Below are 106,087 nucleotides of genomic sequence, written 5' to 3'. Positions count from 1 at the left end.
TATGCTGCTCTTAGGTCCGCGGTTGGCATCCACATCGGGCTGGTGTCGGACGCCTTCATAATGTCTATGCCGCGCTGACAATCGCTCTTGTTCGAATAACTTTCGCTACTCACCGCGATGGTCTTGCCGTTGGACGCTTCATAGGTCCAACGCCACAATCCCTTGATATCTCGGTAATAAAATAGGATGGGTAGGTTCTCGGCATTTTAAGTACTCCGGCCGCCTTGGTTGCTTAAGGAGGCAGAAGGCTGTAGAATCCGAATAGCTGAGGGTTGGGTCTAAAGCTCTGCCCTGCCGACAGGGGCAGCGTTTCCTGTTCGGCCGAAAGGCGACGTCGCGCCAACGACGTCGCCTTTCGCTTTTCGCTAAATCACTCCGCCGCGATCCCCGCAGCCTTGAACATGTCCGGATCGCTCGCCTCGTCCACATTGGCGGCATCGCCCGCCTTCAGCTTCTTGCGGCGATCGAACGCGTCCCACACCTCGGTCCACTGGCCGCGCGTGGCGCCCTTGGAATATTCGGTTGCGCGGGTTTCGAAGAAGTTGGCGTGCTCCACACCATTCAGCAGCGGGGCGAGCCAGGGGAGCGGGTGGTCATCGATCATGTAGATGGGCTTGAGGCCCAGCTGCCCCAGGCGCCAGTCGGCGATGTAGCGGACATATTTCTTGATGTCCTTGGGCGTCATGCCGGGCACAGGACCCATTTCGAAGACGAGGTCGATGAACGCGTCCTCGATCCGCACCGTCTTCTGGCACATGTCCATGATGTCGTCCTTGACCGACGGGGTCAGGCAGTCGCGTTCCTTCACGAAGGCGTGGAACAGCTTGATGATGCCTTCGCAGTGCAGCGTCTCGTCGCGGACCGACCAGGTGACGATCTGGCCCATGCCCTTCATCTTGTTGAAGCGCGGGAAGTTCATCAGCATCGCGAAGCTGGCGAAGAGCTGCAGCCCTTCGGTAAAGCCGCCGAACATGGCCAGCGTCTTGGCGATATCCTCGTCCGTGTCGACGCCGAACTGGCTCAGATAGTCATGCTTATCCTTCATCTCCTTATACTGCATGAAGGCCGAATATTCGGTTTCGGGCATGCCGATCGTATCGAGCAGATGGCTGTAGGCGGCGATATGGACCGTTTCCATGTTGCTGAACGCGGTCAGCATCATCTTCACTTCGGTCGGCTTGAACACGCGGCCATATTTTTCGTGGTAGCAATCCTGCACTTCCACGTCCGCCTGGGTGAAGAAGCGGAAGATCTGCGTCAGCAGGTTGCGCTCATGGTCGGACAGCTTCTGCGCCCAATCGCGGCAATCCTCGCCCAGCGGCACTTCCTCGGGCAGCCAGTGCAGCTGCTGCTGGCGCTTCCAATATTCATAGGCCCAGGGATATTCGAAAGGCTTGTAAACCTTGCTGGCTTGCAGAAGGGGCATGGGTCGGCTCCGCGATTAATGGGTTAGCGCAACCTGTGCGCGCGCAGGGCGTTCAGACCCCGTCATTCCCGGCACAGGAGCAATATGATGGTTGATCTGAGCAGCATCAAGGAACATGCCGATATTATCGGCGCTGACGGCGTGCATGTCGGCACGGTCGATCATGTCGATGGCGACCGTATCAAGCTGATCAAGGCGGACAGCGGCGAAGCCAGTCATGCGGGACATCATCATTATATCAGCGAAGGACTGATCGCCGGGGTTGACGAGGATGGCACCGTAAGGCTGTCCGCTACAGGCGCCAACGCTGTCCTTTTCGAAGAGGAAGAGGACGAAGGCTGACGAATTCGGGAGCGATTGTGTGGGCGCGGCAGGGTTAACCGCCGCGCCCATCCCCCCCATTAGCTCATTGGCAGGCGAGGCATTCGTCATAGTCGGTGCTCCCGCCGGCCAGTTCGAACTTAGGCGCATCGATCGTATTGTCGGCTTCCACCCCGCCCGCGAAACCCGCGCGCTGCACCGACTTGGACCGCAGATAGTAGAGCGACTTGATGCCCAGCTCCCACGCGCGATAGTGGAGCATCAGCAGGTCCCATTTTTCCACATCCGCCGGGATGAACAGGTTCAGCGACTGCGCCTGGTCGATATAGGGCGTACGGTCGGCGGCCAGTTCGAGCAGCCAGCGCTGGTCGATTTCGAAGCTGGTCTTGAACGTGTCCTTTTCTTCCTGGCTGAGGAAGTCGAGATGCTGGACCGAACCGCCGCGCTCCAGGATCGAGTTCCAGACGTTGGTGCTGTCCTTCGATTTGTCGCGGAGGATCTTTTCCAGATAGGGGTTCTTCACCACGAAGCTGCCGGACAGCGTCTTGTGGGTGTAGATGTTGGCCGGGATCGGCTCGATGCAGGCCGAAGTGCCGCCGCAGATGATCGAGATCGACGCGGTGGGCGCAATCGCCATCTTGCAGCTGAACCGCTCCATGACGCCCATGTCGGCAGCGTCCGGGCACGGGCCGCGCTCGACCGCGAGCTGCATCGAGGCTTCGTTCACCTTCTCGTTGATATGCTTGAAGATGCGCAGGTTCCAGCTCTTGGCCATCGCCCCTTCGAAGGGAAGGCCCCGGGCCTGGAGGAAGGAGTGGAACCCCATCACCCCCAGGCCCACCGACCGTTCGCGCTCGGCGCTATATTTGGCCCGCGCCATTTCGTCCGGCGCTCGGTCGATATAGTCCTGCAGCACATTGTCGAGGAAGCGCATGACGTCCTCGACGAAAACGGGGTCCTTGTTCCATTCGTCCCAGGTTTCGAGGTTCAGGGACGAAAGGCAGCAGACCGCCGTCCGGTCATTGCCGAGATGGTCGCGACCCGTCGGCAAAGTGATTTCGGAACAGAGATTGGATGTCGATACCTTGAGGCCCAGGTCACGATGATGCTTGGGCATCGTGTTGTTCACGGTGTCGGAAAAGACGATATATGGCTCGCCGGTCGCCAGGCGGGTCTCCACCAGCTTCTGGAACAGGCTGCGCGCATCGACCTTGCCACGGACCGAACCGTCCTTGGGCGACTTCAGCGGGAATTCGGCGCCACTATGCACCGCTTCCATGAATTCGTCGGTCAACAGCACGCCATGGTGCAGGTTCAGCGCCTTGCGGTTGAAGTCGCCGCTGGGCTTGCGGATTTCCAGAAACTCCTCGATCTCCGGATGGGAGATGTCGAGATAGCAGGCCGCCGATCCGCGGCGCAGCGAGCCCTGGCTGATCGCCAGCGTCAGGCTGTCCATCACGCGGACGAAGGGGATGATGCCGCTGGTCTTGCCGTTAAGGCCCACCGGCTCGCCGATGCCACGCACGCTGCCCCAATAGGTGCCGATGCCGCCGCCGCGCGAGGCGAGCCAGACATTCTCGTTCCAGGTGTTGACGATGCCCTCCAGGCTGTCGTCCACGCTGTTCAGATAGCAGCTGATCGGCAGGCCGCGTCCGGTGCCGCCGTTCGACAATACGGGCGTGGCGGGCATGAACCAGAGGCGCGAAATATAGTCATAGACGCGCTGGGCGTGATCCTGGTCATCGGCATAGGCGGCGGCGACGCGGGCGAACAGGTCCTGATAGCCCTCACCGGGCAGCAGATAACGGTCCTTGAGCGTATCCTTGCCGAACTCGGTCAGCAGTGCGTCACGGCTGTCATCCGTGACCACGTCAAACCGGCGCGCCTGGATCGAGGAAGAGGACGGCGCCTTTGCGGGCGCGGCTTTCTTCTTCTGCGCCACTGTTTCCACCACTTCGTCGATTACCGTCGCCACGTCGTCTGCACCTGTTTGTTCGCTGTCACGAAAATCCATTCGAGCCCCCGAATGTTCATGTTTCGTTCGATTCGGTCAAGCCTTGTGATCAAGGCCGCCCGGATCCGCATCGGGGCTATCCAGCAGCGAGATCGCATGAGACAAAACGCCTCTCGTCCGAAAATGGTCCGGCCGGTGCAATCACAATCTGTTGGGTAACCCCCGTTAACCCGATACAAGGGATAGTGCCACAGCCTCACATGCTTGCAAGAGGATAAATGACGATATGGAGACTCCCTCCGTGCAGCGCTGACTCGCTTCATCGACATTCAACCACGTGGCATCGCAGCGACGCACGGACTTCTCTGGCTCTCGTAAAAGGCAAGAGGGACAATATGCGAACGAAAATAAATTTCGCTTGCCACGCAAATGCGGGAAACAGGTCAGAATGGATGCCCTTCTTTCACTATGGATAGGGGGTGGCCCCGCGATTATCCACAAGCTGCTGTGGATCAATATGTGGATAGATTGCCGGTGACGCACGCGTTGGGGCCACCGGAACATATGGGAGAGACTTCACATGATTCTCTATTATCATCCGCTGTCCTCCTATTGCTGGAAGGCATTGATCGCCCTCTATGAAAATGATGTGCCTTTCGAGCGCCATATGATGGAGGATCCAGGCGTCGCGGAAGCGTGGCTGACGCTCTGGCCGCTCGGCAAATTCCCTGTCCTGCGCGATGAGGCGCGGGACAGGACGCTCGCCGAAACCAGCATCATCATAGAATATCTGGACCAGCATTGCCCCGGCGCCTTCCGCGCGATCCCGGCTGACCCGGACGAGGCGATCGAGGTCCGCCTGATGGATCGGCTGTTCGACAATTATGTCATGACGCCGATGCAGGCCATCGTGGCCGACCGGCTCCGGCCGGATGACTCACATGATCCTTATGGGGTGGGGCAGGCGCGGCTGACGCTGGGCAAGGCATATGCGCTGCTGGAGGATCGCATCGCCGGGCGCTACTGGGCGGCAGGGGACAGCTTCACCCTTGCCGACTGCGCCGCTGCCCCCGCGCTCTTCTACGCGGACAAGGTGGAGCCGATGCGCGGGGGCTTTCCAGCGCTCGCCGCCTATCTCGACCGGCTGCTGGCGCGGCCGAGCTTTGCCCGCGTGCTGGAGGAGAAGGAGCCATGGTGGCACATGTTCCCCTTTGCCAATGGATAGCTGGACTCAAGAGCGAATCCCCATTAGCCGCGCGGGCGAGGACCCGCCGTGCAGGGCGGGGCGTAAGATAGGGACATGAAGGCAAGATGACCGTCATCAAGACCGCCGACCTGATCGAGAGCGTTGCCGATGCGCTCCAGTTCATCAGCTATTATCATCCGATGGATTATATCCGCGCGCTGGGCACAGCCTATGAGGCGGAGGCCAATCCGGCGGCGAAGGACGCCATCGCCCAGATCCTGACCAACAGCCGCATGTGCGCCGAAGGGCATCGCCCGATCTGCCAGGACACCGGCATCGTCAATGTCTTCATCAAATGGGGCATGGACTGCCGCCTCGACGACAACAGCCGCTCCATGCAGGATGTGGTCGATGAAGGCGTCCGCCGCGCCTACCTGAACCCCGAAAATCGCCTGCGCGCCTCGATCCTGCAGGACCCAGCCTTTTCGCGCGTCAATACGAAGGACAACACGCCCTGCGTCCTGAATGTCGAAATGGTGCCGGGCAACAAGGTCATCGTGGACGTCGCAGCCAAGGGCGGCGGCTCGGAGAATAAGACCAAGTTCAAGATGATGAACCCGAGCGATTCGATCGTCGATTGGGTGCTGGAGATGGTGCCGCAGATGGGCGCAGGCTGGTGCCCGCCCGGCATGCTGGGCATCGGCATCGGCGGCACCGCGGAAAAGGCGGTGGCGCTGGCGAAGGAGTCCCTCATGGACCCCATCGACATGGGCGAACTCAAGGCGCGCGGGCCTCAGAACAAGATCGAGGAACTGCGCATCGAGCTGTATGACAAGGTCAATGCGCTCGGCATCGGCGCGCAGGGCCTGGGCGGCCTCGCCACCGTCCTCGACGTCAAGATCCACGACTATCCCTGCCATGCGGCGGGCAAGCCGGTGGCGATGATCCCCAATTGCGCCGCCACCCGCCACGCGCACTTCACGCTGGACGGATCGGGCCCCGCCTATCTGGAAGCGCCCAAGCTTTCCGAATGGCCGCAGGTCGATTGGAAGCCCAGCAAGGAAGCGATCCGCGTCGATCTGAACAATCTGACCCCCGAAGTCGTGCAGAGCTGGAAGCATGGCGACCGCCTGCTGCTCAATGGCAAGATGCTCACCGGCCGCGACGCCGCGCACAAGCGTATCGCCGACATGCTGGCCGCGGGCGAGCAGCTGCCGGTCGATTTCAAGGGTCGCGTCATCTATTATGTCGGCCCCGTAGATCCAGTCCGCGACGAGGTTGTCGGCCCGGCCGGTCCCACCACCGCGACCCGCATGGACAAGTTCATGGACATGATGCTGGAGCAGGGCCTAGCCGCCTGCGTCGGCAAGGCCGAACGCGGTCCGGCTGCGACAGATTCGATCGCCAAGCATAAGAGCGCCTATCTCATGGCGGTCGGCGGCGCGGCCTATCTGGTCGCCCGCGCAATCAAGGGCGCAAAGGTCGTCGGCTTCGAGGATCTTGGCATGGAAGCCATCTATGAATTTGATGTGCAGGACATGCCCGTCACCGTGGCCGTGGACAGCGAAGGGCAAAATGTCCACCGCCTCGCCCCGCTGGTCTGGCAGGAGAAGATCAAGAAGGAAGGTCTTCTCGAAAAGGCGTGACCGCGCAAATCCTCCCCATCGAAAGATGGGGAGGGGGACCGCTGAAGGCGGTGGAGGGGAAGAGCGCGATGCCGCCGAGCAGAAAGACGGTTGAGTTCGCGCGTAACCTGCGGCGAGTGATGTCTCCGCCAGAGGTCGCGCTATGGCAAGGGCTGCGCTCGCGCCCACAAGGTATGAAGTTTAGAAGGCAGCATCCCGTCGGACCCTATGTGCCGGATTTCTACTGCGTCTCCGCTCGGCTCGCGGTCGAGGTGGACGGGAGCAGTCACGACCATGCCAGCCAGATCGCGCAGGACGAGCGCCGGGATGCGTGGCTGAAAGCGCAGGGCATCCGGATGCTGAGGATCAAAGCAGCCGATGTTCTCCAGAATCTCGAGAATGTGATGCTGCATATACTGAACCACTGCCGCGTCCTTCCCTCCACCAGCCTGCGGCTGCTCCCTCTCCCCCATGCCGCGCATGGGGAGGATTAAGCGTGATCACATCACCCATCTGGCTCCCGGCCACCCTCTTGGCTGGCGCGACGCAAGCCTGGCGCACGGCCATCCAGCGCCGCGTCAGCCATAGCCTGTCACTCAATGCCGCCGGGCTCGTCCGCTATCTTTATGGCCTGCCCTTCGCGCTGATCCTCTTGGTCGGTTACCGCTTGGCGTTTCCCGGCCCACTGCCCAGCGCTGACCCCCTATTCCTGCTTTTCTGTCTGGGCGGGGGCTTGGCGCAGATCATCGCCACCAACCTCCTCATCCTGGCTTTTGCGCACCGCAACTTCGTCGTCGGCACCGCCTATTCGAAAACCGAAGCGGTGCAGGGCGCTATCCTGTCTTTCCTGCTGATGGGCGAGCGGCTGCATCCCCTCGCCTGGGCCGGGATCGGCTGCGGCGTCATGGGGGTGATGCTGCTGTCCACCGGCGGCAAGCGCATGGGGCCTGCCGATTTCATCAAGGCGCTGGGTCAACCCGCGGCGCTAACCGGGATCGCTTCGGGCTTCTTCTTCGCGCTGACAGCGGTCGCTATCCGCCGGGCAACGCAGGAGGTGGGGGGCAGCGACCCCATCCTGGCAGCGCTGATCGTTCTGGCCGTAACGGTGACGCTCCAAACATTGATGCAGGGCGGTTATCTCCTGGCGCGTGAACCAGCCGAAATGCGCAAGCTGCTGTCGAGCTGGCGCGTCTCGGGCCAGGTCGGCCTGCTCTCCGCGCTGGGCTCTGCCTGCTGGTTCACCGGCTTCGCGACGGCCCCGGTAGCGATGGTCCGCATCGTCGGCCAGATAGAGGTCGCTTTCACGCTGGGCTTTGGCCACTTCTATCTTGGAGAAAGGATGAGCCGCAGCGAAGTGATGGGCCTTGTGCTTGTCGTGGGCGGCGTGATGCTTGCGCTTGCAGGCACATTGTAATGACGATCAGCGCGCGGAGGCCGCACAGCAGATCGAAGTTCGCCGCCTGAAGTCGATGCGACACTCCGCGCTTTGGCCGGAGATCTGTTATGCAAAGGGGAGATTCACGGTCGCCTCCAGCGCGACATCTCCACGCCGCCCCATGAAATTCTGGCGTTGAGCCTTCACTGACGAGTAGGCCACGGAGCAAGCCCTATACGAACTTTGTTCGGTCCATAACAAAAAGGGCGGCCCCAATGGGACCGCCCTCCATGTGTTTCAGATCCGAGAGGGATTAGAAACGGAAGCCGATGCCGACCACGCCAGCGTCGCGGCTGCCATTGTCTTCATATTCGGTGCGCTGATATTCAGCCGAGATGTAGGTGCTGCCATTGATGGCATATTCCAGACCGCCGCCGAAGCGAACGCCTTCGAGAGCGAAGCCGGCGTTGCTGTTCGACGCTTCGATCCGGGTGCTGGCATAGCCTACCTTGCCGAACGCCAGAACCTGCGGGTTCAGGATGTAGCCCAGGCGCACCGAAGCGGCCAGGTCGCGGCTGACTTCCACGCCGGCATTATCAACGGTGCTGTCGCCCAGCGTCACTTCGGGACCGAAGGTGATCGAGGGGGTCAGGGCGACGTCGTAGCCAGCGCTCACGCCATAGCTCACGCCTTCGTTGCCGAGGTTGTCATAGCCGACGGTCACGCCAGCGCGGGGGCCGGTGAACGGAGCAGCGTCCTGAGCGAAAGCGGGGGCCGCAACAGCGGCAGCAGCAACGGCTGCGAGAATCACAGTCTTCATAAAGTCCTCATGCGATAAGAAGTGCATCATCCAAGGATTGGAGACCACTCTTTGTATAGGACAGGAATGGTATGGAAGCTTATAGCCCCTAGCGCCGCTATGAAGTGGCCCCTTTATTCCATCCCTGCTCGCCACGATCTTGCGTCGTGGACGGGGGCGCATATGATAGTCTTTGCTCTCTGTTGCAACACCGATATGAAGATTATCGGTAAATGATGCACATTCGCAACAGTCGCTTCCAACTCAGAGGCTTCAAAGGCATTTTCATACCCTTCCGATCAAGGGTCCCAAGCCGTCCGCGCTTATGGCGAGCCATTATGGCCAGAAGATGAACGTGTTAATTTCGTTTCGCTTCCGTTCGAACCTATTCCTGATTTTTGACCCGCCTGATGCAAAAGAGTAACGGTTCCCCATGGCCAGCCCTCCGCCACCTGTCGCAATGCAGGCACCGCCGGTGCTGCGCCATCGTTGGCCGGTACGGCTGTGGCACTGGCTGAACGCCGGACTGCTCTACACCCTCTTCACCAGCGGCCTTGGCATCTTCAACGCTCATCCCCGGCTCTACTGGGGACAGTTCGGGGCCAATTTCGATCGCCCCTGGCTGCAGCTTGAGCGCTTCGGCGGCTGGATCACCCTGCCTAGTCATTATAACCTCGCCATATCCCGCCATTGGCACCTCGCGGCCGCACCGCTCTTCGCCTTCGCCCTTCTCGCCTACATGCTCTGGTCGCTTCTAAGGGGGCATGTCGCCCGCGACCTTGCCTTCCGCCGCGGCGAGTTGGCCCCGCGCCACATATGGCAGGACATCATCGATCATGTCCGGCTACGCTTTCCGACCGGCGAGGCGGCGCTGCGCTACAATGTCCTGCAGAAGGCGAGCTATATTGGAGTGATCTTCATTGCTCTGCCCCTCTTAATCTTGACGGGCCTCACCATGTCGCCCGGCATGAACGCTGCCTGGCCGTGGCTGGTCGATCTGTTCGGGGGCCGCCAATCCGCCCGGTCTCTCCATTTCATCACAGCCTTCGCGCTCGTCGCCTTTTTCCTCGTTCATCTACTGATGGTGCTGCTGGCCGGTCCTGCCAATGAACTACGCTCCATGATCACCGGCCGCTATCGCCTGCCGGAGCCGCGGCCATGAGCCTGGTCCTCAGCCGCCGCGCCCTGCTGCTCGGCGCCACCGCCACGCTGGCCGGGTGCGACCGGCTGGCGCAGCATGAAAGCGTGCGTGGGGCGCTTTTCTCTGCTGAGAATTTCCACAAATGGGCGCAACGTAGCCTGATGGCGCGCGATGCGATGGCGCGAGAGTTCCGGCCGGACCAGATTTCCCCGTTCTTCCGCTCCAACGGCACGGCCAATCCGAACACGCCGGAATATCGCGCGCTGTGGCGCTCCGATTTTGCCGACTGGCGGCTGAAGGTTACGGGGCTGGTCGATCGCCCTCTATCGCTCTCGCTCGCCCAACTCCGCAGCCTGCCCCATCGCGAGCAGATCACCCGCCACGACTGTGTCGAAGGATGGAGCGCCATCGGCAAATGGCGCGGCGTGCCGCTTCACCTTATCCTCGACGCGGCGAGTATGAGCAGCCGGGCGCGCTACATCCTCTTCCACTGCGCCGACTTCATGGGCGACGGACGGCCCTATTATGAAAGCATCGACCTGATCGATGCTTTCCACCCGCAGACGATCCTCGCCTTCGCGCTCAACGACCAACCGCTCAAAGTGGCCAATGGCGCCCCGCTGCGGCTGCGGGTAGAGCGGCAGCTCGGCTATAAACAGGCCAAATATCTGATGGAGATCAAGGCGGTGGATAGTCTGTCCGGCATTGGCGGAGGCAAGGGCGGCTATTGGGAGGACCGCGCCGGTTATGATTGGTATGCAGGCATTTGACGGACGCGAAATGACCTGACAGGTTGCTCCGATGAAATTGTTCGATCGGGTCATCAAGCGGTTGGTCACACGCGGGCAGCTGACCATCATCTATCATGACGGCAGGAAAGTGACGGTCGGTGAGCCCGATCCCGCCTTCCCCTCGCTCGCCTTGAAATTCCACGACGCGCGCGTGCCCTTCGACATCATCCGGGATCCGCGCCTCGGCATGGCGGAAGCCTATATCGACGGCCGCGTCGGGATCGAAGGCGGCGGCATCATGGAGCTGATCTCGCTGATCCGGGCCAACAATAGCTGGGAAAGCGGCAAGGCGATCAGCGACAAGGGCGCGCTCAAGCGCGGGTTCAAGTCGATCCGCCAGACGCTCTGGCGCGCCAATCACCGCACCCGGTCGAAGGCGAATGTCGCCCATCATTACGATCTGTCGGGCGCGCTCTACGCCCTCTTCCTCGACCGCGACCGCCAATATAGCTGCGCCTATTTCCCTGACGCGGACAATGAGGCAGGCATCAGCCTGGAGCAGGCGCAGGAGGATAAAAAGGCGCACATCGCAGCCAAGCTGCACCTGAAGCCAGGCATGAAGGTACTCGATATCGGCTGCGGCTGGGGCGGCATGGCGCTCTATCTGCATCGCACCTGTGGCGTCGATGTGACCGGCATCACCCTCTCCGAGGAGCAGCTGAAGGTCGCGCGGCAGCGTGCACAGGAAGCAGGCGTCGCCGACCATGTGCGGTTCGAGCTGATCGACTATCGCGATGTGGAAGGCCCTTTCGACCGCATCGTGTCGGTGGGCATGTTCGAACATGTCGGCACCGCTCATTATCGCGCCTTCTTCGACAAGTGCCGCCAGTTGCTGACGCGCGAGGGCGTGATGCTTGTCCACACGATCGGCCGTGTTGCGGGGCCGGGCATTACCGACGCTTTTACCCAGAAATATATCTTCCCCGGCGGCTATATCCCCGCGCTGTCCGAAATGACCCAGGGCAGCGAAGGCACGCAGCTGATGGTCACCGATGTGGAGGTGCTGCGCCTTCACTACGGCCTCACCATCCGCGAATGGTATGCCCGCGCCATGGCTCACCGCGCCGACATCATCGCTCTGTATGACGAGCGCTTCTTCCGCCTGTGGACCTTCTACCTCGCGGGCGCGGCGACCGTGTTCGAACATGGCAGCATGGTGAACTACCAGGTCCAATATGTGCGCGATCGCCGCACGCTGCCGATCACCCGCAATTATATGGTGGAAGCGGAAGAAGCGCTGCGGGGAAAGTAAGTCCGTCCTCTGGCCCACATTCCCCTTAACGCTTGCTGACAACGCCGTTCCCGGACGGTTCAGTCATACCCGTGCATCTTCTCTCTCGTGGCCCCGCTTTACGCCCATGCGTCGGGGTGCAAGTGAGGAGAGAGGACATGAACATCTTTGTGAAAGGCGCGACGGCTCTCGGCCTGGCGGTCACCGCCATGGGTGCGGCTTCAGCGCCGGCCCAAGCGCAATATTATGGCGGCTATTCCGGCTATGGCGACCGCGACTGGCGGAATGACCGTGACTGGGACCGGCGCTGGGACGACCGCCGCTGGCGTGATAGCGATCGCCGCTATTGGCGCGAGGGGCGGCGGCATCACTACCGCTACCGCCAGCGCTGCTGGACCGAATGGCGCTATGACTATTATCGCGACCGCGACGTCCGGGTGCGCATTTGCCGCTAAAAGATAACTGTCTGAGTTAGCGACGGAAATAAAGCCGTAACCTGATCCCCGATTGAAGCCGGGGTCAGGTTGCGGCATCCTAACGGGCATGACTGATCCCATGCCCGTTATCCAGAGCCTGCTGTCGGGGCTCCCCATTTTCCTGCTGCACCTTGCTTGCGCGACGCTTGCCTGGCTTGCGGCGCTGGCGCTGTATATGTGGATTACGCCCCATGACGAATTCGCTCTGATCCGCGCCGGTAACGAGGCCGCGGCGATCTCGCTCGGCGGCGCGGCGATCGGCCTCGCCATCCCCCTGGCGCTTTGCCTCGCCGGATCGGTCAACGTCTGGGACGTCATAATCTGGGGCAGCGTCACGCTGATATTGCAGCTCATCGCCTTCCGCTTCGTCGATTTCCTGCTGGGCTCGCTCTCTGCCCGGATCGAGGCGAATGAGCGGTCCGCCGCCATTTTCCTCGCCATGATGAAAGCCGCGATCGCCTGCCTGACGGCGGCGGCCGTGGCGGGTTAGACGGTGGCGCGGCGAAGCCTTGGCTGCCTCTCGCTGATGCTGGGCGGCATATTGGCGCTCGCCTGGATCGGCGAGGTGACACGCCCGCCGCCGTTGCAGATCGAAAGCTTCGATCCACGCTCCCCCCGCCGCCCGATGCCGCAATGGAGCGATGAGGCTTTCGTGATCGAGGACCGGCCCGGCGATCCTGCCGACAGCATGGGCACCGCTTTCGCCGTGGACCGCGACGGCGCCTGGCTTACGGCTGAACATGTCACGCATGACTGCGCCCGCATCGGCATAGACGAAGGCGGCGTCGCCCGCGCGGTCTCCCGCGTGATGGCCAGCCGAGAGGCCGACGCCGCGCTCGTCCGCGACGGCGTGCCGAGCGACCACGCCCTGCCGCTCTCCGACCGCATGCCCGCGCCCGGATCGCTTGGTTTCCACATGGGCTTTCCCGCAGGCCGCCCCACCCTGGTCGTGTCGGAGCTGATCGGCCCCGCCAGCGCCCGGCGCGGCCGTACCCAAGAAGCTCAGCCGGTCCTCGCCTGGGCGGAGGCCGCGCGCCTGCCCGAAAGCGATGACACCTTGTCGGGCATAAGCGGCGGCCCCGTCTTCGCCGAGGATGGCCATGTCGTCGGCGTCAACAGCGCGGCCACCGACCGGCGCGGCCGCATCCTTACCACTGCGCCCGACGCCATGATCCGGCTGGTGCATGCCAGCCGCGCGGTTAACGACCAGCCTGTCGCCTATCCGTTCGCCGGCCTTGCCGATGCGGAGATGCGTTTCGCCTCCTGGCTGGAACAGGGCGTGATCCGCCGCATCTTCTGCGATGTGGATGACAGGCCCCGGTTGACGGCGGCGAGTCCGAAGCGCTAGGCCGCGCGAAACGAAGGACCTTTGGAACAGCCATGAGCGACACGCCTCCCGACCGCCTCTCCACCAACCCGCGCAGCCCCTATTTCGACATGGACCTGCTGCAGCGCGGCGTAGGCATCCGGTTCAAGGACCGGGTCCGCACCGATGTGGAAGAATATTGCATCTCCGAAGGCTGGGTCTGCGTCGCCGCCGGCAAGACCCGCGATCGCAACGGCCAGCCGCTGACGATCAAGCTGTCCGGCCCCGTCGAAGCCTGGTTCGAGCGCGCGGCCGAGGGCGAGGAAAAGGCTGCGGACGCCGAATAAGCCATCCCAATTTCTTCCGTTCGTGTCGAGCGAAGTCGAGGCAAACTAAGCGTATAGCTTCTCGACTTTGCTCGAAGCGAACGGATGTGGGTTTCTGGTCCCAACCGCCAATGCTCTGGACCTGCTTTACCGCAGCCGGGCGTCCCGCTTCACATCCGCGATAATGTCCCGCAGCGACCGGCCCGAAGGCGTCGCGTCAGCAAATTGCATCGTGCGCATGTCGGTATCCAATCGCGGCTCATGCACCGCCTTGCGCAGCGATCGGCCCAGACCGGCTAGGCGCGATGGCGCCTCGACCGGCGCATCAGCCTTGGGCGCAACCTTCTCCTGACCCGACATGTCCTGATCAACCTTCGCAAAGCGAACGCTGGCGCCCAGGGCCGGATCAGCCTCGAACGGGTGCAGCCGAGCCTTGTCGGAATAGATGAACCCAAAGGTCGGATTGGTCCGTGCGCCCATTTGCCCGGTCGGGCTGTGCCACACGCGCACTTCGCTCCAATCGCCAGCGTCGGACACGTCGATCGCCAGCACATCTTCCTCGATCGCGCCAGGCACTGACCAATTGGCGTGGCGGATCAGCACGCGGCGATCATCCAGCACCTTACTGACGACGGCGACATGGCCCAGCGTCATCGGCCCATAGGGACGAAAGGCCAGCACCGCGCCCCTGCGCGGCACATGTCCGCGCGCATAGCGGTCCTCTGCCTGATCCCACCATGTCAGCGCATCGCCCCGGATATTCACGCCGGACACGATCCGCGCATAGGGCACGCACTGCAAAGCGGTCGCACCGAACACCGGCGTGGCGATCATGCCAGCCAGCAGCCATGCGGCTCCGCGAATAAATCGAAACATTAAATGCGACCTCAAAATTTCTGAGAATCGCCCCACCGCCGATCAGATTAGGCAGCGGCCCTTAGAAAGTGGTTAAAGGGTCAGAAAGCACCGTGCGCCGTGGCAGCGCCGCCGATCATGCGATCGGCCATGGCGATCTGGATGGGCGCAGCTTCGTTCGCCTGCGCCGGATAGATGAAGCCCTTCGCGGGATTGGAGCGCAGGCCCAGGCCGCCGATGGGGCCATACCATACGCGAACATCGGTCCAGTCATTGTTCGGCGACACGTCGATGGCGCGCACGTTGCGCTCGATGCCGCCACGATAGGACCAATTGGCATGAGTCAGCAGAACTTCACGATCGCTGACCACCTTGCTGACCATCGCGACATGGCCAACCGGCATGGAGCGGCTCGCAGCGAAAGCCAGCACAGCGCCCTCCCGAGGCTGATGGCCACGCTCATAGCGGCCCTCGGCTTGACCCCACCATGTGTTGGCGTTGCCATAAAGTTCGACGCCGGAAACCTGACGGGCATAAGGCGCGCACTGCAGAACGCCAGCAGCCGCAGGGGTCACGATCAGAGCGCCAAGCGCAAGCATGGCAGTCGCGATAAATGCGCGAAAAGCACCGATCATGTGTGAAACGACCCCCGACTTCTTCTTGTTTATCAACCCTGTGGCGTTCTTAGGGCAGAGCCAGGACGAGTTGAGAAGCGCCGAGCGATGAATGGTTGTTCAGGTGCGTTAACCTGCGGAACGAAAAAGCTGACCCGCCGTTACCGTTAGCCGCGTCGCGCTACCTAAGTCATTGAAAAGGCTCGCCTCCGTCCCGGTCATCCAGACTTGACCGCCGGTAGCCCGCAGCCGGTCGAACAATGCGGCCCGTCGCGATGGGTCGAGATGCGCCGCCACTTCGTCGAGCAGCAGCACGGGCGGTTGGCCCCTATGCGCCGCGACCAGCGCAGCATGGGCAAGCAGGATGGAGAGCAACAACGCCTTCTGCTCCCCGGTCGAACAGAGCGCCGCCGCTTGCCCCTTGGCGGCATGAGTAACGGCCAGGTCCTGCCGGTGCGGTCCGGACAATGTGCGACCTGCCGCAGCATCCCGCCGCCGCTCCCGCGCCAGCCGCATGGCCATCGGCCCATCCCCGCCGTCCTCCCCTTCGATCGCCAGCAATGGCCGGGCGAAGGGTTCGTCCGGCTGATCAGCCAGCTCCGTCCCCAGCCGCGCAACCAGATCAGTCCGCGCGATCGACAGCGCAGCGCCATGTTCCTCCATCTGCGTCTCGAGCGCCGTTAGCCAGGCCGGGTCAGCGCTGGGAAGGTCATTCAACAGCCGGTTGCGCGCGCGCATCGCCGCCTCATAACGGGCGGCATGCACTGCATGCGCCGGATGCAGCGCCAGCGTCAGCCGGTCGAGAAAACGCCGTCGTCCGCCCGGACTGTCCATGAAAAGCCGGTCCATCGCCGGGGTTAGCCACACGATCGCCATATGGTCCGCCAGTGCATTGGCCGAGGCCGCCACGCCCCCGATCCGCACCTGACGCCGATCCGGCGCTTGCGGGCTTGTGCCGGTGCCCAACACCACCCCATCTACCTCCGCCGCGATGCCGAAGCTGCCCGGACCACCCTGCCGCGCCATGTCGCGAAGCGCCGCGCCCCGCAGCCCCCGGCCCGGCGCCAGCATCGACACCGCTTCCAATATATTGGTCTTCCCCGCGCCATTTTCGCCGGTCAGCACGATGAAAGCATGATCGGGAAGGATCAGCGCATCCGCATGGTTGCGGAAATCGCTCAAGGTCAGGCGGCCGATCATCGGCCCGCTCTAGAGCATCGCGTGCAAAAGTGGGAACCGCTTTTGCGGAAAAAGCAAAGCGCGGCAGTGACGCGATCGGCCTACAAACAGGATCAGCAGCGCTTGCGCGTGACGGCGGCTCCGTCATTGATGATCGTCAGTTCCCGCCCATTGGCGGAAGGGCGCAGTTCCAGCTTCTTCGTCCAGCTGTCCCCCTCCCCAGTGAAGGCCGCATCGACCCTTAGCTTGCCGCCAGTGCCCGTCACCACTCCCTTCACCGTCCCCACGCTTTCATGGAAGATGAGGCTGCCCGGCGTCACTTTCAGTTCCAACTCTGCCGACCGGTCGCCGCATCGGTCGTTCAACCCCGTCCAATTCCCCTGCAGCGCCGCCGGAATAGCCCCGGCAGGCGGAGCAGCGGCAGACGTCTTGGCTTCGGCGGGCGCAGAGGCATCAGCCGGGGTGGGCGCCTTTACAGCATTTTCTGGCGTCAGCGTCTCGTCCTGCGCAGGCGTTTCATTGCTCACATCATAGCTGGCCTGCTCATCGACTATGTCGGTGGACATACGCGGATTATCCGCGCCCTTCTCTCCACAGGCGGCAAGCAGCAACAATGGCAGGGCGATATGCAGGCGCATCCGAAATGAACCGGCCAGAAGGTCAAGGGTTCCGCCACCGGACTTGCCAGCGGCCGCACTTGGGGCCATCACCTGTGCACAGCGGATGACGATGGAGACGACCGATGATGAAGAGCGCAAAGATCGCCCTTGGCCTTGCCGCCGCTCTCTTGGGATCGACCGGAGCCATGGCGGCGCTCGCGGTCGGCGCAAAGGCGCCCGATTTCACCACGCGCGGCGCGCAAGCAGGCAAGACCTTCACCCTGACCCTTTCGCACCAGCTGAAGCGCGGCCCCGTCGTCCTCTATTTCTTCCCTAAGGCATTCACTCCCGGCTGCTCGGCAGAGGCGCGCGAGTTCGCGACGCACATTACGGACTTCAAGAAGGCGGGCGCGACCGTTATCGGCATGTCGGCCGATCCAGTGGACGATCTCGTCGCCTTCTCGACCAAGGAATGTGCGGGCAAGTTCGCCGTGGCCTCGGCCGGCCCCGCGATCATCTCGGATTATGACGTGGCGCTCAAGATGCGGCCCGGCATGACCGACCGCACCTCCTACGTCATCGCGCCCAACGGCCGGGTCGTCTTCGTCCATAGCGAGATGAACTATGTCGATCATGTGAAGAGCACGCTGGCTGCCGTGCAGTCGATGAAGGCGAAATAGCCCCTGGCGCGCTGCGCATTGGCGACATCATAAAACCCCGTTCGCCTGAGCCTGTCTAAGGCTTTTCTCCTTATAAGAAGGGGCTTCGACAAGCTCAGCCAGAACGGGCTGGGTGGCTTCGATGTGACGCTATGCCCTACCCGCCTATTTCCCACCCTTCACATAGCGCCCAAACCACTCGACCGTCGCCGCCCAGGCCGCCGTCGCCGCGGCTTCATTATAGCTCGGCCGGTAATCCGCCATGAACCCATGGTCCGCTTCGGGATAAAGCGTGATCTCATCAGGCGGTGACTTGCCAGCCTTCTTAAGGGCAGCGCGCATCGCTTCCACATCAGCCACCGGGATGCCCTTGTCCAACCCCCCATACTGCCCCAGCACCGGGGCCTTGAGCGCCGCCGCCTGATCGACCACGCTGAACGGCTGAAGCGCCGTCTTCTCGCTCACCAGCCGCCCGTAAAAGGCAACGCCCGCGTCCAGCTGCGCGCTGTGCGCGGCATAAAGCCACACGATCCGCCCGCCCCAGCAAAATCCGGTGATCCCGCGCCGGGCAGCATCGCCGCCATGGCTCCCCGCCCAGACATAAGCCGTGTCGATATCCGCCAGCACCTGCGCATCGGGCGCCTTGGACACGATGCTTGTCACCAACTGCTTGATATCGGCGATCTTCGTCGCGTCGCCATGACGGGCGAACAGGTCGGGCGCGATCGCATAATAGCCCTCCCGCGCGAATCGGCGGCATATGTCGCGGATCCATTCATGCACGCCGAACACCTCATGCACGACGACGATGACCGGGCTCTTCTTCGCCTTTTCCGGCCGAGCGACATAGGCCGGCAGAGCAAAACCGTCGCTGGCGTGGATCGATACCGTCTCCTGTGCCAGCCCCTCGCCCGACGTCTGCCCTGCACTGCTCGAAACCGGACGGCAGGCCGCTGCAAAGCCAGCTGCAAAAGCCCCCGTCATCAGCAGCTTGCGCCGGTCCAGTCCGATGCTGTCGATCCAGTTGCAATCTTCGGGCAGGCGTTCCGGCGTGGCCGCCCCTTCCGTCTCCTTGCTCATCGCGCTTCCTCTCCGCATGCCCCGGCAGCCGCAGCCTATCGGTTCACCGCCCAAGCGCAAGCGTTCAGCCGAGGAAGTCCCCGCTCGCGATTCGCTCCAGCCCCGCGACCTCGCGCGCATAGACATAGGTCCAGGCATCGACAGCGCCCTGCGCCGTCTCCACGCTCACCCGCTCGCGCCGATATTCCTGCGGAGCGGGAAAGTGTGGCGCACACTCCTCATGCTCATCAAGCACCGCCAGGATCGCGGCGGCATCGGGCAAACGGAACAGTTCGCCAACGATCACGCCATCCTCGCCGGGAACGAACCCTGGATAATAATCGATCTTGTATAGCGCCCCGCGCGCCACAGCTGTGCCCGCCACCTGCGCCACCGATGCAAGCCAGCCAGCCATCTCACCGCCGAAGCCGGGCCGAAGCGATCCATAGACGAAGAGCAGATCCGGGCTCATTTCGCCATCTTCAATAGCAATAAAAAAGCCGCCCGGGCAATGCGCTGGGCGGCCTTTTTGGACTTCCCCAAGATGAGAAAGAAAGAAAGCGCGAGTAATCGCTTAAGCGAACAGCACCGAGTAGAAGGTCAGCATCTGTGCACCGACCGCAACCATCAACGCAACGCCCTGGAAAGTGTGACGCATGTTTCGTGTCCTGCAAATTTTGTTATCTGTCGTGTTCGACAAGGACGCATATGATCGCGTAACCCCTTTGTCACAATCGCAAAGGGTGCGTTCGCAGTTGCAGCAAATGCAACAGCACCTGTTACTTCAATGCAACCATCATCGCCTGAGCCGCCGCTGGCGCCCGCACCTTCGCCCCGCTGATGAAAAAGGCATAGACGTCGCCTGCCTTCGCCTGCTCTCGCGCTTTCTTCGCCCAAGCCGCTATCTGATCCGCTGGATAGCCGGTCGCTTCCTCCTCGCGCGTGCGCATCAACCGAGAATAGGAAAAGCCGACATCATGGCCCTTGATGGCCGGATATTCGTCATGATCCGCGAACACGACCGCCGCGCCTGAATCCCGCGCCAAGGCCAGGAAGGCGGGATCATCGAAACTTTCGTGACGCACCTCCAGCGCATGGCGCAGCTTCACGCCGTCCACACTGGCGGGCAGCAGCTTCAGGAAGGCCCCGAAATCTTCCGCATCGAATTTCTTCGTCGGCATGAACTGCCACAGGATTGGCCCCAGCTTGTCACCCAGTTCAGCAATCCCCTGGCCTGTAAATTTCGCGATCGACTCCCCCGCCTCCGCCAGAACGCGACGGTTGGTGCAGTAGCGCGAAGCCTTGACCGCGAACTGGAACCCATCCGGGACCGCCTTTGCCCAATTGGCGAAGCTCGCGGCCTTCTGCGTGCCATAATAAGTGGCGTTGATCTCGGTCGCGGTCAGATGTTGGCCCACATAGGCCAGTTCATCCTTTTGCCGCAGCCCTTCGGGATAGAAGGTCCCGCGCCACGGCTCGAATGTCCATCCGCCGATCCCTACCCTGATCTGTCCAGCCGCCATGCGCCGCCTCCTTTTGCCCGCATCCTGAACGGCAAAGCCCGTCGCGGCCAGAGGGAAAAGCGTCAGGAGAGTGGCCTACGCCGCAACCCGATCAGCCATGGCTTCACCCCGCGCGTCGGCCGCGCCACGCCGTCCAGGCGTCGCGCCCGCAGGATCGCCACCGGCTTTATGATCATCTGCCCGCGCATCGGCCCGGACCCGCAGCAGGTCGGCATCGCCAGGATGCGCCGCACCACATCCATCCCCGCGACCACATGGCCGAAAGCCGCATAGCCAATATAATCTCCGCGCGCGTCCATGTTGGGCGTCGCACCCGCCGTGATGAAGAAATTGCCCATCGCCGAATCCGGCCGGTTCGGCCGCGCCATCGACAAGGTGGCGTCCAGATGGCGAAGGCCCGTCTTGCTGGTCGGCTCATGCGGGATCGGCGGCAGCGACCGCCGCGCGTCGGTATCGATCCCGCCCTGGATCAGCCCCAGCTTCGCATCACTCTTCCGCCGCGCCGCCCTGTAAAAGGTCACGCCATCAAACCGGTCGTCATCCACATAGGCCAGGAAATTAGCCGCAGTCCGAGGCGCCCGCTTGTTGTCCACGGCAACCACGATCGTCCCGACCGATGTCTCTATAGCTACCCGCGTATAGCCAGGCGTAGGCCGGTTCGCTGGAAACGCCCATGCCAGCGCGGGGCACATGGCCAGCAGCAAGGCAAGACAGCGAAGCAGGGCAGGACGGATCAACGAGTCAACCACCGATCTTCAACAGATGGAATGGCGGAGAGGGAGGGATTCGAACCCTCGGTACCGTTGCCGGCACGCCGCATTTCGAGTGCGGTGCATTCGACCACTCTGCCACCTCTCCGCAGAAGGTTCAGCATGCGCCGACCCGGTCGAGCGGCGGCCATTAGCGAATGATCGTCGGCTTGCCAAGCGGCCAGGACCGTATTTTTCTTGTAACAAGGCGCGAGCGTCCTAAATTGCCATCATGACCGACACGACCGCAATTTTCGGAGCCGACATCACTGCACCGCCCGTTGTCCATGCGCGCTTCAGCATTGGCGATGTCGTCAAACATCGCCGCTTCGGCTTTCGCGGCGTCGTGTTCGACATCGATCCCGTCTTCGCCAATAGCGAGGAGTGGTATCGGGCCATTCCTGAAGAATCCCGGCCGGACAAGCATCAGCCCTTCTATCATCTCCTCGCCGAAAATGGCGAAACCAGCTATGTCGCTTATGTGAGCCAGCAGAATCTGCTCGCCGACGATAGCGGGGAGCCTGTGGACCATCCGGCCATTGCGGGGATGTTCGGCACCTATGCCAACGGTAAATATCAATTGCGGTCGCTTCATCGGCATTGAGGTTCGCGGGTCGAGGCGAGCGTCCAGACGATCGCTCGCGGCTCTCGTCCTGCCGCTGCTTGCACCGGCGCTGGCAGTCGCGCAGACGGAGACGCCCGGATCGTCGGAAGCGCCGCGCGTAAATGCCGATCCTGTCTTTCCCTTCTCCAACGAAATCGCCGCTTTCGCCAAAGCCAATGAGGTGGACGCAACTGCGCCAGGCGCTGTCCTCTTCCTCGGCAGCTCCAGCATCCGCCTCTGGAATACCGGCGGCAGTTTTCCCGACAGGGGCACCCTCAATCGCGGCTTCGGCGGGGCTACGACGCGCGACGTCCTCCATTATTACGTCCGCCTCCTCCCCCGCGCCGCGCCACAATCGGTGCTCGTCTATGTGGGGGAGAATGACTTGGCAGGCGGCGCGACGCCTGGGGCGGTGGCGCATGACGTGCTGGCGCTGCTCAAGAGGCTGCGCGCCGACTATCCCAAGGCGCGCATCGCCTATCTGTCTCTTAAACCCAGCCCCATCCGCTGGACGCTCTGGCCGAAGATGGCGGCCGTCAACATGACGGTCGCGGCGCGAAGCCGGGTCGGGCGCTTTGACTATCTCGACGTGGGCAGCGCCTTGCTCGCGCGGGACGGCTTGCCGGACGCCTCGCTGTTCGGACCCGACGGACTTCACATGAACGCGCGCGGCTATAGCCGGTGGAACAGTCTGGTGGACGGTTGGCTCGACCGAAAGGAAATGGCCTCTGCCGCGGGTCAGAGCGTGCGGCCATCGGCCTCTGTCCACCATGCCTCACTTTCCGATTGATCCACGGTCCGGCAACATTATTACCATACATCTGTAAAAGACACCCGAGGGGGAGACGCTGGTGACGACTGATTCGGCCAAGGCCGCGCCCATGGCGGAGCTGACGCTTCGCGGCGTCATATTAGGCGCGCTCATCACGCTGCTCTTCACCGCGGCCAATGTGTATCTCGGCCTCAAGATCGGCCTGACCTTCGCGACATCGATCCCCGCGGCCGTCATTTCGATGGCCGTGCTGCGGCTCTTCGCGACGGGCACGATCCTGGAAAATAATATTGTCCAGACCATCGCCTCGGCCGCGGGCACCTTGTCGGCGATCATCTTCGTATTGCCCGGCCTCGTCATCATCGGCTGGTGGACCGGCTTTCCCTACTGGTTGTCCGCCTTCACCATCGCGTTGGGCGGCATATTGGGCGTCATGTATTCGGTGCCGTTGCGCCGCGCGCTGGTGACGGGTTCGGACTTGCCCTATCCCGAAGGCGTCGCCGCCGCCGAAGTGCTGAAAGTCGGCGCAGGATCGCGCGAGGGGCTGGAAGAAAATAAACGCGGCCTCGCCGCCATCATCATGAGTTCGCTCGCCGCCGCCGCCTTCTCGATCATCGCCAAGACGAAGTTGATCGCGGAGGAAGCGGCGACCTTTTTCAAGTTCGGCAGCGGCGCGACATCCCTTTCGACCAGCTTTTCCATGGCGCTGATCGGCGTTGGCCATCTCGTCGGTCTGTCGGTGGGCGTCGCGATGTTCGTGGGGCTGCTGATCAGCTGGGTCGGGCTCGTTCCCTGGCTCACCTCGCCCCTGCCGGCCGGGGCCGATATCGCAGAAGTGGTCGGCACCACCTTCCGCATGAAGGCGCGCTTCATCGGTGCAGGCACGATCGGCGTGGCGGCGATCTGGACGCTACTCAAGATATTGGGACCGATCATCAGCGGCATCCGCTCCGCCATTGCCGCGGCACAGCGGCGCAAGGCGGGCGAGGGCGGCCTGCTTGAACTCACCGAGCGCGACTTGCCGATCGGCATTGTCGGCGGCACCATCCTCGCCTCGCTCGCGCCGATCGCGGTCCTGCTCTGGTATTTCGCGCAAGGCGGGCCGATCGCGCTCAATCCTGTGCCGATCCTCATCCTGACCTTGGCCTATATCCTGGTCGCGGGCATCGTTATCGCTTCCGTCTGCGGCTATATGGCGGGCTTGATCGGCGCGTCGAACAGCCCGATTTCGGGCGTCGGCATCCTCGCGGTGCTGGGCGCGTCGCTGATCCTCGCGGCCATCTACGGATCGGGCGGCGATCCCAAACAGTCCCAGGCGCTGATCGCCTATGCGCTGTTCGTCACCGCCATCGTCTTCGGCATCGCCACCATCTCGAACGACAATCTCCAGGACCTCAAGACCGGCCAACTGGTCGGCGCGACGCCCTGGAAGCAGCAGGTCGCGCTGGTCCTCGGCGTCATCTTCGGCGCGCTGGTGATCCCGCCGGTCCTCGACCTTCTCAACAGCGCCTTCGGTTTCGCAGGCGCACCGGGTGCCAAGGCCAGCGCCCTCCCCGCGCCCCAGGCCGCCCTGATCTCCGCCCTCGCCAAGGGCGTGCTGGGCGGCGATCTCGACTGGAACCTGATCGGCACCGGCGCGCTGATCGGCGCGGTGGTGGTCGCGATCGACGAACTGCTGGGGAAGGCCGGCAAGCTGCGCTTGCCCCCGCTTGCCGTCGGCATGGGAATCTATCTGCCGATGGCGCTGACCCTGCTGATCCCTGTCGGCGCGGTCATCGGCCATCTCTACAACCGCTGGGCAGTGCGTCAGCCCAACCCCGACTTTGCCGAGCGCATGGGCGTGCTGATGGCGACCGGCTTCATCGTCGGGGAAAGCCTGTTCGGCGTCGCCTTCGCCGGGATGGTCGCTGCGACGGACAGCGACGCCCCGCTCGCTCTTGTGGCGGAAAATCCCTGGGCCGTGCCGCTCGCCCTTCTGATCTTCGCAGGCGTTATCGCTGCACTCTACACCCGCCTCAAGCGGCAGGCGTCCCTCGCCTTCTGACAAGAAAAGACGGTGGATCGCTCCACCGCCCTTCCCTCACTTCTTCGCGAACCAGCTTACCAGAGCGGGCTTCAGCCTGGCCCGCGTCTCGATCCGCGTCTTGATGGCCGAGATCGACCGATCCACCACCTTGCGCGATTCCGGCGTCAGATACTGGCTGGCATAAGCGTCGAGCTTCGTCACCATCGCGGGGTCCGCCGATCCGCCGCCCAGCCGCGCGATCGCCTGGCTCCGCGCCGACACGTCGATCAGCGCCTCATATTGCGCCCGGTGCGCCAGCACATAATCCACCGCCAGCATCGGATGCTCCGCCCCCACGGCGGAGATGATCGCCGCGCTGGTCGTCTTGCCCGGCTCGTCGGTCATCGCCAGGTCCAGCGCCTTACGCGCCAGCCCCTCATCCTTCGCCGCCCCCAGCAAAGCGAACAGCGTGCTCTTCTCCAGGTCGCTCTTCGCTCCATTGGCCATGGCGCGCAGCTTTTCCCATGTCGCCGCATCCGCATTCTGGGCGATGATCCGCAGCCACACATTGCGCAGCGGCCCGTCGAGCAAGGCAGGTTCAGCAAAGCGCCGCTTCGCCTCCGCCACTACCGCCTTGTCGCCCATGCCCCCCAGCGTCGCCACCAGCGCCGACCGCAGCACCGGAACCTGCGGCCCCTCACCAGCCTTCGCATCAAAGCCGACACCCGCCAGCACCGGTCCCAGCTTGCGCGACGCATAAGCGGCCACGCGCGCCTGCGCCGCCTTGTCGCCCTCCAACATCAGATAGGCGCTGTCGAGATAATCCGGCACCTCCGCCAGCACCGCCGGGCTCGCGCTTGCAGGCACCGCATCCACCATGTCGAGCGCCAGCCCGATCGGCTGGTAGCCCCCCAGCCCCAGCTGGAAATTATCCGCCATCAGCCCGATCTGGTCCATCGATGGTAGCCGCGTGAACCCCTTCACCAGAGCCTGCACATTCGCCTGCGGATAGAGCGAGCGGTAATAGCCCGTCTGCCCCGCATTGATCACATAGGCCCCGCAGCCCGGCAGCGTGACCGACGCCGTCCCGTTCAGGATCAACCGCTGCGGCGCCCCGCCGATCGTCTGCGCCATCACCGGCACATTCCACTTGAGCGGTGCCTTGTCCTTCCGGTCGCGGCTGAACTCTCCCTGCGACAGGGCAAGGACAGTCGATCCGCCCTTGCACTGCGCACTCTCCACCTTCACCAGCGGAATGCCCGGCTGGCTGGTAAAGTCATGCGCGATCGAAACGAGCCCCTGGGCTCCCGCACCCTCGACCGCCTTCCACAGGTCGTCGGTCACGGTATTCCCATAGGCGTGCTGCTTCATGTAGCTACGGATACCCTGCCGCCACACATCCTCACCCGCATAGCCTTCCAGCATGGTGATGACCGCCTCACCCTTTTCATAGGTGATGTCGTCGAACGCCTGGTTCACCTCATCGACGGTATGGATCTTCTGCACCACCGGATGGGTCGTCGCCAGCGCATCGAGCGCCATCGCCCGCTCGCGTCCGCCCACGCGGGTCAGCAGCATTTCCCAGTCCGGCTGCAGCTTGTCGGTAACCTTGGTCGCCATCCAGCTGGCGAAACCCTCGTTCAGCCACAGATCGTCCCACCAGGCCATGGTGACAAGGTCGCCGAACCATTGATGCGCCATTTCATGCGCGACGATCGAGTAAATGGTCCGCCGCGTCCCCTCCGACGTAAAGCGTGGATCGACCAGCAGCGCGCGCTCGAAGGTGAAGATCGCGCCCCAATTCTCCATCGCGGAGAAGAACTGGCTCTGACCCGGACCCGCGACATTATCGAGCTTGGGCAGCGGGAAAGGCACGCCGAAATAGTCATTATACCATGGCAGGATCGCCGCCGACGCATCCAGCGCCAGCTGCGCCTTCCCCGTATTCCCCTTGCCGGTAATGACACCAACCTCGGTCGCCCCCGCCATCTTCGTCGCCCGCTCCAGATCGCCCAGCCCGAAGAAGAGCAGATAGGAGGACATTTTGGGGCTGGTGCCGAACGTCACCCGCGTCTTGCCGCCGCCCAGATCCTTCGACGTCGCGACCGGCATGTTGCTGACCGCCAGCTGCCCCGTGGGCACGATGGCGGATAGGTCGAAGGTCGCCTTGTAGCTCGGCTCGTCAAAGCTCGGGACAAAGCGCCGCGCATCGGGCGCTTCGAACTGGGTGAACAGCGCCCGCTTCGCCTTCCCCGCATTGTCGGTATAGTCGAGCGCGAACATCCCGTTCGCCTGCGTGTTGATCACCCCGGCATAGACAATGTCGAGCTTGTAGCTGCCCGGCGCCACCGGCTTGCCGAAATCCAGCGCCACCGTCTGCGCAGCCGCATCGATCCTGGCCGTTCCCTTCATCGCCTTGCCCTTGGCAGGGGTCAGCGTCACGCCACTGATGGTCAGATCGGCGGCATTCAGCACCAGCACCGGCATCGCCTGCGCCACATCAAGGTCGATCGTCGCCTTGCCGCTGAATTTCAAATTCGCCGCGTCAGGCGTCACCTCGATCGCATAATGACGGGGCGCGGCGCCACGCGGCAACTGGGTCGTGATCCCCGGCGCAGGGCCAGCGGACGCCTGCGCCCATGCGGGCTGGGTCAAAGCCAGCGGAGCAGCCGCCAGCAACAAGGACGAAATTTTGGAAAAGGACATCAGGTTCGCAACTCCGACACGTTGAGAACGGCGCAGCCCCAACGGCCTAGCGCCACGATAGTTGCGGGATCGAACCTTTCTCGCCCGCGGTCAAGCGGTTGGTCGAACTTTGTTGTTCATTTGTTTAATAGTAAGGCTGCTGCGGATGCTGGCGAGCACGCCATCCAGATTCTCAATAACCTCATGATTCCAGAATCGGGTCACGGCATATCCCTGCCGCTCCAGGAACCGCGTCCGTTGTAGATCAAGGTCATCCCCATGCTGGCCATCGTCCACTTCCACGATCAGGCGATATTCGGCGCGCAGCAGATCGACGACATAAGGACCGATTGTCGCCTGCCGCCCAAACTTGAAGCCATCCAGTTGCCGATTACGGAGCACCGCCCACAGCCGCTTTTCGCATTCCGTCGCGTCTCGTCGCAACCGAACGGCGTTCGGATTGATACGCCTGATAGCCAGCATAGCTCTCCGCCCTCACCCAACCCTCCCCCGCCAGCGGGAGAGGGCTTTCGCGTCCTTCCAGATCCTTCTCTCGCGAGCGGGAGAAGGATACGCAGCCTTGCCGACCCTGTCGGCTAGGCGAAGTTGGATGAGGGTGCTCACCCCCGCCCGCGATACCCCGGCACGTCCTGCGCAGGCAGCCATAACCCCACAGGCGGCTCGCCCGATTGCCAGAACACATCGATCGGAATCCCCCCGCGCGGATACCAATAGCCGCCGATCCGCAGCCACAAAGGTTGCATCTCCGCAAACAGCCGCCCGCCAATCCCCACCGTGCAATCCTCATGGAATGCCGCATGGTTACGAAACGCGCCGAGGAACAGCTTCAGCGACTTCGATTCGACGATCGTCGCGCCGGGCGCATAATCGATCACCAGATGGGCAAAGTCAGGCTGGCCTGTGACGGGACAGAGCGAGGTAAATTCCGGCGCGGTGAAGCGCACCAGATAGGGCTTTCCGGGCCGCGGATTGGGCACATAGTCGAGCACCGCCTCTTCAGGAGAAGCAGGCAAGGCGCTGCTCTGCCCAAGATGGATCGGTTTTACAGTTTCAGGCGTATCAGTCATGACCGGCCATCTACGTCATTGCACGCCTAATGTCACCGCAGCGCCGATGCTCCTCCTCGTTCACCTCCCGTTCAGCGGACCCATTGCCTTGGCTGCTCCCCATGGGGTTGCGTCCAGTCATCATCATTGCCGCCGTGCCGCTGCTGCTGGCCACGCCTTCCTTCGCTCAGGAGCAGGAGGGCGGCGAACCCGTCTTCAATCTGCCCCGCACCAATCAGCCGCCTGCCGACCCCAGCCGCCAGGGCCCCGAGCTTGACGTCTTCCGCGGCGCGCCTGTCACGCCGCCACCCGTAACGCCGCCTGCCACCGTTACGCCACCACCGCCGATCGTCGCACCGCCCGCACCGCAGCCGCAGACGCCCTCCCCGGCCGAGCGGCGTCCGGCTACCGTCGCGCCTCGCCCGGAACCCGCTGAGCCCGCAGCTCCAGCGGGAAGCAGCAGCCCGGCGCCTGCCCCGGCCGCACCGCAGTCAGCTCCCGCGTCCCCCACCGCCCCGCGCGCCGCCCCGCCGCCGATTGCCGCCCCGCCAGCCCCCAAAGCACGACCCAGCGCGTCCGCCGAATCCTCTTCCTGGCCTTGGATCGCGGGCGGCATGGCCCTGCTGGCCGCCCTCGCCGCATGGCTATTCTTCCGCCGCCGCCGGGACGACACGTTGGCGGAGGAAAGCCTTGTTGAGGAGCCTCTCGCCGAGCAGCCAGCCGTCACGCCGACCCCGCCGCGTCCCGCGCCGCCGGCTCGGCCACCCGCCCCGGCAGCCAAGCCGCAGCTCAAACCTGCAGCCCCGGTTCCCACGCCAGCAGCGCCTCCGGCAGCCGCCACTGCGGCAACCGATCGCCCCTGGCTCGACCTGTCGCTGGAAGTGCGCAACGCCCGCCTGTCGCTGATGGGCGCGACGATCGGCTACAGCCTCACGCTTCACAATCGCGGATCGCACGCGGCCGACGACATATTGATCCGCACCCTCATCGCTAATGCCGACACCCGTCAGCAGGCGATGCTGCAGCAATTTTTCGCCGGGGCCGCTGGCATGCCCGCCCATTCCGCCGTGTCGATCGCGCCGGGTGAAAGCCATTGCGTAACCGGCGAACTGCGCCTTCTGCCCGATCAGATCGCGCCGGTGCAGATGGGGGACCGCGCTCTGCTGATCCCGCTAGTGGCCTTCGACGCCCAATATCGCTGGGCCAATGACGCGAGCGCCGCCCCCACCGGCACCGGCCGCACCGGCCGCGCCTACATCGTCGGCCAGGAAAAAACCCCACCCGCTGACCGCCTTGCGCCTTTCCGCATGGACCAGGGCCCACGCCAGTTCCGTTCCCCCGGCAGCCGCGCAACCGCGCTTGAACTGGCGAGCTGACCCTTTTCCCTCGCCCCTTTAGGGTGTCATCGGAGGCATGCGACTCTGATCGAGGTGGCAGCCCCGCCTGACCGGGCTGACGGGAGAGGGGCCCGTAGCCCCTTCCCACCACCTCCGCCCGTCCCTAAAAAGCTGGAAACGGCACCGAAAAGAGGCGGCATGGACATTCTTATCTCCACCGATTGGCTCGCGGCAGAGCTGAGCAAAGGCGACCTCAAGATACTGGACGCTAGCCTCTTTCTCCCCGGCACTCCGCGTGACCCGCGCGCCGAGTTCGAGGCCGCTCATATCCCCGGCTCCGCCTATCTCGACCTGCCCACCCTCGCCGACGCCGACGATCCGCGCCCCGGCATGCTCCCCAGCGACGCCTTCATGCAGGAACGCTGCCGCGCGCTAGGCATCGATACGAACAGCCGCATCATCCTCTATGACAACAGCCCGACCCACAGCGCCGCGCGCGCATGGTGGATGATGCGCCTGTATGGCGTAGGCGCGGCCGCAGCCATACTCGACGGCGGCCTCCCCAAATGGGTCGCAGAAGGACGGCCGACCGAAACCGGCTGGCCCGTCATCCCGCGCGGCAACGCCCTCGCTCGCCGTGCAGAAGGGCAGGTGCGCACGAAGGACGACCTGATCGCCAATCTCGACGACCAAGCCGCCCAGGTCATCGACGCACGCGGCGCGGCCCGCTTCACCGGCGAAGAAAAGGAACCGCGTCCCGGCATGGCCTCGGGCCATATACCCGGTTCGCGCAATATTCCCTCGGCAAGCCTCTTCAACGCCGACAACAGCATGAAGACGGGCGAGCAACTGCGGCGGCTCTTCCTTGATGCCGGCACGGATTTCTCGCGCCCGATCGTCACGACCTGCGGCAGCGGCGTCACCGCCGCGATCCTGCTCGCGGGGCTTGAGCTGCTCGGCAAAACGGACGTCACCCTCTATGACGGCAGCTGGTCCGAATGGGGCCTCGATCCTGCCACGCCCAAGGCGACGGGGGCCGCGGCATGACCAAGGACCGCGACGACCGCAAGCCCCTCACCCGGCTGGCGCAGGCCGGTCGCAAGCCTGAATGGACCGGCATGCCGGGGCAGCCCGGCGGCATCGTCAATCCGCCGGTCTGGCGCGCCTCGACCATTCTCTATGACGATGTCGCGCATCTGCGCCGCGCCGCCAGCAGCAGCACGCATGAGCGCCTCTTCTACGGCCGCAAGGGCACGCCGACCGCCTGGAGCCTGGCCGACGCGCTCACCGAAATGGAGCCGGGCGCGGAAGGCACGATGCTCTTCCCCTCCGGCGTCGCCGCGATCGCCTGCGCACTGCTGTCGGTACTGAAACCCGGCGACCATCTCCTCATGGTCGACAGCGCCTATGACCCGACCCGCAACTTCTGCCAGCAAATGCTAAAAAGTTACGGTATCGAAACGACTTATTATGACCCGCTCGCCGAAATCGCTTCAATTCGCGGTTTAATTCATGAAAATACCCGAGCCATCTTCCTCGAAAGCCCCGGCAGCCTGACTTTCGAGGTCCAGGACATCCCCACCATCACCGCCCTTGCAAAGGAGCAGGGGATCGCCACTTTGCTCGATAATACCTGGGCCACACCCTATTTCTTCCCCGCCATGGTCCACGGCATCGACATCTCGATCCTCGCCTGCACCAAATATATTGTCGGCCACAGCGACGTCATGCTCGGCTCGGTCACCGCGACCCCAGATCTCTTTCCTAAGATCCGCCAGACCGCCTATCTCCTCGGCCAAATGGTCAGCCCGGACGACGCCTGGCTCGCCTCTCGCGGCCTTCGCACACTCGGGGTCCGCCTGAATCACCATCAGGAAAGCGCGCTCCAGATCGCCCACTGGCTCGCCGCCCAACCCGACGTCGCCCGCGTCCTCCACCCCGCGCTCCCCAGTTGCCCCGGCCACGAACATTGGCAACGCGATTTCTCCGGCTCCAGCGGACTCTTCAGCTTCGTGCTCAAGGGCGGCGACGAAAAATCACGTGCCGCCCTGATCGACGGCCTCGCCCATTTCGGGATCGGCTACAGTTGGGGCGGCTTTGAAAGTCTCGCCCTGCCGGTTGATCCTGCCCGTTACCGCACCGCCACAAGCTGGCAGGCGGAAGGCCCTGTGGTCCGCCTGCAGATCGGTCTTGAAGATCCGGCTGACCTCATTGCCGACCTCGACGCTGGCCTCCTCCGCTTCCGAAAAATGCGGGGGTAAGAGGCCGCTCTGCTCATTGTTGCAGTCTAGCAACATTTCAGCATCAAAAAATAAATTTGAGCAATAATTTCTTGTGCGGCGCGGCAACGGGCGGCATGCCCTGCTTTGTTCAGAACACCCGGTCCGGCCCTTGATGGGAAAAGAGACTTCGGGATCCTGACGCAGGTGGGACTGTCGCAGACATCACCAAGGGGAATCCAATGCGTAAGTCCATTCTCGGCCTCTCGGCCGTCGCTCTCGCTGCTCTTTCCGTTCCGGCATTTGCCCAGGAAGAGCCCACTCCGGCGCTCACTGTGACCGGCAACGCCGCTGTCGTGACCGACTACCGTTTCCGTGGCATCTCACAGACCGACAAGCGCTTCGCGCTGCAGGGCGGCATCACCGTCACCCATGAGTCAGGTTTCTATGTTTCGACCTGGGGTTCGTCGATCGATGATTATGTCGCAGCTGGCAGCGACCAGGAACTCGACCTGATTGCGGGCTATTCGACGACCTTTGGCGCAGCCACCGTCGATGTCGGCGTCCTCTATTACTACTATCCGGGTTCGGGCGGCGCGAACACCGACTTCGTCGAACCCTACGCTTCGATCAAGGGCACCTTCGGCCCGGCCACCGCAAAGCTCAGCGCAGCCTATGCGCCTAAAGCAAAGGCGCTGTCGATCGGCGGCGGCAAGGAAGACAATCTCTACGTGGCAGGCGACCTGTCGGCCAGCGTTCCTAACACCCCCATCGGCGTATCGGCGCATCTCGGCCATAGCTTTGGCCCGAGCTATCTGACGATCGGTGACGAATATACCGACTGGAGCGTCGGCGCGACTTACACTTGGAGCCACCTGACCTTCGGGGTCAGCTATGTGGACACCAACAAGTCGCTCTACAGCCCGAGCGGCCGCAACATCAGCAAGGCCGGCGTGGTGGGTTCGATCACCGCTTCCTTCTGATTTCATCCGGATAATGAAGAGGAGGGCCGCGATCCGCAGGGTCGCGGCCTTTTTCATGTAAGCGGCATTACGGGTCGCGCGCTTCCATCTACGCCCCTATATAGAGCGCCATGTCGGCCCTCTTGCCATTCCTGATCTTCGCCGCCACGGTCGCTGCAATGGAGGGCTTCGCCTATGTCATGCACCGCTGGGTCATGCACGGCCCGGGATGGTTCCTGCATGCGAGCCATCACCGCGTCCGCACCGGCTTGTGGGAAGCGAACGATCTTTATTTCGTGATCTTTGCAATGCCTTCCATCCTGCTGCTGCTGGGCGGCGTGCAATGGAACTGGGGCGTCTGGGCGACTGCTTGCGGAGCGGGCATCGCCGCTTATGGCCTCATCTACCTCGGCTTTCATGACATTCTGGTCCACCGCCGGATCGGGCATCGCCATGTGCCCCGCACGCGTTATATAAAGCGGATTGTTCAGGCACACCGGCTGCACCATGCGGTCGAAACGCGGGAAGGCTGTGTCAGTTTCGGTTTCCTGATCGCCCCGACGCCCGAAGAGCTGAAACGCCAATTGGCACGCGGCGGCCGCGGCGGGTTGCGCGCGGCCAAAGGGTTAGTGGAAACTGACTAGAAGCATGGCGCGCATTGGCCTTTTGGGCGGCTCCTTCAACCCGGCCCATGGCGGCCATCGCGCGATTTCGCTGTTCGCGGCGGAGGCTCTGCGGCTTGACGAGGTCTGGTGGCTGGTGTCCCCAGGAAACCCACTCAAGCCGCGCAAGGGCATGGCTCCGCTCACCGCAAGGCTTCGCCACGCGCGGAACATGGCTCGCCGCGGGCCGATTCGCGCCACTGCGATCGAACAGACGCTGGGGACCCGCTATACGATTGACACGGTCAGGGCGATCACCCGCCGCTTTCCTCGGAACCGCTTCATATGGCTGATGGGCGGCGACAATCTGGCGCAGTTCGGCCAGTGGAAAGATTGGCGCGGCATTGCGCGGCATATGCCCATTGCCGTAATCGCCCGTCCCGGTTATGATGGTGCTGCCCGTGGCTCTGGGGCCATGGCCTGGCTGCGGCGTTTCGTCCGGCCCGCGCGCCAGAGTGCAGACTGGACGGATTGGAGACCGCCGGCGCTTGTGCTTTTGCGCTTTCGCCCTGATCCAAGATCGGCGACCCTGCTACGGCAGGCGAAACCCCTCTGGCATCGCGAATATGAACTTGCACGCGTGCGCGATCCGCTCACGCGCCGGTTGATTGTCTAGAATGGAGCATTTTTGACCAGACCACATCCCGCCAACGACACGGCCCAAAGTGCCGACAGCGTTGCCGCCCTGCACGACCTTGTCCTAAAGTCGCTCGACGACGACCAGGCGCAGGAAACCATCTCCATCCCGCTTGAAGGCAAAAGCAGCATTGCCGACCATATGGTGATCGCCAGCGGGCGTTCATCGCGTCAGGTCGCGTCAATGGCGCAGAAGCTGGCCGAACGCATCAAGCAGGCCACCGGCCGCTCTGCGCGCGTCGAAGGCTTGCCGGTCGCTGACTGGGTGCTGATCGATGCGGGCGACGTGATCGTGCACCTGTTCCGCCCCGAAGTGCGCAGCTTCTACAATCTTGAGCGCATGTGGGGCTTTGTCGATGCGCCGGTAGCTGGCACCGCCTGAAGCGGTCTTCGACAAGCGGGCGCTGACAGGTTAGGGGCACAGCCATGCTCCTCCATATCATCGCGCGCGGGAAGATTGGACGGTCGGCCGAAGCCGAGTTGGTCGATCGCTATATGAAGCGGCTGACGATGCCGCACAGGATTACCGAACTGCCCGATCGCGGCGGAAAGCTGCCGGCCGCGCAGCCGGGCACCATCACCGTCATGCTCGATGAAAAGGGCAAGCAGCTGAGCTCCATGGAGTTTGCCCGACGTCTGGAGGGATGGCGAGACGCGGGCACGCGCGAATGCCGCTTCCTGATCGGCGCGGCCGACGGCTTTGATGATGCCGACAGGGCGAATGCCAACCTGCTGATCGCGTTCGGCGCCATGACCTGGCCGCATATGATGGCGCGCGCGATGCTCTCCGAACAACTCTGGCGCGCCTGTTCGATCCTGACGGGCCACCCCTATCATCGTGAAGGCTGATGCGCTCATTGCTCGACAGCTACCCGGATTTCCGGATAATCAGCTTTGGTGGGCTCTGAACATGGCCGACGGGGGGCAAGGGTGAAACGGTCGGCGATTGGCGCAGTGGGCATCGGCATTGTAGCGCTCATCGCCGCCGCGCGCCTGGCCGCCATGCCCGCGCCCGGCCTCATCCTTGGCGGCACAGGCGAGACCAGCCTTCAACACGAACAAGCTGCGCTCAAGGCAGCCCGTATTCAGTCCGAACAGGCACGGGAGCGATCGGAACGGCTGGAGCAGCAGGCCAGCGCCGCCCGAGATGAGGCTGATCAAGCGCGCCGCCGCGCCGCCGCCATGGCTGCTCGCATCCAGCAGGCCGAGGCTGACATCCAGGCTGCTCAGGCACGCATCGCGATCATCGCCCGCATGCAGCGCGCCCAAGCCGCGCGACTTGCAGCAAAGCAGGAACCTGTCGTGCGCCTGACCGCGGCCCTTCAGATGATGGCGCGCCGTCCATTGGCGCTGGCGCTGGTGCAGCCCGGATCGGTTAGCGATGCGGTGCACATGCGCGCCGTTCTGGGTCAGATCCTTCCCGTCATCCAAGATCGCACAGCGGGTTTGCGCGCCGAACTGGAACGTAGCCGGGCGCTGCGCGAAACCGCCGAACAAGCTGCCGGATCCTTAGCGCAGAGCCAAGCTGATCTGCGGGATCGCCAGTTGGCCCTTCAGACACTCGAAACCCGAAAAAGGCTGGCGGCAAAGGATTATCGCTCCAACGCCAGTCTGGAGAGCGATCGTGCTTTGGCGCTTGGCGAACGGGCACGCGACATCGTCGATCTGATGGATCGGCTTCAGGCGGCCGGCGATCTGCGTGACGAACTGGCGGCACTACCGGGCCCCCTCCTCCGTCCCGCTCGCCCTGACCTCACGGCTGCGCCAGCCCCGACGCTGAGACGCCAATCGGGCGGCCCGCCGCCTTATCGGCTGCCAGTCATGGGCCAACTCGTTACCGGGATGGGTGAATTGTCAGAAAGCGGGGTGCGATCGCGCGGTCTCACCATCGTGACCCAGGCTGGTGCGCTGGCTGTCGCACCCACAGCGGGGCGAGTGGTCTTCGCCGGGCCTTATCGTGGTTACGGACAGATTATGATCCTCGATCATGGTGGCGGCTGGACGACGCTGATCACCGGGTTGCTCCGCCTGTCCGCGTCGGTGGGTGATAATGTGCGCCAGGGCGATCCGCTGGGCAGCGCCGGCCCCGGACGGCCGAGCATCACCATCGAACTGCGGCGTAATGGGCGGCCCGTCGATATCGTTCCGCTGGTAGGATTGGGCTGAGGGGTTAGCTATGCTGGACCGCCGCAGCTAACGCTCAGCGCCGCCAACGCGCCCAGATCGCCGTAGGTAATGCTAAGCTACGCGCTTCCTCCCGCACGGCCAACTCGCCCGCCTCTACATCACCGGGGAGGTCGGCGAAGACTTGTCTCAGCAGTTCCCCGATTGCGAGCGCAGACATGCGCACCGCATAGACCGTGAGGAACAGGAAGCGGCTGTCTGCATCGAGCAGTTGACGGCAATTGGCGATAAGGCCTGGCAGATCTTCTTCAAGCCGCCAGACCTCGCCATCTGGCCCACGGCCATATTTTGGGGGGTCGAGCAATATGCCGTCATAACGTCGCCCTCGCCGCACTTCCCGCGCGACAAATTTTGCCGCATCATCGACGATCCAGCGGACAGGCCGATCCTCCAATCCCGAAGCAGCGGCATTGGCTCTCGCCTGGGCCACCGACTTCTTGGACGCATCGACATGGACCATCTGTGCACCCGCAGCCGCCATCGCCAGCGTGCCGACGCCAGTATAGCCGAACAGGTTCATGATGTGAGGCTGCTCGACCCCTTCGACCTGCTCGCGCATCCAGCTCCAGACCGGGGCCATATCCGGGAAAAAGCCCAAGTGGCGAAAGGGTGTGCAACTTGCTTCGAAAGTGACTTCGTTCCAGGACAGAGGCCAGCCTTCTGAAGGCACCGGTCGCGCATGCACCCAGCGGCCGCCACCTTCTTCGTCCGAACCGGGAACAAACTCCCCGTCTGCCTTCCAATCGGCACTTGCAGGCGCCCACATCGCCTGTGGCTCCGGCCGGATGAAACGAAAGCGGCCGTAGCGTTCGAGCTTGCGTCCATGCCCCGAGTCGATCAGGCCATAATCAGCCCAAGGCTCGCCGATGAGAGTATGGAGCTTCATGCCCTTGGCGTAGCGCGCTCCGCGACATAGGCGGTTATCGCATCGAAGGAGGCAGGCAGCTTGGCATAAGCCTCTTCGCGCGCAAACAGGTCGCCCATGCGTGCAGGCAGAGGCGGACGGATACCAGTGGCGCGCTCGACCGCGTCACGGAACTTGGCCGGATGGGCGGTCGCCAATGTAACGATCGGAACGCTCGAATCGATTTCCAGCTCGCGTGCTGCGGCGAGGCCGACTGCGGTGTGAGGATCGATCACCTGGCCAGAACCGTCAAAAGCCCAACGGATCGCCATGTTCATGGCGTCACCATCCACGCGGGCCGAGGTCAAGAGCTTGGCCGCACCCGCGCGCTGCGCATTTGTGAGGCGCATCGCACGGCTCGCTTCAAACCCCTTCATCTGTTCCGCCAGCGCAGTGCCATCCCGCCCGCCTGCATCGAAAAGCAGCCGCTCGAAATTGGAGCTGATCTGAATGTCCATGCTAGGCGTCGCCGTCTGCACGACCTGCCCCTGGCTGTAGTCGCCATCAGCCAGCGCGCGATGCAGAATATCGTTCACGTTGGTTGCGACCATCAGCTTGGCGACTGGCAAGCCCATCTGAGCGGCCACATAGCCGGCGAATATATCACCGAAGTTGCCGGTGGGGACCGAGAAGGCCACCGGTCGGTCGGGTGCGCCCAGACGAACCGCGGCATAGAAATAATAGACGACCTGTGCCATCAGCCGGGCCCAATTGATGCTGTTCACCGCCGACAGGTTGAAGCGCTTGGAAAATGCGGCGTCGTTGAACATCGCCTTCACCAAGGATTGGGCGTCGTCAAAGCTGCCCTCGATCGCGATATTATGGACGTTGGGTGCACGCACCGTCGTCATCTGCCGCCGTTGAACGTCGGAAACCCGGCCTTCGGGATGCAGCATGAAGATATCGATCTTATCACGCCCCGCCACGGCATCGATCGCCGCCGATCCTGTATCGCCCGAGGTCGCACCGACGATCGTCAGATGATCATCCCGCCGCGACAGGAAACGCTCGAACAACTGGCCGAGCAGTTGCAGGGCCACGTCCTTGAACGCCAGCGTCGGGCCGTGAAACAGCTCCAGCAGCCAATGCTGGTGATCCAGTTGCGCCAACGGCGTCACCGCTTGGTGGCTGAAGCGACCATAGGCCGTAGTGCACAGATCCCGCAGTTCATCCTCGCTGAGCGATCCGGCGACAAAGGGGGCCATGACCCGCACCGCGGTCTCGACATAGGGGAGACCCGCGAGGGCTCTGATCTCGGCCTCCGGAAAACGCGGCCAGCTTTCAGGGATGTACAGCCCGCCGTCGGACGCCAGCCCTGCCAACGTCACATCTTCGAAACCCAGCGCGGGGGCGCTTCCTCTGGTGCTCACATATTGCATGATGGGAAAGCGCGGTAGCGGTGCGAAGCCCGCGGAGCAAGTTTTTACGACGATGCGCCGGGAGGCGTCCGCCTATTCAGCGCCAGCACGTAAATGAACGCGGCGACAGCGGCGAAGAAAAACCACTGAACCGCGTAGGCGAGATGGTTGTTCGGCACATCCTCGACACTCGGCGGAGCGACAGACTTCAGCCCTTCGGGAGCCCGCTCCGCAATCAGCATAGGCCGTAAGGGAAGCACATTGCCGCCAAGCCGCGAAAGAAGGGCCCGGTGATCCGGCTCCTCGGAGATCCAGCCCCTTATCTGACCGCCTTTCCAACGGGGTGCCAGGTCCGGTTGCTTGGCGACGCCCAACGCTACGAGCGCCCCGGGGCCTTCCGCGCCGGTCGAGCATTGAGCGATATAGCGATAGCCGACCGATCCATCGGCCGCGCGGCCAGCCTCCGTCTGCCATCCGACCACATCGAGGCAATGAAGAGACGAACGGCGGAACAGCATTTCGGCCGGCACGGGCGGCATGGCTGGAAAGCTGATTGGCGGTTTGGCGGGATTGGCCGCGGCCAGCGCGAGCATGGCCTCCTTTCCGCCACGCCTTTGTAGCTGCCACACACCTAGGCCGATCATGACGAGAATGGCGGCGGCGACTACTAAGGTGGCCAAAAGCGGAAAGCGTACATTCTTCATCGCCGCTGCTCCGTTGAGATCACGCCCACAGTCGGCGACGGCGGGAGCGTCTGACTAATATCAGTCGATACTCGAAAGGAAACGCTGGAAAAGAATGGGCGCAGCGTAGGTTCGGACAGCAGCATCCTCACAGCCATAATTATCCTAGCGGCAAAAGGAAACGGCCGGGACAAGCCCGGCCGTTCACTGTTCAGACGTATCAGCGCTCAGCCGCCATGCATCGGAGCGCCCCAGCCACCCCACACGTAAATCGCGACGAAGAGGAACAGCCAGACGACGTCAACGAAATGCCAGTACCAGGCAGCGGCTTCGAAGCCGAAATGCTGGCGCGGAGTGAAGTGGCCCTTATAGACGCGGACCAGATTGACGATCAGGAAGATCGTACCGATCAGAACGTGAAAGCCGTGGAAGCCCGTCGCCATATAGAAGGCCGAGCTATAGGGGCTGCCACCGAACGGGAACGGCGCATGCGCATATTCATAGGCCTGGATCGACGAGAAGAGCAGACCCAGGATCACCGTCAGCCACAGGCCGGTCTTGAGGCTCTCCCGATCGCCATGAATCAGTGCATGATGCGCCCAAGTAACGGTGGTGCCCGAGCAGAGCAGGATCAACGTGTTGAGCAAGGGCAATTCAAACGCGTTCATCACCTCGATGCCCTTGGAGGGGAACATCCCTTCAATCGGCGCAAGTTGGCTCGGGAACAGCGAGAAGTCGAAGAAGGACCAGAACCAGCCCACGAAGAACATGACTTCAGAGGCGATGAAGAGGATCATGCCATAGCGCAGGTGCAATTGGACTACGGGCGTGTGATCGCCAGCATGCGCCTCTGCAATTACGTTGGCCCACCAGCTGTACATCGTAAACAGAACGCCGGCGACGCCGATCAGGAATACCCAACCGCCGCCCGCAGGCATGGCGTCGGGATGCAGCCACATGATCGCGCCAGAGGCCATCACCAGCGCCGACATGGATCCGAAAAGCGGCCAGATGCTGGGCGGTAGAATATGATAATCGTGCTGCTTGGCGCCTGCCATGACGTACTCTTCCCTGTTCGCGGTTCGCGTTATCGTGGATTGCCTTAGCTTGGCTTTTTATCCTGCTCAACAGGATAGAAGGTGTAGCTAAGCGTAATTTGCTGAGTATCCCGGTTGTCGGGATCCGCCAGAATCTTTGGATCGACATAATAGATCACCGGCATCCGCACCTCTTGGCCCGGCTGCAGCGTCTGCTGCGTGAAGCAGAAACATTGGATCTTGGTAAAGTAGGCTCCCGCCTGCGTTGGCGTAACGTTGAAGCTGGCGGTTCCCGTAACCGGCTTGTCGGACATATTCTTGGCAATGAAAATCGCCATGTCCCGCGCACCGACTGTCACCGTGTCCGTCCGATGCTCCGGATAAAATTGCCAGGGCATGCCCGGTTGAACATTCGAATCGAACCGTATTGACAGGCTGTGGCCCACGGCTGGCTGGATCTTCAGATCCCCTGATGCGCGCTGCGTCGTACCCCCGAAACCCGTACGCTCACAAAAGATGCGATAAAGCGGGACCGACGCGAAACCCAGCCCGAGCATCGCGAAGCCGACGCCCGCCATCGCCACAAGCGTCCGCCGATTACGACGATCCCGGTCGAAAGGCGAAGGCGGCAAGCTGGCCATCAATGGCCTCCGCCGATCTTGGCGATGGTGATGGCGTAGAAAAGAATGACCAGCGCGCCGAGCAACAACCCCGTCACGATCGCGCGTGACTTCTGCCTGCTGCGCACCTGCTTTTCCTCCTCGGGTGTCATGCCAGCACCCACCGATCAACCACCACCGCTCCAAAGAGAAGGAAGAGGTATAGGATCGAATATTTGAACAAGCGCCGCTCCGGCCCCATGCGGCTTGAGTCGCTTTCCCTCCGCCGAAAAACCTGGAATGCGAAGACGACGAACAGCCCGGTGCCCAGTAGCGCGACAACGCCATAGATCAGCCCCGTCAGGCGCAGCAGAACGGGTGCCATCGCCGCCACAGCCATGATCGCGGTGTAGAACCAAATCTGCCGCCGCGTCGCGACTTCGCCAGATACGACCGGCAGCATCGGTATGTTGGCTGCAGCATAATCGGTCTTCACAAACAGCGCGAGCGCCCAAAAATGAGGCGGCGTCCAAAAGAAGGTCAGCATGAACAGTGCGACGGGCAGAGCGCCAATGTCACCTGTAACAGCGGCCCAGCCGATCACTGGAGGAAATGCTCCGGCAGCTCCGCCGATCACGATATTCTGCGTCGTTCGCGGCTTCAGCCAGATCGTATAGACGAACACGTAAAAGAGGATGGACACCGCCAAAACAGCCGCAGCGAGCCAATTGGTCGCCACGCCCATCAACAAAACCGAGAAAAAGGATAGGCCCACGCCAAAGTGGAGGGCCGACTGCCGATCCATGCGGCCGGCCGGCAGCGGCCGGTTCGCCGTTCGCTTCATCTTCGCATCGATATCGGCTTCATACCATTGGTTGAGCGTCGCAGCAGCGCCGGCTCCCAGCGCAATGCAGAGGATGGCGGTGAAGGCCAGAACCGGATGAATGTGAGCCGGGGCCGCGAGCAGACCGCACAGGCCGGTGAAGACAACAAGCGTCATCACCCGCGGCTTGGTCAGGGCGATAAAATCCCGCCAATGCGCGATAACTGTGGAAGACGAGCTTCCAGCCATGAACGGCGAACTTGCCATATGCTCCTCATGCGGCAGCCCGGCGCCATCAAAGACGCCGGGACTGCTTATATCGGGTCCGCGGCCGTAACCGCTACCCCGCGCCCCGTCGATCGGAGCGCCTTTGTTTTCGCCGATCGTCAGTCGATGACCGGCAGGGTTTCAAACTGGTGGAACGGCGGCGGACTTGGCAGCGTCCATTCCAGCGTCGTGGCGCCTTCACCCCACGGATTACCTTCGGCCTTCTTGCCAGCAACGAGCGACCAGAAGACGTTCACGAAGAAGATCAGCACGCCCACCGCCATGATTTCATAGCCGTGGCTGGCAACGCCGTTCCAGTAAGCGAAAGCTTCAGGATAATCGGGATAGCGGCGAGGCATGCCCGAAAGGCCCAGGAAGTGCATCGGGAAGAACAGCATGTTCACGCCGACGAAGAAGACCCAGAAGTGCAGATGCCCGAGGAACTCGTTGTACATCCGGCCGGACATCTTGGGGAACCAATAGTAGAAGCCTGCGAACAGGCCGAACACCGCGCCCAGCGACAGCACATAGTGGAAGTGCGCAACGACATAATAGGTGTCATGCAGAACGTCATCGACGCCGCCATTCGCCAGGACAACGCCGGTGACACCACCTACCGTGAAGAGGAAGATGAAGCCGAGCGCCCACACCATGGGAGTTTTATAGCTGATGGAACCACCCCAGATGGTCGCGATCCACGAGAAAATCTTAATCCCGGTCGGGACGGCGATGACCATCGTCGCGGCCGTGAAATACATCTTCACGTTCACGGACATGCCGGTGGTGAACATGTGGTGCGCCCAGACGACGAAGCCCACAACACCGATAGCGACCATGGCGTAAGCCATGCCCAGATAGCCGAAGACCGGCTTGCGGCTGAAGGTCGAGATGATCTGGCTGACGATGCCGAAGCCCGGCAAAATCATGATGTACACTTCAGGGTGACCGAAGAACCAGAAGAGATGCTGGTACAGCTCCGGGTCACCACCGCCGGCGGCGTCATAGAAGGTCGTGCCGAAGTTACGGTCCGTCAGCAGCATGGTGATCGCCGCAGCGAGAACCGGCAGCGCGAGCAGCAGCAGGAAGGCGGTAACCAGCACCGACCAAACGAACAGCGGCATCTTGTGCAGGGTCATCCCCGGCGCGCGCATGTTGAGAATGGTGGTGATGAAGTTCACCGCACCCAGGATCGAGCTGGCGCCCGCGATGTGGAGCGACAGGATCGCCATATCCACCGCCGGACCCGCAGAACCGCTGGTCGAGAGCGGCGCATAGACCGTCCATCCGGTGCCCGCGCCATTTCCGGTGCCGCCGGGAACGAAGGTCGAACCCAGAAGAAGGGCAAAGGCGGGGATGAGCAGCCAGAAGCTGATATTGTTCATCCGCGGGAACGCCATATCCGGCGCGCCGATCATGATCGGAACGAACCAGTTGCCGAAGCCGCCGATGATGGCGGGCATAACCATGAAGAAAACCATGATTAGACCGTGCGCGGTAATCAGCACGTTCCAAAGGTGATAGGCTTGGTCGAGCGTGGCCGAAGGGCCGTCGCTGAGCTGCGCCCAGGTATGGAGGTACTGAATACCCGGCTCGGCCAGTTCGGCACGCATCAGGCCCGAAATCGCGCCGCCGATCACGCCGGCGAGGATCGCGAAGATCAGGTAGAGGGTGCCGATGTCCTTGTGGTTCGTCGACATGAACCAGCGCTGGAAGAAGGCTGGCTTGTGATCGGCGTCATGATGCTCATGAGCATGATCGCCGTGATGATCTGCGGTAATGGTTGTCATGGCGTCTATGCCCTTACATCAAAGCTTTTCGGCGGGTGCGGCAGCCGGGGCAGCAGCGGCGGCAGTCGCCGCTGCAGCAGCGCCCTGGAGCTTGCCGCCCTGCGAGAGAACCCATTGGTCGAACTGGGCGGGAGGCAGCGCCTCGACGGCGATAGGCATGAAGCCATGGCGCGCGCCGCAAAGCTCCGAACACTGGCCGTAATAAACGCCGGGCTTCTCAATGGTGACGGTCTTTTCGTTGAGACGGCCAGGGACCGCATCCATCTTCAGCCAAAGCGACGGTACAGCAAAGGCGTGGATCACATCGGCGCCCGTTATGATCAGCTTGATCGGACGGCCGACCGGAAGAACAATGCGATTGTCAGGCGCGAGCAGATAGGGCTCGCCATTCGCCTCGGCCTTGTCCCGGGGGAGCATGTTCGAAACATATTCGGGGATCCCGTTGTCGGGATATTCATAGCCCCAATACCACTGATAGCCGGTCACCTTGACGGTCAGCGCATCCTTGGGCGCGGGTTTATACTGGTCCGCCAGCAGGCCGATCGAGGGCACCGCGATGACCAGCAGAATGACCACCGGCACCACCGTCCAGATCACTTCGATGAGCGTGTTGTGCGAGGTCTTCGACGGCACCGGATTGGCGCTGCGGCGAAAACGCACCATCACATAGAGCATCAGGAGCAGAACGAAGACCGAGATGATAGTGATGAGCGGCAGCAACAGCACGTCGTGCAGCCAACGGGCCGTGTGGCCGGTGGGGCTGAACTGCTCCTGCAGGGTGATTTCGCCCGGACGCGGCATGCCGATACCTTCGGTCGGCTTCATCCGGGGCGGCGCGGCGACCTTGGCTGCCGGAGCAGCTTGCGCAACCGGAGCCGCCGCATTGGCGCTCGAGTCGGCCGGCGCGGCCGCATTGTCAGCAGCGGAGGCTGCGACAGCAGCATTGTCCTGCGCCAACGCCTGACTGTTCAACGCCGCGGCCGGCGCGAAGGCCAGCAACCCGGCGAGAACGAGCGATTTCACCATTTTCATAAGCGTCTTCTTACCCCGTAACCCCTTGGCGCCGCTGCAACGAAGGCGCGCGCATACGCGTCCCCCTCCGCCCGGTCGATCTGCCGCGGCTTATAGGCATGGTTTTTTGATGCCTCAAGCGGGCAGGAGCAGATTTTCTTCACTGTTGCAACGCCCCTGTCCTCCGCCTATCTCGCACCTCGCGCACAGGGGCGCGTCATGGGCGCGGCTCATGTTTGAATAAGAAGTGCCAGCCGGCCCTGAAAAGAGGCCGCGGCATGCGCGGATGGATCGAAATCGGATGACCGACGAGGAAGTACTGGCGGAATTCAGGGCAGCAGGAGCGTTGCTGGAGGGACATTTCATTCTTTCCTCCGGCCGCCGTAGCGCCAATTATCTTCAATGCGCGCGCGTATTGATGAACGCTGAGCGCGCGGGCCGCCTAGCGCGAGCCGTTGTGCAGAAGCTGCCCCGAGAATTGCGGCAGGAAATCGACCTGGTGGTTTCGCCCGCCATGGGGGGCCTGATCATCGGTCATGAAGTCGGCCGGGCGCTCGACAAGGATGCCGTGTTCCTTGAGCGGCCCGAAGGCATATTTGAACTTCGCCGTGGTTTCACCATCACTCCGGGACAGAAGGTGCTGATGGTTGAGGATGTGGTCACGACCGGCCTTTCTTCGCGTCAGGCGATAGAAGCGGTTGAAGCGGAAGGCGGCATCGTCATCGCGGAGGCTGCGCTGGTTGACCGGTCTGCGGGTGAAGTCGAGTTGGGCGTACCCTTCTATCCGCTCGTAAGCATCAACTTCCCGGTTTATGAAGCAGAAGAGGTGCCGCCCGAATTGGCGGCCATACCCGCGATCAAGCCAGGAAGCCGGAAGCAATAAGTAGCATGCAGCATCCCCCCGCTCATCTGCGCCTGGGCATCAACATCGATCATGTTGCGACCATCCGAAACGCACGAGGGGGAGAACATCCCGATCCCGTCAAGGCCGCACTGCTGGCGGTGAAGGCCGGTGCCGACGGCATCACGGCACATCTGCGCGAGGACCGGCGTCATATTCGGGACGAGGATATCGTGACGCTGATGGCGGCGCTCACCGTGCCGCTCAATCTGGAAATGGCGGCTACCCAGGAGATGCTGGAGATCGCGCTGAAGCATCGGCCGCACGCAGCGTGCATCGTGCCGGAAAAGCGCGAGGAACGGACGACCGAGGGCGGTCTCGATGCGGCAGGCCAAATCGAAGCGTTAAAGCCGATCGTGCAGGCACTTGGGGACGCAGGAATTCGCGTCAGCCTGTTCATCGAGGCTGATCCAGCGCAGATCGCAGCAGCAATCCGCCTTGGCGCACCAGTCGTGGAGTTTCATACGGGCCGCTATGCCCATGTTTCGGGCACTGAACGGGCGGACGAGTTGCGACGGATCGCCGACGCCGCAGCCCTTGCCGCCAAAAACGGTATTGAGCCGCATGCAGGCCATGGCCTCACCTTCGACAATGTCGGCCCAATCGCCGCCATTCCTCAGGTTGCTGAACTCAACATTGGGCATTTTCTGATCGGCGAGGCGATCTTTGGCGGGTTGGAAGGCAGCATTCGGGAAATGCGGCGGCAGATGGACTTGGTGCGTTGATCATCGGCTTGGGCTCCGACCTCTGCAATATCGAGCGGATCCAGAACTCGCTTGATAGGTTCGGTGCGCGATTCGAGCAGCGTGTCTTCACGGATATAGAGCGCACAAAAGCGAATCGCCGCCCCTTCACCAAGGCTGGAACGCTGGCGAAACGTTTCGCTGCGAAGGAAGCCTTTTCCAAGGCCGTGGGCACCGGCTTCAACCGCGGTGTGTTCATGAAGGATATCGGCGTCGTCAACCGCCCGGGCGGCGCGCCAACGCTGGAGCTGACCGGCGGAGCGCTCGCCCAGCTTCAGTCCATGGTCCCTGCGGGTCACAAGCCCATCATTCACGTCACGCTAACCGATGATCATCCATGGGCACAGGCGTTCGTCATCATCGAGGCCATGCCGCAGTGAAGGCCGCACCCCCTGCATCCGAGAAGCCCAGCATGACGGCAACCGATATGAGCGAGAATGATCCGCTGCCTGCTGAAGAGCCAGCGCCGCCGGTTCAAGCGCGGGCGGACAAGGGCGCAATCGATTGGTGGCATGAGGTGAAGAGCATCGCTCTTCTGATCCTCGCCGTGCTGGCCTTTCACAGCTTTGTGGCCAAGCCCTTCTACATTCCCAGCGAATCCATGATGCCGGTGTTGCTCAAAGGCGACCGGCTGGTGGTGAGCAAATTTCCTTATGGATGGTCCTATGTTTCGCCCAGCTTCCATCCCCTGCCCTTCCTGAAAGGGCGGATTTTCGGCCACCTGCCCGACCGAGGCGATATCGTCATCGTCTCACCGCACAATCGGCGCGAAGACTATATCAAGCGCGTAATCGGACTGCCCGGTGACATTATAGAAGTGCGAGGCGGCCAGGTTGTTCTAAATGGCGTAGCGGTCCCGCAGAAGGCGTTGAGGCCCGTGCGCATCCCCGTTGATGGCAATGCGCCTTGCTCTCCCACCCAGTTCCCAGGTGCGCGCGTCACGGGTGCCGATGGGGAGGACTATTGCCAGTTGCCCGTCCGGCAGGAAATTCTACCGAACGGCAAACGCTACCTCACCATCGACATGGGCCCTAGCGCTCTGGATTGGTATGGGCCGGTGCGCGTGCCGCCGCACCATGTTTTCCTGATGGGCGACAATCGCGACAATAGCGCCGACAGCCGTGCGCCGCTGGAAGAAAATGGCTTGGGCGGCCCGGTTCCATGGGAAGCCATCGGCGGCCGGGCGGAATTCATCACTTTCTCGCTGGATGGCGATTCCACCTGGAACCCGCTCAGCTGGATCCATGGCCTGCGCGGCGGCCGAGCCGGGAACAGCCTGCGACCCGAGAGCGTTCCACCCCCGAAATAACGTGTCTAACAAGGGGCTGGTGATTGAGCGGCAAGCACGTCCATATCGAGGAACCCGGCCCCAGCGAACTTCGCAGCCCCCTCGTCCAGCATGAGATTAAGCGCGCGAGCGTATGGATCGGCATGGCGTTCGCCGCAGGGCTTCTGGTGCTGCTCGCTCAACCGATCATGTTGATCATGGGAGCGCTGGTCCTGACAACGATGATGGATGGCGGGACACGCCTGCTGCGACGCGTCCTGCCCATCGGCAGGGGCTGGCGGCTGATCATCGTGCTGATCGCGGCGCTGCTCTTTCTCGCCTACACATTCTATCTGACGGGATCGAGCCTGGCGCTGCAGGCCCAGGCTATGCGGTCGATCGTCGAAACGCAGATCAACCGGCTTGGCGACTGGATGCAGCAATTGGGCGTCACCGCCACGCCAAACGACTTCAAAAGCCTCGCGAGCCAAGCTTTCAACTCCATCGGCCGCGTGACTGCGGCGGTCAGTACGATGATGGGTGCGGTGACCAGCGGTGTCATGATGCTGGTGCTGGCGATCTTCATAGCGGCCGAGCCCCGGTTGTATGAACGCGGCGTCGCCTGGATGTTGCCAATGGGCAAGCGGCTGAGCTTTTATAATGTGGTCGATAGGATGGGTTGGACCTTGCGCCGGCTGATGTTCGGGCGGCTGATCGGCATGGCGGTCGAGGGCGTGGGCACCTGGTTGCTGCTGCTTGCGGGGGGCGTGCCGATGGCGGGGCTGCTCGGTATCCTGACGGGGCTTTTTGCCTTCCTGCCGAATATCGGGTCGATCATCTCCGGCGTGCTGATCGTCCTGGTGGGATTTTCGGCAGGGACCGATGCCGGGCTATATGCCTTTTTCGTCTATCTGGTGGTGCAGATCGTGGACGGCTACCTGATCGTGCCCATGGTGGCGAAGCGTGCGACCGACCTCGCTCCAGCGCTAGTGCTGGCCGCGCAGATTCTGTTCGGTGCGCTGTTCGGAATATTGGGACTGTTCCTGGCCGACCCCATCGTCGCGATGATCAAAGTGTATCTGGAGGAACGCTCGAAGGCGCAGGAAGACGAGCCCGGCGCGGGCGCTATCGTTGTCGTGGAATAGAAAAGGGCCCGGAAACCGGGCCCTTCCAATGCAGATGATCTGATCAGTTTCCGGGAAGCGGTGGCGGGGTAGCGCCCTGTTGCATCATCTGCTGCATGCGCATGATGTCCGCCTTCGACTTGAAGTCGTGCAGTTGAACATCGAACACCAGCACCGAATTGGCGGGGATCGGGCCAGCGGCCTGCTCACCATAGCCAAGCTGCGGCGGAATCCAGAGACGGTATTTGCCGCCCTTCTTCATCTTCTGCAGCCCTTCGGAGAAGCCAGGCACAACGCCGTCCACCGGCATCGCCGTCTGCGGGTTCTCGTCGAAGACGGTGCCGTCGAGCAGCGTTCCCTTATATCCTACCAAGGCCACATCGGCGGGGGTGGGGCTGGGTCCCGCACCCTCTTCCAGCACCTTATATTGCAGGCCCGATTCGGTCGTGACCACGCCGTCCTCTCCCGCATTATGTGCGAGATAGCTTGCGGGCGAAGCCTCAACTCCGCGCTGCCCGGCCCAGGCCAGTCCGCCAGCGGCGATCGCGACGGCGGCAACGCCGATCCAGAGACGCGTCAGCGACCCCTTGGCGATGGGACGAAGGGGAACAGCGGTCGTGGACATGGACCTAAGCCTCGCAGGTGCGGGAATCAGCAGGGAAGGACGGCCGAACAGCCGCCCCGGACAACGAACGTCTTAACGGACGCCGTCGCGCTCAGCGCGCTTGCGCTCCAGCTTGCGCGCGCGGCGAACCGCAGCCGCCTTTTCGCGGGCGCGCTTTTCCGAAGGCTTTTCGTAGTGACGGCGCAGCTTCATCTCGCGATACACGCCCTCACGCTGCAGCTTCTTCTTGAGCGCGCGCAGGGCCTGGTCGACATTGTTGTCGCGAACGATGATTTGCATAAGCCAGTCAAACTCCAGTCGAAAGCGGGCGGTTCGCCAGGAAACAAACCCCTCCCGACGGGCCTACCGAAAGTAATAGCGATGAGTCGTCGCAGGCCAGCCTGCGCCGTGTGGGGCGCGCCCTACCAGCAGAGTCGGCCTAATTCAACCCTAAAGCCGTTTCGCTCGACAGCGGCGCCGCGACGGCGGATAGTCGCATTACAGGATAAGAGGAGGATCGCCATGGCCACCGCCATTTCCGTATCCAATGCGCCCGCTGCGGAGTGGGAAGCGCGCCAGCAGCTTGCGGCCTGCTACCGCATATTCGACCATATGGGCTGGTCGGAGCTGATCTACAATCACATCACATTGCGCGTGCCGGGCGAAGATAACGCCTTCCTGATCAATCCCTTCGGCCTGCTCTATTCGGAAGTGACCGCGTCCAACCTGGTCAAGATCGACATAGACGGGCATGTGCTGGACGGCAGTCCCTATCCGGTGAACCGAGCCGGTTTTACACAGCACAGCGTCTTTCACCGTCATTTGCCTGACGCCCATTGCGTGATCCACACCCACACGACTGCGGCCATGGCGGTCAGCGCGACCAAGGAAGGATTACGTCCTACCAATTTCTACGCGGCCGCCTTTACCGGGCGAATCGCCTATCACGACTTTGAAGGCATCACGCTGCGGCCTGAAGAAGGGGAAAGGCTGATCGCTGATCTCGGAAACCGACGACTGATGATGCTGCGCAATCATGGCACGCTGGTCATGGCGGACAGCCTGCCCAATGCATTCCTCATGCACTGGATGCTTCAACGCGCTTGCGAAATCCAGGTCGCCACGGGCGCGGCTGGCACACCGCTCGATATCCCTGATGAAGTGATCGCCGTGCATCAGCGCGACATCGGCGGCGTGCAGCTTCCGGTCGGCCCCGGCGTTCCCGACTTTCAGGCGATGGTGCGGCTGATCGACCGCATCGACCCCAGCTGGAAAAGTTGACCCATCGCGCGGTGAAAACGCAGGCGCAATCTAGATCAAGGACAGTGCCCTCAAAAGAACATATCATGAACTTATGTCAGTCCTGTCTACCCGCCACAAGCTCGAGATTCTTGCCGATGCCGCCAAATATGATGCGTCCTGCGCGTCATCGGGCACGAAGAAGCGCGACAGCCTGTCAGGCCGCAAAGGCGGGCTGGGATCGACCGAAGGCATGGGCATATGTCACGCCTATGCTCCGGACGGCCGATGTATCTCACTGCTCAAGATATTGCTCACCAACAGCTGCATATTCGACTGCCATTATTGCATCAATCGTCGGTCCAGCGATGTGCGCCGGGCGCGCTTCACCGTTTGGGAGGTGGTCGATCTGACCCTGAACTTTTACCGCCGCAATTATATTGAGGGGCTGTTTCTATCATCCGGCATCATCCGGTCGCCGGATTACACGATGGAGCAGCTGGTCGGCGTCGCGCGAGCGCTGCGGGAAGAGCATGACTTTCGCGGCTATATCCATTTGAAGACGATCCCGGACGCCGACCCTGAATTGACGCATCAGGCCGGGCTTTATGCCGACCGGCTGTCCATCAATGTCGAATTGCCGACCGAAGAGGGACTGAAACGGCTCGCCCCAGAAAAGGACGAGAAGCGGATCGAAGGCGCGATGAAGGAGTTGCGCACGTCGATCGAGGATATGGGTGACGCGAGAAAACGCTACCGCCATGCACCGCGCTTCGCCCCGGCCGGGCAGTCCACACAGATGATCGTTGGCGCTGACGGCGCGGATGACCGAGCGATCCTCCGGCGGGCGCGCTCCCTCTATGACCGGCACGCCCTGCGTCGGGTCTACTACAGCGCCTTCTCCCCCATCCCGTCCCCCAGCGCCGTCCTGCCGCTCAAACGCCCGCCCCTTCTTCGTGAGCATCGGCTGTATCAATCCGACTGGATGATGCGCTTCTATGGCTTTTCGGTTAGCGACATTGAACAAGCGACCGATCCCGAGACCGGCCATCTGCCGCTCGATATCGATCCCAAACTCGCCTGGGCGTTACGGCACCGGGGTATCTTTCCCATGGATGTGAACCGCGCGCCCCGCGAAATGCTCCTGCGGGTGCCTGGCTTGGGCGTGAAGGCCGTCGATCGCATTTTAGCCAGCCGCCGGCAACGCCGCCTCAGACTGGACGATGTCGCGCGGCTGACCAGTTCGATCGCCAAACTTCGGCCCTTCCTCATCGCGAGCGATTGGCGGCCCCTGCACCTGATCGACAAAGTTGATCTGAAGAGACGGCTGACCCCTCCCCCGACTCAATTCGAGCTTTTTACCTGAACCCTTGCTTTTGCCGTTGATAAGCGCGGCGCTTCATGTTTTCTTGAGCGCAGGAATGGAGGGGATTGCTGGTGGCGACGCTATTCAAAAACGCTTCTGCGCAGAATCATGGCGGCCGCTACGCCAAGCGCATGAGCAGCCATCTCGCGACCGCGCTTGTCGTCTTCTGCCTGCTCCAGATCGGAATCGTCGCGAGGATGGGCGGTTCGCTGCTGCTTCACCTTGCGCTTATCGTCGCGATCGGCGGCTTCGGCGTGGCTGCGCGCAGGCTTGAGCGCAGGTGGGAAATATTGGACGACAGCGGCCTTTCCAGTGCAGGGCTCGACCTCCGTTTTCGCCGCGATGTCGCACAAGTCTGGCTGGCCAGCATCGCCAGCAGTCTGCTCTGGATACCAGTCGCGATCATCTTCCGCTTCCTGTTCGGCTAAACAACGGGACCCAAAGTTCGGCAGCCTTCGTTGTGCCCTCTGTATCTAGAGGAGCACCCCATGGCCAATGCGACAATTTTCGACCGCCTGAAGCAGGATCATGACGTCCACCGCCAACTGTTCGAGCAGATGGCCCAAGCCCAGGACGATCATGAGCGGCTGGAACAGTTGTTCGAGCAGTTTCGGGTAGAAGTCACCGCACATGCCGCGGCGGAGGAAGAAACGCTCTACGCCACGATGCTCGCCCGGCCCGACCTGCGGGAAGATGCACAGCATAGCGTGTCAGAGCATAAGGAAATCGAGGATTATCTCGAAGAATTGCAGGAGCTGGAATTTAACAGCGCTGCATGGCGTGAGACCTTCGACAAGCTGAAGAAGCGCTACCTCCACCATATCGAAGAGGAGGAAGAGGAGATGTTCCCCGACGCCGCAGCGGAACTGACGGACGAAGAGGAACAGAAGCTGGCGGCCGCCTTCGCCAAGCGCAAGCCTGCCGAACTGCAGCGGGCAGAAGCCGCCGATTGAGGCACGTATGTATCAGGCGCTGCTGAGCGGGCCGGACGATTTCGAAGGGTGGCGCACGGCCGCCCGGCGTTTCGCATCGGCCAATGTCCCAGCGCAGGATATCGACTGGCGGGTCGAAGGGCAGGCGGCCTCGCTCCTGTCCTTCGACGAGCCGCCCCCTCCTAACACGGGCGGGGGCTTTTCCGTACCGCGCGCGTTCCTGAACCTCGCCGAGAGTGCGATTCTGCACCGGGACGAGCAACGTTTCGCCCTGCTCTACGAATTGCTGCTGAATGTGCGGCAACAGCCGTCACGAATGGACGATCAAGCTGACCCCTTGATGCGCCGAACAGACAGTCTCGCAAAAGCGGTACGGCGTGACATGCATAAAATGCGCGCGTTCGTGCGCTTTCGCGAGGTGGATGAAGGTGACCGGCCACGCTTCGTCGCTTGGTTCGAACCCGATCATCATATCGTGCGCGCTAATGCCGGCTTCTTTGTAAGGCGCTTCGCGTCGATGCGCTGGTCCATCCTTACGCCCGAGATCAGCATCCATTGGGATGGTGAAATATTGAGCGAGGGTCCGGGGGCGACCCGAGCGGATGCGCCTGCGGGTGATCCGGTCGAGGAAGTATGGAAGAGCTATTATGCGGCAACCTTCAATCCCGCGCGGCTCAAGCAACGCGCGATGCTGTCCGAAATGCCAAAAAAATATTGGCGCAATTTGCCCGAAGCAGCGCTCATCCCCGAACTGGTCGCGGGCGCACAGGCAAGGGAGGCAAGCATGATCGCCACACCACCGAAAGTGCCAGCGCGGCCGGGTAACGTCGCGGTCGCCTGGAACGCGCTGCGCGAGGAGGCGTCGGCCTGCACCCGCTGTCCTTTGTACCGGGACGCGACGCAGACGGTCTTTGGCGAAGGGCCGCTGGACGCGCGGCTCGTCCTGGTCGGCGAGCAGCCGGGAGATCAGGAAGATCTTGCGGGACGCCCCTTCGTCGGTCCGGCAGGACAGTTGCTGGACCGAGCGCTGGAGGAGGCGCGAATTGATCGCGCCAGCGTCTATGTCACCAATGCGGTCAAGCATTTCAAATATGAGCAGCGCGGCAAGCGGCGCATCCATCAGACGCCGGAAACGCCGGAAATTCAGGCCTGCCGCTGGTGGCTCGACCAGGAACTGGACCGTATCCGGCCTCGCATCCTGGTCGCCTTGGGCGCGACAGCTGCGCGAGCGATGCTGGGTAAAGCCGTGACGATCAGCCGCACGCGCGGCGCGCCGATCCCGCTGGACAATGGCGTCGAGGGATGGGTGACGGTTCACCCCAGTTTCCTGCTGCGCGTGCCCGATGAAGCGCGCAAAGCGGCCGAACGGGCGCGCTTTGTCGAGGAGCTGCGCAATATAGGAGAGCGCGTGAGCGCGTTGGATTGACGATCGCTGCTTGACCCAGAACATCGCCCCGGCAACATCGGTGGACTTATCTTGTCGCGCAGGGGAAATCCGTCCGTTCATGTCGATCGCTTATCTCAACGGCCAATTCCTGCCGCTTGCCGACACCCGGGTGTCCGTACTCGACCGCGGCTTCCTGTTCGCGGAGGCTGTCTATGAGGTCACTGCGGTGATCGAGGGCCGCCTGGTCGATAGCGATTCACACATGGCGCGGCTGGAACGATCGGCAACCGCAATCGGCCTTACCCTCCCCCTCTCCTCCGACGCGATCGAGGCGGTTCAGAAAGATCTGGCGAGGCGGAACAAGCTTGATGAAGGTCTGATCTACTTGCAGTTGACGGGCGGCGCTGATGCAGGGCGCGATTTCCTGACATCGACCGCTTTGCAACCGACGCTGTTGATGTTCACGCAGGCGAAGCATTTTCTGGACAGTCCGGCCGCCCGCACGGGGATTGCGGTCGTCACGACGCCAGATCAGCGCTGGTCGCGGCGCGACATCAAGAGCGTGGGCCTGCTCGCCCAAGCGATGGCCAAGCGGATCGCAGCGGAAGCGGGAGCGCAGGAAGCGTGGATGGTGGAGGATGGCTTCATTACCGAAGGCGCATCTTCGACCGCTTTTCTGGTTACCGACGAGGGCATCGTCACCCGCCCTTATTCGCAAGCTGTGCTGGCCGGTTGCACTGGGGCAGCACTTACCGCCCTGGCGCTGGAAAGCGGCATGAGCGTCACATACCGGCCATTTACGGTCGAGGAAACTCTGACGGCTCGCGAGGCTTTCATCACCAGCGCATCGACGCTCTGTCAGGCGGTCGTCCGCATAGATGGCCGGCAGATCGGGGACGGCAGGCCCGGACCTGTCGCGACCCGATTGCGTCAGCTTTATATCGATTTCGCCAGAAGGACGGCTAGCTGAGACTCTTGTGCCAGAAGAAGAGTCCATTTCGGAGATAAATCGGGCTGCGCTTACGCTCGCGCCATTTTGGCGAAAGGCCACACCATTTTGGCGGTAGCGGCGGTCAACTCCTTGCATTTCGTAGCGGCAGCCGAGCATCGGCCGGCAATCCTTCATCACCATGTCCGATATGGAGGAGAGAGCGGGCGCAGCGCCGCGATATTGCGATAAGCTCAGAACAAAGCAGGGACAGGAGTTAACAGGTGGAAATGGATCGGTCCGCAGCGGGCTTAGGCTTGAGGATGGAGGAAAGCTACGGAGTAAAGGATCAAAGGGCCGGCCTGCTGATCCTGGCAGACGATATTTTCCTCGATGATGTTGAAGGTCTGGCGCCCGCCGCGCAGTTCCGGCTGCTGGACAGCGTAGGGTTGGAGCAGGCGTCCTTGCGGCTGGACATGCAGATCGGCTGCGACGTGATCCTGCTCTTTTGCGCGCAACCCTCGCCCATGCTCGAGCGACTGCTGGTGCAGGTCGAGACGTTGGCGGTGCAGAATGATGTGCCGGTCATCATGGTCACGGGCATCGACACGATCGATCTCGCCTTCGCCTGCATCCGGAGCGAACGAACGCAATTGCTTTGTACGCCTGATCATGCCGACCTGGCTGCCGCGCTGCTGACGGCTGGAAGCGCAACGCCGCAGCGCACGGTTCATGAGGTCAATCAGGAAAGCGAGGGCGTCCGCCTGCAGCAGTTAAGCGAAGAAGTCAGCCGTCTCGCCCGCACTCTGGAGGCTCTGACGTCCCGCCCGCGCCATGCCACGCCCTCCTTCGCGTTGGGCCCGCGCATATCGGACCGCGCCAGCGATTATATCGGCATGCCGGCGGTAGAGCCCATGGGCAGCAACCAGCCTGCAACGGATGCCTCGCCGCTTAGCGCCGCGCAGGTGAGAGATTTGTTGCGGGCGCGGCGGCTGCGCGAGGAGTTCCTGCCTGGCGACTTGTTCGCCGATCCAGCTTGGGACATGCTGCTCGACCTGCTGGCTGCGCGGCTGGAGCAAGAGCGGGTTTCCGTGTCCAGCCTGTGCATCGCCTCTGCCGTGCCGCCGACCACCGCGCTGCGCTGGATTCGCACATTGACCGACAAGGGCATTGTCCAGCGCCAGGCCGACCCGCACGATGGCCGCCGCGTCTTCATTGCCCTGGCCGACGAGACCGTCGAGGCGCTGACCCGCTGGTTCATGGCGAGCCGCCGCTTCCTGTGCGCGTGACGCGATCGTCATCAAGGCTTGACCCGCGCGCCGATTAGCCTAGATAGGCGCGCTCCGGCTGCACCAGGCAGGGCGCGGCATAGGGCGATTAGCTCAGTTGGTAGAGCGTCTCGTTTACACGGAAATTCTGCGTTCGATCTATCGCCTTGTGTTTAGGCGCTTTTTTTCGTCTCCCTCGCAACCACTTCGGGAATAGTTCGGGACTCCGAAGCCTCCAGCGCCTTGCGCACGTCATCATCGAACGCATGGGCATAGCGCAACGTGGTGCGGATATTCTTGTGCGCCAGGGCTTTCTGCGCGGCGGCCAAGTTGCCGGTCTGGCGCAGGATGCGCGTCCCGCGCGTGTGGCGCAGATCGTGAAAGCGGAAATTCTCGATCTTGGCGGCAGTGAGAGCCTCGCTCCAGACCTTCCGCCAGCCATCCTTGGAAATCGGATATCGCTGCCCCTTGCGGCGCTTCTGGCGGCTCTGCTGGCATTCATAGGTAAAGACCTGTGGGCATGCCTGCGGCTGCGTCGCAATGAGGACAATCATGTCCGTGGTGAGCGGGCGCTTGATGCGGTTACCGCCCTTTACTGTTCGCCATGCCACCTTGGCGGGCAGATCTAGGTCAGACCACAGGAGGGTCCGAACTTCCGAAACGCGCCAGCCTGACAGGAGGGAGAACTTCACAAAAGGCTGGTAATCCTCGCGGATGGTCGAGAGCAGCCGGTCTTCCTCGTCGAACTGTAGTTCGCGCGGGTCATGCTCCTTCACTGCGTAGCGCATCGCGCCCCAGTCTGGCATTTCGCCGACGTCATAGCGCGCCCGTTCGGTCGCGCGCCAGAAAGCGCGGGCAACGTCGATCTCTCGATTTACGCTGGAGCCTTCGACCAGCGCGGCGCGCTGCCGGAAGTAAGCGCCGACGTCCGTATGATCGACGTCGGACATGAATGTGCGGGGGCCGATGGCATTGACGAAATTGTCCAGCCAAGTCTCAGACGATGCGCTCCAGCGCGCCTCTTTGCGCAGCTTAGTCTCATACAGCCCCGCGGCCTCATCCATCGTGATCGGCTTGCGATTTTTGATGTCGAGCGCCGCCTCTGCCCGCTTGCGCGCCTCTACCCTTTCCGCTTCGCGCTTCGTTTTCTGGCCCGTCGAGCCGTGAAATCGCCGACCACGATGTTGGAAGTCGAAGAGGTAGATGGTCGAGTTTTTCGGCTTGTAGACGGACATTGATGATCCTCGCGGACACGGGCCGCCACATATGCGTCGCAATCTTCCGGGCGGTAACGAATCTTGCGCTCTGTGATGGCGACATAACGAATATGACCTTGCTGACGAATGCGGCGCAAGGTCTTGTCGCTGACATGAAGCCGCTGCGCCGCCTCCGCTGGGGTCAACAGGACAGGAGCACTCATGCCGCCAGTTTCCGAGTGCCGCGCGGCGGCTGCGCGCCGACGATCTTGAGGGCGGTGGCGATCAGTACGAAAGTCAGGGGACCGAAGCGTCGCGACTGCGCTTGCCACTCACGAACCTCATCGGGAGAGCGGGTGGTCAAAACCAGCGCGTCGCCAGCTGGGAAGCGCTGTCCCATGCAGGCCCCGTCATCCACGATCACCGAAACGCCGTGGAATCTAGCGAGCGTCGAGGCGTTGGTGGTTTTTCCCGATCCCGGGGGGCCGTGAATTACAACTATGGTCAACGCTTTTCTCCCTTGGCGCTGCCGAGGGCGCCGGCGATGATGAAGGGGATCGCCAGCAGGGCGGCGATGATGAGGAGGGCTTTGGCAAGGCCTCTGATCATGATCTGTCTCCGGTGATGCGGTCAGCGATGGCGCTGGGCGAATTGGTGGAGAGGACGCGGCGCGCTTCGAGGCAGTTGGCCGACCAGGCGCGGATCTGGCCTGCTGCCCATGTCTGGCTGATCGCGTCACGAAGGGGCTTGGGCACCTGAAACCAGTGCGGCCTGCACATTAGGATTCCGCGACGGACCGGGACATCACATCCCGGTGCATCGCACGTCCGCATGGGACGGTTCTTCCGCGCTGGCATCACTCCATCCCCAGCGCGGAAAGGTAGGTTTCGAGGATGGCGCTCATTTCCTGACGATCATGCTGCGGCAGCTTCCGCAGACGGATGACCTCGCGCATGATCTTGGTGTCATAGCCGTTGGCTTTCGCTTCTAGGTAGACGTCGGCAATATCGTCGGCGATGCCCTTCTTCTCTTCCTCCAGGCGCTCGACGCGCTCGATCAGCAGGCGGAGTTGTTCAGCAGCGACATTTCCTTCAGACATGGATTTTCCTTCAGTTCGTGATGATGGCCGCGATTTGCGGGCCGAGAATTGCGAGGGCGAGGCCGGCGACGATCGCGCCGGCGGCGAAGAGGGCGCGGGTGCGCATAGAGGCTTCAGCGAAGCGTTCGGCCACGGTGCGACAGCGGTCGCAGCGGCAGGTCGCCGCGTGGATGGTGTCGGCGCGCCGCATCAGCCGATTTCCTTCGACCGCTCCAGCTGCTCGCAGCGGGTGCAGACATCGGAATCAGCTTTCGACCAGGTGACGTCATCACCGTTCGTGTCGTATTGCGTGGTCCACTGATCCCAACCACAGGCAAGGCAGATGCGGGGGTGCTGGTCGGGCGGCGTGTCGCAAAGCTGGCGATAGACGTCGACATTGAAGCTGTAGGCGCGCGACATGTCGGCGCTGAAGAAATGCTGCTGCATCCGGTAGCCGACCCTCTCCAGCTCCGCGATATTACGTTCGACGTCGGCCTGGTGTTCGGGCCGCTTCCAGTAGTGGGCCGCCGCCTGGGCGATGGTGACGCCGGCGGCCTTGCGCCGCATGCGGACATAGTCCCAGGGCATGACGACGGGCCGGGCCGGCTTGTCTTCGTCCAGCATGGCGAGGAGAGAGGGAACGCTACGCATGGTGGTCCTTTCGCTGTCAGGATTTCTTGGCGGTGGCCCGCGATGGATCGTGGAAGATCCAGCAGCGGACAGAGCCGATGTCGTTTCGGGAATTGACGGTCGCCTGCTCGATGAAGCGGCGCGCCTTGGAGGTTTTGAGCGCACGGATCATTTCCGTGTGGCTGGGCAGCTGCAGGCGCTTCTCGGCGCAGCGAGCCTCCATTTCGTTGAGGCGGACCGCGATCAGGCCTTCTTCCCACCGGCGATGGTGGTTGATGTGGCCGGTTGCCGCCTTGGGATCCTCATTCTCTTCGAGATAGTCGAAGCGCTCCCAGAACAGGCTGACGATCGGGTCTTCGCTGTTCACGGCCAGCTGTCGGTCGCTTGCCATCTGGACGATGAAGCGTGCGGTCTCGGCCTGCTGCTGATCGGACAGCGGTACCACGGCGCGGATCGCGTCGAGGAAGGCGAGCAGCTGGCCGTGAGTCTTGGCGAGGCGGTTCGTGCGTATTGCCGGTAGCGCCAGCAATTCGCCTTCATATTGCGCGAACGCCTGGCGGAAGCGGCCCATGATATCCTGCTCGCGGCGCGCGGCGTGGACGATGAAGCCGGAGATCTTCTCCACCGGCCACTGCTCAAGCCGCTCGGCCGCCGCCTTCGTCTCGTTGGTGAAGTTCGCCATGTCGAAGCCGAGCGACATGATGCGCTCCAGCACAGCGCGGCTCGCGTTGACGGGCTCGTTCTGCTCGATGACGACAGCGCCCCGGAAAGGCGGCTCAAACGTCTCCATGCCGCCATTCTTGACGCCACGCGAACGGACGGTGCGGCCGTTATAGGCCGTCTTCAGTTCCTCCCACTCGAACTTGCGGGCGTGGCTGGCTTCCTCGCGGCGGTCGCCCTCGATCAGCACGACGGGCAGGTTGCCGACCTTGCCGAGGTTCCGCGCCATGGCCGCTGGCGTCGCCTTGGCAGGGTCGAAGCCTTCATAATTCTCGCGGCCGAGCAGCTTCCACAGAAACTCGATCAGCGTCGTCTTGCCGGTGCCGGGCAGGCCGTGCATTTCGAGGAAGGGGAAGGATTTCATTTCGCCGCGGACTTGCTCTGCGAAGAGCGAGGCGAAGTAGAAGGTCAGGCAGGTGATGCCCTTCGCGCCATAGGCGGTCCACAGATCCGGCAACCAGCTGGTGTCCAGCTGATCGGGATCATAGTCGATATCGAGCAGCCGCTCGGACGTGCCGAGTTTCAGCGCCTGCTTTCCGATCTGGAAAAACTCGTTGTCGTTGGGCTTGTAGACCCGCCCGCCGGCGACGGCATATTGGCCGAAGACATAGGCCTGCGCATCGCGGCAGTAGCCGGTGAAGCCGAGCGGGCGGACGTCGGGCAGATCGGGGGTCTGCTGCTGCAGGATGCGTGTCAGCTGGTGAGCGCTGCCGGTCCAGACGCCGCCGAAGGCGAACAGCCGGTCCTCGAAATTGGAGGCCTTGCGCAGCTGGGCGGCGGTGAAGTCGCCCTTCACCGATGGCCGCTTGCCGCTGGGGAAGGAAATGTTGAGGAAGAACTTGGTTTCGTCGGTCGCCTCGTCCCGCTGCCGATAGAGGACGCGGAATGCGCAGTTGGCGATTTCCTCGACCATCAGTGCCTCGCGGGAGGCCTTGGCGCGGATTTCCGCCTCCGCGTTCGGGTCGATATCGTCCAGCTTGCGCGTGCAGCTTTTGCGATATTCCTCGATCTTCTCCTGCACCACGGCGACATCGATCGCGCACCAATAGGTCCGATTCCCGAAGGTGAAGTGGAAGCTGTTCCAGCGATGCTTTTCCCAGATCAGGAAAGCCTTTTCCTGCGCGTTCGCAGCCAGCAGCACCTTGCCGAACCACAGATATTCGCCGCGATGCTCAGCCGTTAGCCGCTCGAGCCCCAGCAGATCGTTCCAGTCCAGGATCTTGCCGGTGTCGTCCTCGCCGCAAGGCTGCGCGGCGGTGGCCTTCCATCCCTGATCGATCGCCAGTTTCACATGAGCGCGGCTCGCGCTGGTTCCTGCGCCGCCGCCGTCATAGGCAAAGACCAGCCTGGGCGAGCGGGTGGGCTTGTCTGACGTTGCGATGTAGCCGCGAAGCTGTTTCAGGAACTCTTCGGGATAGTTGTTGCACGACATGGCGGACACGGCGCGCTGCCCTGCCTGCTCCAGCGCCCAAGCATTGAAGATGCCCTCGGCAATCCAGATGCTTTCGGCATTGGCCATGTCCTCGATCGACACGTCGGGCCGCTGCCACGCCTGCCCTTTATACGATTTGCCGTATGCAAAATTAGCCTTCTTCTCGAAGCGACCAGGCTGGTCGATCAGCCGTTCCCACCAGCTGCCGCCGGGAAGCGGGAATCGCACGGTGGCGGAGCCGATGCCGCGCTTCTGATCCTGAAACCATTCCTGCGTATAGGCCTCGCGCATCCCCATCAGGTTCAGCTTGCGGGCATCGGTCAGATAGGCGTCGGCCGCCGCGTGAGGATTCTCGCGCGTCTTCTGATAGCGGTTCGACCAGGTGTCGAAGATTTCGGGATAGCGATCGCGGACGGTTTCTTCCCATCCGCATTTTTCCTGCCGGTTGCACTTGAGCATCCAAGGGCTCTCGGCGTTGGTGTAGACCTCATAGGCCCCGCAGTCCGGGCACTTGCCACGGCGCAGCCATGAGCCCTTGTCGGTCTTCCATTGGAAATCGGCTTTGAGCCTGGGCATCAATTCGCGGCGGATATCGTCACGCATGGACATGGCAGAAACGGTGCTTTCAAAGGCAATGAGGGGGCTTTCCCGGCGGCGGGGTCCGCCGGGTGCATTTCGTGGCGATCGAGGCGGCGCGACCCGCTAGATCAAAGGGTTACGGCGTCGGCGGCAGGCTCGTTGGGCGGCCCGCCATCATCATTGGCGGCGCGGTCATTGTCCGCGTGACGCCACTTGGTCATGGGCAGGGCTGCGAGCGGGTGCGGCATGCGGCTCGGCACGGTTGCCCGCAGCGTGGCCATGCCGACGACGAACTGGCATCCGCACCGCTCGACATTCCGGCAATGATAATAGACCTCCCGGTAGAGCAGCGTGGCCTTGCCAGTTGTCGATCGAGCAAATGCCCGCTCGCCGCATCCGGGGCATTGCACCGACGGCATACGGGGCGCTCCCCCGCCATTGTTGGGTTTCGGCCCGTGGCCTTCGATCATCATACTACCCCCGACTTCCCCTGCGCGGCCCCATTGCCTGGCAGGAATGACCTGAGACGGGTCAGCAGGCGGCTGTACGCGCCGCTCGCTTCCTCGGTCTCTTTGATGGCGTGATGGATCTCTGTCGGCGACGCGCCATGCTGCATCGCATGGATGCTGCTGCTGATTGCGCCCGCCGATTCGAGGGATGCCTGGGCGATGTCGTCGGCCAGCGCCGCCCGGCAGGCCAATGTGTTCGACAGCGCGACGTCCAGCTGCCGCGCATAGCTTTCGAGGATGGGCGCAAAGCCGCCGCCCGCTTCCATGAAGGCATGATCAAGGGCGATGGCCTGATCGAGCGTCGGCATGCTGGCCTTGTCGCTTTCGCTCCAATAGCGGACAGCGCGCTTGGACCGCCGCGTAATCTTGGCCGCCTGATCCCAGCCAATGAGGCCGACAGCCGTCGTAATGGCGAGCGAGAAGGTGAGAGGGGCGCGGACCTTTGTCATGCTCCCGGCCTCCCCACTGCGCACATGGCGAACAGCGTCGAGAAGCTGATTATGAGGAACGCGGCGGTGCTGTGCCAGCGCGGCAGCTGCGGCGCGGGGGGCGGTTCGTCCCGCAGGGTCAGGCCTTCGGGCACGATGAAGGTGTGGCGGGCGGCGAAGCGGCCCTTGAGCGAATAAGCTGGCGCGGCATCGCTTGGGCAAATGGATGATGGGCATTTGCCCGAATGTTCAGCGCGCGCCGTGTCGGCTATCCCGTTTTCGGGGCGGTCTGCACGATCAGACTGCGACGGCGCATTGCGTCCGATCGCGTGTGTCTCGAAGGAAAGCATTCCGTTTGGTCCTTTCAAGCGGATCGGTTGGGCGGGGGTGCGAGCCCCGCCCAGCCATCTTCGGGTCAGGCGGCAGCAGCCGCTGGTTGCGCAGATCGTCCTGCCGCTATGGCGGCGCGGGCTGCTGCGGTGAGTTCGAGGGGCTGGCCCTTCCGCACATTGCCAAGCACTGCCTGGGCGCGGACTGCGGACCAAAGATCGCGGCGCGTGACGCGCAGCTGGATTTGCAGTTCCGTGACGCTCATCGGGTGAGCGGCGTCGAAAAGGGCGTTCAGCAGGCGGGCCTGCACATTCTTAGCGAAGGACATCAGGCGACATCCTTTCGTTGCGTTTTCGCCTTTCGATCGCAAGCGACCGCCTGGGACGGTGTCGATAGGATGGCCCCACATTCCTCACCGGCTTCACCGGGAGTGGGCGTCAGGGAAACGGGGTAAATGTCAGGTCTAAGAAGGTACCGTGAAACCGTAGTTTCAGCCTCCACTTTCAGAACGAATTCCGCAGGTAGGCGCTTGCCCGATTGCAGCCATTTCCACACTGCCGTTTGTGAAACGCCGCAAATACGGGCGAGAGCCGATTGCGATCCTGCTCTATGCACGGCGGCCTTAAGCGCTTCAAAAGGTGATGCTTGTTCACTCATAGGCGTTTGACTACAACCCAAGTTGCAGGTCAGTCAACCCTATAATTTCATTCCAATCAACATCTAAGGTTGTAGGGTCCGGCAATGTTGATTCCTGACCGTCTCGTCTCGCGCATGGAGCAATGCGGTGAGACGCAATCTAGCCTCGCTCGGAAGGTTGGTATCTCGCCTCAAATGGTGGGGAAACTTGCTCGCGGCGACGCGGCAGGAACAACCCAACTGCATAAAATTGCCCTGCATCTGCGCACGACGATTCCTTATCTGACGGGCGAGGTGGATGATCCTGAGGAGGGGGCATATATCCCTCCTTCGTCGGACGAGATCGCCGAGCAAATGGGCCTAATGAAGGTCGAAGAAGTCGATCTGGCGATCGGCATGGGTGCCACTTACCTAGACGAACCCAGTGTCCAGAGCATTGAACGGTGGATTCCAACCGACTGGGTCCGCAACTTCACCGATTCTCCGGCTTCGTTTCTGACCATCGCCAAGCCCGTTGGCGATAGCATGTATCCCACCATAAACGATCGGGACATCGTGCTGATCGACCGCTCCAAAAGGGTGATCGATAGGCAGGATGCGATCTGGGCGCTGGTCTATGGCGGCCTGGGGACGATCAAGCGGGTGCGAGCGATGCCAGACGGCACCATCAAGTTGATGTCCGATAATCCGCAAGTCCGCGAGGAAACAGCGGTCGACGGTGAGGTCTTCTTGATCGGACGCGTCGCTGGCGTTTTCAGGCGGACCTGATGCTGATTGCGGCTCTACTCGCGATCTCTGCCGCGATCTGTCATGCCAGCGACGGTGACACAATCAACTGCGCGGGCCAGCGTTACAGGCTGTTGGGGATAGATGCGCCGGAATTGCATGGTTGTCGGCCAGGCCGCCGGTGCGTCGTAGGCAACGCGCGCGCCTCACAGCGGAGCCTTGCGCAACAGTTGCGTGGCTCACTGACCATCGTGCCGATCAAGCGGGACGTTTATGATCGGATTGTCGCCCAAGTTTATGCTCAAGGCAGCAACCTCGCCTGTGAACAGTTGCGGCGCGGGATGGCTGAATACAAACCGAAGTGGGATGACGGGAGCAGGCTCAGGCAAGAATGCAACTGAGTTCACGCCAGTTGTTGTAGACACATTAACTCCCCGCCGTCTAATCGCTTGAAAAGACTATACAGGGGGTATCCAGATGAGCGAAAAGACGTGCCCGCAGTGCGCCGAAACGGTGAAAGCCGAGGCGAAAATCTGCCGTTTCTGCAACTATAATTTTGAAACCGGCACGCCCGGCGACACTCGCGTCGCGCCGGTTCCGCCCGAGAAGAAGAAGGGTCTGGGCAAGGGATGCTTGGTGGTCCTGGGGATCTTTGTCGTGCTTGTTATCATCGGTGCGATCGCGGGGGGTGACCAGAAGCCGGCCACGAACAATACCGCCGGCGGTAAGGTGCAAGCTGCCGAAACCGCCCTGTCGAGCGAAGGGCAAGCGGAAGCCGAGGAAGCGCCAGCCAGCACCCTGACCGGCCCCCAGCAGAATGCGGCGCGCACCGCGCAGCAATATATCAGCATGTCGGGCTTTTCCCGCAAAGGCCTGATCGAACAGCTGTCCTCCGACGCCGGAAATGGATATGATGTTGCCGATGCAACCGCCGCGGTCGATAGCCTGAACATCGACTATAACGAACAGGCTGCAAGAACCGCGAAGCAGTATCTCGATATGACCGGGTTCTCCTGCAAGGGCCTCATCGAGCAGCTGTCATCAAGCGCCGGCAACGATTACACGGTTAGCGAAGCAACCTATGGGGCGAAGCAGGCGGGGGCTTGCTAAACGGCTGGGCCGTTGATGTGATCGTGCAAAAGAAATAGATCAACTTGCAATATTCTGACGATTAGTCCGAGGGGGGAACATGGCTCGAGCGCCGCGCACGCCGCGCAAACCGGCGTCCACATTTGAGTATGTTGATGACGTGCCGATCGGGCGAGTGTTTCTGGCGCTCGACAATCCCCGACACGAAATCGTCGAAACGGAAAGCGAAGCCATCGAACGCCTTGTCACCAAGGAAGATGTCCTTCCGCTTGCGAGGGACATCGTTCGTCACGGCCTAAGCCCTCTTGAACGTTTTGCTATGACACCCATCGGCAAGACGCGCGCCGGCGATCCCACCTATTGGGTTGCCGAAGGAAATCGCCGCGTTTGCGCGCTCAAGCTGCTCAGCGACCCCGAACTTGCCCCACCCAAATATAGGAAAACCTTCGAAAAGCTTTCTGAAGAATGGGCACAAATCAAGACGGTGGCAGCGGTCGTCTTCAACGATTTGGACACATTGCGCATTTGGCTGGACCGAACCCATAGCGGTGCCCAAGGCGGGATCGGTCGAAAGACATGGGATGCTGAACAGAAACAGAGGTTTTCGGGCACCGCAAAGAACCGCCTCGCGCAGGCGCTCCTTGATTATGCCGAGGCCGAGGGCATGATCACCAAGCAAGAACGACAGGGCAAATTGACGACTGCCCAGCGCTTTTTGAACCCCGAAGTTTCGCAGGAAATCTTCGGGCTGGATCGCGCCAATCCCGACGAACTATGCCGAACTCGCCCCAAAGCTGAGTTTGACGTGATGGTTCGTCGCTTCATGCGCGATCTGGTTGAAGGTAAAGAGGTCACTTCCCGTAAGAACAAGCCTGACATCATCAAATATGTGAGGGGGCTGGCCAGTCTGCCCAACGTGACAACCGCTCGGATCGAACCGGAACCGGTGGCAGGCCCGGATCAAGGTGCCAACGGCCAAGGCGGCAAAAAGCGCGTAACCCGGAAGCCCAAAAAGCCCCAGAAAGCGCGACACGTTCAGTACGATGAAGAAATCAACTTGGCGCTGCGTGGATTGGGCAATGAAAAGCTCGAAAGTCTCTACTACTCGATTTGCGACCTCGAACTGGAGCAGCACACTCCCGTTGTCTCAATTGCTGTGTGGGCATTCTTTGAAACACTGACCGGTTGTGCTGGTCGTGCTGATGGTATCGGCTTGGATGCCTATCTCAGCAAGCAGCGCCTCAACAACTTCGGGATTAAGGGAGACGACCAGAAAGCTGTTCGGGCGTCGATTGACCGGACCAGAGATTATGGCAATTTGACCAAGCATCACAAGGTGTCGGCAGCGTTCAATGGAGACCAGCTGAACAACGACATGCTGACATTGAAAGAGGTCATCATCAAGTTGATCGAAGAGGCCAATTCAGCGGGCTAGAAATGGCTGGCCGAGGATGAACAATCTCGCTAGAAAGCCCAAGGACACAAGGGTTTGCAAGGCTTCTGAGTAATGCGCACAGCTTCACCACTCCGTTATCCCGGCGGGAAATCATGCATGATGGATCTAACCTCCACCATCATGCGCTTGAATGGATTGGAACGCGGTCACTACGCTGAACCGTTCGCCGGCGGGTGCGGCCTTGCACTTTCACTGCTGTATAGCGGTCTGGTGGCAGAAATTCACATCAACGATCTCGACCCCGCGATTTGGTCCTTCTGGCACTCCGTCCTCAATGACACGGAGGCGTTGATCGCAAAGGCCCGGGAGACACCAGTCACCATTGACGAATGGATGCGCCAGCGCGACATCAATCGCGATGCGGATGCGGGCAATCCATTGGATCTGGGTTTTTCTGCCTTTTTTCTGAACCGCACCAACCGTTCTGGCATCATCAAAGGCGGCGGCGTTATCGGCGGTTTAGATCAGACGGGAAATTACAAGATCGACTGCCGGTTTAATGTCGATGACCTAGTCAAGCGAATGCGAAGGGTCGCTCGCTACCAAGACAGAATTCATTTAACTAATCAGGATGCGGTCGAATTTTTGCGCGACTGCTCAAATCTACCGAAAAATTCATTGCTGTTCATCGACCCTCCTTATTTTAAGAAGGGTCCGGGCCTCTATACGAGTTTCTATAAACCAGAAGACCACGCCATTCTCGCGGATAACGTGCTTGATCTTAAGTCGCCGTGGGTCGTCACGTATGATGACGTTTCCCAGATCAGAGATTTGTATCGCGACCGGCGGCAATTCTGCTTCGACATCAATTATTCGCTTCAGGAGAAGCGGACAGGCACTGAACTGCTGATTGCCTCTAAAGGTTTGCGGATGCCCGACTCGGCGAGGGATCGTCAGGTCAACCGGCCGCAATATAGAGCCGCCGCCTAAGCCGCCGGCGCTGTTTCCATTTTAACATCGGTCGTGAAACCACCCGCCTTGTCAAGGCGGTGGGTCACTTCAGATATCAGCCAGGTGGTGGCGTCGATTTCATCCTTGTAACCGCTGACTGTAACCCGCGCTTCCGGCATGGCGTCGGCGCGGCCGAGCGCCAGTTTCATGTCCATTGTCGCCGGCGCTCGTTTCAGGCGATCGCGCTCGGCGAGGGCAGCGCGCTTCGCCGATGCCTCGTCGGGATAGACCTTGCGCAGCTTTTTCGCGCCGTCTTCCTTGCCGACCGTGAATGTCTTGCGCTTCGCGCCCTTCTTGTCGTGCCAGCTGGCGGACACGCCCTCCTGCCCGTCGCGCTTCTGCCGCTGCCAATTGTGACGATCGCCATCGGTGCGGCGAACGGTCAGGGACGGAAGAGCCTTGCCGCTGGTGGTTGTGCCCGCGCCCTTCTTGGCGAAGATCAGATGCTTGTCCTTGATGGTCGCCACGGCGTCATGTTCGCGGCCGAGGCGGCGCAGGAAGGCGATATCGCTCTCGCGGCTCTGGCTGATCGACTTGAGCGCGATCGAGGACAGGGCCGGCGCGACCTTCAGCGCCAGGCCGTTCCGACCTGCCACGTCCTTCAGCACCGCGCCCAGCGTCGTGTTCTTCCAGCTCTGCTCGCGCCGGTTGCGGATCTTGCTGGTGAAATCGGCGGCACGCGCCCTGATCGTGATCTCGTCGGGCGGGCCGCTGTGCGATACGTCGTCCACCTTGAAGCTGCCCTTGTCGACCAGGCCGACAGTCACGTCGAGGCCCTGTTTCCAGCCCAGCTGCACCTTCAGCACCGCGCCTTCCTTCGGGATAGCGAGCATGCCATCGGCGTCGGACAGCACGATATCCAGCTGATCGGCCTCATCGCCGCGCTTTTCCGAAAGACTGAGCGAGACCAAGCGCGGGCGCAGGCGATCGGATAGATCCTTTCCGTCGAGCGTCACGCGCCAGTCCGCGATGTTGGCGACCTTCTCCGTCATGCCGTCGCCTGGGCGTTATTCGCCGGTGCGGCGTCGTCCACGCGTAGCAGGTCGATTCCGAAGTCGATCCGGCGCGCTCGGCCGTCAGCCATCAGGAACGCATGGCGCTCATCGATCGAGGTGATGACGAAGGTGCCGTAAACCGTCCCGCGCCCATCTACCAGCGGCAGCGCCTCGCCATCGTCGGCCATTGCGCGCAGGTCATCCAGAGACACGCGCCCATCGGCAATCTCGGCATAGGTTGAGCCCGACAGGCTGATCGTCTCATCGCCGACGCCGACGAACTGCGTGGCGTCACGGGCGCCAATGCGCGCCGATCGGGCATGCCGCCAGTCCGTTTTCCGCTGTAGTTCGTCATAGGCGAGCGTGCCGAGTTCGAACAGGAACATGCCCAAAGCCATCAGGTGCATGACTGATCCCCTTTAATCATCGCCGAACGAACGGCCGCGCCGCTCGCGCTCGATCTGCTCGATGGCTTTGCGGACCTGGTCGGCAATATCCTGCGCCGACGCAGCGCCGGCGGTGATGTTGATCGTGTAGCTGGCCTGCACCGGCGGTTGCGGTGCTGCGCTGGGGGCTGTGCCCTGCGCCGCCACCGGTGCGGCGGCAATGGCGCTGCCGACCGCACCCACGCTCAATGCCCGCGTCATTTGCCCTGACAGGTCGCTGATGCGGGGAATCAGAGGGCTGGATGAAAAGCCCTTGGTCATCCGTTCCGAGAGTTCGGCGATTCGGTCGAGAGGCCCGCTTGCGTTGCTGGCGAGACCCTGATCCAGACCTGCCATCACAAATCCGCCCAGCCCAGCGAAGACGCGGGACGGAGAATGGATGCCCAGCTTCGCCTTGAACCAGTTCGCAACGGAACTGGCCGCCCCGACGATGGTGGATTTCAGCGCGCCAAGCATGCCCGTCACACCATTGATCAACCCCTGTATCAGGTTGCGGCCGATCTCGGTGAAGTTCAGCGATCGCAGATAGGCGAGCGCAGGCATGAAGGCGCGGATGAGCAGCCCGAGCGGATGGAAGGTGAAGAAGGCGTTGATCAGGAAGTCTATGGCTCCACTGACCATGCCTTTGATGCTCTCCCAAAGGCCGCCGAACCATGCTGAGATCGCGCCCCAATTCTCATAGATCAGATAGGCTGCAGCGGCGACGGCAGCGATAGCGGCCACGATCAGCAGCAGCGGCCCCAAGGCAATGCCCAGAGGCGCGGCGGCGGCGGTGAGCGCAGCGAAGGCAAGAGCGAGGCCACCCAACAAGATCAGCAGCGCAGCGCCAGCGCCCAGGAAGATCATGATGCCCTTGGCAAGGACCGGGTTTGCATCAGCCCATCCGCGCATGACGCTGGCCGCCGCCCGCACCTTTTCCGCCACCGCCACGACAGTCGGCAGCAGCGCTTTGCCCATGGTGATATTGAGGTTGGATAGCGCGTTGCCGGCGAGTCCTGTCGCTCCTTCGGTGGTCGCAACGCGGTTCAGGAACTCGGCGTGCATGGATCCTGCGACGGCGGCCTGGTCACCGACCAGGGCGAGCCGCGCCTTCAGCCCGTCGAGGTTGGTAAGCATCGGCGCGATCGCGGCGACGCTCTCCGATCCGAACAGTTGAGTCAGGATCCCGGATTGCTTGTCCGCATCTAACTTGCCGATCCGCTCCATGACGTCCACGATCGCGCCGGCGGCGTCCTTCTGCATCCGCTTGGCGACGTCAGTCGCTTCCAGCCCCAGCGCCTTGAATGCGCCCTGCTGCCCCTTGGTGGCCGCCTCGCCCTTGGTGAGCGCGAGCATGGTATTCTTGATGCCGGTGGCCGCCACCTCGCTCGGCAGGCCGATGGAATCGAGCGTCGAGCCCAGCGCGGCGATCTGCGGCGCGGCGAGGCCCGCGACCTTCCCCAGCGGCCCGATGCGGGTGATAATGTCGGTGACGTTCGCCGCCTTGCCGCCGAAGGTGTTGGTGAGCGCGTTGACGCGGTCGCCGAGCGCCACCACGCCCGCCTGCGGCAGTTCGAAGGCGGTGCGCCATTTCGCCATGGTCTCGCCCGCCACATCGGCCGTCATATCGAACGCCACGCCCATCTCGGCGGCATCATTCGTGAACTGCAGCAGCTGCTGGCGCTGGTCAGCCATGGGCCGGCCCATCTTGTCCATGCCGACGCCGGCAGCGCCGGCGGCAGCGGCGATGGCGGCCAGTTCATTGGCGGCCATCGGGATGCGCTCGCTCATGTCCATGAAGTCCGTGGACATCTGATCGATCGCCGGCGACGTCATGTTCGTCACCTTGCGCACGTCCGCCATGGCGCTTTCCAGCGTCATCGCCTGCTTGACCGCGCCAATCACCGGCGCGCCGGCAGCAACGCCGGCGGCGACCATGCCGAGGCCCATGCCCGTCGCCTTCTGGCTGACATCGTTCAGCTTTTGCGAATTCCGGTTGGCCTGGTTGACCTTCTCCAGCTGCGCCGTCTGTTGCTTGAGGGCGCGGTTCGCCTCGCCGGTGCGCTGCGCAAGCCGATCCTCATGACCGGCGAGGTCCATGACGTTCACGCCGGCGGCCGACAGCTTGGCCGACAGCTGCTGCAGTTCCGCGCCGCCCTGGTCCAGACGCGCCGCCAGCTGGGCAGATTGCTTTTCCGCCCGTTCAAATTCGGTGCGCAGCTTCTTCGTGGGCTTTTCGGTCGCCTCCAGCTGGGTGCGCAGCTGGGCGAGCTTCGCCTGCTGCTCCTGGTACTGGCGCGTGTCATCGGCGAAGCGCGATTCTGCTGACTTGTATCGCCCGACCTGCTTCTGCAGCGCATCGAGCGATTTCAGTTCCTCCTGCGTCTTCGCCAGATCCCGGCGCGCGGCCGACGACGCGCCGGTGATGGACTTGAGCGGCGCTGTCACCTTGTCCAGCGCTTCCAGGATGATCTGCAGCCGAAGGTTCTTATCCGCCATTATTGCTTCCCGGGCTTTTCAGGGGGCTTGGATCGACGGGCCGCCTGTTCGCGCCAGCCCATCAGTTCGGACAGGTGCATCCCGTCCATGATGGCGGGCGACCAGTGGAAGATGATCGCCACGTCCGCCATCGCGTCGTCTACTGATCGAGGACAGCCGCACGCTGCGACCTCTGCAGCAAAAAACCGCCAATCTCCGCACCGCAGGCGAGCAGGTCCGCCGGCTCCATGTTGGCGACTTCCGCTTCGGTGATCGTCGGCATGGAGATACGGGGCAGCAGCTTGGTCAGGGCATCGACCTTCAGCTGCCCCAGATCGACCAGGGACAGGCCGCGCAGTTCGCCCGAGCGGGGCTTGCGCAGCTGGACGCTATCGATGGTGGTTTCGCCACGGTGGATCGGCGCGTCCAGGGAAACGGTGCGGAATTCGGGCGCGGTTGCTTCGCTCATGATGATACTCTCCGAAGGTCAGGGGAAGGCGGCCCGGCGCGTGCCGGGCCAACCAGGTCAGAAGATGCCGAGGGCGGCGCGCACTTCGGCGCTGCGGTCGATACCGCCGACGATCTCGATCAGGTTGACCGGATCAATCTCGATCTCGGTACGGCCATTCCAGACAAGCTTGTAGTAGGCGAGCGCCACGGTGGCGGTGAACTCGCCGGGCTCGCCGACCTCCTGGTCGCCCATCTCGATTTCCGAATGGCGGCCGCGCACGATGACTTCGACATTATCGACCGCTGCGCTGTCGTCCTTCTGATAGGCACCCGAGAAGCGCAGATAGACGCCGTCCACGGTAGGCGTGCCCCACTGGCGCAGAACGTCGCGCAGAGGGCCGCCAGCGGTGAACGACACTTCCATTGCCTCCATGCCCATGTCGAGGCTGATAGTGCCGCCCATGCCGCCTCCGCGCCATTCTTCCATCTTGCGCGTGAGGGTGGGCAGGGAGACGCTGTTAACCTCGCCCAGATAGGCTTGGCCTTCGTTAAACAGGATCATGTTCTTGAGGGTGCGGGGCAGTCCCATTGCGGGCTCCTATGCGTGAGGAAAGATGGGGCGGACCGTCAGACGGTCTCGGCCAGCTGGCTCGCGAAGTCCGCGAAGTAGCTGTCCGTGATGCGCTGGTTGAAGCCGAGATCTTCCAGCGGCGGCGGGACGGTGTAGTCATAGTCAACGCGCAGCTTGCCGGCCTTCAGGCTGGCCGTGCTGTTGTTCGCTTCATCGAACCAACAGTTGAAGCCCAGGACGATCCCCTGCGCCTTCAGCTGCCGGCCAAAGCCATTGATCGTTTCAATGATATCCTTGGCGAGCGACGGGTTCAGCGGCTTGTCGATCGCCCACATCATGCCCTTCACGATGGTGTCGGCGAGCAGCTGCGCGACGCGCACCGTGCTTTCAAAGGCGAACAGACTTTCCGCCTCTGCCGTGGTGCGGTTGCCCCAGAAACGATAGCCCGTGTCGGTACGGACAAGGGCGGTCACCTCCTTGGCGTTGAGCAGCCCGGCTTCGCTGGACGCATCCTCAATGTCCCAATGAATATCTTTGGTGAGGCCCACCACGCCCTGCACCGGAACGTTCGACAGCGTCTTGTGCGGGCCGGCCTGAGTGTCGATCAAGGCGCGCAGGCCCATAGCTCGCGCGGCGGCGAAGCTGGTGACGTTAGCGCTGCTGCCCGTGTCCCAGGCGAGGAAGTCGGGCATCAGCAACATCAGTTCGCGTGCGCTGAAGTTGGCGCGATAGAGAATGGCGGCGGCGACCGTTTCGCCGATGGCGCGCGCATAAGCGAAGCCGCGCAGCTTCTGCGCCACGACGACGAGGGCGGCGGTAACCGCCTGCGTTTCAAGGCCGGGAGTGCCGATGATCTTCGGCTTGACGCCCAGCTGCGCCTGCGCCGCCAGCAGCGCCTGCATGCCGGTCTTCTGCCCGTCCGCATCAGTGGTGCCGATGACATTGCTTGCCGTTTCAGCAGCATCAGCGCCGTCCTCGACTCGGACCACCACAACAACCGGGCGGGTTTGATCAGCGATGGCGCGCAGGGATTTTGCCAGAGTACCCTGAATGCCCGCGTCGCCGATCGCGGTTTCAACATCGGTGATCAGCACAGGGCGATCGAGAGGGAAGGTGTCGGCATCAGCATCGGACGCGGTGGCGACGAGCCCGATGATCGAGGTGGACACGGCGGTCAGCGTGCGGGCGCCCTCGCTGATCTCGGTGAGGGTAATACCATGTTTGAAGGGCATGACTGACTCCTTGGGCTACAAACTGAGGGGCAGGACGAGGCGGGTGCGGGCGTTCGCAGCGGCAGTGTCGGTCCGCTCCGCATCGAGCGTGATGATCGCTGATCCGGCCCGTTCGCCGGCGGAAAGGCTGATGCGGCGAAGGCGAATACGATCTTCAAATCGCGAAATGGCAACAGCAGTAGCTGCGTAGACGCGCAGGATGTTTGCCGGCGTCATGGGCTGATCGATCAGGTCGGGCAGCAGCGAGCCATAGTCGCGGCGGCCGACACGGGTGCCGAGGGGCGTGCCGAGGATATCGGCGACCGACTGCTTGATATGCTCAAAACCGTCGAGCGGTGCGCCGCTGAGGCGGGACATGCCGGCCATCAGGCGGGAGCCCCCGTCTGGGCACTGCCAGCCTGCACACCGCCATGCTTGTGGCTCATGAGGCTGATGCCGCCGCCTGTCACATCATCCGATGCGGTGACGGATCCGTTGATAGTGACATCGCCATTGATGGTGACGCCGCCAGGCGCATCGATCGTAGCCGTTCCACCTTCCGGCAGAAGCACTGCAAGCGCGTGGCTCGCATGATTGTAGCTGATGACCGCGCCGTCGGGCAGTTCGAGGTGAATGACGTCAGGATCATTGGACGGAGGCGGATTGGCATCGGAATAGAGGCCGAGTACGACCAGGCCGTTCTCCACATCCCCTTCGGGACATAGGACAATGCACTGCTCCCCCACGCTGGGCGGCGACCAGTAGCGCGAGCCGCCGGCGCGCTGGGCGACCCAGGGCAGTTCCCCTGTGGTAAGTTCGCCAAGTTCGACCGTGCAGGTTGCATTGGCATGATCGACGGACGCGATAACGCCATATTGGATCGCCTCACCGATCTGCTGTTCGCTATCCTGTGCCATGCGCGGACCATGGCGCGGGGCTTAAGCCCTTGCGCGGCCCTGCATTTGTAGAGGCCGCCTCTACAAATGCAGGAGATTGCCGCTCAGGCATCGTTCGCGGGCAGCGGGAAATTGCTGATCAGCACTTCACCCGCTTTGATCGGCTTGCTCCCGACGATGTAGGTGGTGTCGATCGCCCCAATGGTGAAGCGGGAGAAGGTTTCGCGCACGCCTTCATTGTCGTTGAGGGACATGAGAAACCGCCCCTTGATCCCGGCCAGCTGGTCGGCCAGGGCGGCGAAGTCTGCGCGGCTGAAAACGTTCGCTCCATAGTCGCGCTCGCAGGCCCAATACGGCGGGTCGAGATAGAAGAGCGCCCCATCCCGGTCATAGCGGCGGATGAACTCGCCATAGGGCAGACGTTCGATGACCACGGATTGCAGGCGATCATGAACGTCGGCCAGCATCGGTTCGATCTTGCTAACGTCAAATCGGGCGGGCGCGGCGGCATACACGCCGAAGTTACGGCCAGACACTTTGCCGCCGAAGGCTAAGCGCTGCACGTAAAGGAAGCGGACGGCGCGCTGCAGATCGGTCAGGTGTTCAGGATCCTGCCCCAGCAGCCGCTCGAACTCGGCGCGGCTCGCCACGCGGAATCGCAGCATGTCGATCAGATAGGGATAATGCTCCGCAAGGCAGCGGAACAGCGTCACCACATCGCCGGAAATGTCATTGATCGCCTCGGCGCGCGGGCGGCGGGAGCGTCGCAGAAAGATGCCGCCCATCCCCACGAAAGGCTCGGCATAGCTGCTGTGCGGCGTAGCGTCGATGATCGCGCAGATCCGTCGGGAAAGATTGCGTTTTCCGCCGATGTAACCAGCGACGGGCGAAACGGGGCGGACGAGAACAAAAGGGGTAGACATGTAGGAAATCCTGCACGATGTCCCTTCGCGGCATGCCACGGAGGGAACTCAAATTGGGCGGGCGCGCCGCCCTGAGAGTGCGAGTGCAGGCTCGCGGCTATGAGGATGTGGGGACATCCTTTTGCCCCCTCCGGTGGAGGGCGGCAAATCAGGCTTCAGGCGCTTCTTCCGGCTCGGGCGGATTTGTGATGACGCCGAGTTCAATCTTGTGGGCCACGCCAGCGGCTACATCATCCACGCGCGCCGCCGTCGCTTCCTCATCATAGCGCCCCCTGTCGGTCAGACAGGCGTTGACCGCTCGCTCGTGGCGAACGCCCTTATGCTCGAACGTAACCGGCACGCTGCTGCTGCTGCGGTCGAATTTTCCGATAGTGATCTGCATGATTTTCTCCGTTGATGTCAGGCGCCCTCGACGCCGATGATGACGTCGAGGTCATCCATAATGGGCTTGAGCTGGTACGGGTTGGCGGCGGCCTCAATGTCAGCCTGCAATTGGGCATGTCGATCACGGATCGCTTGGCGCTGGGCCTCGGCTTCGACCGCATCATTGCCGGGGATCTGTTTTGCAATGACGTCGTCCAGCGGGGCGAGTTCCACAGATCTCGCGAACCGGCGGCGATCATGAGCGACGGCCTTGGCCTTTTCGAGGTTGATGGTGATCATTCCGGTTGCTCCCCCTGAATGGAGGCCAGTGCAGCTTCACGGCTCGCTTGCTCAGCGGCCTCCCTCTCCGCCTGCTCGGCCCACCAACCATCGGGGTCGCCGAACCCATCGGGTGCGGAGAAATCCGCCTCCCAGGCCGCACGGAAGGTGCGGTCGGCTGGTAGCTCGGCAGCGTCTATGATCTTGAATGACGCACCCTGAGGCACGTCCTTGCGGGCGATATCCTCGATCGTGAGGCCGCAACCGCCTACGGGGTGAACGACCCGGACGCCGCCGGTGGGAGCGCCGCTTTCATCGGTGTCGGGATAGATGATAACCTTGGGCATGATGTTACCTGTGGATGACGAGAGAGACGTAGGAGAGGTCGACGGAATCGAAGCCGCCATAGGATGTCAGCACTTGGCAGTAGGTGGTCGGCAGCACGCCCGAATTCGCGGGCACGACCAGATGCGCGTCCCAGCGGGTGGAATAAGCCGATACGATGCCGACAGCCGCATAATTGCCGTCAGGCATGGCGGTGCTGAAATTCACCGAATAGTTGCCGACGCCGTTGTCAGTGATGCTGGAGACATTGCCCGCGCCCCTGATGGACACCGCGCCGACGCCGTTGAAGTTCACCCAGGCACGCGCCGAATAGGACGGCGCGGAGCCTGAAGCGGTGGACAGCTTGCCAGCGGAATCCGCATAGCCCGCGGAGTTCGCCCAGCCCGCCGAGTTGGCGTAGTTCACGTTGAAGTTGGACGGATTCCAGACATAGTAATTGTTGCCGTCATTGCTGCCCCAAAGCCAGCTGGGCTGGCCCGCCTGCCCCGACCAATTGAAGGGCTTGTTCAGCAGGTTGTTCCAGTCGCGGATGCTATCGCGATGCCAGCCATCGACAAGGTCGGCATCGAGCCCTGAACCAGAGCCATCATTACCCGCGTGCCACGGCGTATAGCCGAGCCGTGCAGCGATATTCGTATAGTAGCTGCTGTCCTGCCCATCGAGCAGATCGGCATCCAAGCCGGACCCCGCCCCATCGTTGCCGCTGTGCCAAATCGGATAGGCCGCGGCACCCATGGACCAACCGCCGACCTTCCATTTGTTGTCAGTATCGATCCCGAAATAGGCGGCGAACGCGCCGGGCCGGTGAAATGCCAGCATGGCTGCGCCGGTGCCGTTCCCTTTTACCTCGGCTTCGCCAAGGCCGCCCGAGGCGTTGGCGACGCCCGAGGCTCCTGACGCTTGCGCGTCCAAATACACGCGACCCGTAAACGTGTCGCCAGCCTTGTTCGCAGGGGTGTAGCCAAGACGGGCCGTGATGTTGGTGTAATAGCTGCCCTGCTGCCCGTCGAGCAGGTCCGCGTCCAACCCGGATCCGGCGCCATCGTTGGACGAGCGCCAGACATCCGCAATGTTGCCGTCGAACACGAGGTTGCCCATGTCCGAGGCATCCACCTGCACTTTTACGCGGGATCCGGACCAACCGATATAGACGACATTGGTCAGCTGCCCGGTGCCGCCACCCTGACGCACCGGCGTGAAACCCAGGCGTGCCGCAATGTTGGTGAAATAGGCGCTGTCCTGACCGTCGAGCAGATCCGCGTCCAGACCCGACCCAGCCCCGTCGTTCGACGGGCCCCACGGCGTATAGCCAAGGCGGGCGGGGACGTTGGCGTAATAGCTGCCGTGCTGACCGTCGAGCAGATCGGCGTCGAGACCGTTGCCCGCGCCTTCGTCCTTGAGAGCGGCGCTCTTCAGTTCCAGCGCAAGACGCATCGCACCCACACTGGCGACCGTGAGCAGGCTCTTTACGAAAGCCGAAGGCGCACCTTCCCCAAATCGGGCGTTCAGCCAGCTGGTAACAGCGGTCTTGAGGCCCTTGGGCGTGACGGCTCGCACGGCATCCGTGCCCGTTTCCGCTTCAGCCTCTGTCGCCAGTTCGACAACGCCCTGCACGCTCGTGGTGGCCGGAGGATTGAGGAAGTTGGTATCCCCGAAGGCCAGCGTGTCGGCATCAACATCGGCGAACTGCACATCGATCGCCAGCAGCATCATGGCCTGGGCCGACTTCTCGATCAGAATGTCAGCCTGCCCGTAGATGCCGAAGAGCGTCCCGTCGCCGAGATAGAGCGCGAGGCTGCGGACGGTAAAAACGTCGCTGCTTTCATCGCGGATGATGAGATGAATGGTGTCGTCGGCCACGACGTCGCCCGATATGGTGGCGAGCCGCTTGAACTCGCCCGGCAGCGCGACCGCCTCAGGGGCAGGCACAAGCGCAGTGGCGGTCAAACCGACCTGCGCGATCGTCACGGGGGCTGTTCCGGTGTTCGCGGCGTTCACGAGCGCGGCGCGGCCTGCGTTGGTGACGAGGAGAGTAAGGGGCATGATTCCTCCGTCAGGCCGCCGGTGCCGTGCAGGACAGGCGGGCGTAGATGATCGGGCGGACCGCCGCGATCAGGCCGATGTCGGCCTCTGCGGTGATGCCCTGGGTGAAGGTGAAATGACTGCGCACCGGCTTGGCGCGCCTGACTTCGGCAATGACCTGGTCCACAAAGGCGGCCGACGCAGGCGCGCCATTCTGATCGAGGTTCAGCACAAGGTCGAAGGTGTGGGGGTCGCCCTTCGGCTCCTGCTGCCACCATTCGCGGATCGCTACCGATCCGCCGAAACTCTGGACCACGGCGCGCACGGACGCGGCGGTGCCCTTCTGACGTGCGATGATAATCGCCTTGCGGACGCGCTCGCGCTTGACCCCTTCCGGCCAGTCGCTGGACCAATTGTCGAGCGAAAGGCCCCAAGCCAGCCACGGCAGCAAGGCAATCGGACAGTTCGATGGCGACCAGACGTCCCGCACCAGCACCGCAATATCGAGCAGTCGAGCCGCGACCTGTTCGAGCGCCCTCTCAAGGTCGGTGGATGCGGGCGGCAGCAGGGATGAATAGGTCATTCGCCCGTGCCTGCGTAGTTGACGGCGATCCCGGTACAGTGCGGTGCCTGGACGCGCGAGACGATGATGTCTGCAGCGGGAGAGGTCAGGACGACATTTTGCACGCCCTCCACGTGGAGCGCGGCGAACAAGCCCGATCGAGTGATATCGCGGCCAAGCCGGTGGCTCGACGCGACATAGGCGGCAAGGCTCGCCTGCGCGGTCGCCAGTACAACGCTACCGTCAGGGCCGCTGAATGTGGTGAGCGTAGCGTCGACAGCATATTCGATGATCTCGGCGGACTGCACCGTAACGAAATCGGTCAGCGGGCGGCGCGTCTCGTCTGACACAAATGCATCGACCGCCGCGAGCAGTTCGGGCGAGGCTTCACCCGATCCTGTGCGCGAAAGCACCGAGACGAGCACTTCACCTGGCGCGGGGCTGATCGCGCTGGCATCCAGCACGTCCTCATCTGCCGACAGCGCGTGGAAGACATAGGCCCCTTCTGGCCCGGCGACGGAATAGCCTTCGGGAGCCAGCACCATGCGGCGGCGGAAATCCGCGTCACTCTCCATGACGGCCGGAATCCCCAGCACTTCGTCAGCCGGCACGAGCGTGAAGCGGGTGATGCCGAACAAGGCGGCGATATTGTCCAGGTCAGCGCCGGTGGCATAGGCGGGCATGACCGCCCGTGCCGCGTCATTCACGCGCTGGCGCACCAACTGGACGATGTAGGAAACCACCTGCAGGATCTTTGTCGCCGGATCGCTGTCGCGCGGGACGAAGTCTGGCATGAGCTCCTGCATGCGCGCGACCGCGTCAGCCTGGATCGTTTCGAAATCCAGAGCTTCGATTATCGCGGGCGCGGGCAGGCGCGACAGATCCACAGCGGTGAAGGTTGCATCGGCCATGGGAGCCATGTCGGGGCAGGCCCTAGCGCCGCGCCATCATCTGCATTTGTAGAGGCCGCCTCTACAAATGGAGGTAGATCATGCGCTTGCGGCGATGTGCGTGTAGAGCATGTCGAGCAGCTGCTCGCGGTCAGCCGCTGTCGCACCGAGCAGTTCGCGGCGGGGATAGGGCACCGCCTTCGCCTTGATCGATGGCTTGTCGCGCAGACCGAACTGGTGGACGCCAGCGATCTGCGAGACCTTTCCGGAGAAGCCGACCCAGAAGCCCTGATCGTCAGCGCCAGCGCGAAGGAATCGCGCGCTTGCCAGGCGGCGGAACATGGCGCGCCGGCGCAGCTCGCCACGTCGGCGCAGTCGGCCGCCGCCGGCGTTGCGATGCTCTTCGGGCACAGGCAGCCATTTGACGATCTTGTCGAACTCGAAGGAACGGATGCCGCCAGCCTCGATATCGAAGCCGGTCATCATGCGGCCACTGCCCCAGCTGAAGCTCTTCATGATGACCCGGCGTGGCTCGCCGCCCCCACCAGATGGATAGAGAAAGCACGCCGCGCCGCGACCAGACACCGGCGGAGCCTTATCCTTGCGGGGCGCGAAAGCCGAGCCGTCAGGCTGTCGCTGGGCCGCGATGCGGCTGCGCTGGCTTTCGGCGAGCGAGCGGCCCATGCGCCGCATCAGGGCCCGGCGCTCACCCGATGACAGGCTGCGCAGCAGCGCGCCGGCGATGCGCTCCACCTCGGCGAGTTCGTCCGTCATGCCGCAGGCGGGATGGCGGGCGTCAGCACCGCGCCTGGCGCATCGCTGTCCACGAGCAGTTCGGTATTGCCGAAGCCCTGCAGGAAGGACGTATCGACGCCGGCGAAAGCATTCGCAAAATCCGGCTCTGGCGGATGTTCGACATCATAGCCGCTGCCATCGGCGCGGGGTAGGACCAGTACGGTTTCGGTAAGGTCGATCGAGATCTCGATATCAGACGTGTCACCGTCGAGCAGATCGGCTTCGAAGCTGAAGGGCTGGCCATCGGTACGGCGCAGCAGCTGCGGCTGTTCCTTTTCGATCCATGCCAGCACCGGAACCATGATCCGGTCGGCATCGCCGGCGAAATCCGTCACCAGCACCTTCAACGTATAGCCATAGGCGAATGACGGCGTCGCCGATCGCCGGGTGTTGATCGACCCCGCCTCGACATAGATCTGCAGGCGATCGGGATGCGTCTTCAGGTCGGGAATGAAGGCGGTGAGCCACCGCCGCAGGCTGTCGGCCTTGCGCATCGTCAATCCGCCTGTGCGTTCGCCATGCGGGCCTGCGCCTGCAATTCGATCAGGGTGGCGCGGATCTGGCCCGCAACGTCATAGATGTTGGTCAGGCTCCCATGACATTGCGCGCCGGTCATCTCGCCGGTTTCAGTCCGCTGCACCCGGGGCAATGGGGCGGGTGTCGCCAGCAATGCCCCAGAGATCTTCGCTGTTGGCCGTGGCAGCTGCGCGGTCGAGCAGGCCGACGCCATCAGCATCGACGCAGACGCTGCGATAAATCGGACGCTCAATGACCTTCTGGCTTTCATGGTAAATTTCCCTGACACTGCCCTGCCGGGCATATTCCTTGACCTGGGCGGCCTCGGACGAGGCGTCCAGCTTGCCCTGCAGCTTCTTGCGCTCGGCCTCCCGGGCATCGTCGGCGCGCTTCTGCGCGGCCTGCTCCTTTGCGACGCCGACGCTGGTTCCGTAGAAGAAGCCGCCGATTCCTGCCGTGCATGCGGCGAGCGCAGCCGCCATGGCGAGGTGCGATTTCCCGATCATGCCAGCAGCCCCTTGAAATAGGACCGGCGCGCATAGGTCAGCACGTCATGGCGCAAGCGGCCTTCCCGATAGCTGACATGGATCCAGCCACTGTTGGGCTGGCCGCGCGTGTAGTTCTCAAGGATCAGCTGGTCGAAGGGCAGGCGATCGCGAATAAAGGTGGCCACCGTCACATTGTCGATGCCGGGGACTTCGAGATCTGCCGCTTCGCCCTGGGCGTGCTGGCTCGTCGAGGAAGAGCCGACGGCGAGGCAAAGCTTGACCGAGCGGAAGCCCGACGTGATCCGAATGGGCCTGCCGAAGTGGGCGCGCAGCGGCTCTAGCACCTTGGCGCAGAGCAGCTGCATCGCCGCGATCTGGCGCAGGCCGGGAGTGTTCGCGATTCCCTGCGCCTTCGCGGTCGCGGACGCGGCGAATTCGGCCAGGCTGAAATTGGGCGACAGCTGCATGGATCAGTCCTTCTTGGGCAGGAAGCGGTCGATGAGACGGCCCGGCACGCTGGTCAGCTTGTCGGTGATTTCGCGCGCAAGCCGGGGCGTGGCATCCACCGCGATCAGAGCGATGCCGAAGGCGATGGACTGAGCGACGAAGCCGCCCCAGCCCGTCAGGGCGATCACGGCCAGCGTGGCGTAGTAGCTGACGGTCGATCCCACGACCCATTGCAGGAACCGCTGGCGGAAGGGCAGCGCGGGCTTCCATGCCTGCGCGACGGCCGAGCCGATCAAAGACGGGGTGAGCGAACCGATCAATTCGGCGGCGGATTCGAGAAGATGGCGCAGGTCCATGGATCAATCCCAAAGCTGGATGAGGGGGCGGACGCGGGTGGCGTTCGCATCGGCGGTGGCAGGCACAGTGACGATGGTGCCGAGCGGAAGGATTGGGCCAAGGTCGGCAAGGCCGGGATTGGCGTCGAGAACGCGCGTCAGTTCGCTTGGGCCAAGCCCGGCATCACGCCAGAGCATCAGGTCCAGCTTGTCACCGGATCGGGCGACCAGGCGGCGCTCCTCGGCCATCAGATGAGCCAGACGCCGGTGCGCGACTTGCCGAGAATGTCACGGATTGCGTGGATGGCATCGCGGCGAAGTTCATCGATCGACGGGGATAGTTCGTCGGCCTGGTTGCCGCCGGATGCTGTCGTGTCGAAATCGCGGTGCCGCTCGATCAATTCGGCCTTCGCATAGAGCGCGATGGCTCGGCCGTAGCGGATCAGCTGCACGCTCTTGCCGTCCAGCTCGGGCGCTGGCACCGCCGCCAGTTCGTCGTGGCCGGCGGCGATCGATGCCGCAGCGAATTCGCGCAGGTCGATTTCCGCCGTCATCATCGCACCGAGAATGGCGGCGCGAAGGCGGGCGGGCGTAATGCTGGTCGGGATCCTCGCAGCCTCGCGCACCGCCGCCGGCTCGATGTCAGGGAAGAAGCCGTCGTTGATGACGGTCGTTTCCTCTGCCGGCGGCTGCTCGATCTCCGACGCGGGAGGGCGGGCGACGAAGGTCATAGGATCAGGATTCGCGCCAGTTCACTCATGATCAGGACGATCAGCAGCAGGAGCGACAGCGCCTTTGCCCAGAGGATGAGGCCGGACCATCGGACCCGCGACCAGGTCCAGACGCAGACTGTCGCCGGCTGCGGGCTTCGATCTTCCTCGAACAGCATATAGCCGCCGATCGCGGCAGCGATTGCGATAGGCGTGATGAGCAAAATTGCGCATGCCAGCAGCAGTGTCTTGAAAATCAACCAGATGATGAACGCGATGCTCATAATGCCTCCTATTTGGCCCACCGGCTTACAGGGGTGGGGATCGGGTCAGATGCGGCCCTGCGGCCCGAAGGCCTCCCGCATCGCGCGATCCGCCCCTGAGCGCCGGGGGCGAGCTTGTCAGGCGGCGCTGTCACCGCCCTGTTGCGATGCGGGCGCAGCAGCGGCGATCGCTGCCAGCAGCTTGTTCACCCGCTTGATCTTGTCTTTGACGCCGGCGCGGTCGTTGAGCCGCTGCGCCTCGGTCAGGCTCGCCAGCGCCTGCTCCAGCATCGGCTTGGCGTCTTCGGGGGCCGCGTCTGCGCCTCGGTCGAGCAGTTCGGTGCCGATCGCCTTGAACAGCTTGGCGCGCACCGGATCGTGGATGTCGCAATGCTCGGTCAGGTCTGCGACCTGGCGCAACGTGTCGAGCGAGAAACTCTCATTGGTGTTTTGCGCCTTGATCGCCGCATCGGCGACTTCTTCGACGACGATGGTCGCTGCGTCGCGTTCGTAGCGCGACGGCATGGCGACCTTATGCCGCAGCACGAACTCGGCCAGGATCAGCGCATCGTCGAAAGCGCCGGTGTCGATCAGCCACACCATGCAGGTCGGCACGACTTCGGCGGCGAGGCCAGCGCCGACGCCGTTGTCGGCCGCCAGGATGCCCAGCACCCATGACTTATATTCCGGCAGCATCTTGCGCTTGGCGGCGATCTTCATGTCGATCGAGCGGATTTCCTTCAGCTGGCGAAGATCGTGCGTCATGCGAAGGCCGACTTGGCGAGCGGCGATGTCCGCCGGGGAGGCGTTCGCCGCCCCCGATGCCGGGAGAGTTTCGGCAGCGGGGGCGACAGCCGCTCCACCTGCAGGTGCAGCTGCTGCGCTGACGGTCTGGGCAGCAAGGATGCGTTCACGGTGACGGCGTGCGAGGCTCATGCGCGTGTCCTGTCAGGTGGAGGGATGGCGGGGAGGAGCCGGCTATCAGGCCGGCTTCTTGCCCATGACGATGTTTTCAACGAGGGCGGCGCGGCCGTAATCCTCGACAACGAAATCCTCGTTGACCGATTCATAGTTCTCGATCTGGTCGAGAGCCGGCTCGTCCTTCACCTGGCGGCGGCGGGTTTCCTCCTGGACATAGATCGCCAGATTATCGAGGCTGGTGATCATAAGCGCGTCTTCGGGGAAGAAGGGCACGATGATGGCGCGCTTGCCGGCCAGCTGCTTGGGCAGCGTCAGGATGCGATGCGCGGCCTCATTCTCGGTCGCGGTCGCGCCTGCGCCCTGCAGCAGGTTCAGATACTTGTCCTTGACCAGCGCCCAGCCCACGATGACCACCAGATCGGTATCGCTGCGGTGCCAGGGATCGAGCAGGTCGAGGGTGTCGAACGCCAGCGCATCAAGATTGGCATAGTCCGCATCGGCGGTAGCGACGTTGGTGGCATCGCCGTCGACCACTTCGACGCCGGCAGCGACATAGATCGCCTTGGTCGGGTTCGTGGTGAGGGCGCCATCGTCCAGCACGCGGTCGGGGGCGTTGGTGCGGATCTTGTGCAGCCAGCCCTCGTTGACGTCCTGCAGCAGCGGATTGGCGACGCGATCGGTCGCGGCGGCGGCCGAGGTGCCGTTGAAGCCGATCATGATGCGATCGCGGCCCTGCTGCTTCAGGATAACGTCGCGCAGCAGCGTCTGGAATTCCGGCTTGTGACGCCAGGCATCCAGCTTTGCATAGGGGATGGCGGTGTCATAGTTGGTCTGACGGCAGTGATAGCCGCCGTCGTTCGACGTGTCGGTCGGATCGGTGGGCGTGCGGCGGTTGCCGCCGGCGGTGTTGGTGCGGCTTGCGATCGGGCGCGTGGCACCGACGCCAACCTTCTGGCCGACCTGGTTGGGCACCATGACGACGCTGATCGAATTCAGGAAGTCGCTCGACTCCTGGATCTTCTCTTCCAGCTTCTGCTCCACCGATGGTGCGACGGTGAATTTGGTGCTGGTGACTTCTGCCGCCTCGACGCTGTTCAGCAGCGCGATCTGGCTGACATAGGCGGCGAAGGCGACGCGGGTTTCTCTACGCATTTAAGGCTCCTGGTGTGCGGGGGGCGTGCGGTGCGGGGGTGGCTCAGCAGTCCGTGACGATGGCCGCGCCGCCGCCAGTCGCAGGCGCGCGCTTGAAGGTGCTGGGCTGCTCGGTCGTTTCGAGTTTCGCCTTCAGCGTGGCGAAGTCGGCCTTGAGAGCGACAACCGCGTCGTTTGCAGGCTTTACCGCCGCCGCGATCTGCTCACCGATGATGGTGGCGAACTGGCTGAAGTCGACATTGTCGTTGGCCGGCTTGGGCGTTTCCTGCGATTCCGGCTGCTTGGGCTTGCCGTCGCCGCCGGTCAGCTTCGCTGCGACGGCATTGAAACCCGCCATGATCGCAGCGCCGATACCCTGGCCATCGGGAGCCGGCGCATCTTCCAGTTCGATCTCTACCGCTTCGAAAGCCTCGGAGAACAGGTTGCCCGGCGCGGACTTGCGCGCATCGAACATCGGCTTGAGCGCAGCGAAATTGAACGCTTCCACGCCCAGCGAGGCGGGATTGTCGGTCAGACCAAGGCCGGTCAGGCCGATCTTGCCGGTGCCGGCGAAATCGGGCGAGATTTCCACCGAGGGGAAGGGCTTCTGGCCCTTGGCGCGCATGGCGATCAGCTGGTCGTTGGGTTCGACCTGGACATAGAGGGCCTTGCGGCGCTCAGTCTTGCCGTCGATCGTGAATTCGTCGGTCTGCGCCTTCACCGCGACGACGTCGCCATAGCCGTTGAACGGCGGCTCGGGGCTGTAGCCCTTGATGTGCTCGACGTTGATACGCGGCGTATAGTTGGCGGTGTTGAAGGTGGCGACGATGTCATCGATCCAGGAGGCCTCGATCTTGCGACCGTCGCTGACGGTGAAGCCTTCAACGAAGACGCGGAAAAATTTGCTCTTGGCCATGATCGGTCCGGTTCCCTTGGTTGCTCGGCAGCACGCGGCAGTGCGGAAGCCAGCAGAAAGGGACCGAGCTTGCCGTTCCTCAAGGCAGTGCATTTGTAGAGGCCGCCTCTACAAATGGACGGGCATGATCAGCGGGTTAGCCGCGCGGCATGGTCCGCCGCGATGGCCACACAATGTCCCCAGCCCGCTGCCCCGTCTGCCATGTGGCAGTTCGATCCGCGCCGCCATGCGCGCAGCCTCTACTGGCGCGGATGGGGCGTGACGCAGATCGCGGACGAGTTCGCGCTGCACGGCATCGTCAATGAGAAGGGCGGGCCGATCCCGCGTGCGACCATCGAAACGTGGAAGCAACGCGATCGCTGGGATGAGGCTCCCTCTATCCGCAAGATCGAGGATGGGCTGGAGATCCGGCTGCTGACCCTGATCGCGAAGGAGAAGAAGACCAGCGCCGATTATGTCGAGATGGACGCGCTATCGCGCCAGATCGAAAGCCTCGCCAAGGTCCGCCGCTACGAGGCACCCGGCGGCCATGCCGGCGACCTCAACGACAAGGTCGCCAATCGCAACGCCGGCGATCGCAAGAAGGCGAAGAAAAACCACTTCACCGCCGACCAGGCGGCCGAGCTCAAGCGCATCTTCCTCGACGGCCTGTATGACTATCAGCACCGCTGGTGGCAGGCGAAGGATCAGCGCACCCGCATGATCCTGAAGTCGCGCCAGATCGGCGCGACCTACTATTTCGCGTTCGAGGCGCTGATCGACGCGATCGAGACGGGCCGCAACCAGATCTTCCTGTCAGCCTCGAAGGCGCAGGCCCACCAGTTCCGCTCCTATATCGTCAGCTTCGCCAAGCTGGTCGGCGTTGCGCTGACCGGCGATCCGATGCTCATCACCTCGGACCTACTCCCAGCAGAGGAAGCGGCGGCCGAGCTTCACTTCCTCGGCACCAACTTCCGCACCGCGCAGGGCCGGCACGGGAATTTCTACTTCGACGAATTCTTCTGGGTCCATTCGTTCGAGGAACTGAATAAGGTCGCCTCGGGCATGGCGACGCACAAGAAGTGGCGCAAAACCTACTTCTCCACGCCGTCCAGCGTCGCGCATCCGGCCTATCCCTATTGGACTGGCGATCGCCGCAACCGCCGGCGCAAGAAGTCCGAGCAGATCAAGATCGACGTCAGCCATGACGCGCTGGCGATCGGCAGCGTCGGTCCCGATCGGATCTGGCGGAACATCGTCAACATCGTGGACGCCGAGAAGGGCGGCTGCGACCTGTTCGATGTCGAGGAACTGCGCGACGAATACGCGCCCGACGAATTCGCCAACCTCTTCATGTGCGACTTTGTCGACGACAGCATGTCGGCCTTCCGCTTCAACGACATGATCGCCTGCGGGTGCGACAGCCTGGTCGAATGGACGGACTTCAATCCCGAGGCCGAGCGCCCCTATGGGCAGCGGAACGTCTGGGCCGGCTATGATCCGCAGGAAAGCGAGACCGGCGACAATGCCGCTTTGGTCATCGCCGCGCCGCCGCTGCAGGTAGGCGGCGAGTTCAGGATCCTTGAGCGCCACCAGCTGCGCGGGCTCGACTTCGAGCAGCAGGCGGAATTCATCAAGGCGGTGCTGAGCCGCTACCACTGCACCTATCTCGGCATCGACGCCAAGGGCGTGGGCGCTGGCGTCTATCAGATCGTGGCGAAGCCCGGCTACATGCCCGGCTGCACGGTGGCCAAGATCGAATATTCGCTCGAGCTCAAAGCGCAGATGATCATGAAAGCGCAGAATGTCGTGCGCCGTGGCCGGCTCAAATTCGACACCGGCATGCTCGACCTGGTCTCGGCCTTCGTGTCGATCAAGAAGACGCTGACCACCAGCGGCCGCAACGTCACCTTCAAGGCTGGACGCGGCGGCGAAGACGGCCACGCGGATCTCGCTTGGGCGACGATGCACATCCTCATGAACGAACCGCTCGACGGGAAGGAAAATCCCAAGGGCACGATGGAGATTATCGAATGAGCAAGCGCGCACGTCGAATGAACCGCCGGGGATCGGCCGCAGTGTCCGAGGGCGCGATCGTCGCAGCCAGCGATTCTCGCGGTGGTTCGGTCGAGGCCTTCACCTTCGGGGATCCCGAGCCGGTGCTCAGCCGGGCCACGATGCTCGACATGCTCGAATGTTACCACAATCAGCGGTGGTATGAGCCGCCGATATCGCTCGATGGGCTTGCCCGCGCGTTTCGCGCCTCGCCCCATCATTCGAGCGCCATCATCCTGAAGCGCAACATGCTCGCCGCCAGCCTCGATCCGACGCCCTTCCTGTCCCGCAAGGCGTTCGCCGGCCTGGTGCAGGACTATCTAGTGATGGGGAACGCCTATGTGCAGGAGGTGCGCAATCGCCTCGGCGGCGTGATGCGGCTCGACCATTGCCTGGCCAAATATGCGCGGCGCGGGGTGGAGCCGGGGCGCTTCTGGTGGGTGGCTGGCTATCGAAACGAAACCGAGTTCGAGCCGGGCACCGTCCACCAGCTGATGGCGCCCGACATCAACCAGGAGATTTATGGCCTGCCTGAATATCTCTCGGCCCTGCAGGCGGCGCTGCTCAATGAGAACGCTACCCTGTTCCGCCGCCGTTATTTCGAGAATGGGAGCCATGCCGGCTACATCCTCTATGCCACCGGCGACTTCGCTGATGGCGACGTCGACAATATGCGCGAGGCACTGAAGCGGTCGAAGGGGCCGGGCAATTTCCGCAACCTGTTCGTTCACGCCAGCGGCGGCAAGGAGAACGGGATCAAGATCCTGCCGATCGCCGAGGTGGGCGCGAAGGACGAGTTCCTTGGCATCAAGAACACGACGCGCGATGACGTGCTCGCCGCTCACCGCGTGCCGCCCCAGCTGCTCGGCATCGTGCCCGCGAACGCCGGCGGCTTTGGCGACGTGACAAAGGCCACCGACGCCTTCTTCGAGTTGGAGATTGAGCCGCTGCAGTCGGTGTTCCTTGAACTGAACGATGTGCTGGGTTTCGAGGCGGTCCGGTTCCGGGAGCGGGTGAAGGCGGAATAGCAGCAGTCCATCGCGGCATCTGCCAGGGCGGTCCTGATCGGGGCCGCCCTTTTTTTGTCTGCGTAATATTATTTCACACCTCGCCAGCGGGGACGGGGCCATTGCCTGGTAGCGCAGGCCCGCGGATCGCCTGCGGGGCGACGGGGCGGGGGCAGGCTGCCGCCACTCCTCAAAACGCGCTTTTCCCCCCGCCTCGCCCAGGAGCTTTTCATGTCCCTTTTGATGCAATCGGTCACACCCATTCCGCCGGCTCATACCTTGGGCGGATCAACATCGAATAGAGGGGTTCGCTGATGCGTTTTGATGCAGCTGAGCGCCTATTCCGGGCAAGCGGTACGACATCCAAATCCTGCGGCGCTGCGCAGCGGCACAGAGGGAGGGGGTGGGAAAGCGCAATATCCGTCACCTGACATAGAACGCGGATCATAACTCGCTGATTTATCTACCATTCTCGGATTGCATCTAGGGTGCAATCAGCTGCCACCTTCGCGGAGGTAAAACGCAACAGCCGCAGAAAACCTTGCTTTCTCACACACCAAATGTTGCATTTTCAAAATGTGACGTGGTTGCACTGATGTTGCACAAATGGTTGCGCTGAAAATGCCTGATTTCCATCGATGTTGCGGATGTTGCACTTTTTCCCATACCCGCCCATTCACGCGAGCAGCTCCGATGCCGGGTACATTTGGGCATGCAGCGCTACTAAATTGGCAGCGATGGTGGCGATGGTCATGAACCATCCGGACATTCAGTTCACATCTATGTCGAGTAGAAGCAGAGCTGCGCGTTCAACAAACGGAAGAACAGCCGTAATAGCGGCGTCGCCATCAGAAAAGTTTTCGAAAATCATGTCTTTTTGTCCGGCGTGAACAACCGCGCATCTAATTTGATAGATTAGTGCAGCCCCGCTCTCATGCTTACGGCCTGTAACTTTACGTTTCTCGATGCGGCGGAATAATGCGGCCACGAAAGTATTAGTGTTTTTGATAGCATCAAGTGATGTCCAGCAATCTTCAAATGCTTGTTTCTGGGTGTCAGCCAAGACGAACATTTGGTTCATTTCTGATTTTAGTGCATCGAGAGCGTCATTAAGGGCAGATCCCGGCTCAGCATCGAACGAATTAAATAACTTCGACTTTATGTCTGCGAGAAACCTTGCCTCCATCACACGATACAGTTCAAGAAATCTATACTTTATCGGGATGGTGTTAAATGAATTTTTGATGCAGTTCAGTGCTACGACTGACAAACGGGAAGCACAATTATCTCCAATAATTGCCTGGGATGGCCCTTTCCAGAGGATGCTAGAGCCTGTCATTGGCCTCTTTACGTGGCCGATGACCTTATGGAAACTGCCCCAGGCATCTTCCGGGCCGAGAACAATTTCAAAATCGCCTGCCAATATCGCTTCATGTTGTTCCACCGGCGAGGCCGCGATGGCCTGCACCAATGCGACCTCCATAGCGGTGGTTAACTTCGTGTCAGGATCACTTGGGAAGCCCACAATCGTAGCTGCACCCGCTGTCGGGTGAGCAATCTCCCAGTAGATTGGCTCCTCGAAACTGCGGGGCTTGATCACGCACTCGCGAGGAAACTCTTCGCCTCTTAGTATACGTTCTGCTTCTACTGCTGCCTCAACGCCCAGCTTAAGGCGGCCGATTGTCAATGGGCGAGACGAGTCCAGGTCAGCCGGGTCGGCTAGCCGTAATCCCTCTAGAAGAAACATCCGATTACATCATGCTTGCTGATTGCGTCCAACACTCGATCATCGGACTCGTACCGCCCTGCATGATGTACTCTCGCACGGCCCTAAATACGAGGCCGCGCGTAGCTTCGCCCACATTGCTTCTTTTCGTGTCAACGCTTCGCCGGATCTGGTCAAATGTCAGCACGCCAAGAGGATTTTCTGTATCCGATTGAGCCGAGGCGATCATTGCGGCCATCGCCGTGGGCAACCGATCTTGCAAAGTCTCGTTCTTATGAGCGAAGCCGATTGCGGCTGCAAAGCCTAGAACAACCGTGTCATTGCCGAAAAATCGATTCTGACTGTCGCCGAGTGCCCGATCAAGTTGCAGCATCCAGTCTACGAACTGGCGGAAACCGTCGCGCTGATTTCCATCGTTATCCGAAAGATCGATCCCTAACGAATCGAGCGCCTCATCCACGGCCATCGTTTCTACGACAAGGTTGGTGCGATCTACATTCGGGCTTCTTTGCATCCAGGCCTGAAATGCTTGGGCCAACGATGAAAGATGAAACTGCCCCGGTTTGATCCGACGCTTGTGATCCTTCAACCTTATGATCTCAATACCCTCAAGATCCTGCAAATCCTCTGCTAGACCACCAGACAATATGTCTATCTGATGCTTCATTGACATGGGTCTCTGCCCAGCGTTCAAAAGCAGCATGCGGTAAGCGAGCGGAAAAAACTGGATGTTGACCCAAATTTCGAGCCGCAGCGATCTGGCGAGAAATGTCGGCTTATCTCCCTCCTCCAGCTCATCGAAGGTTTGTCGAAGGGCATTTGTTCGTTGCAATCCGTCTACGATATCGATGTCCTTAGGCGTCGCATCACCTATCGCACTCTGAAGCGCGTCAAGATGATCGCGGGATGCAACAATAAAGCCCTCGAGAGGATCATAATTTTCGGTGACAGACGCGTCGATATTGCGAACGGCGAGGACAATCGCAGGGAGGATGCAGCCCATCTTAAGGTCTGCTCGAAGGTTTTTATATGGTTTGGTGCCCTTGATAACGTCTCTTTGTATCGCGAGATTTTCTTCCGACCCTTGTGTTTTGTTTAGATACCATTCGTAATCAGCGCGTGCGCTTACCATGAAGTTGTTGATCCTGTTGTCATAATCGATGCCAACAACTTCAAATCTCATGGTGAATCTCAGCCCCTATTATTGCGAGGCTATCTCGATAGCGGATTGGATAGGATTCGCAACTGGCGTCCAATATGATGCTGCGGTGCGAAGCGTCTGACCCGCACGGAAATGATCTCTGCACTTTGCGCCTTAACTCCGAGCCAGGTGTCTGAAATTTCCTGAGGTCAGCAAGATCGAAGGTGGAACGCCCAACCCGAGGTGCGAAGCCCATCCGACGCGTGACATTATGACTTGTCTGCTAACCGAACGAAACGACGGCTGAAGTAAATAGCTTCGGAAATACTTCGGGACTCTGAGGCCCACACGGCTCCGTCCGTTGCCGTTACGTTCCGCAAAAGTGCGCTTGACCAGTTTGCAAAATGGCCTAGAAGCGCGGGCAACCCCTAAGGGGGCGATTAGCTCAGTTGGTAGAGCGTCTCGTTTACACCGAGAATGTCGGCGGTTCGAGCCCGTCATCGCCCACCACGCCCTTCTTGCGATGCCATGCCGCCGCTGCTAATCCGAGCGCATCATGATCCAGCCGCCCGAAATCCTTCGAGTCACCAAGCCCCGCGTCGCCTGCGACGGATCGGGCGACATTCCCGCCGCTCTGGGCCACCCACGCGTTTTCCTGGAGATCGATGAGCATGGCTACGTCGATTGCGGCTATTGCGACCGTCGCTTCGTGCTGATCGGCGGCCCGGCCGACACGCCGGAGGTCGCCGGTTTACCGGATATTTCGTCGGGCGCGAGCCTCTAACCCAGGCACCGCTCGCGATTTTGATTGGGCTCAGGAATTGCCGCGCCTATATCGGGCGGCATGACCGATATAGCTTCCCAGTTCACCGATGCGCGCGGCCTTCTTTATCGCCCGGGCCTGCTCGATCCCGATGGCGCGCGCCGCCTGACGGCCGACGCACTTAAGAAGTGCGATGATGGTGAGCTATATCTGCAATATCGGGCGAGCGAGAGCTTCGGTTTCGACGATGGACGGCTGAAGACCGCCGACTATTCGACCGATGCGGGCTTTGGCCTCCGCGGCGTGTCCGGCGAGATGACAGGTTTCGCCCATGCCAATGACATCAGCGAAGCGGCGATCCGGCGCGCGGCGGAAACGCTGGCTCTGCTCGATCCGGCCAAGGGCCAGCCCGCGCCGCCGCCGCAGCATACCAACCGTCACCTCTATACGGATGCCAATCCTCTGGAGATCGTGCCGTTCGCCGAGAAGGTGACGCTCTGCGCCGCCATCGACGCTGCCGCTCGCGCCCGCGACCCTCGCGTGGCGCAGGTGTCGGTCAGCCTGGCGGGTAGCTGGTCGGTGGTGGAGATCGTGCGCCCCGATGGCTTTACCGCAACCGACATACGGCCGCTTGTGCGGCTCAACGTGTCCGTCATCCTGGAAGAGAATGGCCGCCGCGAAACCGGCATTTTCGGCATTGGCGGGCGCTATCTTTACGATGAGGTGATGGATCCCGCGATCTGGAACCGCGCGATCGACGAAGCGCTGGCGCATGCGCGCGTCAATCTGCGCTCCGTCGCCGCGCCTGCAGGTGAGATGACCGTGCTGCTTGGGCCGGGCTGGCCGGGCGTACTGGTGCATGAGGCGATCGGCCACGGCTTGGAAGGCGACTTCAACCGTAAGGGCACGAGCGCCTTTTCCGGTCGCATGGGTGAGCGCGTCGCCGCGCGGGGCGTGACGGTGGTGGATGACGGGTCGATCCTGAACCGGCGCGGGTCGCTGTCCATCGATGACGAAGGCACGCCTACCAAGGAAAATGTGTTGATAGAGAACGGCATCCTCAAAGGCTATATGCAGGATCGCCTGAACGCCCGCCTGATGGGCGTTGAGCCGACCGGCAACGGCCGCCGCGAAAGCTATGCGCACGCGCCCATGCCGCGCATGACCAACACTTTCATCAAGGGCGGGCAGGATGATCCGGAGGAGCTGCTGTCCCGCATGAAGTCCGGCATCTTCGCTAAGAGCTTCGGTGGGGGGCAGGTCGATATTGTGTCGGGCAAGTTCGTCTTTTCCTGCACGGAAGCCTATAAGGTCGAGAATGGAAAGCTGGGCGAGCCCATCAAGGGCGCGACGCTGATCGGCGATGGACCGACCGCGTTGACCAAGGTTGCCGGCATCGGCAATGACTGGGCGCTGGACGAAGGCATCGGCATGTGCGGGAAGGGCGGGCAGAGCGTGCCCGCGGGTGTGGGGCAGCCGACACTGCTTATCGAGGGTCTGACTGTAGGCGGCACGGCGACCTGAGGCGCCGCCGCTACGGGCTGAGGAACCACTGTCCCGCCGCATCTTTATTTCTGTATGAACATGCTGACGGACAGCCATGATGCCGTTACCGCCGACTGGGCTGCGGCGCTTCTGGACTTTTGGTTCAACAAGGTTGGCGAGCAGCGTTGGTGGACCCATGATGCCGATCTGGATCGGCAATGTGCGACCCGCTTTGCGACCCTGTGGGAAGAGAAGCGGTTATTAGCGGGTGAGGTCTTTCTCGACCGCGCCGACGATGCCCTCGCCGCCGTCCTGCTGTTCGATCAACTGCCCCGGAATATGTTTCGCGGCACCCCAAAGGCTTATGCAACAGATGAGCTGGCGCGCGCCGTAGCCCGTGGAGCGATCTCCCATGGCTATGACATACAGATTGGCGGGGCGGGGCGTCTATTCTTCTACATGCCGTTTCAGCACAGTGAAGATCTGGAAGATCAGAAGCTGTCGCTTAGCCTGTTCGAAGCGGCAGGCGACAGCCGCTCGCTGGAGTTTGCCCGCGATCATCATGACATGATCGAGCAGTTCGGCCGCTTCCCGCACCGGAATGCCGTACTTGGGCGAAAGACCCTGGCCGAGGAACAAGAGGCCGCTCAGCAGGCTGAAAACTGGTAGACGCTCCGCTGCCCATTTTTTGGGCATCACCCTTCCGCTGCCCATTTTTTTAGCGGTCGAGATGGAAACCTTCTGAGAAAAGTCCCGAACAGAACGACTTTGCCGAATTGGCACGCCTCTTGCTGGAATGTCGCCGCACACCATTAAACAGGGGGCGACATGAAACTTGTCATGGCTATCATCAAGCCGTTCAAGCTTGACGATGTCCGCGAGGCACTCTCCTCGCTCGGCATCGCCGGCATGACGGTGTCCGAGGTGAAGGGCTTCGGCCGCCAGAAGGGGCAAACCGAAATCTATCGGGGCGCCGAATATTCCACGAACATGGTTCCGAAAATCAAGATCGAGGTGGTCTGCGATGACGACCTCGCGCCGCGGGTGGTGGAAGCCACGCAGCAGGCTGCCAACTCCGGCGCGATCGGTGACGGCAAAATCTTCGTCCTCGATGTCGGTCAGGCCGTGCGCATCCGCACGGGCGAGACCGGCGAAACCGCGCTGTAAGAAGGGGGGAATAATGACCTTTTCCAAGAAGTTTTGCGGCGTGATGGGGGCGGCTGCGCTGACCCTTCTCGCGGCCGCGCCGGCGCTCGCCGCGCCGATCAAGGCGCCAGACGCCGCTGCGATGGCGGGCATGGTCAATAAGGGCGACGTCGCCTGGATGCTGATCTCGGCCGCGCTGGTCCTGATGATGTCCGTTCCGGGCCTTGCGCTCTTCTACGGCGGCCTGGTCCGCACGAAGAACATGCTGAGCATCCTCATGCAGGTGTTCATGATCGTTTCGGTCGCCGGCCTGGTCTGGTGCTGCTGGGGCTATTCGATCGCCTTCACTTCGGGCGGTTCCAATCCCTTCTTCGGCGGGCTTTCCAAGGCGTTCCTGATGGGCGTCGATGGCACCACCTACGGCGCGACGTTCAGCAACAACGTCTATCTGCCCGAATTCGTGTTCGTCGTCTTCCAGATGACCTTTGCCATGATTACTCCGGCGCTGATCGTAGGCGCCTTTGCGGAGCGCGTGAAATTCTCTTCGCTGATGGTGTTCGTGGTGCTGTGGCTGACGGTGATCTATTTCCCGATGGCGCACATGGTTTGGTACTGGGCTGGCCCGGACTTCCTGGTTGATGCTCCGACCGACTACGGCCTGCTCTGGGGCTGGGGCGCGCTCGACTTTGCGGGCGGCACCGTCGTCCACATCAACGCCGGTATCGCTGGCCTTGTCGGCGCGATCATGATCGGCAAGCGCGTAGGCTTCCCCAAGGAACCCATGCCGCCGCACTCGCTGACCATGACCATGATCGGCGCGAGCCTGCTGTGGGTCGGCTGGTTCGGTTTCAACGCTGGCTCCAACCTGGAAGCCAATGCCGTCACCGGCGTCGCCTTCATCAACACCATGGTCGCCACCTGCGCGGCGGCGGTGAGCTGGTCGCTGGTCGAGCAGGTCCACCATGGCAAGTCTTCGCTGTTGGGCGCGGTCACGGGCGCGGTTGCTGGTCTGGTCGCCATCACCCCGGCTGCGGGCTTTGCGGCTCCCATGACCTCGATCGTCCTCGGCTTCGTCGTTTCGCCGATCTGCTACATCTTCGTGGCGTTCGTGAAGGGCAAGGTCGGCTATGACGACAGCCTGGACGTGTTCGGCGTGCACTGCATCGGCGGCATCGTCGGCGCCATTGCCACCGGCATCGTCGCGGCGCCGTCGCTCGGCGGCCAGGGCGTGTTCGACTACACCGTCTTCCCGGCGGCCTTCCATCCGGAAGCCTACAGCATCCCGGCTCAGGTCTGGATCCAGGTCAAGGCAGTCGTGTTCACCCTGCTCTTCTCGGGCATCGGCAGCGCGATCCTCTACTTCATCATCGACAAGACCATGGGCCTGCGCCCGAACGTCGAAGCCGAGATGGAAGGTCTGGATCTCTCGAGCCACGGCGAACGCGCCTACAACTACTAAGAATTCGGCAGGGTGGGCCGGAAAGAACGGCCCGCCCGCCTCACCTTGTTCCTCCTGCGAACACGCCTGGGACCGGTACGAAAGTATCGGTCCTTTTTTTGTCAGCCTGCTCGACGGGTCCAAAGCTGCGAAGGGCGCGCCGTCACGACTGGCCAACGGCGGGCGCGGCCTGAGACTTGCAAGGCGGCGCGAAGAACCCAGCCCAGCTTTTCCAGCTTGGGCGTAACGACACGATGGTCCCACGCTTGCTCGCCCCGGCGAGCGACTTCGCGGGCTATGTCGCCATAAATGCCAGCTGCCGCGAGTACAGCCCAAGCCGACCGAGGCGGTAGCGCGCCGGTGCCGTGGCGGGCGCTGTCCTCATAAGCCGCAGCCATGTCGGCAAGGCGGCGGGCCAGGATGGCGAGCCTGGGCCGAACCCATGGCTTCATATGCTCGCCAGGTGGGATATCCATTTCGACCAACCATTCCTCGGGCAAGTAGCAGCGATCTACCGCCTCATCCTCACTGATGTCGCGGGCGATGTTGGCAAGCTGGAAGGCGAGGCCAAGGTCGCAAGCCCGGTCGAGGGTGGCTTCGTCCTCCGGATCGACGCCCATCAGCACCGCCATCATGCACCCGACAGCCCCGGCGACATGATAGCAATAGCGCAGCATGTCCGCTTCGCTGTGGGGCCGCCAGTCGCGGGCGTCGAGCGCGAAACCTTCGAGCAGATCGTGGGCGTAGCGGTCTGGGATGCGGCATTCGCGCATGACGAGGCCGAAGCCGTCGAAAGCGGGATCGCCGGTTGGCTCGCCCCGCAAGGCCGCATCGGTAAGCACGCGTATCGCCGACAACCGCGCCTGCCCGTCCGTAACGCCCTGCATCGTTCCGCCATGATCCTGACCATCGGCGATGTCGTCGCATTTGCGGCACCAGGCATAGAGAAGCCATGCGCGTTCTCGCGTTTCGCGGTCGAACAGCTTGGAAGCCAGGGCGAAGGATTTGGAGCCCCGGACGATGCTATCGCGGGCGTGGGCCACCAGGGTTGAGCGGTCAAAATGGGTCACGCTTGGCGACATGCCCGTCCCCTCTCCATCCCGCAAGCGCCAGCGATGACTAGAGGCGATCGGCTTTTATGGCGAAGATCGGCTCATGAGCCTGGTAGGCGGCCATCTGATCGAGCAGCGGTTCGATCGCAGCTGCGTGCACGAGAATATTGGCATGCTGCGGGCGGATGAAGCCGGTGCCGATCATATGCCGGTTGAAGGCGATGAGTTGGTCGTAAAAGCCGGCGACGTTGAGCAAGCCCACGGGCTTGGCGTGGTAGCCAAGCTGCGCCCAACTGATCGCCTCCCACAGTTCATCCATCGTGCCGACGCCGCCGGGCAAGGTCACGAAGCCGTCGGACAGGTCCGTGAACAGCGCCTTGCGCTGATGCATGGTCTGTACGACGTGAAGCTCGGTACAGCCGCGATGCGCGACTTCCGCGCTGACCAGTGCATCCGGGATGACGCCGACCACTTCGCCTCCCGCCTCCAGCGCCGCGTCGGCAACCGCGCCCATGAGGCCCAGCCGCCCGCCACCATAGACGACGCCGATGCCGCGCTGGGCCAGGGTGCGGCCGACATGGCGCGCCGCTTCGACATAGACGGGATCAGCCGGTAGGGCTGAGCCGCAATAGACGGCAAGACGCTTCAAACCAGCTCCTCCAGCATCAGCGCGGCGGTCGCCTTCGCGCTGCCGACCACGCCCGGAATGCCCGCGCCCGGGTGAGTGCCCGCGCCCACGAGATAGAGGTTCGGGATCACATCGTCTCGATTATGGGCACGGAACCAGGCACTTTGCGTCAGGAGCGGCTCCAGGCTGAAGGCACTGCCCAGATGGGCGGAAAGGTCATGTTGAAAATCGGGCGGTGCATAATGGAATTGGGTCACGATGCGCGATCGGATGTCGGGGATCAGCCGGTGCTGAATCTCGTCCAGTATCCGCTCGGCATAGACGGGACCAAACTGCTCCCAATCGATCGGAAGCTTGCCCAGATGAGGCACCGGCGCGAGCGCATAGAAGGTCGAATGGCCGTCAGGCGCCATCGACGGATCCGTGACCGTCGGATGGTGCAGATATAAGGAGAAGTCCTGCGGCAGCACGCCATGATCATAGATGTCGGTCAGCAATCCCCCATAGCGGGGACCGAACAGGATCATATGATGCGGGATGCCGGGCCAGCTGCCCTTAATGCCGAAATGCAGGACGAAGAGGCTGGGCGACCAGCGCTTGCGGGCGAGCTTCTCCGCCTGCTTCTGCCCGCGGGGATGATGGCCGATCAGGTCGCGATAGCTGTGCATGAGGTCGGCGTTGGTCGCGACCGCATCCGCATCCCCCCGCCAACCCGAGGCGGTCGATACGGCGACGGCGCGGTCGCCATGGGTTTCGATCCGCACCACAGGATCAGCGAGGCGCAGTGTGCCGCCGAGCCGCTCGAAATGCGTCGCCATGCCTTGCACAAGCCGGTTGGTGCCGCCTTTGGCGAACCAGACGCCACCATCCTTTTCCAGTTTGTGGATGAGGGCATAGATGGCGCTGGTCTGCATCGGGTTGCCGCCGACCAGCAGGGTGTGGAAGGATAAAGCCTGCCGCAGCCGTTCATCCTTCACATAGGAGGAGACGACCGAATAGACCGAACGCCACGCCTGATGCTTGGCGAGCGCGGGGGCGGCGCGGACCATGGAGGCGAAATCGAGGAAGGCGACCGAGCCGAGCTTGCGGTAGCCCTCCTCATAAACGCCCTCCGAATAATCGAGGAAGCGCTGATAGCCTGCGACATCCTGCGGGTTGAGCTTAGCGATCTGCGCGCGGAGGGCGTTTTCGTCGTTGGAATAGTCGAAATTCGTGCCGTCGCGCCAGTTGAGACGGTAGAAGGGCGAGACGGGCACGAGGCTGACATCCTCCGCCATGTCATGGCCGGACAAGCGCCATAGCTCGGCAAGGCAATCCGGGTCGGTGACCACGGTGGGGCCTGCGTCGAAGACGAAGCCGTCCTTTTCCCACATATAAGCACGGCCGCCAGGGCGATCGCGCGCTTCGACCAGCGTTGTCTCGACCCCGGCCGATTGCAGGCGGATGGCAAGGGCGAGGCCGCCGAAGCCTGCCCCAATGACGATCGCTTTACGGTTCATCAGGCGGAGGGGCTCAACAATGCGCGCATGGCGCTCCTTATGGGCACGGGGGGGCGACCGCACAAGATGCGGATGCGGTCGGCCCAGGTGGAGTGGCCTGCGTAGAAGCGGCCGATAAGATGGGGACTAAGGCGATAGAAGCGATCGAATATGCGCCAGCGCTGGTCCGGCTGCGCGGCGAGGAAGAGCATTTTGCCGAGCAAGCGGTAATAGCCGCCCGATCGCCAATGCGCTGCAGCGCGGTCGCGGGTTGCGGTGGCGAGGCTGTTGAGCGGCTGATCGGCGAGCCAGAGTGCGGTCGCGACAGCGTCGGGCAGCGAATAGCCGGTCATTGGCTGGAACAATGCAGCGCGCACGCCTGCACGAGGGACACTATCCTCTGGCGGCCAGAAGCGATCGAAGTCGCCGCCATGGACGACGGGAAGGATGCCGCTTTCCTGATGGACGACATCTTCCACCCGCCACCCTTGCTGGGCGGCATAGCTCGCGATGCGGTCGGCGAGGACTGGGAGGTCGAGGGCTGGGCTGTTGCTGTAATAGGTGTCCTCGACGAAGATGGTGCGATCGCCAAAGGGGAGCAGATAGACGAAGCGGTAGCCGTCGAACTGATCGACGGTGGCGTCCATGATGACCGGGCGGTCCAATCCATGGGGATGCGCCAAGCGAAGGGCCTGGCCAACGAACTTCTGCCAGCCGCAGTCTAGCGCCGACAGGTCACCGCCACCCCGCGCGTCAAGGACGGCGCGGGCGCGGATATTGCGGCCGTCTGATAGGGTGACATGATCGGCGGCCGCTACCACAACCTCCGTGCTCAGCAGGACACGGTCGCCGAGGACATGGCGGACATGGGCGTCGAGCTGGGCCGAGGCGATGCTGTTATAGCCGCCGTCCAAGACGCGGCGGTAGGTGGGGAAGCGGACTTCGTGACCCTGGGGCCAGCGGTGGGTGACGAGAGGATCGATCAGCCAGCGATCGGCGGGGCGGATGTCGCTGTCGAAGAAGGACCAGAGGTGGTTGCCGCCAAGAACCTGGTCCCGCTCGATCAGGAGCAGGTCGATATCGGGCCGGAGTCGGGCGAAGGCGAGTGCGATCAGGCTGCCGGCTAGGCCGCCGCCGAGGATCGCCAAGTCGCAGTCGAAGGTCTGAGCCATCCCTTCTGTTAGGCAGGCGGAGCGGTGGCGGGAAGGGAATTAATGTAAGAAATAGCGACTTAAACGCGTTTGACGAAAATTGCCCTATAGCATAGGGGAGTATCCTATGCATGTGGTGGAAAACAGGGATAAGCTGCTCGCGCGGGTGCGGCGGATCGCGGGCCAGGTCGCCGCGATCGAGCGGCAATTGTCCGGCGAGGCGGGCTGTTCGGAGACATTGCAGCTTGTCGCATCCGTGCGCGGCGCGGTCGGCAGCTTGATGGAAGAACTGATCGAACAGCATATGCGCGACCATGTCGCCCGCCCCGGCCTGACCGACAAGGAACGAGAGGCGGCGGCGGAAGAGATGCTGGCGCTGATCCGCCGCTACGGAAAATGACTATGCACGACCATCATCACCACGCTCCATCGGCTGTCCAAGCCCCCTTCCTCGGCGAGGACGAGGAACAGCATTATTTCGACCATATCTACCTCAGCGCGGGCCATGACCAGAATGCCCGGCGCACGCTGTGGGTGGTGTGGCTGACCGCCGCCACGATGGTTGTGGAGATCGTCTTCGGCTGGATCACCGGATCGATGGCGCTGCTGGCGGATGGGTTCCACATGGCGACCCATGCAGGCGCCCTGGCGGTGGCGGCGGCCGCCTATGGCTATGCCCGCCGTCATGCCCGCAACCCGCGCTTTACCTTTGGCACGGGCAAGGTTGGCGACCTGTCGGGCTTTGCCTCCGCCCTTCTGCTCGGCGTAACCGCGCTGTTCATCCTGATCGAATCGGTGCTGCGCTTCTTCGAGCCGGTTTCGGTGAAATTTGGTGAGGCGACGCTGGTCGCTGTCATCGGCCTTGCCATCAATCTGATCAGCGCAGTGCTGCTGGGACATGATCATAGCCATAACCATCATGACCATGACCATCATCACGACCATGAGCATGATCACGCGCATGACCATGGCCACAAGCATGGCCATGCCGACAATAATCTGCGTGCGGCCTATGTGCATGTGCTGACCGACGCGCTGACATCCGTGCTTGCGATCGCCGCGCTGCTCGCGGGGCGCTATATGGGCTGGTGGTGGCTTGACCCGGCAGTCGGCATATTGGGGTCCGTGGTGATCGCGCGCTGGGCCTGGGGGCTGATGAAGGACACAGCGTCCATCCTGCTCGATACGGCCGAGCCCGCGCTGACGAAGCGGATCAAGGGTCTGGTCGAGGCGGAAGGCGGCACCATCCGCGACCTGCATGTCTGGCGGATCGGCCCGCATGCGCATGCCGCGATCATCAGCCTGGCGCCTGGCGGCGATGTCGCCAAGGTACGCCAGCGGGTCCGCGCGCTGCCGCGGATGGAGCATGTAACGGTGGAGTGCGGCTGATCGCGCTGAAGGCTCTGTTCAAGCCGTAGCACGCCCGCATGTTCATCCAGCGGTCATCGCAGGCCACCCATATCGGTCTCCATAAGGGTCAGTGGAGGCATGCCATGTTGAGCAAATTCATCATCTCCGTTTCGATCGCCAGCGCTGCGATGGCGGGCGTCACCGTCACGCCCGCCCTGGCGCAGAGCAGCTATCGCTATAGCGAGCGCTATGAGGGCGATGACGGCAGCTATTATCGCAGCGAAAGCTATGAAAGCGAGGATCGCGGTTATGACCGGGGTTATCGCGATTATGATCGGCGGCCGGTGGAATATCGCGAATATCGCGAGGAACATTATCGCGATGCGCCCCGCCCCTATCGCGCACGGGCCTATAGCGATCGCTGCACGTCGGGCACGACCGGCGCGGTGGTCGGCGGCGTGCTGGGCGGGCTGTTGGGCCGGGAGATCGGACGCGGCGGGCGTTGGAACCGGCCAAGCACGACCGGGCTGATCCTAGGCGCGGGCGCGGGTGCGCTGGCGGGCCGTGAGGTCGAGCGCGGGGATTGCCGCTGAGGTCTTCGCGGATTTGGTTGTAGAAGCGGCGCTTGGCGGGAGCTGGGTGCCGCTTTTTTGTTGGCTGCCGTTCTTGTGGAATAGATCACAGCTTTCGCTGGGTGGATTGGGGACCCGCCGTTTGCGGGAAGGCGCGCGAAGATAGCCGCCATTACGCGGCATCGCCACCCCTCCGGAGAAGCATTTCGGCCCGGGAAACAAGGCTCAGGGCACCTTGATGCTGCCAGCTGGCGGCAGCGGCGCCATTGTTTTAGCTTGGCGCATGACGACCAACGTCGTGAAGCTCCGGACATTCTCGTCCGCATGAAGAACGCGGTTGGTGAATGCATCGTAGCTCGCCATATCCTTCGCTGCGACATGCAGCACTAGGTCGTGGTCGCCGGTGACGTACCACGCATCCGTCACCTCCGGCGCGCGCTGCAAGCGAGCGACGATCTCATCGATGATCCGTCCGCGATCCCGCTCCAGCATTACGAGGACGACCATTGTCACCGGCCAGCCCATAGTCCCGGGCGCGACAAGCGCGATCTCCCTCTCGATCGAACCCTGATCGCGGAGCGCTCTTACGCGGCGGTAGCATGCGGGCGCGGAAAGCCCCACGCGCTCCGACAGCTCCGGCATCGAAATGCGAGCGTCTTCCTGCAACGTCGTCAGAATGCGGAGGTCAAATACGTCTACCATGGCCTGCGATAATAATTATCTCTTCTGCGCTTTCATAGAAACCAATTATCAAGCCACTCGGCTAATGCCCGGCGATGGCCCAAGATAATCCACGCACGCAACATGATGATGCTGACACGCTTCACACGGCATTTGCGCTGCTCGCGGCGGTGGTGGGTGCCATGATTTCGATAACTCTTGGGGCAACCGTTGCAAAGAAGCTCTTCGTCGTCATCGGGCCTGCTGGCACCACGGCGTTGCGTCTCATGCTGGCCGCCATTCTGTTGTCGGTCGGTTTCCGGATCTGGCGCGTGCGGTTCACCCGGGACCTGCTGCATGCCGCGCTCCCCTACGGCCTATCCTTGGGCGCGATGAACCTACTCTTCTACATGGCGATCGATCGTATCCCGCTCGGCATTGCGCTGGCTTTTGAGTTCACCGGGCCACTGGCGGTCGCGACCTTTGCCTCGCGTCGCCCACGCGACTTCGGGTGGATCGCGTTGGCAGTGGCCGGTCTGGCGCTGCTGCTGCCGCTACGCATCGGCGGAAGCACGCTCGATCCTGTCGGGATCGCGCTCGCACTTGCAGCCGGGGTCTTCTGGGGAAGCTACATCGTCATGGGCCGTCGCGCGGGCGATGCCTTGGGTACTGAAGCACCCGCCTTTGGCATGATTGTGGCGGCGGTGCTGGCAATGCCGTTCGGCATTGCTGGAGGCGGAGCCACGTTGTTCGCGCCCCACGTACTTGGCCTGGCGCTGATCGTAGCCCTGCTGTCGAGTGCGATCCCCTACTCTCTGGAAATGTTCGCTTTGCGCCGACTGCCAACCCGCACCTTCGGCGTGCTGACCAGCGGCGAACCGGCGGTCGGGGCGGTGGTGGGTGCACTGCTACTGCACGAGAAGCTGCCACTGGCGAAGTGGCTCGGTATCGCTGGCATTGTTGCCGCCTCGATAGGCACCACTATCACGTCAAGGACGCAGGCGGGCAAGGAGGCCGAGGAGCGAAAGCTCCTTCCGGAAAACTGATCGCCTTAAAAGCGACTATGTCCGCTATTCGGGCAATGATTTCAGGACACAAATGTCCACAAATGGTCCAGACTGTGTGGAAACGCGGCGGATATGGTATGATGCTCCCACGGTTTGGGGGATCATATGGGTCGCTTTATTTCTGGCGCTGATCGCAAGCAGA

The 106,087-nt window shown here is 62.4% G+C and carries 127 protein-coding genes and 3 tRNA genes (1 of these 130 cut by a window edge); 55 read left to right on the top strand and 75 right to left on the bottom strand.

Going from position 1 to position 106,087, the window contains the following annotated elements; all coding sequences use genetic code 11:
* Together ACFO3E_RS06485 and ACFO3E_RS06480 are read right to left on the bottom strand one after the other, a co-directional pair.
* Nucleotides 1-158 carry the 5' portion of a YegP family protein gene (locus ACFO3E_RS06485; RefSeq protein WP_380803294.1) on the bottom strand. The gene continues 1 nt to the left of window position 1, outside the view, so the window shows 158 of its 159 coding nt (coding positions 1-158); it begins with the start codon at nt 156-158; only part of the stop codon is in view: it crosses the left edge, with 2 bases visible at nt 1-2.
* Nucleotides 159-370: 212 nt separating this feature from the next.
* A complete protein-coding gene (locus tag ACFO3E_RS06480; protein WP_066526600.1) occupies nt 371-1,426 on the bottom strand; it encodes a ribonucleotide-diphosphate reductase subunit beta in 1,056 nt (351 codons plus the stop codon).
* A gap of 87 nt (nt 1,427-1,513) precedes the next feature.
* Between ACFO3E_RS06480 and ACFO3E_RS06475 the strand changes: the two genes are divergently transcribed.
* Nucleotides 1,514-1,768 (top strand): DUF2171 domain-containing protein, encoded by a 255-nt coding sequence (locus ACFO3E_RS06475; RefSeq protein WP_380803465.1) that lies wholly within the window; start codon nt 1,514-1,516, stop codon nt 1,766-1,768.
* 64 nt (nt 1,769-1,832) lie between these two features.
* On the opposite strand, the gene ACFO3E_RS06470 is transcribed toward ACFO3E_RS06475, so the two are convergent.
* Complete coding sequence (locus ACFO3E_RS06470; RefSeq protein WP_380803292.1) at nt 1,833-3,761, bottom strand: ribonucleoside-diphosphate reductase subunit alpha; 1,929 nt, start codon at nt 3,759-3,761, stop codon at nt 1,833-1,835.
* A gap of 520 nt (nt 3,762-4,281) precedes the next feature.
* On the opposite strand from ACFO3E_RS06470, the gene ACFO3E_RS06465 reads away from it, so the two are divergent.
* From ACFO3E_RS06465 to ACFO3E_RS06450, 4 genes are all read left to right on the top strand, one after another.
* Nucleotides 4,282-4,926: a glutathione S-transferase family protein gene (locus ACFO3E_RS06465; protein WP_380803290.1), complete on the top strand. Its 645-nt coding sequence runs from the start codon at nt 4,282-4,284 to the stop codon at nt 4,924-4,926.
* Nucleotides 4,927-5,012: 86 nt separating this feature from the next.
* Complete coding sequence (locus ACFO3E_RS06460; protein WP_380803288.1) at nt 5,013-6,533, top strand: fumarate hydratase; 1,521 nt, start codon at nt 5,013-5,015, stop codon at nt 6,531-6,533.
* Between the two features lie 68 nt (nt 6,534-6,601).
* Nucleotides 6,602-7,006 carry an endonuclease domain-containing protein gene (locus ACFO3E_RS06455; RefSeq protein WP_380803462.1) on the top strand — a complete coding sequence of 135 codons (405 nt, stop codon included), beginning with the start codon at nt 6,602-6,604 and terminating at the stop codon, nt 7,004-7,006.
* 2 nt (nt 7,007-7,008) lie between these two features.
* The gene (locus tag ACFO3E_RS06450) at nt 7,009-7,926 is read left to right on the top strand and encodes a DMT family transporter (protein WP_380803286.1); all 918 of its coding nucleotides are present in this window, start codon (nt 7,009-7,011) and stop codon (nt 7,924-7,926) included.
* 274 nt (nt 7,927-8,200) lie between these two features.
* Here ACFO3E_RS06450 and ACFO3E_RS06445 read toward each other — a convergent pair whose 3' ends face one another.
* Nucleotides 8,201-8,707, bottom strand: coding sequence for an outer membrane protein (locus ACFO3E_RS06445; protein ID WP_380803283.1), 507 nt, complete (start codon nt 8,705-8,707; stop codon nt 8,201-8,203).
* A 412-nt stretch (nt 8,708-9,119) separates the two neighbouring features.
* Between ACFO3E_RS06445 and ACFO3E_RS06440 the strand changes: the two genes are divergently transcribed.
* The 7 genes from ACFO3E_RS06440 (at nt 9,120) to ACFO3E_RS06410 (ending at nt 13,978) form a co-directional block, all read left to right on the top strand.
* On the top strand, nt 9,120-9,848 hold the full coding sequence (locus ACFO3E_RS06440; RefSeq protein WP_380803280.1) for a cytochrome b/b6 domain-containing protein: 729 nt from the start codon (nt 9,120-9,122) through the stop codon (nt 9,846-9,848).
* Nucleotides 9,845-10,597, top strand: a complete 753-nt coding sequence (locus ACFO3E_RS06435; protein WP_380803277.1) for a molybdopterin-dependent oxidoreductase — start codon at nt 9,845-9,847, stop codon at nt 10,595-10,597. The genes ACFO3E_RS06440 and ACFO3E_RS06435 overlap by 4 nt, the downstream gene beginning before the upstream one ends.
* A 31-nt stretch (nt 10,598-10,628) precedes the next feature.
* On the top strand, nt 10,629-11,870 hold the full coding sequence (locus tag ACFO3E_RS06430) for a class I SAM-dependent methyltransferase (RefSeq protein WP_380803274.1): 1,242 nt from the start codon (nt 10,629-10,631) through the stop codon (nt 11,868-11,870).
* Between the two features lie 137 nt (nt 11,871-12,007).
* The gene (locus ACFO3E_RS06425) at nt 12,008-12,304 is read left to right on the top strand and encodes a hypothetical protein (protein ID WP_066526583.1); all 297 of its coding nucleotides are present in this window, start codon (nt 12,008-12,010) and stop codon (nt 12,302-12,304) included.
* An 88-nt stretch (nt 12,305-12,392) separates the two neighbouring features.
* Nucleotides 12,393-12,815, top strand: a complete 423-nt coding sequence (locus ACFO3E_RS06420; protein ID WP_066526581.1) for a DUF350 domain-containing protein — start codon at nt 12,393-12,395, stop codon at nt 12,813-12,815.
* A 3-nt stretch (nt 12,816-12,818) separates the two neighbouring features.
* Nucleotides 12,819-13,673, top strand: a complete 855-nt coding sequence (locus ACFO3E_RS06415; RefSeq protein ID WP_082919592.1) for a S1 family peptidase — start codon at nt 12,819-12,821, stop codon at nt 13,671-13,673.
* A 32-nt stretch (nt 13,674-13,705) separates the two neighbouring features.
* The gene (locus ACFO3E_RS06410; protein ID WP_380803269.1) at nt 13,706-13,978 is read left to right on the top strand and encodes a DUF3297 family protein; all 273 of its coding nucleotides are present in this window, start codon (nt 13,706-13,708) and stop codon (nt 13,976-13,978) included.
* A 126-nt stretch (nt 13,979-14,104) separates the two neighbouring features.
* Here the strand turns inward: ACFO3E_RS06410 and ACFO3E_RS06405 are convergent, their stop codons facing one another.
* From ACFO3E_RS06405 to ACFO3E_RS06390, 4 genes are all read right to left on the bottom strand, one after another.
* Entirely contained in the window at nt 14,105-14,833 is a 729-nt protein-coding gene (locus ACFO3E_RS06405; protein ID WP_066526571.1) for a CHAP domain-containing protein, read from the bottom strand.
* A gap of 80 nt (nt 14,834-14,913) precedes the next feature.
* Nucleotides 14,914-15,447 carry a CHAP domain-containing protein gene (locus tag ACFO3E_RS06400; protein ID WP_066526568.1) on the bottom strand — a complete coding sequence of 178 codons (534 nt, stop codon included), beginning with the start codon at nt 15,445-15,447 and terminating at the stop codon, nt 14,914-14,916.
* Between the two features lie 108 nt (nt 15,448-15,555).
* Complete coding sequence (recF, locus tag ACFO3E_RS06395) at nt 15,556-16,626, bottom strand: DNA replication/repair protein RecF (RefSeq protein WP_066526566.1); 1,071 nt, start codon at nt 16,624-16,626, stop codon at nt 15,556-15,558.
* 92 nt (nt 16,627-16,718) lie between these two features.
* Entirely contained in the window at nt 16,719-17,243 is a 525-nt protein-coding gene (locus tag ACFO3E_RS06390; protein WP_156518543.1) for a hypothetical protein, read from the bottom strand.
* Between the two features lie 104 nt (nt 17,244-17,347).
* Here ACFO3E_RS06390 and ACFO3E_RS06385 point away from each other — a divergent pair, with 104 nt between their 5' ends.
* Entirely contained in the window at nt 17,348-17,884 is a 537-nt protein-coding gene (locus tag ACFO3E_RS06385) for a peroxiredoxin (RefSeq protein ID WP_197486258.1), read from the top strand.
* A gap of 144 nt (nt 17,885-18,028) precedes the next feature.
* Here ACFO3E_RS06385 and ACFO3E_RS06380 read toward each other — a convergent pair whose 3' ends face one another.
* From ACFO3E_RS06380 to ACFO3E_RS06360, 5 genes are all read right to left on the bottom strand, one after another.
* Nucleotides 18,029-18,943, bottom strand: a complete 915-nt coding sequence (locus ACFO3E_RS06380) for a dienelactone hydrolase family protein (protein WP_066526561.1) — start codon at nt 18,941-18,943, stop codon at nt 18,029-18,031.
* 64 nt (nt 18,944-19,007) lie between these two features.
* A complete protein-coding gene (locus ACFO3E_RS06375) occupies nt 19,008-19,394 on the bottom strand; it encodes a gamma-glutamylcyclotransferase family protein (protein WP_066526559.1) in 387 nt (128 codons plus the stop codon).
* Between the two features lie 307 nt (nt 19,395-19,701).
* Entirely contained in the window at nt 19,702-20,445 is a 744-nt protein-coding gene (locus tag ACFO3E_RS06370) for a DUF72 domain-containing protein (RefSeq protein ID WP_066526557.1), read from the bottom strand.
* Nucleotides 20,446-20,507: 62 nt separating this feature from the next.
* Entirely contained in the window at nt 20,508-21,137 is a 630-nt protein-coding gene (locus ACFO3E_RS06365) for a peptidylprolyl isomerase (RefSeq protein ID WP_066529053.1), read from the bottom strand.
* A gap of 76 nt (nt 21,138-21,213) precedes the next feature.
* Nucleotides 21,214-21,303, bottom strand: a tRNA-Ser gene (locus ACFO3E_RS06360).
* A 123-nt stretch (nt 21,304-21,426) separates the two neighbouring features.
* Here ACFO3E_RS06360 and hspQ point away from each other — a divergent pair.
* The 3 genes from hspQ (at nt 21,427) to ACFO3E_RS06345 (ending at nt 24,614) form a co-directional block, all read left to right on the top strand.
* Complete coding sequence (hspQ, locus tag ACFO3E_RS06355; protein WP_066526367.1) at nt 21,427-21,798, top strand: heat shock protein HspQ; 372 nt, start codon at nt 21,427-21,429, stop codon at nt 21,796-21,798.
* The gene (locus tag ACFO3E_RS06350; protein ID WP_380803262.1) at nt 21,755-22,588 is read left to right on the top strand and encodes a GDSL-type esterase/lipase family protein; all 834 of its coding nucleotides are present in this window, start codon (nt 21,755-21,757) and stop codon (nt 22,586-22,588) included. The genes hspQ and ACFO3E_RS06350 overlap by 44 nt, the downstream gene beginning before the upstream one ends.
* A gap of 91 nt (nt 22,589-22,679) precedes the next feature.
* A complete protein-coding gene (locus ACFO3E_RS06345) occupies nt 22,680-24,614 on the top strand; it encodes an OPT family oligopeptide transporter (protein WP_380803460.1) in 1,935 nt (644 codons plus the stop codon).
* Between the two features lie 36 nt (nt 24,615-24,650).
* Here ACFO3E_RS06345 and ACFO3E_RS06340 read toward each other — a convergent pair whose 3' ends face one another.
* The 3 genes from ACFO3E_RS06340 to queF all read right to left on the bottom strand — a co-directional run bounded on the left by ACFO3E_RS06340 (nt 24,651) and on the right by queF (nt 28,348).
* Nucleotides 24,651-27,281 carry a M1 family metallopeptidase gene (locus ACFO3E_RS06340; RefSeq protein WP_380803259.1) on the bottom strand — a complete coding sequence of 877 codons (2,631 nt, stop codon included), beginning with the start codon at nt 27,279-27,281 and terminating at the stop codon, nt 24,651-24,653.
* A gap of 90 nt (nt 27,282-27,371) precedes the next feature.
* Nucleotides 27,372-27,743, bottom strand: coding sequence for an endonuclease domain-containing protein (locus ACFO3E_RS06335; protein WP_066526355.1), 372 nt, complete (start codon nt 27,741-27,743; stop codon nt 27,372-27,374).
* 137 nt (nt 27,744-27,880) lie between these two features.
* Nucleotides 27,881-28,348 (bottom strand): preQ(1) synthase, encoded by a 468-nt coding sequence (queF, locus tag ACFO3E_RS06330; protein ID WP_066526352.1) that lies wholly within the window; start codon nt 28,346-28,348, stop codon nt 27,881-27,883.
* A 101-nt stretch (nt 28,349-28,449) separates the two neighbouring features.
* On the opposite strand from queF, the gene ACFO3E_RS06325 reads away from it, so the two are divergent.
* The 9 genes from ACFO3E_RS06325 (at nt 28,450) to ACFO3E_RS06285 (ending at nt 36,309) form a co-directional block, all read left to right on the top strand.
* On the top strand, nt 28,450-29,703 hold the full coding sequence (locus ACFO3E_RS06325; protein ID WP_066526347.1) for a PVV-CTERM domain-containing choice-of-anchor G protein: 1,254 nt from the start codon (nt 28,450-28,452) through the stop codon (nt 29,701-29,703).
* 159 nt (nt 29,704-29,862) lie between these two features.
* Nucleotides 29,863-30,711, top strand: coding sequence for a sulfurtransferase (locus ACFO3E_RS06320; RefSeq protein ID WP_066526345.1), 849 nt, complete (start codon nt 29,863-29,865; stop codon nt 30,709-30,711).
* Nucleotides 30,708-31,925: a cystathionine beta-lyase gene (metC, locus tag ACFO3E_RS06315; protein ID WP_156518433.1), complete on the top strand. Its 1,218-nt coding sequence runs from the start codon at nt 30,708-30,710 to the stop codon at nt 31,923-31,925. Before ACFO3E_RS06320 ends, metC begins: the two co-directional genes overlap by 4 nt.
* Nucleotides 31,926-32,125: 200 nt before the next feature.
* On the top strand, nt 32,126-32,866 hold the full coding sequence (locus ACFO3E_RS06310; protein WP_066526340.1) for a TorF family putative porin: 741 nt from the start codon (nt 32,126-32,128) through the stop codon (nt 32,864-32,866).
* Between the two features lie 110 nt (nt 32,867-32,976).
* Nucleotides 32,977-33,489: a sterol desaturase family protein gene (locus ACFO3E_RS06305; protein ID WP_066526337.1), complete on the top strand. Its 513-nt coding sequence runs from the start codon at nt 32,977-32,979 to the stop codon at nt 33,487-33,489.
* A gap of 4 nt (nt 33,490-33,493) precedes the next feature.
* Nucleotides 33,494-34,123, top strand: a complete 630-nt coding sequence (locus ACFO3E_RS06300; RefSeq protein WP_066526336.1) for a nicotinate-nucleotide adenylyltransferase — start codon at nt 33,494-33,496, stop codon at nt 34,121-34,123.
* A gap of 12 nt (nt 34,124-34,135) precedes the next feature.
* Nucleotides 34,136-34,525 (top strand): ribosome silencing factor, encoded by a 390-nt coding sequence (gene rsfS, locus ACFO3E_RS06295; RefSeq protein WP_037462830.1) that lies wholly within the window; start codon nt 34,136-34,138, stop codon nt 34,523-34,525.
* A gap of 44 nt (nt 34,526-34,569) precedes the next feature.
* On the top strand, nt 34,570-34,992 hold the full coding sequence (locus ACFO3E_RS06290; RefSeq protein ID WP_066526333.1) for a 23S rRNA (pseudouridine(1915)-N(3))-methyltransferase RlmH: 423 nt from the start codon (nt 34,570-34,572) through the stop codon (nt 34,990-34,992).
* Nucleotides 34,993-35,073: 81 nt separating this feature from the next.
* On the top strand, nt 35,074-36,309 hold the full coding sequence (locus ACFO3E_RS06285; RefSeq protein WP_066526332.1) for a murein hydrolase activator EnvC family protein: 1,236 nt from the start codon (nt 35,074-35,076) through the stop codon (nt 36,307-36,309).
* A 34-nt stretch (nt 36,310-36,343) separates the two neighbouring features.
* Here ACFO3E_RS06285 and ACFO3E_RS06280 read toward each other — a convergent pair whose 3' ends face one another.
* The 9 genes from ACFO3E_RS06280 to coxB all read right to left on the bottom strand — a co-directional run bounded on the left by ACFO3E_RS06280 (nt 36,344) and on the right by coxB (nt 44,817).
* Nucleotides 36,344-37,213 (bottom strand): class I SAM-dependent methyltransferase, encoded by an 870-nt coding sequence (locus ACFO3E_RS06280; protein ID WP_066526331.1) that lies wholly within the window; start codon nt 37,211-37,213, stop codon nt 36,344-36,346.
* Entirely contained in the window at nt 37,210-38,610 is a 1,401-nt protein-coding gene (thrC, locus tag ACFO3E_RS06275) for a threonine synthase (RefSeq protein ID WP_066526329.1), read from the bottom strand. The genes ACFO3E_RS06280 and thrC overlap by 4 nt, the downstream gene beginning before the upstream one ends.
* 44 nt (nt 38,611-38,654) lie before the next feature.
* Nucleotides 38,655-39,293, bottom strand: coding sequence for an SURF1 family protein (locus ACFO3E_RS06270; RefSeq protein WP_066526328.1), 639 nt, complete (start codon nt 39,291-39,293; stop codon nt 38,655-38,657).
* 206 nt (nt 39,294-39,499) lie between these two features.
* Nucleotides 39,500-40,330: a cytochrome c oxidase subunit 3 gene (locus ACFO3E_RS06265; RefSeq protein ID WP_066526326.1), complete on the bottom strand. Its 831-nt coding sequence runs from the start codon at nt 40,328-40,330 to the stop codon at nt 39,500-39,502.
* Nucleotides 40,331-40,374: 44 nt separating this feature from the next.
* The gene (locus ACFO3E_RS06260; RefSeq protein ID WP_066526323.1) at nt 40,375-40,950 is read right to left on the bottom strand and encodes a cytochrome c oxidase assembly protein; all 576 of its coding nucleotides are present in this window, start codon (nt 40,948-40,950) and stop codon (nt 40,375-40,377) included.
* On the bottom strand, nt 40,950-41,081 hold the full coding sequence (locus tag ACFO3E_RS06255) for a hypothetical protein (RefSeq protein ID WP_257784355.1): 132 nt from the start codon (nt 41,079-41,081) through the stop codon (nt 40,950-40,952). Before ACFO3E_RS06255 ends, ACFO3E_RS06260 begins: the two co-directional genes overlap by 1 nt.
* A complete protein-coding gene (locus tag ACFO3E_RS06250) occupies nt 41,078-41,998 on the bottom strand; it encodes a heme o synthase (RefSeq protein ID WP_066526321.1) in 921 nt (306 codons plus the stop codon). Before ACFO3E_RS06250 ends, ACFO3E_RS06255 begins: the two co-directional genes overlap by 4 nt.
* A gap of 119 nt (nt 41,999-42,117) precedes the next feature.
* On the bottom strand, nt 42,118-43,785 hold the full coding sequence (gene ctaD / locus ACFO3E_RS06245) for a cytochrome c oxidase subunit I (protein ID WP_066526319.1): 1,668 nt from the start codon (nt 43,783-43,785) through the stop codon (nt 42,118-42,120).
* 18 nt (nt 43,786-43,803) lie between these two features.
* Entirely contained in the window at nt 43,804-44,817 is a 1,014-nt protein-coding gene (coxB, locus tag ACFO3E_RS06240; protein ID WP_066526313.1) for a cytochrome c oxidase subunit II, read from the bottom strand.
* Between the two features lie 280 nt (nt 44,818-45,097).
* Between coxB and pyrE the strand changes: the two genes are divergently transcribed.
* Genes pyrE through ACFO3E_RS06215 form a run of 5 tightly spaced genes read left to right on the top strand, consistent with a single transcriptional unit; the run spans nt 45,098 to nt 48,852 of the window.
* Entirely contained in the window at nt 45,098-45,679 is a 582-nt protein-coding gene (gene pyrE, locus ACFO3E_RS06235) for an orotate phosphoribosyltransferase (protein ID WP_066529015.1), read from the top strand.
* Nucleotides 45,680-45,684: 5 nt separating this feature from the next.
* Nucleotides 45,685-46,422 (top strand): pyridoxine 5'-phosphate synthase, encoded by a 738-nt coding sequence (locus ACFO3E_RS06230; RefSeq protein ID WP_066526312.1) that lies wholly within the window; start codon nt 45,685-45,687, stop codon nt 46,420-46,422.
* The gene (acpS, locus tag ACFO3E_RS06225) at nt 46,419-46,820 is read left to right on the top strand and encodes a holo-ACP synthase (protein WP_066526311.1); all 402 of its coding nucleotides are present in this window, start codon (nt 46,419-46,421) and stop codon (nt 46,818-46,820) included. Before ACFO3E_RS06230 ends, acpS begins: the two co-directional genes overlap by 4 nt.
* 32 nt (nt 46,821-46,852) lie before the next feature.
* Nucleotides 46,853-47,749 carry a signal peptidase I gene (lepB, locus tag ACFO3E_RS06220; protein ID WP_066529012.1) on the top strand — a complete coding sequence of 299 codons (897 nt, stop codon included), beginning with the start codon at nt 46,853-46,855 and terminating at the stop codon, nt 47,747-47,749.
* Between the two features lie 23 nt (nt 47,750-47,772).
* A complete protein-coding gene (locus tag ACFO3E_RS06215; RefSeq protein WP_066526310.1) occupies nt 47,773-48,852 on the top strand; it encodes an AI-2E family transporter in 1,080 nt (359 codons plus the stop codon).
* A 43-nt stretch (nt 48,853-48,895) separates the two neighbouring features.
* Here ACFO3E_RS06215 and ACFO3E_RS06210 read toward each other — a convergent pair whose 3' ends face one another.
* Together ACFO3E_RS06210 and rpsU are read right to left on the bottom strand one after the other, a co-directional pair.
* Nucleotides 48,896-49,456 (bottom strand): FKBP-type peptidyl-prolyl cis-trans isomerase, encoded by a 561-nt coding sequence (locus ACFO3E_RS06210; protein WP_066526309.1) that lies wholly within the window; start codon nt 49,454-49,456, stop codon nt 48,896-48,898.
* 72 nt (nt 49,457-49,528) lie between these two features.
* Nucleotides 49,529-49,735, bottom strand: a complete 207-nt coding sequence (gene rpsU, locus ACFO3E_RS06205; RefSeq protein WP_004208618.1) for a 30S ribosomal protein S21 — start codon at nt 49,733-49,735, stop codon at nt 49,529-49,531.
* Nucleotides 49,736-49,957: 222 nt separating this feature from the next.
* On the opposite strand from rpsU, the gene ACFO3E_RS06200 reads away from it, so the two are divergent.
* From ACFO3E_RS06200 to ACFO3E_RS06165, 8 genes are all read left to right on the top strand, one after another.
* Nucleotides 49,958-50,716 (top strand): class II aldolase/adducin family protein, encoded by a 759-nt coding sequence (locus ACFO3E_RS06200; RefSeq protein ID WP_066526307.1) that lies wholly within the window; start codon nt 49,958-49,960, stop codon nt 50,714-50,716.
* A 73-nt stretch (nt 50,717-50,789) separates the two neighbouring features.
* Complete coding sequence (locus tag ACFO3E_RS06195) at nt 50,790-52,040, top strand: putative DNA modification/repair radical SAM protein (RefSeq protein ID WP_066526305.1); 1,251 nt, start codon at nt 50,790-50,792, stop codon at nt 52,038-52,040.
* A gap of 71 nt (nt 52,041-52,111) precedes the next feature.
* Nucleotides 52,112-52,468, top strand: coding sequence for a hypothetical protein (locus ACFO3E_RS06190; RefSeq protein ID WP_066529004.1), 357 nt, complete (start codon nt 52,112-52,114; stop codon nt 52,466-52,468).
* A 60-nt stretch (nt 52,469-52,528) separates the two neighbouring features.
* Nucleotides 52,529-52,993 carry a hemerythrin domain-containing protein gene (locus tag ACFO3E_RS06185; RefSeq protein ID WP_066526302.1) on the top strand — a complete coding sequence of 155 codons (465 nt, stop codon included), beginning with the start codon at nt 52,529-52,531 and terminating at the stop codon, nt 52,991-52,993.
* A 7-nt stretch (nt 52,994-53,000) separates the two neighbouring features.
* A complete protein-coding gene (locus ACFO3E_RS06180) occupies nt 53,001-54,398 on the top strand; it encodes a UdgX family uracil-DNA binding protein (protein WP_380803247.1) in 1,398 nt (465 codons plus the stop codon).
* Between the two features lie 79 nt (nt 54,399-54,477).
* On the top strand, nt 54,478-55,329 hold the full coding sequence (locus tag ACFO3E_RS06175) for a D-amino-acid transaminase (RefSeq protein ID WP_066526298.1): 852 nt from the start codon (nt 54,478-54,480) through the stop codon (nt 55,327-55,329).
* Between the two features lie 248 nt (nt 55,330-55,577).
* The gene (locus tag ACFO3E_RS06170) at nt 55,578-56,576 is read left to right on the top strand and encodes a helix-turn-helix domain-containing protein (protein ID WP_197486338.1); all 999 of its coding nucleotides are present in this window, start codon (nt 55,578-55,580) and stop codon (nt 56,574-56,576) included.
* 82 nt (nt 56,577-56,658) lie between these two features.
* A tRNA-OTHER gene (locus tag ACFO3E_RS06165) sits at nt 56,659-56,724 on the top strand.
* Between the two features lie 4 nt (nt 56,725-56,728).
* Here ACFO3E_RS06165 and ACFO3E_RS06160 read toward each other — a convergent pair.
* The 13 genes from ACFO3E_RS06160 to ACFO3E_RS06100 all read right to left on the bottom strand — a co-directional run bounded on the left by ACFO3E_RS06160 (nt 56,729) and on the right by ACFO3E_RS06100 (nt 64,114).
* Nucleotides 56,729-57,790, bottom strand: a complete 1,062-nt coding sequence (locus tag ACFO3E_RS06160) for a tyrosine-type recombinase/integrase (RefSeq protein WP_380803245.1) — start codon at nt 57,788-57,790, stop codon at nt 56,729-56,731.
* On the bottom strand, nt 57,676-57,975 hold the full coding sequence (locus tag ACFO3E_RS06155; protein WP_380803243.1) for a helix-turn-helix domain-containing protein: 300 nt from the start codon (nt 57,973-57,975) through the stop codon (nt 57,676-57,678). Before ACFO3E_RS06155 ends, ACFO3E_RS06160 begins: the two co-directional genes overlap by 115 nt.
* Nucleotides 57,972-58,259, bottom strand: coding sequence for an AAA family ATPase (locus tag ACFO3E_RS06150; RefSeq protein WP_380803240.1), 288 nt, complete (start codon nt 58,257-58,259; stop codon nt 57,972-57,974). The genes ACFO3E_RS06155 and ACFO3E_RS06150 overlap by 4 nt, the downstream gene beginning before the upstream one ends.
* Nucleotides 58,260-58,356: 97 nt before the next feature.
* Entirely contained in the window at nt 58,357-58,530 is a 174-nt protein-coding gene (locus ACFO3E_RS06145; protein ID WP_380803239.1) for a hypothetical protein, read from the bottom strand.
* Nucleotides 58,531-58,607: 77 nt separating this feature from the next.
* Nucleotides 58,608-58,850, bottom strand: coding sequence for a DUF2312 domain-containing protein (locus tag ACFO3E_RS06140; RefSeq protein WP_380803237.1), 243 nt, complete (start codon nt 58,848-58,850; stop codon nt 58,608-58,610).
* A 10-nt stretch (nt 58,851-58,860) separates the two neighbouring features.
* A complete protein-coding gene (locus ACFO3E_RS06135; RefSeq protein ID WP_380803234.1) occupies nt 58,861-59,040 on the bottom strand; it encodes a hypothetical protein in 180 nt (59 codons plus the stop codon).
* The gene (locus ACFO3E_RS06130; protein WP_380803232.1) at nt 59,040-59,453 is read right to left on the bottom strand and encodes a hypothetical protein; all 414 of its coding nucleotides are present in this window, start codon (nt 59,451-59,453) and stop codon (nt 59,040-59,042) included. Before ACFO3E_RS06130 ends, ACFO3E_RS06135 begins: the two co-directional genes overlap by 1 nt.
* Nucleotides 59,454-59,496: 43 nt before the next feature.
* On the bottom strand, nt 59,497-62,220 hold the full coding sequence (locus ACFO3E_RS06125; RefSeq protein WP_380803229.1) for a toprim domain-containing protein: 2,724 nt from the start codon (nt 62,218-62,220) through the stop codon (nt 59,497-59,499).
* A 98-nt stretch (nt 62,221-62,318) separates the two neighbouring features.
* A complete protein-coding gene (locus tag ACFO3E_RS06120) occupies nt 62,319-62,663 on the bottom strand; it encodes an ogr/Delta-like zinc finger family protein (RefSeq protein WP_380803227.1) in 345 nt (114 codons plus the stop codon).
* Complete coding sequence (locus tag ACFO3E_RS06115; protein ID WP_380803224.1) at nt 62,660-63,148, bottom strand: hypothetical protein; 489 nt, start codon at nt 63,146-63,148, stop codon at nt 62,660-62,662. The genes ACFO3E_RS06120 and ACFO3E_RS06115 overlap by 4 nt, the downstream gene beginning before the upstream one ends.
* Nucleotides 63,145-63,477, bottom strand: a complete 333-nt coding sequence (locus tag ACFO3E_RS06110) for a hypothetical protein (RefSeq protein WP_380803221.1) — start codon at nt 63,475-63,477, stop codon at nt 63,145-63,147. The genes ACFO3E_RS06115 and ACFO3E_RS06110 overlap by 4 nt, the downstream gene beginning before the upstream one ends.
* A 65-nt stretch (nt 63,478-63,542) precedes the next feature.
* On the bottom strand, nt 63,543-63,785 hold the full coding sequence (locus tag ACFO3E_RS06105) for a hypothetical protein (RefSeq protein WP_380803218.1): 243 nt from the start codon (nt 63,783-63,785) through the stop codon (nt 63,543-63,545).
* Nucleotides 63,785-64,114 carry a transcriptional regulator gene (locus ACFO3E_RS06100; RefSeq protein ID WP_380803215.1) on the bottom strand — a complete coding sequence of 110 codons (330 nt, stop codon included), beginning with the start codon at nt 64,112-64,114 and terminating at the stop codon, nt 63,785-63,787. Before ACFO3E_RS06100 ends, ACFO3E_RS06105 begins: the two co-directional genes overlap by 1 nt.
* A gap of 84 nt (nt 64,115-64,198) precedes the next feature.
* Here ACFO3E_RS06100 and ACFO3E_RS06095 point away from each other — a divergent pair, with 84 nt between their 5' ends.
* The 5 genes from ACFO3E_RS06095 to ACFO3E_RS06075 all read left to right on the top strand — a co-directional run bounded on the left by ACFO3E_RS06095 (nt 64,199) and on the right by ACFO3E_RS06075 (nt 68,294).
* Nucleotides 64,199-64,861, top strand: coding sequence for an XRE family transcriptional regulator (locus ACFO3E_RS06095; RefSeq protein ID WP_380803213.1), 663 nt, complete (start codon nt 64,199-64,201; stop codon nt 64,859-64,861).
* Nucleotides 64,861-65,220: a thermonuclease family protein gene (locus ACFO3E_RS06090; protein ID WP_380803210.1), complete on the top strand. Its 360-nt coding sequence runs from the start codon at nt 64,861-64,863 to the stop codon at nt 65,218-65,220. Before ACFO3E_RS06095 ends, ACFO3E_RS06090 begins: the two co-directional genes overlap by 1 nt.
* Nucleotides 65,221-65,296: 76 nt before the next feature.
* The gene (locus tag ACFO3E_RS06085) at nt 65,297-65,929 is read left to right on the top strand and encodes an Ltp family lipoprotein (protein WP_380803208.1); all 633 of its coding nucleotides are present in this window, start codon (nt 65,297-65,299) and stop codon (nt 65,927-65,929) included.
* 79 nt (nt 65,930-66,008) lie between these two features.
* Nucleotides 66,009-67,343: a hypothetical protein gene (locus tag ACFO3E_RS06080; RefSeq protein ID WP_380803205.1), complete on the top strand. Its 1,335-nt coding sequence runs from the start codon at nt 66,009-66,011 to the stop codon at nt 67,341-67,343.
* Between the two features lie 72 nt (nt 67,344-67,415).
* Nucleotides 67,416-68,294 (top strand): DNA adenine methylase, encoded by an 879-nt coding sequence (locus ACFO3E_RS06075; RefSeq protein ID WP_380803203.1) that lies wholly within the window; start codon nt 67,416-67,418, stop codon nt 68,292-68,294.
* Here ACFO3E_RS06075 and ACFO3E_RS06070 read toward each other — a convergent pair.
* The 28 genes from ACFO3E_RS06070 to ACFO3E_RS05935 all read right to left on the bottom strand — a co-directional run bounded on the left by ACFO3E_RS06070 (nt 68,291) and on the right by ACFO3E_RS05935 (nt 87,247).
* The gene (locus ACFO3E_RS06070) at nt 68,291-69,307 is read right to left on the bottom strand and encodes a contractile injection system protein, VgrG/Pvc8 family (protein ID WP_380803200.1); all 1,017 of its coding nucleotides are present in this window, start codon (nt 69,305-69,307) and stop codon (nt 68,291-68,293) included. The two genes, ACFO3E_RS06075 and ACFO3E_RS06070, sit on opposite strands and share 4 nt — an antisense overlap.
* Complete coding sequence (locus ACFO3E_RS06065; RefSeq protein WP_380803198.1) at nt 69,304-69,717, bottom strand: phage tail protein; 414 nt, start codon at nt 69,715-69,717, stop codon at nt 69,304-69,306. Before ACFO3E_RS06065 ends, ACFO3E_RS06070 begins: the two co-directional genes overlap by 4 nt.
* Nucleotides 69,718-69,729: 12 nt before the next feature.
* A complete protein-coding gene (locus tag ACFO3E_RS06060; RefSeq protein ID WP_380803196.1) occupies nt 69,730-72,234 on the bottom strand; it encodes a phage tail tape measure protein in 2,505 nt (834 codons plus the stop codon).
* Nucleotides 72,234-72,365 carry a GpE family phage tail protein gene (locus tag ACFO3E_RS06055; protein WP_380803193.1) on the bottom strand — a complete coding sequence of 44 codons (132 nt, stop codon included), beginning with the start codon at nt 72,363-72,365 and terminating at the stop codon, nt 72,234-72,236. The genes ACFO3E_RS06060 and ACFO3E_RS06055 overlap by 1 nt, the downstream gene beginning before the upstream one ends.
* A gap of 8 nt (nt 72,366-72,373) precedes the next feature.
* Nucleotides 72,374-72,682, bottom strand: coding sequence for a phage tail assembly protein (locus tag ACFO3E_RS06050; protein ID WP_380803191.1), 309 nt, complete (start codon nt 72,680-72,682; stop codon nt 72,374-72,376).
* A 57-nt stretch (nt 72,683-72,739) separates the two neighbouring features.
* Nucleotides 72,740-73,252 (bottom strand): phage major tail tube protein, encoded by a 513-nt coding sequence (locus ACFO3E_RS06045; RefSeq protein ID WP_380803188.1) that lies wholly within the window; start codon nt 73,250-73,252, stop codon nt 72,740-72,742.
* Between the two features lie 38 nt (nt 73,253-73,290).
* Nucleotides 73,291-74,466: a phage tail sheath subtilisin-like domain-containing protein gene (locus ACFO3E_RS06040; protein ID WP_380803185.1), complete on the bottom strand. Its 1,176-nt coding sequence runs from the start codon at nt 74,464-74,466 to the stop codon at nt 73,291-73,293.
* A 15-nt stretch (nt 74,467-74,481) separates the two neighbouring features.
* On the bottom strand, nt 74,482-74,832 hold the full coding sequence (locus ACFO3E_RS06035; protein ID WP_380803183.1) for a GPW/gp25 family protein: 351 nt from the start codon (nt 74,830-74,832) through the stop codon (nt 74,482-74,484).
* Nucleotides 74,832-75,362 carry a phage baseplate assembly protein V gene (locus tag ACFO3E_RS06030; RefSeq protein ID WP_380803180.1) on the bottom strand — a complete coding sequence of 177 codons (531 nt, stop codon included), beginning with the start codon at nt 75,360-75,362 and terminating at the stop codon, nt 74,832-74,834. The genes ACFO3E_RS06035 and ACFO3E_RS06030 overlap by 1 nt, the downstream gene beginning before the upstream one ends.
* 83 nt (nt 75,363-75,445) lie before the next feature.
* Nucleotides 75,446-76,264 carry a DNA adenine methylase gene (locus ACFO3E_RS06025; RefSeq protein ID WP_380803178.1) on the bottom strand — a complete coding sequence of 273 codons (819 nt, stop codon included), beginning with the start codon at nt 76,262-76,264 and terminating at the stop codon, nt 75,446-75,448.
* Between the two features lie 148 nt (nt 76,265-76,412).
* A complete protein-coding gene (locus ACFO3E_RS06020; protein WP_380803175.1) occupies nt 76,413-76,646 on the bottom strand; it encodes a hypothetical protein in 234 nt (77 codons plus the stop codon).
* A 17-nt stretch (nt 76,647-76,663) separates the two neighbouring features.
* The gene (locus tag ACFO3E_RS06015; protein WP_380803173.1) at nt 76,664-76,927 is read right to left on the bottom strand and encodes a hypothetical protein; all 264 of its coding nucleotides are present in this window, start codon (nt 76,925-76,927) and stop codon (nt 76,664-76,666) included.
* Nucleotides 76,924-77,253: a hypothetical protein gene (locus ACFO3E_RS06010; RefSeq protein ID WP_380803171.1), complete on the bottom strand. Its 330-nt coding sequence runs from the start codon at nt 77,251-77,253 to the stop codon at nt 76,924-76,926. Before ACFO3E_RS06010 ends, ACFO3E_RS06015 begins: the two co-directional genes overlap by 4 nt.
* 4 nt (nt 77,254-77,257) lie before the next feature.
* Nucleotides 77,258-79,294, bottom strand: a complete 2,037-nt coding sequence (locus tag ACFO3E_RS06005) for a hypothetical protein (protein ID WP_380803168.1) — start codon at nt 79,292-79,294, stop codon at nt 77,258-77,260.
* A 10-nt stretch (nt 79,295-79,304) separates the two neighbouring features.
* Entirely contained in the window at nt 79,305-79,856 is a 552-nt protein-coding gene (locus ACFO3E_RS06000; RefSeq protein ID WP_380803165.1) for a phage tail protein I, read from the bottom strand.
* On the bottom strand, nt 79,853-80,746 hold the full coding sequence (locus ACFO3E_RS05995) for a baseplate assembly protein (protein ID WP_380803162.1): 894 nt from the start codon (nt 80,744-80,746) through the stop codon (nt 79,853-79,855). Before ACFO3E_RS05995 ends, ACFO3E_RS06000 begins: the two co-directional genes overlap by 4 nt.
* A 78-nt stretch (nt 80,747-80,824) precedes the next feature.
* Complete coding sequence (locus tag ACFO3E_RS05990) at nt 80,825-81,499, bottom strand: phage virion morphogenesis protein (protein ID WP_380803159.1); 675 nt, start codon at nt 81,497-81,499, stop codon at nt 80,825-80,827.
* Complete coding sequence (locus tag ACFO3E_RS05985) at nt 81,496-82,014, bottom strand: phage tail protein (protein ID WP_380803157.1); 519 nt, start codon at nt 82,012-82,014, stop codon at nt 81,496-81,498. The genes ACFO3E_RS05990 and ACFO3E_RS05985 overlap by 4 nt, the downstream gene beginning before the upstream one ends.
* A gap of 2 nt (nt 82,015-82,016) precedes the next feature.
* Complete coding sequence (locus tag ACFO3E_RS05980; protein ID WP_380803155.1) at nt 82,017-82,160, bottom strand: hypothetical protein; 144 nt, start codon at nt 82,158-82,160, stop codon at nt 82,017-82,019.
* Nucleotides 82,147-82,518, bottom strand: coding sequence for a hypothetical protein (locus tag ACFO3E_RS05975; RefSeq protein WP_380803152.1), 372 nt, complete (start codon nt 82,516-82,518; stop codon nt 82,147-82,149). Before ACFO3E_RS05975 ends, ACFO3E_RS05980 begins: the two co-directional genes overlap by 14 nt.
* 20 nt (nt 82,519-82,538) lie before the next feature.
* A complete protein-coding gene (locus tag ACFO3E_RS05970) occupies nt 82,539-82,991 on the bottom strand; it encodes a D-Ala-D-Ala carboxypeptidase family metallohydrolase (RefSeq protein ID WP_380803149.1) in 453 nt (150 codons plus the stop codon).
* A 3-nt stretch (nt 82,992-82,994) separates the two neighbouring features.
* Entirely contained in the window at nt 82,995-83,327 is a 333-nt protein-coding gene (locus tag ACFO3E_RS05965; protein ID WP_380803147.1) for a hypothetical protein, read from the bottom strand.
* 3 nt (nt 83,328-83,330) lie between these two features.
* A complete protein-coding gene (locus tag ACFO3E_RS05960; protein WP_380803145.1) occupies nt 83,331-83,555 on the bottom strand; it encodes a tail protein X in 225 nt (74 codons plus the stop codon).
* The gene (locus tag ACFO3E_RS05955) at nt 83,555-84,037 is read right to left on the bottom strand and encodes a head completion/stabilization protein (protein WP_380803142.1); all 483 of its coding nucleotides are present in this window, start codon (nt 84,035-84,037) and stop codon (nt 83,555-83,557) included. The genes ACFO3E_RS05960 and ACFO3E_RS05955 overlap by 1 nt, the downstream gene beginning before the upstream one ends.
* On the bottom strand, nt 84,034-84,300 hold the full coding sequence (locus tag ACFO3E_RS05950) for a hypothetical protein (RefSeq protein ID WP_380803140.1): 267 nt from the start codon (nt 84,298-84,300) through the stop codon (nt 84,034-84,036). The genes ACFO3E_RS05955 and ACFO3E_RS05950 overlap by 4 nt, the downstream gene beginning before the upstream one ends.
* Before the next feature lie 117 nt (nt 84,301-84,417).
* A complete protein-coding gene (gene gpM, locus ACFO3E_RS05945) occupies nt 84,418-85,215 on the bottom strand; it encodes a phage terminase small subunit (RefSeq protein WP_380803138.1) in 798 nt (265 codons plus the stop codon).
* A 45-nt stretch (nt 85,216-85,260) separates the two neighbouring features.
* On the bottom strand, nt 85,261-86,352 hold the full coding sequence (locus tag ACFO3E_RS05940; RefSeq protein WP_380803136.1) for a phage major capsid protein, P2 family: 1,092 nt from the start codon (nt 86,350-86,352) through the stop codon (nt 85,261-85,263).
* 43 nt (nt 86,353-86,395) lie between these two features.
* On the bottom strand, nt 86,396-87,247 hold the full coding sequence (locus tag ACFO3E_RS05935) for a GPO family capsid scaffolding protein (protein WP_380803133.1): 852 nt from the start codon (nt 87,245-87,247) through the stop codon (nt 86,396-86,398).
* 201 nt (nt 87,248-87,448) lie between these two features.
* Between ACFO3E_RS05935 and ACFO3E_RS05930 the strand changes: the two genes are divergently transcribed.
* Both ACFO3E_RS05930 and ACFO3E_RS05925 read left to right on the top strand, forming a co-directional pair.
* Entirely contained in the window at nt 87,449-89,263 is a 1,815-nt protein-coding gene (locus ACFO3E_RS05930) for a terminase large subunit domain-containing protein (RefSeq protein WP_380803131.1), read from the top strand.
* The gene (locus ACFO3E_RS05925) at nt 89,260-90,309 is read left to right on the top strand and encodes a phage portal protein (protein WP_380803130.1); all 1,050 of its coding nucleotides are present in this window, start codon (nt 89,260-89,262) and stop codon (nt 90,307-90,309) included. Before ACFO3E_RS05930 ends, ACFO3E_RS05925 begins: the two co-directional genes overlap by 4 nt.
* Before the next feature lie 748 nt (nt 90,310-91,057).
* On the opposite strand, the gene ACFO3E_RS05920 is transcribed toward ACFO3E_RS05925, so the two are convergent.
* Nucleotides 91,058-91,888, bottom strand: a complete 831-nt coding sequence (locus ACFO3E_RS05920) for a hypothetical protein (RefSeq protein ID WP_380803127.1) — start codon at nt 91,886-91,888, stop codon at nt 91,058-91,060.
* A 151-nt stretch (nt 91,889-92,039) separates the two neighbouring features.
* Nucleotides 92,040-93,197 (bottom strand): hypothetical protein, encoded by a 1,158-nt coding sequence (locus tag ACFO3E_RS05915; protein ID WP_380803125.1) that lies wholly within the window; start codon nt 93,195-93,197, stop codon nt 92,040-92,042.
* Nucleotides 93,198-93,589: 392 nt separating this feature from the next.
* Here ACFO3E_RS05915 and ACFO3E_RS05910 point away from each other — a divergent pair.
* From ACFO3E_RS05910 to ACFO3E_RS05885, 6 genes are all read left to right on the top strand, one after another.
* Nucleotides 93,590-93,665, top strand: a tRNA-Val gene (locus ACFO3E_RS05910).
* Nucleotides 93,666-93,711: 46 nt separating this feature from the next.
* Nucleotides 93,712-93,939, top strand: a complete 228-nt coding sequence (locus ACFO3E_RS05905; protein ID WP_066526295.1) for a zinc-finger domain-containing protein — start codon at nt 93,712-93,714, stop codon at nt 93,937-93,939.
* A 60-nt stretch (nt 93,940-93,999) separates the two neighbouring features.
* Nucleotides 94,000-95,442: a metalloprotease TldD gene (gene tldD / locus ACFO3E_RS05900; RefSeq protein ID WP_066526290.1), complete on the top strand. Its 1,443-nt coding sequence runs from the start codon at nt 94,000-94,002 to the stop codon at nt 95,440-95,442.
* A 54-nt stretch (nt 95,443-95,496) separates the two neighbouring features.
* The gene (locus ACFO3E_RS05895) at nt 95,497-96,072 is read left to right on the top strand and encodes a DUF924 family protein (RefSeq protein WP_066526288.1); all 576 of its coding nucleotides are present in this window, start codon (nt 95,497-95,499) and stop codon (nt 96,070-96,072) included.
* Nucleotides 96,073-96,231: 159 nt separating this feature from the next.
* Nucleotides 96,232-96,570: a P-II family nitrogen regulator gene (locus ACFO3E_RS05890; RefSeq protein ID WP_037462870.1), complete on the top strand. Its 339-nt coding sequence runs from the start codon at nt 96,232-96,234 to the stop codon at nt 96,568-96,570.
* A 13-nt stretch (nt 96,571-96,583) separates the two neighbouring features.
* Nucleotides 96,584-98,008 (top strand): ammonium transporter, encoded by a 1,425-nt coding sequence (locus tag ACFO3E_RS05885; RefSeq protein ID WP_066526287.1) that lies wholly within the window; start codon nt 96,584-96,586, stop codon nt 98,006-98,008.
* Between the two features lie 101 nt (nt 98,009-98,109).
* Here the strand turns inward: ACFO3E_RS05885 and ACFO3E_RS05880 are convergent, their stop codons facing one another.
* The 4 genes from ACFO3E_RS05880 to crtY are packed head-to-tail and all read right to left on the bottom strand — an operon-like array spanning nt 98,110 to nt 102,317.
* On the bottom strand, nt 98,110-99,069 hold the full coding sequence (locus tag ACFO3E_RS05880) for a phytoene/squalene synthase family protein (protein ID WP_082919574.1): 960 nt from the start codon (nt 99,067-99,069) through the stop codon (nt 98,110-98,112).
* A 37-nt stretch (nt 99,070-99,106) separates the two neighbouring features.
* Nucleotides 99,107-99,688, bottom strand: coding sequence for an LOG family protein (locus tag ACFO3E_RS05875; RefSeq protein WP_066526286.1), 582 nt, complete (start codon nt 99,686-99,688; stop codon nt 99,107-99,109).
* Nucleotides 99,685-101,166, bottom strand: a complete 1,482-nt coding sequence (locus tag ACFO3E_RS05870; RefSeq protein ID WP_066526284.1) for a phytoene desaturase — start codon at nt 101,164-101,166, stop codon at nt 99,685-99,687. The genes ACFO3E_RS05875 and ACFO3E_RS05870 overlap by 4 nt, the downstream gene beginning before the upstream one ends.
* Nucleotides 101,166-102,317, bottom strand: coding sequence for a lycopene beta-cyclase CrtY (gene crtY / locus ACFO3E_RS05865; protein ID WP_066526282.1), 1,152 nt, complete (start codon nt 102,315-102,317; stop codon nt 101,166-101,168). Before crtY ends, ACFO3E_RS05870 begins: the two co-directional genes overlap by 1 nt.
* Nucleotides 102,318-102,423: 106 nt before the next feature.
* On the opposite strand from crtY, the gene ACFO3E_RS05860 reads away from it, so the two are divergent.
* From ACFO3E_RS05860 to ACFO3E_RS05850, 3 genes are all read left to right on the top strand, one after another.
* Nucleotides 102,424-102,696: a metal/formaldehyde-sensitive transcriptional repressor gene (locus tag ACFO3E_RS05860; RefSeq protein ID WP_066526281.1), complete on the top strand. Its 273-nt coding sequence runs from the start codon at nt 102,424-102,426 to the stop codon at nt 102,694-102,696.
* Entirely contained in the window at nt 102,693-103,685 is a 993-nt protein-coding gene (dmeF, locus tag ACFO3E_RS05855; RefSeq protein WP_066526280.1) for a CDF family Co(II)/Ni(II) efflux transporter DmeF, read from the top strand. Before ACFO3E_RS05860 ends, dmeF begins: the two co-directional genes overlap by 4 nt.
* Nucleotides 103,686-103,789: 104 nt before the next feature.
* Entirely contained in the window at nt 103,790-104,239 is a 450-nt protein-coding gene (locus ACFO3E_RS05850) for a glycine zipper 2TM domain-containing protein (protein ID WP_066528994.1), read from the top strand.
* Between the two features lie 204 nt (nt 104,240-104,443).
* On the opposite strand, the gene ACFO3E_RS05845 is transcribed toward ACFO3E_RS05850, so the two are convergent.
* On the bottom strand, nt 104,444-104,920 hold the full coding sequence (locus ACFO3E_RS05845; protein WP_066526279.1) for an Lrp/AsnC family transcriptional regulator: 477 nt from the start codon (nt 104,918-104,920) through the stop codon (nt 104,444-104,446).
* Between the two features lie 74 nt (nt 104,921-104,994).
* Here ACFO3E_RS05845 and ACFO3E_RS05840 point away from each other — a divergent pair, with 74 nt between their 5' ends.
* Complete coding sequence (locus ACFO3E_RS05840; RefSeq protein ID WP_082919573.1) at nt 104,995-105,924, top strand: EamA family transporter; 930 nt, start codon at nt 104,995-104,997, stop codon at nt 105,922-105,924.
* Nucleotides 105,925-106,087 lie beyond the last annotated feature (163 nt).

This window comes from Sphingobium tyrosinilyticum (assembly GCF_042654265.1).
Taxonomy (GTDB): domain Bacteria; phylum Pseudomonadota; class Alphaproteobacteria; order Sphingomonadales; family Sphingomonadaceae; genus Sphingobium; species Sphingobium tyrosinilyticum.
The sequence above is the reverse complement of the archived record's forward strand: the minus strand, read 5'-3'. Positions and strand labels throughout refer to the sequence as shown.

Bases quoted from the DNA above. Each gene is read 5' to 3' on its own strand.
- ACFO3E_RS06290 (WP_066526333.1), top strand. From the start codon at position 34,570: ATGCTCCTCCATATCATCGCGCGCGGGAAGATTGGACGGTCGGCCGAA.
- ACFO3E_RS06420 (WP_066526581.1), top strand. From the start codon at position 12,393: ATGACTGATCCCATGCCCGTTATCCAGAGCCTGCTGTCGGGGCTCCCC.
- ACFO3E_RS06035 (WP_380803183.1), bottom strand. From the start codon at position 74,832: ATGGCCGGCATGTCCCGCCTCAGCGGCGCACCGCTCGACGGTTTTGAG.
- ACFO3E_RS05890 (WP_037462870.1), top strand. From the start codon at position 96,232: ATGAAACTTGTCATGGCTATCATCAAGCCGTTCAAGCTTGACGATGTC.
- ACFO3E_RS06070 (WP_380803200.1), bottom strand. From the start codon at position 69,307: ATGACGGAGAAGGTCGCCAACATCGCGGACTGGCGCGTGACGCTCGAC.
- lepB (WP_066529012.1), top strand. From the start codon at position 46,853: ATGACGGCAACCGATATGAGCGAGAATGATCCGCTGCCTGCTGAAGAG.
- ACFO3E_RS06410 (WP_380803269.1), top strand. From the start codon at position 13,706: ATGAGCGACACGCCTCCCGACCGCCTCTCCACCAACCCGCGCAGCCCC.
- ACFO3E_RS06105 (WP_380803218.1), bottom strand. From the start codon at position 63,785: ATGTCCTTCGCTAAGAATGTGCAGGCCCGCCTGCTGAACGCCCTTTTC.
- ACFO3E_RS05985 (WP_380803157.1), bottom strand. From the start codon at position 82,014: ATGCGCAAGGCCGACAGCCTGCGGCGGTGGCTCACCGCCTTCATTCCC.
- ACFO3E_RS06440 (WP_380803280.1), top strand. From the start codon at position 9,120: ATGGCCAGCCCTCCGCCACCTGTCGCAATGCAGGCACCGCCGGTGCTG.
- ACFO3E_RS06185 (WP_066526302.1), top strand. From the start codon at position 52,529: ATGGCCAATGCGACAATTTTCGACCGCCTGAAGCAGGATCATGACGTC.
- ACFO3E_RS06460 (WP_380803288.1), top strand. From the start codon at position 5,013: ATGACCGTCATCAAGACCGCCGACCTGATCGAGAGCGTTGCCGATGCG.
- ACFO3E_RS05850 (WP_066528994.1), top strand. From the start codon at position 103,790: ATGTTGAGCAAATTCATCATCTCCGTTTCGATCGCCAGCGCTGCGATG.
- ACFO3E_RS06020 (WP_380803175.1), bottom strand. From the start codon at position 76,646: ATGCAGATCACTATCGGAAAATTCGACCGCAGCAGCAGCAGCGTGCCG.
- dmeF (WP_066526280.1), top strand. From the start codon at position 102,693: ATGACTATGCACGACCATCATCACCACGCTCCATCGGCTGTCCAAGCC.
- ACFO3E_RS06385 (WP_197486258.1), top strand. From the start codon at position 17,348: ATGATGAAGAGCGCAAAGATCGCCCTTGGCCTTGCCGCCGCTCTCTTG.
- ACFO3E_RS06425 (WP_066526583.1), top strand. From the start codon at position 12,008: ATGAACATCTTTGTGAAAGGCGCGACGGCTCTCGGCCTGGCGGTCACC.
- ACFO3E_RS06075 (WP_380803203.1), top strand. From the start codon at position 67,416: ATGCGCACAGCTTCACCACTCCGTTATCCCGGCGGGAAATCATGCATG.
- ACFO3E_RS06120 (WP_380803227.1), bottom strand. From the start codon at position 62,663: ATGATGATCGAAGGCCACGGGCCGAAACCCAACAATGGCGGGGGAGCG.
- crtY (WP_066526282.1), bottom strand. From the start codon at position 102,317: ATGGCTCAGACCTTCGACTGCGACTTGGCGATCCTCGGCGGCGGCCTA.
- ACFO3E_RS05880 (WP_082919574.1), bottom strand. From the start codon at position 99,069: ATGTCGCCAAGCGTGACCCATTTTGACCGCTCAACCCTGGTGGCCCAC.
- ACFO3E_RS05960 (WP_380803145.1), bottom strand. From the start codon at position 83,555: ATGGCCGAGGAGCGCCGCCTGGTCGCCCGATCCGGTGACAAGCTGGAC.
- ACFO3E_RS05840 (WP_082919573.1), top strand. From the start codon at position 104,995: ATGGCCCAAGATAATCCACGCACGCAACATGATGATGCTGACACGCTT.
- ACFO3E_RS06255 (WP_257784355.1), bottom strand. From the start codon at position 41,081: ATGACACCCGAGGAGGAAAAGCAGGTGCGCAGCAGGCAGAAGTCACGC.
- ACFO3E_RS06335 (WP_066526355.1), bottom strand. From the start codon at position 27,743: ATGCTGGCTATCAGGCGTATCAATCCGAACGCCGTTCGGTTGCGACGA.
- ACFO3E_RS06210 (WP_066526309.1), bottom strand. From the start codon at position 49,456: ATGTCCACGACCGCTGTTCCCCTTCGTCCCATCGCCAAGGGGTCGCTG.
- ACFO3E_RS06030 (WP_380803180.1), bottom strand. From the start codon at position 75,362: ATGGCACAGGATAGCGAACAGCAGATCGGTGAGGCGATCCAATATGGC.
- ACFO3E_RS06180 (WP_380803247.1), top strand. From the start codon at position 53,001: ATGTATCAGGCGCTGCTGAGCGGGCCGGACGATTTCGAAGGGTGGCGC.
- gpM (WP_380803138.1), bottom strand. From the start codon at position 85,215: ATGAGCCTCGCACGCCGTCACCGTGAACGCATCCTTGCTGCCCAGACC.
- ACFO3E_RS06300 (WP_066526336.1), top strand. From the start codon at position 33,494: ATGGCGCGCATTGGCCTTTTGGGCGGCTCCTTCAACCCGGCCCATGGC.
- ACFO3E_RS06400 (WP_066526568.1), bottom strand. From the start codon at position 15,447: ATGATCGGTGCTTTTCGCGCATTTATCGCGACTGCCATGCTTGCGCTT.
- ACFO3E_RS06050 (WP_380803191.1), bottom strand. From the start codon at position 72,682: ATGAGCGAAGCAACCGCGCCCGAATTCCGCACCGTTTCCCTGGACGCG.
- ACFO3E_RS06370 (WP_066526557.1), bottom strand. From the start codon at position 20,445: ATGGCGGCTGGACAGATCAGGGTAGGGATCGGCGGATGGACATTCGAG.
- ACFO3E_RS06270 (WP_066526328.1), bottom strand. From the start codon at position 39,293: ATGAAGAATGTACGCTTTCCGCTTTTGGCCACCTTAGTAGTCGCCGCC.
- ACFO3E_RS06430 (WP_380803274.1), top strand. From the start codon at position 10,629: ATGAAATTGTTCGATCGGGTCATCAAGCGGTTGGTCACACGCGGGCAG.
- ACFO3E_RS06365 (WP_066529053.1), bottom strand. From the start codon at position 21,137: ATGTGCCCCGCGCTGGCATGGGCGTTTCCAGCGAACCGGCCTACGCCT.
- hspQ (WP_066526367.1), top strand. From the start codon at position 21,427: ATGACCGACACGACCGCAATTTTCGGAGCCGACATCACTGCACCGCCC.
- ACFO3E_RS06305 (WP_066526337.1), top strand. From the start codon at position 32,977: ATGTCGGCCCTCTTGCCATTCCTGATCTTCGCCGCCACGGTCGCTGCA.
- ACFO3E_RS05935 (WP_380803133.1), bottom strand. From the start codon at position 87,247: ATGGCCAAGAGCAAATTTTTCCGCGTCTTCGTTGAAGGCTTCACCGTC.
- ACFO3E_RS05905 (WP_066526295.1), top strand. From the start codon at position 93,712: ATGATCCAGCCGCCCGAAATCCTTCGAGTCACCAAGCCCCGCGTCGCC.
- ACFO3E_RS05965 (WP_380803147.1), bottom strand. From the start codon at position 83,327: ATGGACCTGCGCCATCTTCTCGAATCCGCCGCCGAATTGATCGGTTCG.
- coxB (WP_066526313.1), bottom strand. From the start codon at position 44,817: ATGAAAATGGTGAAATCGCTCGTTCTCGCCGGGTTGCTGGCCTTCGCG.
- ACFO3E_RS06475 (WP_380803465.1), top strand. From the start codon at position 1,514: ATGGTTGATCTGAGCAGCATCAAGGAACATGCCGATATTATCGGCGCT.
- ACFO3E_RS06125 (WP_380803229.1), bottom strand. From the start codon at position 62,220: ATGTCCATGCGTGACGATATCCGCCGCGAATTGATGCCCAGGCTCAAA.
- ACFO3E_RS06090 (WP_380803210.1), top strand. From the start codon at position 64,861: ATGCTGATTGCGGCTCTACTCGCGATCTCTGCCGCGATCTGTCATGCC.
- ctaD (WP_066526319.1), bottom strand. From the start codon at position 43,785: ATGACAACCATTACCGCAGATCATCACGGCGATCATGCTCATGAGCAT.
- recF (WP_066526566.1), bottom strand. From the start codon at position 16,626: ATGATCGGCCGCCTGACCTTGAGCGATTTCCGCAACCATGCGGATGCG.
- ACFO3E_RS06265 (WP_066526326.1), bottom strand. From the start codon at position 40,330: ATGGCAGGCGCCAAGCAGCACGATTATCATATTCTACCGCCCAGCATC.
- ACFO3E_RS06250 (WP_066526321.1), bottom strand. From the start codon at position 41,998: ATGGCAAGTTCGCCGTTCATGGCTGGAAGCTCGTCTTCCACAGTTATC.
- ACFO3E_RS06455 (WP_380803462.1), top strand. From the start codon at position 6,602: ATGCCGCCGAGCAGAAAGACGGTTGAGTTCGCGCGTAACCTGCGGCGA.
- ACFO3E_RS06060 (WP_380803196.1), bottom strand. From the start codon at position 72,234: ATGGCGGATAAGAACCTTCGGCTGCAGATCATCCTGGAAGCGCTGGAC.
- ACFO3E_RS06375 (WP_066526559.1), bottom strand. From the start codon at position 19,394: ATGAGCCCGGATCTGCTCTTCGTCTATGGATCGCTTCGGCCCGGCTTC.
- ACFO3E_RS06115 (WP_380803224.1), bottom strand. From the start codon at position 63,148: ATGACAAAGGTCCGCGCCCCTCTCACCTTCTCGCTCGCCATTACGACG.
- ACFO3E_RS06055 (WP_380803193.1), bottom strand. From the start codon at position 72,365: ATGGCGGACGTGGCGATCATCTTCCACTGGTCGCCCGCCATCATGGAC.
- ACFO3E_RS06435 (WP_380803277.1), top strand. From the start codon at position 9,845: ATGAGCCTGGTCCTCAGCCGCCGCGCCCTGCTGCTCGGCGCCACCGCC.
- ACFO3E_RS06340 (WP_380803259.1), bottom strand. From the start codon at position 27,281: ATGTCCTTTTCCAAAATTTCGTCCTTGTTGCTGGCGGCTGCTCCGCTG.
- ACFO3E_RS06345 (WP_380803460.1), top strand. From the start codon at position 22,680: ATGGCGGAGCTGACGCTTCGCGGCGTCATATTAGGCGCGCTCATCACG.
- thrC (WP_066526329.1), bottom strand. From the start codon at position 38,610: ATGCAATATGTGAGCACCAGAGGAAGCGCCCCCGCGCTGGGTTTCGAA.
- ACFO3E_RS05940 (WP_380803136.1), bottom strand. From the start codon at position 86,352: ATGCGTAGAGAAACCCGCGTCGCCTTCGCCGCCTATGTCAGCCAGATC.
- ACFO3E_RS06170 (WP_197486338.1), top strand. From the start codon at position 55,578: ATGGATCGGTCCGCAGCGGGCTTAGGCTTGAGGATGGAGGAAAGCTAC.
- ACFO3E_RS06000 (WP_380803165.1), bottom strand. From the start codon at position 79,856: ATGACCTATTCATCCCTGCTGCCGCCCGCATCCACCGACCTTGAGAGG.
- metC (WP_156518433.1), top strand. From the start codon at position 30,708: ATGACCAAGGACCGCGACGACCGCAAGCCCCTCACCCGGCTGGCGCAG.
- ACFO3E_RS06110 (WP_380803221.1), bottom strand. From the start codon at position 63,477: ATGCTTTCCTTCGAGACACACGCGATCGGACGCAATGCGCCGTCGCAG.
- ACFO3E_RS05990 (WP_380803159.1), bottom strand. From the start codon at position 81,499: ATGACGGACGAACTCGCCGAGGTGGAGCGCATCGCCGGCGCGCTGCTG.
- pyrE (WP_066529015.1), top strand. From the start codon at position 45,098: ATGACCGACGAGGAAGTACTGGCGGAATTCAGGGCAGCAGGAGCGTTG.
- ACFO3E_RS06405 (WP_066526571.1), bottom strand. From the start codon at position 14,833: ATGTTTCGATTTATTCGCGGAGCCGCATGGCTGCTGGCTGGCATGATC.
- ACFO3E_RS06320 (WP_066526345.1), top strand. From the start codon at position 29,863: ATGGACATTCTTATCTCCACCGATTGGCTCGCGGCAGAGCTGAGCAAA.
- ACFO3E_RS06470 (WP_380803292.1), bottom strand. From the start codon at position 3,761: ATGGATTTTCGTGACAGCGAACAAACAGGTGCAGACGACGTGGCGACG.
- ACFO3E_RS06100 (WP_380803215.1), bottom strand. From the start codon at position 64,114: ATGAGTGAACAAGCATCACCTTTTGAAGCGCTTAAGGCCGCCGTGCAT.
- ACFO3E_RS05845 (WP_066526279.1), bottom strand. From the start codon at position 104,920: ATGGTAGACGTATTTGACCTCCGCATTCTGACGACGTTGCAGGAAGAC.
- ACFO3E_RS05950 (WP_380803140.1), bottom strand. From the start codon at position 84,300: ATGAGCATCGCGTTCATCATCTGGTTGATTTTCAAGACACTGCTGCTG.
- ACFO3E_RS06010 (WP_380803171.1), bottom strand. From the start codon at position 77,253: ATGCCCAAGGTTATCATCTATCCCGACACCGATGAAAGCGGCGCTCCC.
- ACFO3E_RS06130 (WP_380803232.1), bottom strand. From the start codon at position 59,453: ATGCTGGACGAAGACAAGCCGGCCCGGCCCGTCGTCATGCCCTGGGAC.
- ACFO3E_RS06095 (WP_380803213.1), top strand. From the start codon at position 64,199: ATGTTGATTCCTGACCGTCTCGTCTCGCGCATGGAGCAATGCGGTGAG.
- ACFO3E_RS06155 (WP_380803243.1), bottom strand. From the start codon at position 57,975: ATGAGTGCTCCTGTCCTGTTGACCCCAGCGGAGGCGGCGCAGCGGCTT.
- ACFO3E_RS06175 (WP_066526298.1), top strand. From the start codon at position 54,478: ATGTCGATCGCTTATCTCAACGGCCAATTCCTGCCGCTTGCCGACACC.
- ACFO3E_RS06280 (WP_066526331.1), bottom strand. From the start codon at position 37,213: ATGAAGCTCCATACTCTCATCGGCGAGCCTTGGGCTGATTATGGCCTG.
- ACFO3E_RS06230 (WP_066526312.1), top strand. From the start codon at position 45,685: ATGCAGCATCCCCCCGCTCATCTGCGCCTGGGCATCAACATCGATCAT.
- ACFO3E_RS06025 (WP_380803178.1), bottom strand. From the start codon at position 76,264: ATGTCTACCCCTTTTGTTCTCGTCCGCCCCGTTTCGCCCGTCGCTGGT.
- ACFO3E_RS06135 (WP_380803234.1), bottom strand. From the start codon at position 59,040: ATGCGGCGCGCCGACACCATCCACGCGGCGACCTGCCGCTGCGACCGC.
- ACFO3E_RS05870 (WP_066526284.1), bottom strand. From the start codon at position 101,166: ATGAACCGTAAAGCGATCGTCATTGGGGCAGGCTTCGGCGGCCTCGCC.
- ACFO3E_RS05995 (WP_380803162.1), bottom strand. From the start codon at position 80,746: ATGGCCGATGCAACCTTCACCGCTGTGGATCTGTCGCGCCTGCCCGCG.
- ACFO3E_RS05885 (WP_066526287.1), top strand. From the start codon at position 96,584: ATGACCTTTTCCAAGAAGTTTTGCGGCGTGATGGGGGCGGCTGCGCTG.
- ACFO3E_RS06015 (WP_380803173.1), bottom strand. From the start codon at position 76,927: ATGATCACCATCAACCTCGAAAAGGCCAAGGCCGTCGCTCATGATCGC.
- ACFO3E_RS05930 (WP_380803131.1), top strand. From the start codon at position 87,449: ATGTGGCAGTTCGATCCGCGCCGCCATGCGCGCAGCCTCTACTGGCGC.
- ACFO3E_RS05975 (WP_380803152.1), bottom strand. From the start codon at position 82,518: ATGGCGGCTGCGCTCGCCGCATGCACGGCAGGAATCGGCGGCTTCTTC.
- ACFO3E_RS05915 (WP_380803125.1), bottom strand. From the start codon at position 93,197: ATGAGATTTGAAGTTGTTGGCATCGATTATGACAACAGGATCAACAAC.
- ACFO3E_RS06310 (WP_066526340.1), top strand. From the start codon at position 32,126: ATGCGTAAGTCCATTCTCGGCCTCTCGGCCGTCGCTCTCGCTGCTCTT.
- ACFO3E_RS06145 (WP_380803239.1), bottom strand. From the start codon at position 58,530: ATGTGCAGGCCGCACTGGTTTCAGGTGCCCAAGCCCCTTCGTGACGCG.
- ACFO3E_RS06160 (WP_380803245.1), bottom strand. From the start codon at position 57,790: ATGTCCGTCTACAAGCCGAAAAACTCGACCATCTACCTCTTCGACTTC.
- ACFO3E_RS06040 (WP_380803185.1), bottom strand. From the start codon at position 74,466: ATGCCCTTCAAACATGGTATTACCCTCACCGAGATCAGCGAGGGCGCC.
- queF (WP_066526352.1), bottom strand. From the start codon at position 28,348: ATGACTGATACGCCTGAAACTGTAAAACCGATCCATCTTGGGCAGAGC.
- tldD (WP_066526290.1), top strand. From the start codon at position 94,000: ATGACCGATATAGCTTCCCAGTTCACCGATGCGCGCGGCCTTCTTTAT.
- ACFO3E_RS06390 (WP_156518543.1), bottom strand. From the start codon at position 17,243: ATGCGCCTGCATATCGCCCTGCCATTGTTGCTGCTTGCCGCCTGTGGA.
- ACFO3E_RS05925 (WP_380803130.1), top strand. From the start codon at position 89,260: ATGAGCAAGCGCGCACGTCGAATGAACCGCCGGGGATCGGCCGCAGTG.
- ACFO3E_RS05895 (WP_066526288.1), top strand. From the start codon at position 95,497: ATGAACATGCTGACGGACAGCCATGATGCCGTTACCGCCGACTGGGCT.
- ACFO3E_RS06140 (WP_380803237.1), bottom strand. From the start codon at position 58,850: ATGTCTGAAGGAAATGTCGCTGCTGAACAACTCCGCCTGCTGATCGAG.
- ACFO3E_RS06380 (WP_066526561.1), bottom strand. From the start codon at position 18,943: ATGAGCAAGGAGACGGAAGGGGCGGCCACGCCGGAACGCCTGCCCGAA.
- rpsU (WP_004208618.1), bottom strand. From the start codon at position 49,735: ATGCAAATCATCGTTCGCGACAACAATGTCGACCAGGCCCTGCGCGCG.
- ACFO3E_RS06195 (WP_066526305.1), top strand. From the start codon at position 50,790: ATGTCAGTCCTGTCTACCCGCCACAAGCTCGAGATTCTTGCCGATGCC.
- ACFO3E_RS05970 (WP_380803149.1), bottom strand. From the start codon at position 82,991: ATGCAGCTGTCGCCCAATTTCAGCCTGGCCGAATTCGCCGCGTCCGCG.
- ACFO3E_RS06085 (WP_380803208.1), top strand. From the start codon at position 65,297: ATGAGCGAAAAGACGTGCCCGCAGTGCGCCGAAACGGTGAAAGCCGAG.
- ACFO3E_RS06080 (WP_380803205.1), top strand. From the start codon at position 66,009: ATGGCTCGAGCGCCGCGCACGCCGCGCAAACCGGCGTCCACATTTGAG.
- ACFO3E_RS06260 (WP_066526323.1), bottom strand. From the start codon at position 40,950: ATGGCCAGCTTGCCGCCTTCGCCTTTCGACCGGGATCGTCGTAATCGG.
- ACFO3E_RS06005 (WP_380803168.1), bottom strand. From the start codon at position 79,294: ATGCCCCTTACTCTCCTCGTCACCAACGCAGGCCGCGCCGCGCTCGTG.
- ACFO3E_RS06445 (WP_380803283.1), bottom strand. From the start codon at position 8,707: ATGAAGACTGTGATTCTCGCAGCCGTTGCTGCTGCCGCTGTTGCGGCC.
- ACFO3E_RS05860 (WP_066526281.1), top strand. From the start codon at position 102,424: ATGCATGTGGTGGAAAACAGGGATAAGCTGCTCGCGCGGGTGCGGCGG.
- ACFO3E_RS06325 (WP_066526347.1), top strand. From the start codon at position 28,450: ATGGGGTTGCGTCCAGTCATCATCATTGCCGCCGTGCCGCTGCTGCTG.
- ACFO3E_RS06350 (WP_380803262.1), top strand. From the start codon at position 21,755: ATGCCAACGGTAAATATCAATTGCGGTCGCTTCATCGGCATTGAGGTT.
- ACFO3E_RS05955 (WP_380803142.1), bottom strand. From the start codon at position 84,037: ATGACCTTCGTCGCCCGCCCTCCCGCGTCGGAGATCGAGCAGCCGCCG.
- ACFO3E_RS06045 (WP_380803188.1), bottom strand. From the start codon at position 73,252: ATGGGACTGCCCCGCACCCTCAAGAACATGATCCTGTTTAACGAAGGC.
- ACFO3E_RS06065 (WP_380803198.1), bottom strand. From the start codon at position 69,717: ATGCACCTGATGGCTTTGGGCATGTTCCTGTTCGAACTCGGCACGCTC.
- ACFO3E_RS06200 (WP_066526307.1), top strand. From the start codon at position 49,958: ATGGCCACCGCCATTTCCGTATCCAATGCGCCCGCTGCGGAGTGGGAA.
- ACFO3E_RS06465 (WP_380803290.1), top strand. From the start codon at position 4,282: ATGATTCTCTATTATCATCCGCTGTCCTCCTATTGCTGGAAGGCATTG.
- ACFO3E_RS06480 (WP_066526600.1), bottom strand. From the start codon at position 1,426: ATGCCCCTTCTGCAAGCCAGCAAGGTTTACAAGCCTTTCGAATATCCC.